The organism is Methylobacterium oryzae, assembly GCF_036441375.1.
In the GTDB taxonomy this organism is placed as follows: Bacteria; Pseudomonadota; Alphaproteobacteria; order Rhizobiales; family Beijerinckiaceae; genus Methylobacterium; species Methylobacterium oryzae_A.
Genome location: NZ_MLCA01000001.1, coordinates 70,001 through 185,343 on the forward strand (window position 1 = coordinate 70,001; position 115,343 = coordinate 185,343).

Sequence of the window (115,343 nt, forward strand, 5' to 3'; positions counted from 1 at the left end):
AGCGGAAGGGATAATCTGGCAATATCGATTGTGCACAAGCGGGGTTCAGGCAGGCATTACTCCTTGAGGTTGAGCGGTCAAAATCGCTCTTCTTAGGCTGTTTGGGACCGTATACCCCAATTCCGAATTTAAGACTTGACCCATCTTCCGAATGCGATTGTATCAGGCGTCCGAATCGCGACGCAGTGCTTGCGTTCTGGCGAGTTTCGTCATCACGAGAAGGCAACGCACCAGACATGGCTCAGTCGAACGGCGGCTCTCTCCGCTTCGTCACGCTCGCCTCCGAGATTGTCTCGGCCTATGTGAGCCACAATCACGTGCAGAGTGCGGATCTGCCCGGCCTCCTCAACGAGGTGCACGCGGCGATCCGGGGAATCTGCGACGCCGGCCAGAGCCAGCCGGTCGCCAAGGCGACCCCGCAGGAGATCCGGCGCTCGATCAATCCCGACTTCCTGATCTCGTTCGAGGACGGGAAGCCCTACAAGACGCTGCGCCGCCATCTCACCCTGCGGGGCCTGACGCCGGAGGCCTACCGCGCCAAGTGGGGTCTCGGCTCGGACTACCCGATGACGGCCCAGAGCTATTCCGAGCAGCGCTCGCAGCTCGCGCGTTCCCTGGGCCTCGGGCAGCCGCGCGCGGCTGCCGCCGCTCCGGCCTCCGAGCCCGCGCCGGAGCCCGCCGGGAAGCGGCGGGCCCGCAGCAAGGAAGCCGTTTGACGGCGAGGCGCTTCGCTCGCGGCGAAGGTGTCGTCGACCTGCCGCAATCGGCCTCGATAGCGTGAGGTCGCACGGTGCGCCTGCCTTCTCTCGGCCTGGACGGCGCGCCCGCCCAGACGCCGGAGCCCTGCATGCTGACCCGCCTCACCCTGCCCGCCCTTGTCGCAGCCCTGCTGGCCGCCAACCCGGCCGCGGCGCAGATGGCGCGGACGGAGACCCGGGAGCCTGCCAAGGACGGCACCGCGAAGGTCGTGCCGCTCAGCAAGGCCGACGTGCAGCTCTCCTTCGCCCCCGTGGTGAAGCGGGCCGCGCCCTCGGTGGTGAACGTCTACGCCTCTCACGTGGACAAGCGCTCCAGCGCGCGCACCAGCGCAATGGAGGAGTTCATGCGCCGGTTCTTCGGCGAGCCGGAGGGCGGCCGCGGCCCCCGGGGTGACCGGGCGCAACGCTCCCTGGGCTCGGGCGTCCTGGTCGATGCCGACGGGCTCGTGATCACCAACAACCACGTCATCGACAACATGAACGAGGTCCGGATCGCCCTGGCGGATCGCCGCGAGTTCGAGGCCGCGATCGTGATGCGCGACACCCGCACCGACCTCGCGGTGCTCAAGATCAAGGAGCCGCCGAAGGGCCTCGTTCCGATGCCGTTCGGCGATGCCGATGCCCTTGAGGTCGGCGACTTCGTGATGGCGATCGGTAACCCGTTCGGCGTCGGCCAGACGGTGACGCAGGGCATCGTCTCGGCGCTGGCGCGCACGCAGGTCGGCTCGGCGGACTACCAGTACTTCATCCAGACCGACGCGGCGATCAATCCCGGCAATTCCGGCGGCGCGCTGGTTGACCTGCGCGGCCAGCTCGTGGGCATCAACACCGCGATCTACTCGCAGTCGGGCGGCAGCCACGGCATCGGCTTCGCGATCCCCGTGGGCATGGTCAAGGCGGTGGTCGACGCCGCCCGCGACGGGGCGAGCGTGGTGCGCCGGCCCTGGCTCGGGGCGCGCATCCAGAGCGTGACCCCCGACATCGCCGACAGCATGGGCCTCGACCACCCGACGGGCGTGCTGGTGGCGAGCCTCCAGCCCAAGAGCCCGGCCGAGGAGGCGGGCCTGAAACGCGGCGACCTGATCCTCACGGTCGACGGCCAGGAGGTGGCCGATCCGGAGGCCTTCGGCTACCGCTTCGCCCTCAAGGGCGTGCAGGGCCAGGCCCGGTTCGGGATCCTGCGGGGCACGACCCGGCAGGCGGTCTCGGTCAAGCTCGCCCCGGCTCCCGAGACGCGCCCGCGCGACGTGCTCAAGGTGAAGACCCGCTCGCCGTTCGTCGGCGCAACCCTCGTCAACACCTCGCCGGCGGTGGCCGAGGAGATGCAGGTGGACTTCCCGGCCGAGGGCGTGGCCGTGCAGGCGGTGGACGAGAATTCCATCGCGGCCCGGGTCGGGCTGCAGAAGGGCGACGTGATCGTGGCTGTCAACGGCGTGCCGATGGCGACCACCAAGGATCTCGACCGGGTCACCCGCAACAGCCTCAATTCCTGGGAAGTCGCGATCAACCGCAACGGCGAGATCCTGACCTCAGTGTTCGGCGGCTGATCCCGCAACGAGGCGCCAAGTCCGTAGCCGTGGGCAAGCTCCGGCTCCCGGCTTGCGCCCCCGGCCGCGCCCGGTGTTGATGCGCGGATGTCCGACCTGTTCGCCTCCGCGGAGCCGCCCTCCGCGCCGGATCCCGGCCGCGCCCCCGGCGCCGAGGCCGCCCGTCCTCTCGCGGACCGCCTCCGCCCGCAGAACCTGTCGGAGGTCGTCGGCCAGGAGCACCTGACCGGGGAGGGCGGGGCGCTCACGCGCCTGCTGCGGGGCCGCAGCCTCGGCTCTCTGATCTTCTGGGGGCCGCCCGGCACCGGCAAGACCACGGTGGCGCGGCTGCTCGCCCAGGGCACCAACCTGCATTTCGAGCAGATCTCGGCGATCTTCTCGGGCGTGCCCGACCTGCGCAAGGTGTTCGAGGCCGCCCGCAAGCGCCGGGCGACCGGGCAGGGGACCCTGCTGTTCGTCGACGAGATCCACCGGTTCAACCGGGCCCAGCTCGACGCCTTCCTGCCGGTGATGGAGGACGGGACCGTCACGCTGGTGGGCGCGACGACGGAGAACCCGTCGTTCGAGCTGAACGCGGCGCTCCTGTCCCGCGCCCGGGTTCTGCTGTTCCGGGCGCTCGACCCGGGCGCCATCGCGCGGCTCCTGGTCCGAGCCGAGGCGCTGACGGGCCAGGCCCTGCCGCTGACCGAGGAGGCGCGGGGCGTGCTGGTCCGCATGGCCGACGGCGACGGCCGGGCGGCCCTGACCCTGGCGGAAGAGGTCTGGCGCTCGGCGCAACCGGGCGAGACCCTCGACGCCGAGGCCCTGCAGGCCATCGTCCAGCGGCGGGCGCCGATCTACGACAAGGCGCAGGAGGGTCACTACAATCTGATCTCGGCGCTTCATAAGACCGTGCGCGGCTCGGATCCCGACGCGGCGCTCTATTATCTCTGCCGGATGCTCGACGCCGGCGAGGACCGGCTGTTCATCGCCCGCCGACTCGTGCGCATGGCGGTGGAGGATATCGGGCTCGCCGACCCGCAGGCGCTGGTGGTGGCCAACGCCGCCAAGGACGCCTTCGACTTCCTCGGCAGCCCCGAGGGCGAGCTGGCCCTCGCCCAGGCGGCGATCTACCTCGCCTGCGCGCCGAAATCGAACGCCGTCTACGAGGCCTACAAGGCCGCGACGCGCCTCGCCAAGGAGGCGGGCTCCCTGCCGCCGCCGCGGACCATCCTCAACGCGCCGACCAAGCTGATGAAGCGGATCGGATACGGCGAGGGCTACCGCTACGACCACGACGAGCCCGACGCCTTCTCGGGCCAGGATTACTGGCCCGACGCGCTGGGGCGCCAGCACCTCTACGCGCCCACGGAGCGCGGCTACGAGACCCGGCTCGCCGAGCGGCTCGACCGGTGGGAGGCTCTGCGCAAGCAGCGGCGCGGGGAGGGATAGGCGGGGGTAAGCGCCTGTCCGGCAGCCGGCCACGCCCGTCCTCGACCTCGTCCCGCGGTGCCGGAGCGCGGCGGAGGCCTCGAAGGCGGGCTCCAGGGATCGCGCGGCCGGCTGGAGGGCTCCTTCGAGGCCCGCTGACGCGGGCACCTCAGGATGAGGGTTACGGATCGGAGGGCCCGGTCGCGGCACGATCACAGGTCGAGGGGCGCGTTGTCGATCACCTCCTTCATCACGAAGAAGGTCCGGGTCTGGCGCACCCCCGGCAGGCCGATCAGCGTGGCGCTGTGGAGGCGGTTGAAGTCGGCCATGTCGGACACCCGGATCTTCAGCATGTAGTCGAAGTCGCCGGCCACGAGGTGGCAGTCGAGGAGCACGGGGATCGCCCGCACCGCCGCCTCGAACTCCGAAAAGCTCTCGGGGGTGGAGCGGTCGAGCACCACGCCGACGAAGACCAGGGTGCCGCGCCCGACCCGCGTCGGGTCGATCAGCGCCCGGACCGCCCGCACGAACCCGTCCGCGAACAGGCGCTGGATCCGGCGGTGGCAGGTGGCCGCGCTGGTGCCGACCCGCTCGGCGATCTCGGCGTTCGCCATGCGCCCGTCCGCCTGGAGGAGGCGAAGGATCTTCTGGTCGATCCGGTCGAGCTCTACGGACATGGACGATTCTTTCAGGCGTAGCACGCGATCTGGAATTTTCTGAGGCCAAGCCCCACGATAGCGCAAGTAGCGATCCATCTGAGCTGAAAGATCGAGAGCACCTTTCACCACACATCGGGTATTTTTCTTCCACGCCTCGAAGACGAAGCCGGGCCTCGCGCCGGACCGTCGTCGAGGCCTCGCTTCGACGTGTCCGGGCCGGACGGAGACCGCTCCCCGCCCCGGCCGCGCCCGAGACCCGGAGAGACCCGATGCTGGACAAGTTCGAGCGCTATCCCCTGACCTTCGGCCCGACGCCGATCGAGCCGCTGAAGCGTCTCACCGCGCATCTCGGCGGCGAGGTCGAGCTCTACGCCAAGCGCGAGGATTGCAATTCCGGCCTCGCCTACGGCGGCAACAAGCTGCGCAAGCTCGAGTACATCGTGCCGGACGCGATCAAGAGCGGCGCCGACACGCTGGTGTCGATCGGCGGCGTGCAGTCGAACCACACCCGCATGGTCGCGGCAGTGGCCGCCAAGATCGGGATGAAGTGCCGGCTGATCCAGGAGGCCTGGGTGCCCCACGAGGACGCCGTCTACGACCGGGTCGGCAACATCCTCCTGTCGCGGATCATGGGCGCGCAGACGCAGCTCGTGGATGACGGGTTCGACATCGGCATCCGCGATTCGTGGAAGCGGGCGCTCGCCGAGGTCGAGGCCGAGGGCGGCAAGCCCTACGCGATCCCGGCCGGCGCCTCGGTGCACAAATACGGAGGCCTCGGCTACGTCGGCTTCGCCGAGGAAGTGCGCAAGCAGGAGGCCGAGATGGGCCTGCGCTTCGACTACGTGGTGGTCTGCACGGTCACGGGCTCGACCCATGCCGGCATGCTAGTGGGCTTCTCCACCGACGGGCGCGCCCGCAACGTCATCGGCATCGACGCCTCCTGCACCCCGGCCCAGACCAAGGCCCAGGTCCTCGACATCGCCCAGAACACCGCCGCCCTGGTCGGCGCGGGCGACATCGTCGCCGACGACGTGGTGCTCAACGAGGATTACGCCTACCCGGTCTACGGCGTGCCCTCCAAGGAGACCGTGGAGGCGATCCGGCTCTCGGCCCGCCTCGAGGGCATGATCACCGACCCGGTCTACGAGGGGAAGTCGATGCAGGGCATGATCGACCTCGTGAAGAAGGGCTTCTTCCCGAAGGGCTCGAAGGTGCTCTACGCCCATCTCGGCGGCGCCCCGGCGCTGAACGGCTACAGCTACACGTTCCGCAACGGCTGATACCGTTTCCGGTCGATACCTGCGACACCGCCGTCCTTGCGAGCGGAGCGAAGCAATCCGGACAGCGCCACGCTTCCTGACGTGGCGCGACCCTGGGTCACTTCGCTGCGCTCGTGATGACGGAGAGGGGCACCTCAACCGAAGCATTCAAGCGAAACCGAGTGAGGCGGATCGGCCAGATCCCTCACCTCGCTTCGCCCCTCTCTCACCCTGAGGTGCGGCGCCGCAGGATGAGGTCGCGCGTGTGAAGGGTCGGGCACGCGCGAATTGTTCCGCCTGCCCTATATGCCGGCGCGGGACCGCACCGGAGAGGGCAGGGATGATCGCACCGGCACGCGCGCTGCTCCTGACGGCCCTGCTCGCCCTGGGCGCGCCCGCCGCGCGGGCCGCCTCGGGGCCGGCCGTGGAGGCCGAGAACGGGATGGTGGTCTCGTCCCAGCGCCTCGCCTCGCAGGTCGGGGCCGACATCCTGAAGGCCGGCGGCAACGCCGTCGACGCCGCGGTGGCGGTGGCCTACGCCGAGGCGGTGGTGAACCCCTGCTGCGGCAATCTCGGCGGCGGCGGCTTCCTGGTGCTCCGCAGCGCCGACGGGCGCAGCCGCTTCGTCAATTTCCGCGAGACCGCCCCGGCGGCCGCGACCCGGGACATGTATCTCGACGCCGCCGGCAACGTTGTGAAGGGCGCGAGCCTGCGCGGCTGGAAGGCGGCCGGCGTGCCCGGGACGGTGCTCGGACTCAATACCGCGCTCGCCGCGTACGGGACCCTGCCGCTGGCTCAGGTGCTAGCGCCGGCGATCGCGCTCGCCCGGGACGGGTTCGTGCTGACCCGGGGCGACACCGACATCCTCGAATCCGGGACGAAGCTGTTCGCGGGCCAAGCGAACGTCGCCCGGATCTTCCTGCGCCCGGACGGCAGCCCCTGGAAGCCCGGAGACCGGCTGGTCCAGGCCGACCTCGCCCGCACCCTCCAGGCCATCGCCGACCGCGGCGCGGACGCGTTCTACAAGGGCGCCATCCCTGAAGCCGTGGAGGCAGCCTCCCGGGCGGGCGGCGGCCTGCTGACGGCCACCGACTTCGCCGCCTACACGGTGACGCAATCCGAGCCGCTCACCTGCCGCTACCGGGGCGCCATCATCCTGTCGGCGCCCCCGCCCTCGTCGGGCGGAACCACGCTCTGCGAGATCCTCAACATCCTCGACGGCTACGACCTGCGGGCGGCGGGGTTCAACTCCGCCCGGAGCGTGCACTTGATGGTCGAGGCGATGCGGCGCGCCTATGCCGACCGCAACCTGCTGCTCGGCGATCCGGCCTTCGTGGCGAACCCGGTCGACCGGCTCCTGTCGCCAGCCTACGCGGAGATGCTGCGGGCCTCGATTCGCCCGGACCGGGCGACCCCCTCGGCGGAGATCCGCCCGGATCCGAGCCTGGAGACGCGGGAGCGCGCCGAGACCACCCACATCTCGGTGATGGACAAGGCCGGCAACGCGGCGTCGCTGACCTACACGATCAACGGCTATTTCGGCGCCGGGGTGATCGCCGGCGACACGGGATTCTTCCTCAACGACGAGATGGACGACTTCACGGTCAAGACCGGGGTGCCGAACCTGTTCGGCCTCGTGCAGGGGACGAAGAACGCGATCCAGCCGGGCAAGCGCCCGCTCTCGTCCATGGCGCCCACGATCGTGCTGCGCGACGGCAAGGTCGCGATGGTGGCGGGCTCGCCGGGGGGCTCGCGGATCATCACGATCAACGCGCAGACGCTGATCAACATGCTCGATTTCGGCATGGAGCCGCAGGAGGCGGTGGATGCCCCGCGCATCCACCACCAGTGGCTGCCCGACATGGTCTACGCCGAGCCCTTCGCGCTCTCTGCGGACACGCAGGGCCTCCTGCGGGGCATGGGTCACACGATCGTCGAGCAGAAGCCCTGGGGCGCGCAGGAACTCATCGCGGTCCGCACAGCGGCGCCCGTGATTTCGGAGGCCGCCTCGTCGGGCAACGACGCCTCGCGCACGGAGCGGATGCGGCCGGGCCTGCTCTACGGCGCCAACGACAACCGCCGGCCGGCCGGCGCGGCGGTGGGGGAGTAGGGGTCGGGCCGTTCCATCGACACATTCCCGTCAGTCCGGAGCCACGAAGCGGAGCCCGGCATCGGGCGCCTTCAGGACCTTGATCCATCAGCGGATCCTGATTCCGGGCCCGCCCCGGCTCCCGGGAAAGACGAAGTGGGGCTGAGGCATCCGTCCCGATTACGACATCGATGGTCAGCCTTCTCCCGCCTCCCGCGCCACGGCGCGGAAACCGATGTCGCGCCGACAGAAACCCTCCGGCCAGTCGATCCGGGCCACCGCCGCGTAGGCGCGAGCCTTGGCGTCCGTGACGCTATCGCCGAGCGCGGTGACCGCCAGAACACGGCCGCCATCGGCGAGCAGATGCCCGCCCTCGGCGCGGGTGCCGGCCTGGAACACGTGAACCCCGTCGCCCTCGGCGGCGTCGACGCCCCGGATCACCGAGCCCCGGACCACGGCCCCCGGATAGCCGGCCGCCGCCATCACCACGGTGAGGGCCGCCCGGTGGGAATCGAATTCCAGGCTCACGCCGGAGAGATCGCCGTCGCAGGCCGAGAGCAGGGCCGGCACGAGGTCGGAGGCGAGGCGCGGCATCAGCACCTGCGCCTCGGGATCGCCGAAGCGGGTGTTGTACTCGATCAGCTTGGGGCCGTCGGCGGTGAGCATCAGGCCGGCGTAGAGGATGCCGGTGAACGGGCAGCCGCGGGCCCGCATGCCGGCGAGCGTCGGCGCGATGATCTCGGCCATGACCCGGGCCTCGATCTCCGGGGTGACCACGCGGGCGGGGGAATAGGCGCCCATGCCGCCGGTGTTGGGGCCGCGGTCGCCGTCGAAGACGCGCTTGTGGTCCTGGGCGGTGCCGAGGGAGATCGCCCGCGTGCCGTCGCACAGGGCGAAGAAGCTGGCCTCCTCGCCGAACAGGCACTCCTCGACCACCACCTCAGCGCCGGGCTCGGCGAACAGGGCGGTGAGCGCGTCCTCGGCCTGGTCGACGGTCTCGGCGACGGTGACGCCCTTGCCGGCGGCGAGCCCGTCGGCCTTGACGACGATCGGGGCACCCTGCTGGCGGACATAGGCCAGCGCCGGCTCCAGCTCGGTGAAACGCGCGAAGGCGGCGGTCGGGATGCCGCAGGCGGCGCAGAGATCCTTGGTGAAGCCCTTCGAGCCCTCGAGCCGGGCGGCGTCGCGGGTCGGCCCGAAGGCGCGGATGCCGGCGGCCTTCAGGTCGTCCACCAGGCCGGCGACTAGGGGCGCCTCGGGCCCGACCACCACGAGGCCGATCGACTCCGCGGCGCAGAAGGCGGCGACGGCCGCGTGGTCGGTGACCTTGAGATCCGGCCGGTTGGTCCCATGGCGGGCCGTGCCAGGATTGCCCGGCGCCGTGAACAGACGGGTGCAGAGCGGGCTCTGGGCCAGTCGCCAGGCCAGGGCGTGCTCGCGGCCGCCGGAGCCGATCAGCAGGATATTCATGCGCACGCCACCATGGGCCCAGCTTCTGAGGGAAGCGTGCCCGGGGGAAAAGGTTTTTTTCGGGCTTTCCCCGCTCTGCGCGGATATCCCCGCGGCTCAGCCGCCGATATCAGCAGCCGATGCAGACGCTCGTGTTGAGGCCGCCGCCCCGCCGCACGACCCCGTGGCGGCCGAGGTGGCGGCCCCTGTACACCCCCCCGTGGACGCCCCGATAGGGCAGGTAGGGTCCGACGGGGTCGAACTGGGCGTTGCGCTGGATCGTCTGGTTCAGCGTGTTGAAGTCCGAGACCCGCTGCTGGTTGAGCGACCGGATCTGGCCCTGCAGGGCGAACGAGGCGTTGGCGGCGTTCGGGTCGTTCTGCTGCACCTGCGCCCCGGCGGTGCCCGCCGGAAAGGCGAGCGCCAGAGCGAGAAGCGCGCGGGACGCGGCACGCATGGGTGGTCCCTCCGTGCGAGATGCAAGTGGTCTTCGGAAGCGATTGTCCGAAGTCGACGCCTCAGGATCGGTCCGGGTTCCCGGGCGCGTCAACCCGGCACAACGGGGGATTTGATCTCCGGCAGGGCCTCGACCTGCCCGGGATCCAGCCCGGTATGGGCCTGGACCAGGGGGCGGGGGGTCAGGGCGAGCCACTGGGTCAGGGAGATGTCGGCGTAGCGCGGGGCCTTGAACATCTCCAGGAAGGTCAGGGTCGTGTCGCCGGTATTCTCGATGTAGTGGCCCATGGCGAAGGGCACGTAGCCGACATCACCGGCCCGGTAGTCGAAGGTGCGGGCCTTCGATTCCGAGCCGAACACGGTCATCCGGCCCTGGCCCGACAGGTAGTACTGCCACTCGTCGCTGTTGGGGTGCCAGTGCAGCTCGCGCAGGCCCCCGGGTTCGACCTCCACCAGGGCCGCCGCGATCGTGACCGAGGCCGGGAACACCGTGGAATCGGTGATGCGCACGCTGCCGCCCTTGGTGCGGACCGGCTCCTGCGCGAGCATCCGGTGGCTGAAGGTCTTCGGCACCGGGCCCGAGCCGCCCATCCGGTCGGCCGCGAGCGGGCCGGGCTTCGGGCCCGGAAAGATGTAGAGCTCCTTCTGAGGAACCTTGGCGAAGGCACTCTCGGGCAGGCCGAAATTCTTGGCGAGCACGTCGGTCGGCGTGTGCGCCAGCCAGTCGGTCAGCAGGAAGGTGGAATCCTCCGAGAAGGCGCCGTCGTCGAACACGAGCAGGAACTCGCAGCCGTCGATCCCGTCGGCGGAGAGCCCCTGGATCGAGTGCGGGATGCCGCCGGGGAAGTACCAGAGGTCGCCCTCGCCGACATCGTCCGCGAAGGTGCGGCCGTCCTGATCGACCGCGGTGATCCGGGCCCTGCCCTTGATCATGTAGGCCCACTCGGATTCCTTGTGCCAGTGCATCTCGCGGACGACGCCGGCCTTGAGCCGCATGTTGACGCCGGCCATGGCCTTCGAGACCGGCAGCTCGCGGATCGTGGTCTGGCGCGCCCAGCCGCCGTCCTCCAGCCGCATGTGGCTGTCCGCGAAGGACCATTTCAGGTTCGGCATCGTGCCGTGGTCGCTGGCGGGCGGCGCCAGGGTGAACGGCTCCTCGGCAGCCCGAGGCCGGTTCCGCGGGCCCAGGATGTCGGCGCCCTTGCCGCCGCGCTCGGGGAGGAGGGCGGGCGGCCCGGCGGGTTGCGCCGCGGCGGACGACGCGACCATCGCGCCGCCGGCGGCGGCGATGACGGCGCGCCTGGAGATCTCGGTCATCGTGGATCGGTCCCTGATACCCGGCCCTGATACCCGGCCCGCGACATGTGGCAGGGTAACCGGGCGGTGGGTGCGGAGGATCCGCGGACGGGCCCCTTCGTGCAGTGCGGCATCTCGCCCGGAGCCCGCGCGCGGTCTATGAATTGAATACGGCGCATCGAGTACGCTTCGAGTACGCCGGCGGACGCGTCCCGGCCGGTCGCCGAGGCGGCGGTTGATGCGCAGCGCGACCCGAGGGCGAGGATGGCGGACCGGGACAGTTCAGCCGCGGACGAAGGCGTCCCGCCCGCGCGCGGTGGCCGTCGATGGCTCGCCCTACTGGCGCTGGCGGGACTCGCCGCCCTCGGATACCGCCTGTGGCCGGACCCGTCCCGCGCGGCGAGTCCGCCCGCCACCGCCGAGGCGAGGCCGCCGACCGTGCGGGTCGCCGCCGCGGCCCGGGCCTCCGACACCCTGAGCCTGACCCAGACGGGCACCACCCAGGCCTTCGACACCGCCAGCCTCTACCCGCGAGCGACCGGCTACATCGTCGAGCGCAAGGTCGATATCGGCTCGCACGTGAAGGCGGGCGACCTGCTGTTCCGGATCAGCGCGCCCGATCTCGACCAGCGGCTGGTCCAGGCCCAGTCGCGGGTGCTGCAACTCCAGGCGGCGCTGATCCAGGCGCGGGCGATGGTGGATCAGGCCGAGGCCAACCGTCACCTCGCCGACGTGACCAACCGGCGGACCTCGACGCTGGCCGGCACCGGGGTCGAGACCCGGCAGAACGCCGACACCTCCCAGGCCGGGGTGCTGGCGCAGACCGCCAACGTCGACGCCGCCAGGGCCGCCGTGAAGGTCGCGGAGGCCAACATCGCCGCCCAGGAGGCCCAGGTCGCCCAGCTCAAGGTCCTGACCGGGTTCGAGGAGATCCGCGCGCCCTTCGACGGGGTGGTGACGGCCCGCAACAACGATGTCGGCGACGCGGTCACGGCGGACACCAATACGGGGGCGCCGCTCCTGACGCTGAATCGGGACGACGTGCTGCGCATGGCGGTGAACGTGCCGCTCTACGCCGCCGACGGCGTCCGCGACGGGCTGGCCGCGAAGGTCGAGGTGGCGCAGATCCCGGACCGGATCTTCCCCGGCACGGTCTCGCGCTCCTCGACGACGCTGCTCTCCGCCGCGCGCACGCTGGTCACGCAGGTCGATATCCCCAATCCCGACGGCGCGCTGCGGCCGGGCCTCTACATCACCATCACGCTGGAGATCCCGCGGGTCTCGCCCGCCGTGACGGTGCCGAACGACGCGCTGATCTTCGACCAGCACGGGACCCGCGTGGCCGTGGTCGAGGCGGCCGGGGACGGGAGCGGCGTGGTGCGGATGCGTCCGGTCACGATCTTCCGCCAGACCCGCACGGTGCTGGAGCTGCGCGACGGCCTGAACGGCGGCGAGCGCGTCGTCGTGGGCCCGCCGGCCTCGCTGCGCGACGGCGACAGGGTCACCCTGCGTCCGGAGGATCGGGCAGGGGCGTGAGCCGCGCTGTGGGCGGCGGCGAGACCCGCGGCGCGGAACTGGGCGCCGCCCGGCGGCCCTGTCCAGCCCTGGCACAGCTACGGCGGCGATAAGCCGTCCGGCACACGGCGGCCGAGGCGGCATCAGACCCCGGCGCCGCCGTGACCGGCCGGCTCAGGAAGCGGACACCACCGCCGTGGCACTCGGAACGATAGCGCTGTCGATCGCGCTGCTTGGCCTCGCCCTCGCGATCCTCGGTCTGGCGCTGGCCCTCGCGGGGGGCTCCTGGTTCTACGTCGCCCTGAGCGTGGGGTTGCTGGCCTCCGGCGTCGAGCTGGCCCGGCGGCGTCAGCGCGGCCTCGGGATCTACGCCCTGGTCCTGGCGGCGGCCTTCGCCTGGACGGTGGGCGAGGTCGGGCTCGACAAGTGGCAGTGGATCCCGCGCGGGGCCCTGATCCTCCTCGTCGGTTTCGTGCTCTGCCTGCCCCTCGTCGTGCGGCGCCTGCGCGACGCGCCCGAACGGCCCTGGAAGCCCGGCCTCGGGAACGGCCCGCTCGCCCTCCGGGTCGTCGTGCTGCTCATCGCGGCCTCGGCCGCCGCGTCCTGGTTCGTCGACCCCGTCGAGACGCGGGGCAGCCTGCCGAGGGTCGCGGGGGCGGGGCCCGCCGACGTCGATCCGAGCGGCGTTCGCTATCCGGCGGACGATTGGGTCGCCTACGGCGGCACCAATCTCGGCCAGCGCTACTCGGCGCTCACGGACATCACCACCGCCAACGTCCGCGGCCTCACCGTGGCCTGGGAACATCATACGGGTGACCTGCGCGGCGACGGCCGGGCGGATCCGAAGGAATTCACCTTCGAGGCCACGCCCATCAAGGTGAACGGGCTGCTCTACCTCTGCACGCCGCACAACATCGTCCAGGCCCTGGAGCCCGAGACCGGCCGGCTGGTCTGGGCCTTCGACCCGAAGATGGCGCGGGACGGCCAGTACCAGCACCAGACCTGCCGCGGCGTGTCCTACAACGACTCGACCGGCTACGCGCCGCCGGCGGAGACCGACGCGGACCGGACCGCCGCCGTCGCGGCCGCGATCGCCGAATGCCCGCGCCGGATCATCGCGGCCTCGGTCGACGCGCGCCTCTACGCGCTGAACGCCGAGACCGGGGCCCTGTGCCGGACCTTCGGGGCGGACGGGTTCGTCGACCTGAAGGCGCAGATGCCGAACCTCCGGCGCGCCGCCTATCAGCAGACCTCGGCGCCGCTGGTGACCCGGAACCTCATCGTCCTCGGCAGCGCGATCGCCGACAACTACTACGCGGACAACCCCTCGGGCGTGATCCGCGCCTTCGACGTGCGCACCGGCGCGATCGTCTGGAAGTTCGACGCCGGCAAGCCCGACGCGACCGCGCCGCTGCGGCCCGACGAACGCTACGAGCCCAACTCGGCGGTGGCCTGGACGCAGTTCTCGGCCGACGAGGCCCTGGGGCTCGTCTACGTGCCGTTCGGCAACCGGGCGCCCGATCAGGTGGGCGTGGCCCGGTCGAAGAGGGACGAGGCCCTCATCGACGCACTGGCGGCGCTGGATCTGGGGACAGGCAAGCTGCGCTGGGCGTTCCGGACCACGCATCACGACCTGTGGGACCGCGATAACCCGTCCCAGCCGGTCCTCCTCACCCTGCCGCAGGGCGACGCGACGGTGCCGGCGATCCTGATCCCCACCAAGGTCGGCAATGTCTGGGTCCTCGATCGCCGCACCGGCGCCCCGATCCGGCCAGTCTCCGAGGTCCCGGTCTCGACCGAGACCGATATTCCCGGGGAGGCGCCGTCACCGGTCCAACCGATGTCGTCCCTCCGCTTCACGCCGGCGCCGCTGACGGAGGCCGGCATGTGGGGCGTCACGCCCTTCGACCAGATCCAGTGCCGCCTCGCCTTCCGGTCGAACCGCTACGACGGTAACCCGTTCACGCCGCCCCAGACGTCGGAGGGCGCGATCATCTGGCCCGGCAATATCGGGGTGTTCAACTGGGGGTCGGTGGCGGTCGACCCGGTCCATCACTGGATGATCGCGACGCCGCAATATCTGCCCTACATCTACCGCCTGCTCCCGCGCCCGCCGGGCGAGCCGGAAAGGCGCCTCGTCGGCGCCGATCCCGAGGCGAGCCCGGTCAACGAGAATCTCGGCGGCCCCTACGCGATCTCCATCGCGCACATGCGCTCCGCCCTCGGCATCCCCTGCAGCGCGCCCCCCTGGGGCCTGCGGGTCGGCGTGAATCTCGCCGACGGCACCATCGCCTGGAAGCGCCGCAACGGCACGGTCGCGGGGCAGAAGGTCGGCGGTCTCGCGGTCCCGCTTCCCTTGGAGATGGGCATGCTGGCCCATGGCGGCACCCTGACCACGGCGGGCGGCGTCGCGTTCACGGCCGCGACGCTCGACGACCGCATCCGCGGCTACGACACGCAGACCGGGGAGGTCCTGTGGACCACGAAGCTGCCGGCCGGCGGCCAGGCCACCCCGATGACGTATCGCGGCCGGGACGACCGGCAATACGTGGTGATCGCGGCGGGCGGCCACGGCGCGCTCGGCACCACGCCGGGCGACTCGGTCATCGCCTTCCGGCTCGAGTGAGCCGTCCCGCGCCGCCTGCCGGAGCAGAGGGTGCCGCGGAATCGGCGAAGGCCCCGGCTTTCCGGCCGGGGCGGGGGCGTTCTAGGCCGTGAGCCGGGCCCGCGCGTCGGTGCGGGCGAGGCGGCCCAGCAGGTACTCGACCTCGGCCTTCGCCTGCGCGGTCAGCGCCTGTGAGGGCTTCCGCTGCGCGTCGGACGCGAAGATCCCCCGGCGCATGAACACGTATTTGCGCACCGCGAGCCCCAGCGGACCCTGCTGCTGCTCGTAGCGGAGATAGGGGAGGTGGGCGTCGAACAGGTCGTGGGCGGCGTCGCGCTCGCCCGCCCGGCCGAGGCGGACCACGTCGACCAGCATCTCCGGGAAGGCGTAGCCGGTATTGGCCCCGTCGGCGCCGCGCTCGGTCTCGAAATCGAGGAACAGGCCGCCATTGCCCACGAGGATAGAGATGTGGCGCATCGAGCCGTCCGCCTCAAAGCCGCGCAGCGTGGAAATCTTCTCCAGGCCCGGCCAGTCCTCGTGCTTGAGCATCACGCAGGAGGGGTTTTCCGACACGATCCGGCGGATCACGCCGGGGGTCATCTGGACCGAGAAGGTGAGGGGATAGTCCTGAAGCACGAAGGGCACGTCCGGGCCGATCGCCTCGACGGCGTTGCGGTAGTAGCCGACCACTTGGTCGTCGGTGCGGAGCGTGTTGGGCGGCGCGATCATCACGCCGGCCGCGCCCAGCTCCATCACCTCGCGGGCGAGCGCCCGCATGGCCGCGAAGCCCGGCGCCGTGACGCCGACGATCACCGGCAGCCGGGTGCGCCCGAGGACGCGCCGCGCCACCGCGAGACCCTCCGCGTGGTCGAGCTTGCCGGCCTCGCCGAGCTGCCCGAGGATCGTCAGGCCGTCGACGCCGGCCGACCCGAAGAAGTCGGTCATCCGGTCGAGGGAGACCTCATCGATCCGGCCGTCCGGATGGAACGGCGTCGGCGCGATCGGTACGACGCCGCCGATGTCGCTGGTGAGGGGCATGCCGGTCTCCTCGGTGCTGCGGCGGCCGACGGCCGCCGGGTGGCATGCCCCATACTAAAAAATCCCGGGCGACGCGACGCGCCCAGGACGGGATCGGGGCCCGATCAGCCGAGCAGCTTGTCGAGGGTGATCGGCATCTCGCGGACCCGCACGCCGGTGGCGTGCCAGACCGCGTTGGCGATGGCGCCCACCGTGCCGGTGATGCCGATCTCGCCGACCCCCTTCACGCCGAGATTGTTCACCACCGCGTCGTCCTCGTGGACCAGGATCGCCTCCATGGCGGGCACGTCGGCGTTCACCGGCACGTGATACTCGGCGAGGTTGTCGTTGAGGAAGCGGCCGGTGCGCGGGTCCATCTCGGCCCGCTCGTGCAGGGCGAAGGACAGGCCCCAGATCATCCCGCCGTAATACTGGCTCTGGACGAGGCGCGGGTTGATCACCCGGCCGGCCGCGAAGGCGCCCACGAGGCGGCTCACCCGGATCTGGCCGAGATCGGGATCGACCTTCACCTCGGCGAAGACCGCGCCGTGGGCGTGCATGGCGTAGGAGGCCTGCACCGCCGGGTCGGCGCCGGCCTTGCCCTGGCCCTCGATGCTGGCCCGGCCGGCCCGCCGGAGGATGTCGGTGACGGATTCGCCCCGGCCCGGGTCGTCGCGCCGGGTCAAGCGCCCGTCCGCGGCGGTCACGCCGGCATTGCCGGCTCCGTAAAGCGGGGAGGCGGGGTCGTTGGTGGCCAGCTCCGCGAGCTGCCGGATCACGTCGGCGGCCGCCGCGTGGACCGCGCCGCCCGCCGTGGCGGTGTGGCCCGAGCCGCCCGCGATCCCGGCATTCGGCAGGTCGGAAGACCCCATCCGGAAGGTGAGGGCGTCCATCCCGATCCCGAGCCCGTCGGCGGCGATCTGGGCCAGCGCCGTCCAGGATCCCTGGCCCATGTCGATCGCCCCGAGCTCCACCGTGCCGGTGCCGTCGGCGCGGATCTCGGCCCGGGCCATGCCCTCGAAGATCAGCGCCGGGAAGGTGGCGGTGCCCATGCCGGTGCCGACCAGGAACCCGTCCTTGTCGCGCGTCTGGCGGGGCCGGAGCGGGCGCCCGGCCCAGCCAAAAGCCTCGGCGCCGCGGCGGTAGCAGTCCCGCAGGGCCTTGGAGGAGAACGGCTTGCCGGTGAGCGGCTCGACCTCGGCGTAGTTGGCGAGCCGGAAGTCCAGCGGGTCCATGCCGAGCTCATGGGCCATCTCGTCCAGCGCGCTCTCCAGGGCGACGCTGCCGGTGGCCTCGCCGGGCGCCCGCATGAACAGCGGCGTGCCGGTGTCGAGGCGCACGGCCTCGTGCCGGATGGCGATGGCCGGGCTCGCGTAGAGGGTGCTGGTCGCCCGACCGGCCGGCTCGAAGAAGTCGTCGAAGCTCGACGAGGCGGTGCGGATGTGGTGGTCGAGGGCCGTCAGCTTGCCGGAGGCGTCGGCGCCGAGCCGGAGGGTCTGCCGGGTCGGCCCGCGATGCCCCATCGGGCCGTACATCTGGGTCCGGGTCGGGACGAGCTTCACCGGCCTGCCGACGAGCTTGGCCGCCATGCAGGCGAGCACCTGCGGCCCGGCGGGGACGCCCTTCGAGCCGAAGCCGCCGCCGAGATAGGGGCTCTCGATGTGGATGTCGTCGGGGCTGATGCCGAACAGTCCGGCGAGCCGGGCCTGCGACATGGCGAGCGCCTGGGTCGGCATGAACAGCGTCAGCCGGTCCCCGTCCCAGCTGGCCACCGCCGCGTGCGGCTCCATGGCGTTGTGGTACTGGGCCGGCGTCTCGTAGGTGGCGGCGATCGTCTTCGACGCGGACGCGAGCCCGGCCTCGACATCGCCGTCCGTCTCGACGGGCGGCGCGCCGACGCCGACCGAATCCGGCGTGAAGGCCTCGCCGGAATCGAGCCCGATCCGCGGCGTCTCGGCCGCGTAGGTCGGGGCGAGCAGCCGGGCGCCCTCGGCCGCCGCTTCCAGGGTCTCGGCGATCACCACGGCGATGGGCTGGTTGGCGTAGCGGACGCGATCGTTCTGCAGGAGGTCGAGGCGGAAGGTGAACGGGCCGTCCTTGGCGTCCGGGTCCTTGGCGAGCGCCGGGGCGTGCCCCGGCCGCATCACCGCCACGACGCCGGGATGCGCCTCGGCGGCGGCCACGTCGAGGCCGGTGACGCGGCCCTTCGCGATCCGGGCGACGCAGAGCGCCGCGTGGAGGGTGCCGGGGGGCAGGTTGTCGGCGGAGAAGCGCGCCCGGCCCGTCACCTTGAGGGGGCCGTCGCGCCGGGTCAGGGGCTGGCCGATGCTGGAGCCGTGCCGGATCGCGCCGGCGGGGAGGTTCGAGGCGGGCATGTTCGGTGGCGTGGAGGTCGCGGTCATGCGGGTCTCCTCAAGGGTTCCGGTTGAAGCCTTCGGTTGCGGGGACCCGCTCCGTCATCACGGGCGGAGCGAAGTGACCCAGGGCAGCGCGACGTCGGGATCGCGGCGCCGCCTGGGTTGCTTCGCTCCGCTCGCAAAGACGGCGCCGGAGCCGCCGACCGGGGGCGGGGTCAGACGATGCCGAACGGGGAGGCGGGGAGCGCCGGGATCCGGGCGGGCGTGCCCGCGGCGGCCTGGCTCAGGGCGCGGATCGCCACGCGGCGGGCGAGCTCGATCTTGAAGGCGTTGGCCTCGCCGGTGGGCTTGGCGCCGGAAAGCGCCGCGGCGGCGGCCTGCGCGAAGGCCTCGGGGGAGGGCGCCTGTCCGGCGAGCGCGGCCTCAGCCTCCGCCACCCGCCAGGGTTTGAGCGCCAGCCCGCCGAAGGCGAGCCGGGCCTGCCCGATCCGGCCGCCGGCCTCCAGGGTGAGGGCGGCCGCCGCCGAGACGACCGCGAAGGCGTAGGAGGTGCGGTCGCGGACCTTGAGGTAGCGGGCGTTGCCCCGGAACGCGGCCGCCTCGGGGGGCAGGCGCAGGGCGGTGATCAGCTCGCCGGGCCGCAGGTCGGTCTCCCGCTCCGGGTGGTCGCCGGGGAGGTGGTGGAACGCGGTGAGCGGCACCTCCCGGGCGCCGTCCGGCCCGGCGATCTCCACCACCGCGTCGAGGGCGGCGAGCGGCACGCAGAAATCGGACGGGTGGGTGGCGATGCAGTGCTCGCTCCAGCCCTGGACCGCGTGGATGCGGGTGGCGTGCCCCAGGGCCGCGCAGCCGGAGCCGGGCGCGCGCTTGTTGCAGGGCGAGACCGCATCGGTGAAGTATTGGCAGCGGGTGCGCTGCATCAGGTTGCCGCCGACCGTGGCAGCGTTGCGCAGCTGTGCCGAGGCGCCGGCCAGCAGGGCCTCGGCCACCATCGGGTAGGTCTTGGCGAAGGCCGGGTCGTGGGCGAGGTCGCTGTTGCGCACCAGGGCGCCGACCCGGGTGGCGCCGTCCGGCAGCCCCTCGATGCCCGAGAGGCCGGGGAGGCGGGTGATGTCGACGACCCGCTCCGGGGTGGCGACGCCGCCCTTCATCAGGTCGACCAAGTTGGTGCCGGCGGCGAGATAGGCCGTGCCCGGAATCTGGCCGGCCGCCACGGCCTCGGGCACGCTCGCGGGGCGGATGTAGTCGAAGGTCCTCACGCCGCGTCCTCCCGCTGCTCCGAGGTCCGGGCGGCCGCGTCCTGCACGGCGTCCAGGATGCCCGCGTAGGCGCCGCAGCGGCAGAGATTGCCGCTCATGCCCTCGCGGATGCGCTCCGGGTCGGTGCCGGCGTGGCCCTCGCGGATCAGCCCGACCGCGCTCATGATCTGGCCGGGGGTGCAGAAGCCGCACTGGAAGCCGTCATGGGCGATGAAGGCCGCCTGGACCGGGTGGAGCCGGTCGCCCTCGGCGAGCCCCTCGATGGTCAGCACCTCGGCGCCGTCGAGGCTCGCGGCGAGCGTCAGGCAGCTGTTGATGCGCCGCCCGTCCACCAGGACCGTGCAGGCGCCGCACTGGCCGCGGTCGCAGCCCTTCTTGGCGCCGGTCAGGCCGAGGCGCTCGCGCAGGAGATCGAGGAGGGTGACGCGCGGATCGTCGAGGGCGATCTCGCGCGGCTGCCCGTTCAGGGTGAGCCCGAGGGGAATGGTCATGCGGGGGTCCCGGCTTACAAGGCTGGAACCGTTACAGATAGCCGCCGCCGCGCTCCCGGCGAGACCTTAAGCAGAAAGCGATGTGCGCAAGATCACGGCACGCGCAGATTGCGATTCACGCCGACTTGACCGTGACCTCCGAGGCGGATTTCAGAACCGTCCTGCCCTTGGCGGTCTTGATCTCCAACGCCGGCTTCGCCTTCGAGGCCTCGCGCTTCACCGTGTTGCCCTTGATGGTCTTCTCGACGTCCTGGGTGTGGACCTTAGTCACCTCACCCGAGACGGTGCCCTTGCCCCATCTGTAGGTGACGTCGTCGCCGGTCTTCACCTTTGCCTTCGCAGTCATCCGATCCTCCGTCGTGGCTGCGGGACAAGGCGCCCGGGGCGGGCGCGTTCCCGGCCTTCCACGGCCGGGATGCCGCACTCAGCGCCCGACCTCCCGGCGCAGGGCCGAAACCATCGTCTCGACCGCCGCCTGCGCGGTCTCACCGAGGTCGATATCGGCCTCACCGGCGGTGACGAGACCGCGCGCCTCCAGCTCCTTCACGCCCTCCGGGTCGGCCTCGTGGCCGGCGCCGTCCCGGCGGATCACCGAGGTGACCGTCTCGCCGCTGACGAGGCGGTGATAGGCCGCGAAGGCGAGGATCGAGAGGGCCTTGTCGGAGAGTCCGTTCAGGTTGTCGGCCATGCGTGCGTTCCTCCGCGCGTTCCTCGAATCGGGTTCGACGGACGAACGCCGTACGGGGCCGGGGGGTCCAAGCAGGGGCCAGGGTGCGACGACACGTGCGACGACGGGTGCGACGACGGGTGCGACGACGGGTGCACCCGCCCGAGCGGCCCCGCTTCGCGCCGGGGCCGCCTTCCTGCTAATCTGCCGCTCCCCATGACCCCACAGACCGATCAGACCGAAGTGGAACCGAGCCCCGAGACGCGCCCCGCGCCTCCCGATCTCGACTATCGCCTGCGCCAGCAGGCGATCCTGTCCGAGTTCGGCGTCGAGGCTCTGCGCGGCACCGATGTGGATCACCTGCTGCAACGGGCCGCGGAGCTGTGCGCGCAGGGCATGGGCGCGGAGTTCTGCAAGGCCCTGCAATATCAGCGCGGCGCCGACACCTTGCTGGTCCGGGCCGGTGTCGGCTGGGGACCCGACGTGATCGGGAAGGCCCGGATCGGGGCGGACCTCGCCTCCCCGGCGGGCTTTGCCCTCAAGACCGGTCGTCCGGTGATCTCCAACCACCTCGCCGACGAGACCCGGTTCCGCACGCCGCAGCTCATGGCCGAGCACGGCATCCGCCGGGCGATCAACGTGCTGATCGAGAACCGGGACGGCGCCTTCGGAGTGCTGGAGGTGGACGACACCCGCGAGGGCATGTTCGAGGAAGCCGACATCGCCTTCATGCAGGGCTTCGCCAACCTGCTCGGCGGCGCCATCGAGCGCCAGCGCACCGAGAGCCTGCTGCGGGCCGCCCTCGCCCGGCAGGACCTGCTCGCCCGCGAGATGAGCCACCGGGTCAAGAACAGCCTCGCCATCGTGGCGAGCCTGCTCGCCCTGCAGGCCCGTGCCGCCGAGGACCCGGCCGTGCAGACGGCCCTGGCGGATGCGCGCAGCCGCGTCGAGGCGATCGCCGGCGTCCACGACCAACTCTGGCGGCAAGGTGACAAGGACGGCGACAAGGTGGAGGGTGAAGGGGAGGGAGTGCCGGGCGAGCTCGACCTCGCGCCCTTCTTGGAGAAGCTCGTGGCCAACCTCGCCAGCGGCGTGCCGGGCCAGCGGCTCGCCTGCGCGGCCTGCCCGCAGCGGATCTCGGCCGACCGGGCGATCCCCATCGGCCTGCTGGTCAACGAACTCGTCACCAACGCGCTCAAATATGCCTACCCACCCGAGACGCACCCGGCGGGCGGCGAGATCCGGGTCCGCGCCGAGCGCCGGCCCGAGGGGCTCCTGGTCGAGGTGGCCGACGACGGAATCGGCCTGCCGGCGGGGTTCGAGATCGGGCGCAGCTCGAAGAGCCTCGGGATGCGGGTGGTCGGCAGCCTCACGCGCCAGCTCGGCGGCAGCCTGACGATCCCGCCCCGGGAGAAGGGCGCCTGCTTCCGCCTGGAGGTGCCCCTGGAGGTGCCTCTGGAACTGCCCCCGGAGGCGCCCCCGGCCGGCTGAGCGCGGCGTGCTCCCCGACCGGGTGGGGACTGGACAAAAGCCCTGCCCCGCCGCGATCTGGGCGCGACGGGCTCGGCGAGACAGAGCGGATGCAGTGACCGGAAACAGGACGACGGCGGCGCTCCTCGCCGAACGGCTTCACGCCTTTCGGAGTCTCGGCGACAATTGCGAGTTCGGGTTCGTGCAGCGCTACGGCGGGGTCGAGCCCTCCGGGCTGCTGCGCTTCTCCTACACGCCGATGGAGGACCTGATCCGCGGCCTGCGCCGCGGCTTCGCGGATTTCGGCGTACCGGGAGATCTGCGGCTGTCCGTGAGCTCCGGCGGCACCTATTACTGCCACAGCGCCGCCTACAACATCTGGGCAAATACCGGGCACCCGGCCGGCTCGATCGCGCCGGAGACGCTGCTGGAGCGGGAATACGGCCGGCTGGCCCATCTGAAGCGCAAGATGCTGGACGACCTCGCCGACGGTTCGAAGATCCTGGTGCGCAAGGTCGGCCGGGACGAGCCCGAGGCCGATTTCGCCCGCCTGGCCGAGGCGGTCTGGGCGCACGGGCCCTCGACGCTGCTCCGCGTCACCGAGGCCGGGCCGCGCTGGGTTGCCGAACCGGCCCGGCGCGTCGCCGACCGGCTGATCGAGGGACGGGTTCGCCGGTTCGCCCCGGTGGAGCAGGCCTGGGCGGTCGATCTCGAACCCTGGATGCACCTCGTGGACAGCGCCTACGCGCTGGAGCGCGGCGCGGCGCCGACGCGCCTCGACGCCGCCGCCTTCCCGGAGGCGCTGACGCTGCCGGGACGCCTGCGCCGGCATGTCGGTCGGCACCGGGCGGCGGCGCTGAGCGCCTACACGCGGGCGGTGGATCCGGCCGGCTTCCGCGCCGACACGGTCCACGTGTTCTCGAGCTGGGTGTGGATCCCGGAGGACTTCGCCGGGGACCGGGTCTTCGCGGCGGCCGGTTACGCGCGTCTGGGCTGGCGGGATGCCGACCTGTCGCGGCGCCGGTGCTGGCAGCGCGTCTGGGCGGCGGGACGGTTGCGCCCCGACGCGACGCGGGAGCCCGTCGGGCTCGGCATGATCGGCACGCGGCGGGACGGGTTCTGGTCCGCCGGGGCCCGCTTCGCCGAGGGGCCGATCCCGGGCGATGAGCCCGCGCCGGAGCTGCGGATGCCGCCGGTCCGGTTCCCGGGCCGGGATCTCCTGGGCCGGCTGCTGCCGCGGGTCCTGTAGACCCCGGACCCGCCCCGACCGGAAACCGATCCGGCACGGCGGTCTTGCCTACCGGGCCGCACGGGAAGGCGCCCGTCGCGAGCGCGCCCACGCCCGGATTCGTGCCCGACCGCCACTCTCCGTTCCTTACCCTGGCCGCGAGCGCAGCAGGGCGGAGCCCTCCGCGACGGCGCGGCATCGCGGGTGAGGTTCAGGGTCAGCCTGCGCCCGGCAAGCAGGCTCGCGACGGGGTCCGGGAGATGCCGGTGTCCCGTCCCGCCCGGCACGCGCCCCTGGAGACCTGCGGGGCTTCTCGCGCCGACCATTCCGCAGGGCCGTGGGGACGAGCCCGGCAGCCGGCGACGTGGGCCCGTCGGGGCCCGACCGGCGCCGCATCGGGTCCAGCCATCCGGGTCGGGAGCCGTCTGGCAGGGCAGGGGCTCCGGTGCGCCCAGGCCGGGGCGCTGACGCCCTCGCCCGCGCGGACAGGGCCGCCCCGCCTCGGAGATCGCCGCCGTCGGGTTCGCGCGCGGAGGATCTGACCGCCGCTCCTGCGGCCGTCGCAAACGACGCGCAGCGGGCCAGGGCAGCGCCGACAGCGATCGGCCGGATGTCGTCTCCGTCCGTGAGCCGCGGGGAGGGGCCTTGCTCCTGACCCGAGCGCCCTGCCCGGGAGCGTCCGACTGCGCGGCCATCGGCCTCTTCGTCACCGCGCCTGTCGTCAGCGGGTCAGGCCAGCGCGCCTTCAGTGAACGCGGTCCCGCCGGCCTGCCTCGCCGCGCCAGCGACACCGGGCGCGCAGCGGCCAGAGGGCGAAGCCCGGCATGCCCAGCGGCGTCGCGAGCGGCCACCCATCCCTACAGGCTTGGCCCCCGGCTCGATCGCCGGCGTTGTCCCGCCTCGATGGCCCGACCACCCGATGATCGTCCTCCCACGAACACCCCCCCTTAGTTCGCATAAGATATATTATGGAATGCAATGGGTGAATCAGATCGGGTGAGGGGTGGTATGCCGGTTGGGCCGCCAGCAGGCGATCCTGGAGAGATCCCGCTTCGTGCCGCCTTCGGATCCGGGCCGGGCGGCCTTGGGCCGCCGTCCGGCTGGGCAGTTTCCGCGACGGCTTCCGAACCGGGCGAGGGCGGTCCGAGCCCCCTCCCCGCGGCGGCTCGTCCCGAGCGCGCGGCCTCACGCGGCACGGCCGGCCAGGCGGCGCACGTCGCCGAGGATCCGGCCGTCCCGCGTCCGGCAGTCGATATGCTCCGACAGCCGGCCGGGCCGGATCCGGATCGATGCCGGCCGGGCCAGGAGCGCGGCGCGCTCCAGGAATTCCGCGGCGCTCATCGGCGCGTCCCGGCCGCCGCCGAGGCCGCGCCACCAGGACACGGCCTTCTCCCGCTCGTAGCCGCTGCGCTCGGGCCGCAGGCGAACGCGCCACGCCGCCTCGGCGGGGCCGTCCCGCCAGCCGAGGACGAGGTCGAGCCCGTCCGGCGCGGCCTCCAGATTCAGGGCCGTGACCGGATGCCAGGCGGCCTCGTGCCAGCCGGTCTCCGCCGGGGCAGGGCCCGCCGGTTCGGGACCGGGCGATCCGGGGTCGGCCGAGAGGATCGCCAGCTCGTCGTCGGCGGCGGCCTCGTGCGGCGCCTCGGCGTCCGCGTCCGCCTCCGGCTCGGTCCAGCACGCCTCGCAGGTGGAGGCGTTCAGCGCGATCAGGGCGCCGCAGCCGGGGCAGGGCTTGGCGCGCGAGGCCCCTGCCCCGCCCAATCCCTGGGTGGCGCTCCGGACCGTCACGGCGTCCACGGGCCCGTGCATCCGCACCAGACCGGCATAATCGAGGATCAGCGCGTCGGCCTTGCCGGGCGCGCAGCGGAGCGCCCGACCGACCTGCTGCACGTAGAGCCCGGTGCTGCGGGTCGGGCGCAGCAGCGCCACCAGATCGACCTCGGGCACGTTGAAGCCGGTGCCGAGCACGCCCACCGAGGTCAGGCAGCGGATCTGTCCGGCCCGGAACGCCGCCACGATCCGGTCGCGCTCCCGGCGCGGGGTCTCGCCCGAGACGGTCTCGCAGGAATACCCTTCCGCCCGCACCGCGTCGCGCACGGCCTCCGCGTGGGCGAGGCCGGCGCAGAAGGCGAGCCAGGCCCGGCGGGCGCGCCCGTACTCCGCGAGCTCCGCGACCGCCGCCCGGGTGATCCAGTCGCGGTTGACCGCCGCCTCCAGCTCGCTCGGGATGTAGTCGCCCCCGCGCCGGCCCACGCCCGAGACGTCGAGCTGGGTCAGCGTCGCCTTGGAGACGAGGGGCGCCAGGAAGCCGCGCCGGATCAGCGTGAACGTGTCGGCCTCGTAGGCGATGCCGGAGAACAGCCGGTGCTCGCCCGCGTCGAGGCGGCCCGAATCGAGCCGGTAGGGCGTCGCGGTGAAGCCCGCCACCCGCAGCCCCGGGGTCCGCGCGCGCAGGCCCGCCAGGAACCGGCCGTAGCGGGTGTCGGCGGCGCGGGGGATCAGGTGGGCCTCGTCGACGATCACGAGGTCGCGCGGGCCGATCGCGTCGAGCCGGTCGGCCACCGACTGGATGCCGCAGACCAGCACCTGCGCCCCACCCTCCCGCCGCCGGAGCCCGGCCGAGAAGATCCCGGCCGGCGCCTCCGGCCAGGCGCGGGTCAACTCGGAGAAATTCTGGGCGACCAGCTCGCGGCTGTGGGTGACGATCGCCACCCGGGCGAGGGGGTTTTCCGCCAGGGTCTCCCGGGCGAGGGCCGCGATCACGAGCGCCTTGCCGGCGCCGGTGGGCAGCACGATCAGGTGGCCGGGCGCCGCCTCGGCCGCCCCTCCCCGCACCCAGGCGGCCGAGAGCGCGTCGAGGCTGGCGCGCTGGTAGTCCCGCAGGCGCAGCATGGCGGCGGTCTAGCCGGCCGCGCCGGCCCTGTCCGTGGCGGCGCGGTCACGCCGCAGCAGGTAGATGTCCATGATCCAGCCGTGCCGGGCCCGGGCCTCGGCGCGGACCCGGCGGATCTCGTCGCCCGTATCGCCCAGCCGGCCGGAGACCAGGATCTCGTCCGGGCTGCCGAGATAGGCGCCCCAGTAGATCGTCAGGTCCGGGTCGAGATGCGCGAAGGCCGGGTCGCCGTCGAGCATCACCACGACGCTGTCCGCCTCCGCCGGCCAGCCGGCCGCGAGGCGCCGACCGGTGGTGATCAGCACCGACCCGCCGATGCCGTTCAGCGGCACGCCGTGGCGGGCAGCGAGGACCTGGACGCTGGACAGACCGGGCACGACGCGGCGCCGGAACGGCACGCGTCCGCGGGCCAGGATGTGGTCGAGGATGCGCAGGACGCTGTCGTAGAGGGCCGGGTCCCCCCAGGCCAGGATCGCCCCCACCTCCCCGGCCCCGAGATGGGCCGCGAAGGCCTCCTCCAGCCGCTCGGCCCGGGCCGCGTGCCAGGCCTCGACGGTGCGGCCGTAATCGGCCGGGCGGCGCTCCCGGGGCGGGTCCTCGACCGTGACGACCCGGTGGGGTTTCCGGATATGGGCCGCGCAGATCCGGCGGCGGATCTCGACGAGGTCGGCGGTCTCGGCGCGCTTGTCGAGGACGAACACCGCGTCGACGTCGGCGAGCGCCCGCACCGCCTGGAGGGTCAGGTGCTCGGGATCGCCCGTGCCGATGCCGATGACCCGGATCTGCCTGTCCTGCATGCCGTCCTCCGCCGGGGCGGGGAGGGCCGGCGCCGGCCCTCCCCTACAAGCGCGCGTCGGCTTTGGCGAGGATCGCCCGGGCTATGGTCAGGTCCTGCAGGGCGATGCCGGAGGAATCGAACACGGTGATCGCATCCGGATGCGCGCGACCCCCCTCCCCGCTCCGCAGCACGTCGCCGAGCGCCGTAAGGCCTCCTTGAGCCTGCGCGGAGGCGTGCTGGAACTCGCCGATGGTGCGCGACTGCTCCGGCAGATCGCAGAACAGGGCCGCCCGCTCCAGCAGGGCCGGGGGCAGCTCCTGCTTGCCCTTCGCGTCCGCGCCCATGGCGGCGACGTGCGTGCCGGGACGGACCCAATCGGCCTCGAACAGCGGGGCCCGGGCGGGCGTCGCCGTGACGATCACGTCGGCGGCCGCGCAGGCCTCCTGGGCGGAGGCCGCCCGCACCGCGACCCCCGAGGCCCCCTGCCCAGCCAGGCGCTCGGCGAAGCCCGCGACCTTGGCGGCGTCCCGGGCGACCACCAGCACCGTCCGGATCGGCAGGACCCGGGCGAGCGCCGCGCACTCGAACTCCGCCTGGTTGCCGGCCCCGAACACGGCGAGCACCGCGGAATCCGGCCGCGCCAGGACGCTCGCCGCCACCGCGTCGGCGGCGGCGGTCCGGTAGGCGTTGACGCGGCCCGCCTCGATCACCGTGTCGACCCGGCCGACAGCCTGGTCGAACAGCAGGATCACCGAATTGTGCCGCGGCAGGCCCCGGTCCGGGTTGCCGGGCCAGAACGAGCCGACCTTCAGGCCGGCATAGTCCGCCGTCGAGCCCGACTTGATCGAGAACCGGTTGGCCGGCTCCGAGCCGTGGCCGAGCACCGCCGGGAACAGGGTGGTGCCCGCCGCCACCGCGGCGATCAGCGCCTCGCGAGCCGCGTCGAACGCCATGGCGTGATCGACCAGGGCGGCGGATTGCTCCTCAGAGATGAAGCGCATGGATTCAGGGACCTCCCAAGTCATGGTTTCAAAAGGTCGAGACCTTCTGCGGGCGCAGGGCAGAGCCCTGCCCTCGGGCGGAGCCCGATGTCGGGGCGCGCCCCGACACCCCGCCGAAGGGCTTCAGCCCTTCGGGACCCCCTACAGGGTCATGCCGCGGGCGGTGACCGGCCAGATCGCCTCGACGCGGCCGTTCCGGACGCCGACATACCAGTCGTAGACGTTGACCGTCGGGTCGCAATGGCCGGGGATCAGCTTCAGGCGCTCGTTGAGCTTCAGCACGTTGCCGGGATCGCTGATCACCCCGTGCTCGTCCGAGCACTTGATGTACTCCACGTCGTCCCGGCCGAAGACCACCGGCAGGCCGCTGTCGATGCTCTGCGCCTTCAGGCCGGCGTCGCAGATCGCGACGTCCGCCTTCGCCTTGCTCATGATCGCCGTGTAGATGAACAGGCTGTTCTCGAACTCCGCGATCGGCCGCCCGTCCGCGTCCTTCACCCGCTGGTAATCCGCGTCCATGAAGACGTAGGAGCCGCATTGCAGCTCGTTGTAGACGCCGCTGCCGCCCTCCATGGCGAAGCTGCCGGTGCCGGCCCCCGCCACGATGGCGCAGTCGAGGCCCGCTGCCTTCAGCAGGTCGACGGTGCGCCGCGTCTCGTCGATCGCCGTCTGGATCAGGGCCTGGCGCTCGCCGTAGTCGCGCACGTGCTGGGCCTTACCCTGGTAGGCCTGCAGGCCCGCGAAGCTGAGGCCCGGCGCCGCCGCGATCCTCTTCGCGATCGCCACCGCGGGCTCGCCCGGCGCGACGCCGCAGCGGCCGGCGCCGACGTCGATCTCCACGAGGCATTCGAGGGTGACGCCGTACTTGACCGCCGCCGCCGAGAGGTCGTCGACGTTGCCGAGGTCGTCGACGCAGACCAGCACCCGCGCCCGGGTGGCGAGCGCCGCGAGGCGCTCGATCTTCTTCGGCGCCACCACCTGGTTGGAGACCAGCACGTCGCGGATGCCGGCGCTCACCAGCGCCTCGGCCTCGCTGACCTTCTGGCAGCAGACGCCGCAGGCCCCGCCCCGCTCGATCTGCAGGACTGTGATGTCGGACGACTTGTGGGTCTTGGCGTGCGCCCGGTGGCGCAGGCCGTGCTCCTTCATGAAGCGGCCGAGCTTGTCGACGTTGCGCTCGAGGGCGTCGAGGTCGACCAGCAGGCAGGGGGTGTCGACCTCCTCGACCGGCATCCCGACGGTGGCGGGAATGTTGTTGCGCATGGTGTGTCCTCCTGATCGGCTGGTGGTGTCAGCGGGCCCGCGTCACGGGGCGAGGCCCAGAAGCTCGGCGATGCGCGGCGTCGCCTTGATGCCGGTGCCGGTGAGCACCACCACGGTGGTCTCCTCGGGCCGGATCGCGCCGCTTGCGGTGAGGTCGGTGAGCGCGGCCGCCGCCATGGCGCAGGTCGGCTCGACGTAGAGGCCCGACCGGGCGAGCTCCATCAGGGCCGCCTCGATGGATTCCTCGGAGACCGCCACGGTGCCGCCGCCGGACCGGCGCAGCGCCGCCAGCACCGCCGGGCCGCGCACCGGCCGGGCGATCGAGGCGCCCTCGGCCAGCGTCGGGCGCGGGGTGACCGGCACGAAATCCGCGGCGCCGGCCTCGAAACCCGCGTGCAGGGGGGCGCAGTGGGCCGGCTGGACCGCGTAGAGCCGCGGCAGGCGGGCGATCTCCCCCCGGCGCAGCAGCTCCGAGAAGCCGATATCGCAGCCGAGGATGTTGCTGCCGGCCCCGCACGGGATGATCACGGCGTCGGGCGCGGTGAAACCCAGATCCTCCCACAGCTCGTAGGCCAGCGTCTTGGTGCCCTGGAGGAAATGGGCCTGCCAATTGTGGCTGGCGTAGAAGATCGACTCCGCTTGGGCGACGGCCGCGTCGGCCGTGTCCTGGCGGGTGCCGGGGATCAGCGCGACCTCGGCGCCGGCGGCGCGCATCTGCACGGTCTTGGCCGGCGAGGTCGAGGCCGGGACCAGGATCCTGGCCCGCATCCCGGCGGCCGCCGCGTAGGTCGCCACCGCGGCGCCGCCGTTCCCGGAGGAATCCTCCAGCACCGCGTCGACCCCCTGCTGGCGCAGAATCGACAGCATCACGGACGCGCCCCGGTCCTTGAAGCTGCCCGAGGGCGCGAACCACTCGAGCTTGAAATGGGCGCGGCCGCCCCGCCAGGGCCGGCGCACCAGCGGGGTGCAGCCCTCGCCGAGGGTCACGGGGTCGGCCACCGTCACCGGCAGGGCCGCGGCGTAGCGCCAGAGGGAGCGCTCCCCCGCGTCGATCTCCGCCCGCCCGATCCCCGGCAGGTCCGTGATCATCAGCGGACCGCCCGTCTCCGAGCGCCAGCGGGGCGTCTCGATCGGGTAGGTCGCGCCGGTGGCGGGGTCGAGATAGGCGGCGGACGGAGGCATCGCGGCTCGGTTTCCGGGGCGGTTCGGGAAGATAATACAAAATAATCTTGGTCGGCGCGCCTCCCTTCTCGGGGCGAGGACGGCGCGCCGAAATCCGGGCCGAGACCGGCCGGTGCGGGCCGAGACGGGCGGAGCCCGCCGCGTCAGGGCTCCGCCCCAACACCCCGCCGAAGGGCCTCGGCCCTTCGGGAACCCCGGACCTCTCAGGCCGCGAGCGGCAGGATGGTCGGTTCCGGGGCGTGCTCGGCGGCGATCGCCCCGGCGACGAGCTCGGCGGTGGCGCCCGAGAGGGTCCAGCCGAGATGGCCATGCCCGGTGTTGTAGAAGACGCCCGGCAGATGCCCGCGGCCGACCTTGGGCAGCATGTTCGGCAGCATCGGTCGCAGGCCGCTCCAGGCCACCACCCGGTCGGTGTCGACGCGCGGGAACTGCTCCCGGGTCCAGTCGACCAGCGGCTGGATCCGGTCGTGGCGGATGTCGCGGTTGAAGCCGTTGAACTCGGCGGTGCCGGCGACCCGCAGGCGCTCGTCGCCGAGGCGGCTGGTGACGATCTTGGCCGCCTCGTCGAGGATGCTCACCTCCGGCGCCGCCGCCTGCGCCTCCGGGGTCAGCAGGTTCACGGTGATCGAGTAGCCCTTCACCGGGTAGACGTTGACCCGGTCCCCGAGCAAAGCCGCGAAGTGGCGGCTGGCGCAGCCCGCGCAGATCACCACCGCGTCGGCCCGCAGGACCTGCGCGGCGCCGGCCGGCCGGCCCGCGTCACGCCAGCGGACCGCGTGGCCCCCCTCCCCCGGCGCGATCGTCTCGACGCTGGCGTCCTGGACGAAGCGGACGCCCTTGCGCGCGCAGGCGGAAGCGAGGCCGCGGGTGAACTTGTGGATGTCGCCGGTGGCGTCCGAGGGCGTGAAGAAGCCGCCGTGATAGGTCCCGGCGAGCGTCGGCTCGATCGCGCGGATCTCCTCCGGGGTCACGGCGTAGCGCTCCAGGCCGCCCACCCGCAGCAGGGCGTTGACGGCCGTGGCCTTCTCGAAGCTCGCCCGGTCCCGGTAGAAGTGCAGGATGCCGCGGGTCTTCAGGTCGAACTCGATCCCCTCGGCCTCGGCCATGGCGAACAGGGCCTCGCGGGCCTTCAGGGCCAGCCGCACCGTCTCCACGGTGTTCTCCCGGTAATGGGCGATCTCGCGGACGAACTCGGCCATCCACGACAGCTTGTGCCAGGAGGGCTTGGGATTCATCAGCAGCGGCGCGTCCCGGCGCAGCATCCAGCGCAGGCCCTGCATCACCGTGGAGAGCTTGTTCCAGACCTCGGCGTTGCAGGCCGAGAGCTGGCCGCCATTGGCGAAGGAGGTCTCCATGGCGGCGTAGCGCTGCCGGTCGAGGACGGTGACGCGGTAGCCGCGCTGCGCGAGCGCGTAGGCGGTCGTCACGCCGGTGATGCCGGCGCCGATCACGGCGATGTGGGTCATGGGCTTGGACTCCGGGACTGGACGCGTGGAGGCCGTCCGCGAGCGGTCGGCCGGTTGCGCGCCCCATCTGTCCCGGTGCCTGAGAGCTTGATCCGACCCGCCCTGGCGAGGCGAAGCGCGGACGTCCCCTTCGGCGGGTGCCCACGGGCTCCACCCGCTGCACCGCTCTCCAGATCGCCCTGACGACACGGTTCCGGTGCCTGAGAGTTTCCGGGGCGGTTGCTCCGTCGGCGCCGGGTCCCCTCTGCTGGGAAGATCCCGGTCTCTCCCGCATCGTCGCGATGGGCTGTCCCGGGATACGCCGATCGGCCGCGGGGGAGAAGGCCGCCCGTCCCGCCAGCGGCCGATTCCGCCGACAGCCGGTGCGCGTTGTCACCGCCGGGCCCGATCGCGGCCGGGAGCGATCCCGGCGGTCGGCGGTTGACCCGGCGGTTTGACCGGGGATTCAGGGAGACGGCCGATGCTGACCAGGACCGCGATCTACGAGGGTACGGTGCGCGACGGCCGGGAGGAGGAATTCTTCCGCCGGGTCCGGGACGAGCTGGAGCCGTTCTGGCGGCGCTTCCCGGGCGTCACCGCCGTGCGGGTCCAGCGCCTCGTCTCCAAGGACGACGACGCCCGGCCGATCGCCATGATCCTGGAGATGGACTTCCCCGATCAGGCGGCGCTCGATGCCTGCCTCGCCTCGCCGATACGCCCGGAATCGCACGCCGCCACCGAGGCGGTGATGCAGATGTTCGACGGCCGCTTCTACCATCTGGTCAGCGCCGGACGGACCTTGTCGCTGCTGGATTAGGATCCGGTCGCGGGGCTGCAATCACCGCCCGCATTCGCTGCCGTATTTACCGCATATAAACCTAAATCGACGGATTTTTATCTGCTGAAGATATAATCGTCCGCCTACACAGCAGTCCATCCGACCCTCTTAAGGGTCTCGGTGCAGGTTGTGCCCGAGCGACACCCTTCTTGTTCAGGCGGACGGCGCGATGGCGAAGTGGATTCCTGGCGCGGCCGTCTTCGGTCTCCTGTGCCTGATGATCATCCCGGCCCCCGGGATCTGGGGCGTCCTGATCGGGGCCGCCTGCGTGCTCGCCATCGTCGGCAGCCTGTGCATGCTCGCCCTCGATCGGGTGGCGAGCGCCATCCTCGTCTGGCGCTCGCGGATGCGGGCGCGGCGCCCGAGCCCGAGCCGGAGCCGGGTGGTCCATGCCGGCTCCAGGATGACCCGGAAGGTCTGAGCCTCCGGCGGGGCGCCGGGGACTGGATTCCCCGCGGCATCGGTGCAAGGTCCCGGCGCCGCGATCACGGCGCCTAAGACCAACCGGGACGGTCCGATGAAGCTCCTCTACTCCCCCGCCTCCCCCTATGCCCGCAAGGTGCTGGTCCTCGCCCACGAGACGGGACTGATCGAGCGGATCGCCGTCACCGTCGCGGGGGCCTCGCCGACCGGCCCCTCCGCGGAGGTCGCAGCCCACAACCCGCTGGGCAAGATCCCCGCCCTGGTGCTGGAGGACGGCACCGCCCTCTACGACAGCCGGGTGATCTGCGAGTATCTCGACAGCCTCTCGTCCGGGCCGCGCCTGTTCCCCGAGGGCTCCGCCCGCTGGGACGCGCTGACCCGGCAGGCGCTCGCCGACGGCCTGCTCGATGCGGCGCTGCTCACCCGCTACGAGCGGGTGCTCCGTCCCGAGCCCCAGCGCTGGGACGCCTGGGAGGCCGGCCAGGTCGGCAAGATCCGCGCGGCGCTGGACCGGTTCGAGAGCCTGGTCGGCGGGATGCCGGCGCTGGATATCGGCACGGTGGCGCTCGGCTGCGCGCTCGGCTACCTGGATCTGCGCTTCCCCGATCTCGCCTGGCGGGAGGGCCGCCCGGCGGTCGCGGCCTGGTACGCGGATTTCGCGCGCCGCCCCTCCATGGAAACCACCGTGCCGAAGGGCTGAGGCCCCGCTCGACCGGGCCCCGCTACGGCCGGGCCCGGTCGACGATCGCGTAGGGATGGGTCGATCCGAGCGGATCGGCGAGGAAGTCCTGAACCGTCCCGGCGCCGGTGCCGAAGGTGATGAGCAGGAAGCCGCCTGCCAGCGCGAAGTTCTTCAGGAAGTCCCAGAACAGCTCGCGGCCCTTGCCCCCGGCCCAGAAATCCTCCGGCACCCAGAACTGCTTCCACAGCAGAGCCGTCACCCCGCAATAGCCGGCCAGCACGAAGGCGGCGGCCCGGTCGGCGATCCCGGTCAGGATGCAGAGCGACATCCCGATCTCGACGCAGAGCCCGATCAGGATCAGCGCCACCGCGGGTGCGGTGGCGTGCACGGCCTCGCGCGCCTGCCCGACCGCGCCCCTGAAGTTCAGGATCTTGTCGAGGGCGCTGAACGGCAGGAACAGCAGCACGAGGAGCAGGCGGACGCCGAACGCGATCGCGACGCTGAGGCTGGCCATGCGCTGAACGGTCTCCCCACCCGGCCCGGTTCAGGCCGCTGATCCAAGGCGCTGATCCAAGCCGCGAGCGGCGCAAAGGTTTCCTCGGCCACGCGCCGATGCCGCCCTTCCGGAAGGGGCTGTCCAGGCCGGATCACCGCGCTTCTTCGACCGAAGGGTGGCATCTGGGCAACAGCGGTTCAAGCGTCTTGGCGCAAATGACCGATCGACGAAAATTTCGAATATCCCAGACCAGCCCCTCAACGGACTATGTATCCAGATTTATATTACATTCGACCCGTATTATGAAATATTTCTCTAAGCAAATCGAATCATCCGTTCGCACCTTGACACGCCACTTCCCTTAAGCACTCGCTTTCTCAATACGATCCTCGATCGGCGCGCGGCGATCAGGAATGTCATGGCGTATTCCGGCAGAATTATTCCATAAACGCCGTCAATAAATCTGCGAGTATTGAACATGCGTATTGTAATCATCACGCCGTCGAGGCTCAAGCCCTCGACCCTGGCCGGAAAATCCGGCCAGTACTTCCTGGAACACGCGATCGAGAGCGCCAACGCCCAGGAACTCGACAGGCCGGCCACGATCCACTTCTTCGTCGGGACCGATCCCGGGATCGAGATCCCGGCGCGGCTCGCCGGGCACCCGCAGATCACCTTCGCGCGCGGCGAGCACAGGGGACAGATCCCCGCGCTGAACGCCGCCCTCCGCGCCGTCGATGCGAGCTGGGACCTGGTCGGCTTCCTCGAGGACGACGACCACTGGCTGCCGCCCTATCTCGGTGTCGCGCTCCGCGCCCTGGACAGCTTCGATTTCGTCTCCTCGACCCAGCTCGAGACGGACGAGGCCGGCGAGGTGGTGCGGATCAACGACTTCGCGACGCCGTCGGGCTGGCTGATGCGGCGGACCACCTTCGCGCAGGTCGGCGCGATCAGCCCGGCCGCGAAGTGGCACTACGACAACGAGTGGCTCGGCCGCCTCGCCGAGACCGGCCTGCGCCGCGCCCACCTCGTCGAGGCGACGGCGCCCGTCACGCTGCAGGACGCGATCCAGGTCCGCCCCTGGCTGGCCAACGTCCTTCAGCTCGGTGGACCCAACGTGCAGCTCGCGCGCCACGGCTTCGTCCTGCCGCTGGTGTGCCGCCTCGTGCATCCGGGTTCCGGAACCTCGGCTGTCGGCCAGGGCGGCACCTCGAGGGCCGAGAGCGAAGCCGAGTACCGGCGGCTGATCGACCGCTTCGGCCGCATCCCCTGGTGAGATCGCGCCCCGCAGCGGACGCTCCGCGGACCGGAAGCGCGCGACCGACGCGGATGCCGGTTCAGCCTGGAAGCGCCCCCTGGGACGCCGACGCGGAGCCGGCCATGCAGGTGCGGATCAGCCGCCGCACGAAGCCCGCGCAGGCCTCGAGTTCGTCCCGGGTGACGTACTCGTCCGCCCTGTGGGCGCGCGCGATCGAGCCGGGCCCGATCACCACGGCCGGCACGCCGCCGAGCCGCTCGAACAGCCCGCCCTCCGTGCCGTACGAGACCTTGGCGTGGCCGTTGCGGCCGGCGAGGCGCTTGGTCAGGGTCACGATCTCGGCCTCCGGATCGGTGTCGAGGCCCGGATAGTCGATCAGCGGCTCGACATCGACGCCGCAGGCCGGATCGCCGGCCCGCATCAGCGAGGCCAGCGTCCCCGTGGCGTAGGCGATCGCGGAGGCCGCCAGCGCCGCGGCGTCGTCCGCGCCGATCGCCCGGTACTCGAACTCGACGCTGCAGGTGTCGGGCACGATGTTGAGCGCCGATCCGCCCCGGACCACGCTCGACAGGCCGGTGGTGTGGGGCACGTCGTAGAGCGGGTCGCGGGCCCCGTCCCGGGCGATCGCCTCCGCGGACAGGCGGACATGCTCGATGAACCGGGCGGCGTATTCCACCGCGTTGACTCCCTGGGGCGCCAGGGCCGAGTGGCTGGCCTTGCCGCGGAAGGTGAGGCGGGCGGCCGCCTTGCCCTTGTGGCCGACCACCACGTCCATCCCGGTGGGCTCGCCGACGAAACAGCCGAGCGGCCGCGGCCCGCGCTCGAGCATCCGCGCGATCAGCGGGCGCACGCCGAGACACCCGACCTCCTCGTCGTACGAGATCGCGAGGTGGATCGGGGTGGCGAGCTCCGCCGCGACCATCTCGGGCAGGAGCGCGAGGCAGACCGCGAGGAACCCCTTCATGTCGGAGGTGCCGCGCCCGTAGAGCCGCCCGCCCGCCTCCCGCAGGGCGAACGGGTCTGACGACCAGGGCTGGCCGTCGGTCGGCACCACGTCGCTGTGGCCGGACAGCACGTAGCCCGGGCGGTTCTCGAACGGCCCGACGCTGACCAGCAGCGCCGCCTTGCGGCCTGTCGGATCCGGCACCCGCTCCACGGCGGCGCCGTGGTCGCGGCAATAGGCCTCCGCCCAGTCGATCAGCGGCAGGTTCGAGCGGGCGCTCACCGTGTCGAAGGCGACGAGCGTGGCGAGCAGCGCCGCCGGATCGGGCGTGCCGGGGCGCGGCGTGGCGGTCTGTGCGGGCTCTGTCATGGATCCCATGTCGTGGCTGGGTCGCGGCTGGCGTGCCGACCCGCGCGAATCGGTCTCGAGGGCGCGCGGAGTCCTACGGGTTTTCGGCGCTTCCGGGATCCCGGGCAATGCCCGGCCCGGCCGGCGGCGCCCCGGAACCGGGGCGGCGTTCGGGCGTAGCCGTCGGTGAAGCCCCCTCAGGTCGCCCGTCCCGGAGCCCCGACCATGCGTCCCGGTCCCGCCCCGATCCTCGCCGCCCTCCTGCCGACGGCCCTGCTGCTGGCCGCCCCGGCCGCGGCCCGCCCGCGGGCCAGTTCCCCTGCCGGGCGACCGCATCACCGCGCGGCCTCCGACATGGACCTGACCCTCGCCCGCATGGCGGCGCGCGACCGACCGGCCGCGCTGGCGGGTCTGGCAGCAGCCCCGGCCCCTCGCCCGCATGGTCGCCCCGGCGACGCGCGAGCGGGTCGCGGCGCCGCCGTTCACGGGCTGGGGCTACGGCGGCACCGTCCCGGGTGCCGCGCCCGGCTTCTGAACCGCCTCGACCCGGGCCCGGCCGCCTGCCATGGTGGGGGCGACCGAAGCGGCCCGAGACGGACACGATGGTGCTGGAGTTCCGCCTGGACGATCCGACCCCCGCGGATCCGCGCCGCCACTGGGGCACCCTCGCGCAGGAGACGCGGGACGCCTGCTACGACAACACCCGCGCGGTGGCCGACAGCGCCGCCCAGGTCGCTGCCCGGGACGCGGCCTCGGCCGCCTACCGGGCGGCGCATCCGGCCGGCCTCGACGTGCGCTACGGCCCCGGCGCCCGCAACGCCCTCGACCTCTACCCGGCGCGGGACGCGGCGGCGCCCTGTCTGGTCTTCATCCACGGCGGCTACTGGCAGCGCGGCGCCCGGGAGCTGTTCGCCTGCTTCGCGCAGGGCCCGAACGCCGCCGGCTGGTCCGTGGCGATGGTCGGCTACACCCTGGCGCCGGAGGCGAACCTCGCCCGGATCGTGGCGGAGATCGGCGCGGCCCTCGACTGGCTCGCCGCCCACGGGGCCGCGCACGGGATCCGCGGCCCCCTGGTCCTGTCGGGCTGGTCGGCGGGCGGGCTGCTCACCGCGATGCAGCTCGGCCATCCGGTGGTGGCGGCGGGTCTGGCGATCTCCGGCGTCTACGACCTCGCACCGATCCGCCAGACCTACCTGGACGCCAAGCTGAGCCTCACGGACCGCGAGATCGAGACCCTGTCGCCCCTGCGCTGTCCGGTGGTGGCGAAGCCGCTCTGCATCGCCTACGGCTCCCGCGAATTGCCGGCGCTGATCCACGACGCCCGCAACCTGCACGCCCTCCGAGCGGCGGCCCATGCTCCGGGGCCCCTGCTGCCGGTCCCCGGGGCCGAGCACTTCTCGGTGCTCGACGCCCTGCGAAGGCCGGGCGGGCTCCTGGTCCGGGCGGCCCATGCCCTGCTCGAGGGCTGAGAGCCCTCGACGGCGTCCGCGACCGCATTCCGGACGGCATCCCGGACGAGATCGCGGCCGGCATGCTGGACCGCCCCCTGAACGACGGGGGATGACCGCGTGCAGATTTGCAACTCCCGATAGAAATTCTGCATCGCCGAGGCCCGTTCCCGTCTTGCTGAGGCCTGCCGCCCGTGCTGAGACGGGATCGCGGGCACGATCTCCCCCATCGGGAGCCGGCCGATCCCGGGGAGATCGGATGCAAGCGGTCGCGCGATCGGAAACCCCTGTGGTGGCGCCCTGCGTCGACCCCGCGGACCGGGCCGGCCACCGTGGCGGATGGCGTGGCGGATGGGGCACGCCGCGGCTGCGCGTCGTGCTGGCCCTGGGTTTCGGCACGCTCGGCTTCCTGACGACCCTGGCACTCGCCGCCTCGGTGAGCTGGGAGGCGACCCGGCGGCTCGAGGCGGAGGTCGGCGGCCAGCTCGTCGAGATCGCCGGTCAGATGGCCCGGGGCCTCGATATCGGGATGTTCGAGCGCTGGCGCGACATCCAGATCGCGGCCGCCTCGGACAGTCTGCGCGATCCCGGGACCGGAACGGCCGCCAAGCGCGCCGCGATGGAGCGGCTCCAGGCGACCTACCCGGCCTATTCGATCATCGGGCTGATCGACGCCGACGGGCGCGTCTCCGTGACCAGCACCGGCGCCCTGGAGGGCGCGGACGTCTCCGGCCGCGATTATTTCCGCGGCGGCCGCGCGGGCCCCTACGTGGGCGACGTGCACCCGGCCAAGCTGCTCGAGGCGCTGATGCCCGCGGACGAGGCCGCCGCGCGCGCGGCGGCGCGCGAGCCCCTGCGGCTCCTCGACGTCGCGGCACCGGTCCGGGCGCCGGACGGCCGCGTCCTGGGGGTGCTGGCCGCCCATCTCGACTGGACCTGGGCGCGCGACATGGCACGCATCCTCGAGGGCGGCCTCCGGGGCCACCGCCAGGGTGCCGAGATCCTGATCCTGTCCCATGACGGCACCGTGCTCCTCGGTCCGCCCGCCCTGCAGGGCGCCCCCCTGCCCCGGTCGGTCCTGGTCGGCGACCGGCCCCTCGATCCGGAGGGCACGAGCCGGGTCGGGCCCTGGCCGGACGGCGCCGTGTATCTCAGCGCCCGCGCGTCCACGGGCGGCCACCGCGACTATCCGGGCCTCGGCTGGCAGGTCGTGGTGCGGCAGACGGCCGACCGGGCCCTGACCTCGGTGGCGGCCCTGCGCGGGGGCATCCTGGCGGCGGGCAGCGCGGTGGCGCTCGCGGCGGCGCTGCTCGCGTGGCTGCTGGCCGGCCTGATCGCCCGCCCCCTGCTGGATCTGGCGGTCGCTGCCGAGACCCTGGGCCGCGATCAACCGCTGCCGCCGCTGCCCCGCTCCTTCGTGCGCGAGGGCGCGACGATCGCCGACGCCCTGGCGGCGGCGGCGGACGAGCGGGCCCGGCGCGCGGAGACCCACCGGCTGCTGATCGATGAACTCAATCACCGGGTGAAGAACACCCTCGCCACCGTGCAGGCGATGGCGGCGCAGAGCCTGAAGAACCTCGGCGGCGGCGCGGCGGCCGGGCGCGACGCCTTCGAGGCGCGGCTCCTCGCCCTGTCGCGGGCCCACGACATCCTGACCCGCGAGAGCTGGGCGAGCGCGGATCTGCGCGGCGTCGCCGCCCAGGCGGTGCGGCCCTTCCTGGGTGCGGACCCCGCGGGCGGCGATCCGTCGAACCGGGATTCTTCCGGTCGGGAGATTTCGGACCGGGACATTCTGGGTGCGAACACGCCGCGCATCACCCTGGACGGCCCCGACCTGCGGCTGCCGCCCGAGGGCGCGCTGGCGCTCACGATGATCCTGCACGAATTGTGCACCAACGCGGTCAAGCACGGCGCCCTGTCGGTTCCGGGCGGGCGGGCCGCGCTGGCCTGGACCGTGGAGGCCGGCCCCGACGCCGAGACCCTGCGGCTGACCTGGCGCGAGTGCGGCGGCCCGCCGGTCGTCTCGCCGTCGCGGAAGGGGTTCGGCACCCGCCTGCTCGAGCGGGGCTTCGCCGGAGGCAGGACCGCCAGCCTCGCCTACGAGGCCGGCGGCCTCGTCTACGTGGCGGCCAATCCCCTGCCGCGAAGTACTCACCCTCGGAGCCGTTGCTCGGCCGGTAGGGCTGGCCCGCGTGCTTCTTCAGCCGCTCGGCCGCGTCGTCAGGGTAGATACGCCGGTCAGCCATGGAGGGCCTCCGCGTACCCTGCTGCCATCGCGTCTTGCTGTCCGGCCAGTTCGCTCATCTCGCGTTCCAGCGCCGCCATGCTCTCGGCGTGCGATGCCGGCGTCATGCCGACGAGNGCGTCCGCACGCCGGACGGGCCTGATCCCGCCCCGGCCCGGGCGACCATCGTTCCGGCCTCACCGACAGCGCGCCCCTCCGCTGCCGGACCGCGGCCGCGGTCCCGCGCGCCGGCGGGACACGCTCCGCGCCGTCGAAGCCAGATCTCCCTTTAATCCCGATCCCGATTTCAAGTTGAAGCAAAGACGTGCGCGGACGCACACGGTAGTACACGCGCCGAGGATTAAAGATTTCATCGATGTAATGTGCCGATACGCACACGCTATTCCGAGAATGTAGACTAGGGTCGACTTATCGGCAGGGATGCGGTGTCCCGTGCCACAGGTCGAACAGCGAGGAAACGCCATGACCCAGTCCCGACATCTCCCGGTTCGCGGCCGGACGGCCGGCTCCGCCTTCGGCCTCGCCCTCCTGACCGGAATCCTCGTCGCGCCCCTGGCGGCGCAGGCGGGCGAGGGCGGCGGCGGGAGCCGTCAGGCCGCCGGCGGCGGCCATATGAGCTCCTACATCACCGATCCCTACCACGACCCGCGCTCGCTGCACTCGCAGCGCTCCGGGTCCGGTCAGCTCCTCGGGGCGCCGATGGTTCACGACAGGGCCGGGGCCAGCGTGGCGCGCGGCCGGGTCGTCGACCCGCACTGGGCCTCCGGAACCGCGGAGCGCCGCCGGGTCCGGCGCTGAGACTTCGGACTCCGATCCCGGGACCCACCGCCCGGCCCCGCCGGCCGGGCGGCCCCGACCCGACCGAACACCGCTCCGCGCTCCCGTCCCGCGCCGCCGTCCGGCGGGCGCGGTCCGGCGCATCGCCCTCCCCCGTCTCGCCTTCCGGTTCTCCCAGCCTCAGGGACCCCTTCATGAACAACATCATCCAGGGCATCGCCAGCTTCCAGGGCAGCGTCTTTCCCGGCCAGCGGCAGATGTACCAGCAGCTGGTGCGCGACGGTCAGCACCCGAGCGCGCTGATCATCGCCTGCGCGGATTCCCGGGTCTCGCCCGAGCACATCACCCAGGCCGGGCCCGGAGACCTGTTCGTCTGCCGCAACGCCGGCAACATCGTGCCCCCGGCCTCCGACGTGGTCGGCGGCGTATCCTCGGCGATCGAGTACGCCGTGGTGGCCCTCGGCGTGCGCGACATCGTGGTCTGCGGCCACTCGGATTGCGGCGCCATGAAGGGGCTGATGAACCGGGACCTGCTCAAGCGGATGCCCAGCGTCGCCGCCTGGTTGCGCCACGCCGAGGCCGCCGAGCGGATCGTCTGCGAGGCCTATCCGGAGGGGATGGACGCGCAGGCCCGCCACCACGCCCTGGCCCTGGAGAACGTGGTGGTCCAGCTCGCCAACCTGCGCACCCATCCGAGCGTCGCCGCCGCCCTGGCCAAGGGCTCCCTGCGGCTGCACGGCTGGTTCTTCGAGATCGAGACCGGTGCCCTGCTGGCCTATGACGGCGCGAGCGGGCGCTTCCGGCCGATCGCCGGGGCCGACATGCCCGTGGCGCAGGATTCCTCCGCCAGCAGCCGCCTGCAGGCGGCCTGACCATGCGCCACCCCGGCCGCCTGACCACGACCCTGCAGAGCGCCCTCGCCCCGGGCGGCGCCGTCCGGGCGAGCCTTGCCCGGGACCTGCCCGCCTCCGTGGTGGTCTTCCTGGTGGCGCTGCCCCTGTGCATGGGCATCGCCATCGCGTCCGGCGTGCCGCCGGAACGCGGCCTCATCACCGGCATCGTCGGCGGCATCGTGGTCGGCCTCCTCGCCGGCTCGCCGCTCCAGGTCAGCGGGCCCGCCGCCGGGCTCGCCGTGATCGTCTACGGGTTCGTGCAGGCGCACGGGCTCGACGCCCTGGGCCCCGTCCTGGTGGTGGCCGGCCTCGTCCAGCTCGCCGCCGGCGCCCTGCGGGTCGGCGGCTGGTTCCGGGCGATCTCGCCGGCCGTGGTGCACGGCATGCTGGCCGGCATCGGGATCCTGATCGTGCTGGCCCAGATCCACGTCCTGACCGACGCCCTCCCCCGGGCGAGCGGCCTCGACAATCTCGTGGCGATCCCGGCCGCGTTCTTCAACTTCGTCACCGGCACGGGCGACCGCACCGGGGCCGTGATCGTCGGCGGGATCACCATCGCGGCGATGATCGCCTGGGAGCGGCTGCGCCCGGCGCGTCTCCGGCTCCTGCCCGGGGCGCTCATCGGCGTGCTGGCGGGCAGCCTCGTGGCGGGGCTCGGGGATCTCGCCGTCAAGCGCGTGGCGGTGCCGGAGGCGCTGTTCTCCGGCCTCGCCCTGCCGGCCGCCGAGTCCTGGGCGCGCCTCGCCGAGGCCGAGATCCTGATCATGGCCCTGGTCATCGCGGTGATCGCCAGCGCCGAGAGCCTGCTCTCGGCGGCCGCCGTCGACCGGATGCACGACGGCCCCCGCACCCAGTTCAACCGGGAACTCGGCGCGCAGGGCATCGGCAACCTGATCTGCGGGCTCGTCGGCGCGCTGCCGATGACCGGGGTGATCGTGCGCTCCTCGGCCAACGTCCAGGCGGGCGCCGTGAGCCGCGCCGCCACGGTGATGCACGGGACCTGGATCCTGGCCTTCCTGCTCGCGCTGCCCTGGCTGCTGGCCCTGGTGCCGACCGCGAGCCTCGCCGGCATCCTGGTGGTCACCGGCTGGCGGCTGGCGAGCCCGGCCCACGCCCTGCACCTGCAGGCCCGCTACGGCTGGCTGACCGCGGCGATCTGGCTCGCCACGATGGCCACCGTGGTGGCGGTGGACCTGCTCAGCGGGGTGCTCACCGGCCTCGCCCTGAGCCTGCTCCAGGCCCTGCCGAGCCTGCGCAAGGGCCGGCTCCGGATCGAGCACGCGGCGGCGACCGAGGTGCCGGGCGTGCCGGAGCTGCGCCTGTCGGGGGCGGCGACCTTCCTGCAGCTGCCGAGCCTCACCGCGGCCCTGGAGCGCACCCCCGCCGGCGGCGAGGTCCGCCTCGCCACCGACAACCTCGCGGCCATCGACCACACCTGCCTGGAGATGATCGGCGACTGGGCGAGCCGGCGCAGCGCCACCGGCAGCCGGATCGCGGTGGTCGGCGGCTCGGGCGTGCCGCACGACCGGCTCGCCGCCGCGGTGGCGGCCCCGGCTCACTGAGAACCCCGAGAACCCCGAGCGCCCTCCGCCGGAGATGAGGTCGGTCCGGCGGCGGGCGCGCGCCATATCTCGGGCCAGGCCCCGGCATCACGGCCCGGAGCCGTTCCCGTTGCCGGCGCGGTCGGGAGCGGCTCCGCGCCGCTTCAGCGCGCCGCTTCAATGCCCGGTCACCGGGCCTCCCCCGCCGCGCGGGTCGTCAAGGCCGTCCCGCACCGGGGACCCGGCGATCTTCAAAACCGGTTAATCTTGAATCTTCGCGCCCCTTTAACGCGCGGAAGGCCAGACTCCGCGGCACGGCTCCCGCGGCCCTGGCGGGCCGGGCCGGCAGAATGGTTCTCGTCAGGAGCTTCGTCGATGATCAGGTTCCTCGCGGCCCCGGCCGCCTGCCTGGTCCTGTGCGGCGCCGCGGCGGCGCAGGACATGCCCAGCCTCGCGACCCTGAGCCCGCCCGACACGGTGCAGGCGGCGGCGGGCCCCGCGCTCCCGGCGCCGGACNGGAGGCCGGCCCCGATCAGGCCGCGCTCCGGCCCGAGCCCGGCCGGACGCCCCTCGGCGGCCTCACCCTCCGCAGCACCGCCGACACCGCGCAGACGACCGCCAGCCTGAAGGCCCCCGCGACCGCGTCCAAGCCCTGGTGCGCGCAGGAGCGGCGGGTCGGCACCGGTCAGGGCTTCTGCCTGGTCAATTGAGCGGGCCGACCGGCTCCGCCGACCCCTGCGGGACCCGGCAGCCGGATCAGGAGGCCGAGTAGACCGTGACCTCGTCGAAGGTTCCGCCGTCCGGCGCGACGTCGAGGGAGGCGACGAGGAGCACCAGCACGGCCGCGCCGACCGCCGCGACGGTGAGCAGCCGCGTGATCAGATCCGCGTGGGCGCGGGCGGCGTGGATCAGCGCGCAGCCGAGCAAGAAGGCGCAGAGCTGCGTGACCGGCGCGACGATCGCCGCGCTCATCGCGCCCTCCCGGTCATCCGATCACGGCCGATCCTGTCCATGGCACGTCCTCCCGGCCGAGACGCCGCGGCCTTCCGGCCCGCGGGAGACCCAGCAGATCGCCGGCCCCGGCGCGCGGCCACTATGGGGAGACGGCGGCGGGGTCCGGCGTCACGTCTTCGCGACCGTCCTCGCGACCGGCGCCTGTCAGGCGGGGTCCGGCCCCGGCGATGCCAGGGCGTAGGTGGCCTCGGCGACCCGGTTCAGGGGCCCGCCCGGCCCCGACCGCTTCCACAGGCGCGTGTTGAGGGCCGCGACCGGATCCCGGCCGGGCAGGGTGAAGCCCTGCCCGGCGAGCACGGCCAGGATCTCGGCCGCGTGCAGCGGCCGGCCCGCCCGCGCGATCGCCGCGCAGGCCGCCTGCACCACGGCCCGGCCGTAGCGGCGGGCGCCGGCGGCGTCCTCCGTGAAAGCGATTGCCGGCGGGATCGGGCCGGCACCGCCGGCGGGATTGGGGGACATTGCCGACCGCACCGCCGGACCGGCCTCCGCCGCCAATCTTCCGCGGGGCGCGCCCTTCGCGTCCACAACCGGTCCGGACCGGACTTCCGGAACGCTGTGCTGGCGCGGCGCCGGGTCGGAGGCCGGGTCACCGCGAATCACCACTGGGGGATCGGGATCCGGGACCGGATCCGGCCGCGGGTCGGATCCGCCGGCAGCCAGGCGGCGACCGAGCTCCTGGTAGAGGACGAGATCGGCGATCTCCCGATCGAGCGCCTCGCGCTGGCGTCGCAGCGCGGCGAGCCGGGTCGCGATCTCACATTCCGACAGGGCCACGTGATGTTCCTTCCGATCGAAGGGAACATATGACTATTCCCGTGTCATGGGGAAGAGGTTCTGTCTCGCGTTCCCGCATCATTCCTTCGCGATAAGGAACATACCCGGATGGAACAAAAATCTATTCCTTCACGCGACGTCGTATTCCCTTCCCGGCCGGGCGCGGCGGCACGAGCAGCGCGCCGGGATCGGCCGGGTGCAGGGTCAGGCCGCCGTCGTCGAGCACCAGCGGCAGCCGCGGAAACACCTCGCGCAGATGCGCGAGATCGGCCTTGAAGGCCTGGCGGAAGCTGCGGATCGAGGCGTTCTCGGCCCCGAACTGCGCGTGGAGGTTGGCCCAGGTCAGGCGAAGCGGCCGCTGCAGGGACCGCAGGCGGTAGCCGGTCCAGAACAGGAGGTCGAGCTTGCGCGCCGAGCCCGAGAAGGCCCGGGCCGCCCGCACGTCCACCGGCAGGGCGTGCCGGATCAGGGTCTCGTAGAATTCGGGGTCGAAGCGCACCGTGCGGCCCGCCTCGTCGTCGCCCTCCCCGGCGCGCGGCCGCCACAGTTCCAGGCTGCGGAACGGCGGGACGTTGAGGGTCGTGGCGCTGTCGCGCCCGTCCCAGAGCCCGATCTGCATGGAGCAGGCGGCCAGCCGGTTCAGTTGCTCCTTGAACTGGCGGATGGTGCCGCGCTCGCCCCCCGTGACCGCGAAGCCCATTTCGCGCATGAAACCCGACAGGGTCTCGGCCACCTTCACGGTCGGGCTGCGCTGGCGCACGGCCTCGGTGCAGAGGTGCAGCAGGACCAGCCGGGCCTTCGGGCCGTAGGGCAGCCCCTGGGGCTCGAAGGCGCCGGTCTCCGGGTCCTTGATCCGGCCGGCGATCAGGTTGAGCGAGTTGCGGCCGTAGCTGCGGGAGAATTCCCGCACCGGCCCGGGATCGCGGTAGGGCAGGCCGCACAGGGCCAGGACCGAGTGGATGTGCTGGAGGCTCGACGGCAGGGCCGGCTCGTTCTCGATCACGAGGCGCACCGCGTCGCGGCGGCGCTGGTCGCGCGACAGTCCGGCCCAGCGGCTCGCCTCCTCCCCGAGGAGGGCGGCCTCGGCATCGCGCTCGCGCTGGCGGTGCAGCACGTGCTCGACGATCTGCGCGAACAGGAAGCCGCCGCGCGCCGCCTCGATCTCGGCCCGCAGGTCCGGGTCGTGGATCCCGGCGATCTTCTCGTCGATGCTCATCGCCCCTCAGGCCCGCGGCACACGGGCGCGCCGATCCGGCAGGCGGACGGACGGCCCATCCTGCCATGCCATGATTCGCCCGCCGCGGCCCCCGCCCGGTCGGCTTTGTCCCTGCAATCCACGCTTCCCCGGTCCGGAGACCGGCCGCGAGGCCGCCGACCGCCCCGCGGCCGGCCCCCGCGTCGGCCTGCGCAGAGTTGAATACGGGTTCCGACGCGGGGTCCGACCCCCGCCGATCCGGCGCAGAGTCCGATACGGGCGGCCGGACGGTTCCCGTCCCCGTTATCCACCGATCCGGGTTCGAATCCGCGCCGAATCCGATACGCTGCCGCGCAGACTCCGATACGCCGAGCGGGCGGACGGGCGCAGACTCCGATACGCGCCGACGCAGAGTTCGATGCACCTCCGCGCAGAGTTGGATGCGCGAATGCGTATCAACCCTCTGACGCAGATCGTGAATTCGCCACTGCATATAACTTGCCGAACTGACTCTCTGAAAGAATCCTTCAGATAATCTTCCTAGTCCGGATCAGACCGTTCGTTCTGACGAACGACCGCGTCGAGCCCGCACATGCACAGGGCACGAAAGGAATATGAGCAGGTTTTCCACATTCCCACTGGGAGGGATGGTCCCGGCTTGACGCATTCGCGACGGAATCCGGTTCCGCACGGCGCAGCCGCGCTGCGATCCCGCTTGACGCGGGCGATGCCGCCCGGTTTGTCGGCTCCTTCCGAGAGGGCCCTCAGAGAAGAGCGCGCCGATGCAACTCCTGCCGAAGCCCCCCCTGCCGATCGCAGCTCGATGACGGACCGCCGCAATGACGGCCGGCCGCCCGGCGGCCGCCCCGCCCAGAACCGCCCGCACGGGCCCCGGCGCCCGGCTCCCCGGCACGGGGGCCGCCCGCGGGAGGAGGGGGGCGACGGGCCGACGGTGCTCTACGGCTGGCATCCCGTGGTGCAGGCCCTGGGCAACGCCCAGCGCGGCCTGCACCGGCTGCTCGCCACCGAGAACGCGGCCGCGCGGCTGGAGGCGGAGTTCGGCGGCGCCGTGCGGATCACCCCGGAACTGGTGCGGCCGAGCGACATCGGCCGCCTGCTCGGCCCGGACGCCGTCCACCAGGGCCTGTACCTGGAGGCCGAGCCCCTGCCCGCCCCCGGCCTCGACGATCTGCCCGCCGACGCGCTGCTGCTGGCCCTCGACCAGATCACCGACCCGCACAATGTCGGGGCGATCGTGCGCACCGCCGCGGCCTTCGGGGTGGCCGGGATCGTCACCACGGCGCGCCACGCGCCGGGCGCCACCGGGGTCCTGGCGAAATCCGCCTCCGGCGGCCTGGAGCACGTGCCGTTCGTAACCGTCCGGAATCTCGCCGAGGCGCTGATCGCCCTGGGCGAGCGCGGCTTCACCCGGGTCGGCCTCGATTCGGACGCGCCCGAGAGCCTCGACGCGCTGACGGTCGCGCGGCCGCTGGTGATCGTGCTGGGTGCCGAGGGCAAGGGCCTGCGCGAGCGGACCCGGGGCTGCTGCGATGTCCTGGCCCGGATCCCCTTCTCGGGCGCGATCCGCAGCCTCAACGTCTCGAACGCCGCCGCCATCACCCTCTACGCCCTCGGCCGGACAGAAGCCTGACGGAGGCGCGGCCGGCACCCGACCGGTCCCGCCGAGACACGTTCGGAAACGCGGAGCCGGCGCCGGAAGCCCTTCTTCCGCCTAGGCAATCTTCGCAACTTCCCGTAGAATGCGCGGCGAGGGGGGCGTCGGCTCGAGGGCTGCGCCGGATGTTGGACGATGCGTTTACCTACGGCGGTTGGGCCCTCGGCCTGGTCGCCGTCGGCGTGTGGATTTGGCTCGCGCGGCGCGCCTTCCCGAGCTTCGAATCCTTCGTGACGGGCTTCGACGACGAGCTCCAGCTCGGCGCCAGCCCGGAGGAGCGCGCGCGCAGCGCGCGCTGGCATCAGGTCCGTCAGGCCGCCGTGGCCCTGACGGCCGTCGCGGCCCTGTGCCTGTCGATCGGCTTCGCGATCCCCGACTGAACCTGACGTCCGGAAGCGATCCGGTCCGGGCGGACCCGGATCCCGCTCCGAAGCTCGACGGTGCCGGGCGCGCCGTCCCTGTTCCGGGACCCCGGCGTCATGTACCGGATCCGCGGAGCCGCCCCGGAACGGTCCGGGACGCGGAGGGAGACAGCCAGCCGTGCCGCCAGCCGCCGAACGCCCGGCCGCCCCGTCATCCGGGATCGCGCGGCCGGACGCCGCCGACATCGCGGCGCGCCTGGAGCGGCTGCCCATGTCGGGCTACCAGCGCCGGATCTTCGCGATCATCGCCTCGGCGTGGCTGGTCGACCAGATCGACGTGGCGCTCCTGACCTTCCTGCTCGGCGCGATCGTGGCGGCCTTCGGCCTGACGCCCACCGAGGCCGGCCAGCTCGCCGCCATGACCTTCGCGGGCCAGCTCGTGGGCAACATCCTCGCCGGCACCGCCTCAGACCGGTTCGGCCGCAAGGCGGTGTTCCAGGTGACCATGGTGGTGTGGGGGCTGGCGAGCCTCGCGGCGGCGGCCGCCTGGAGCCTGCCCGCGCTCATGGCCTGCCGGTTCCTGATCGGCGTCGGCGTCGGCGGCGAGGCGCCGGTGGCGCAGGCGATGGTCTCGGAGATCGTTCCGGCCCGGGTCCGCGGCAAGTACATCGCGATCCTGGAGGGGTTCTGGGCGGTCGGCTACGTCCTCTCGGGGGCGATCAGCTTCTTCGTGCTGCCCTATCTCGGCTGGCGCTGGGCCTTCGTGGTTGTCGGCCTGCTGTCGCTCGTGGTGCTGGCGGTGCGCCGCACGATGCCGGAATCGCCCCGCTGGCTCGCCGAGGCGGGCCGCACAGCGGAGGCGGAATCCGCGATGGCCGCGATGGAGCGCGGGGTGGAGCGCGCCACCGGCCGCCCCCTCCCCCCGGTCGCGCCGTCCCCGGTCGCGCCGACCGCGGCGGCGACCGCGGCGTCTCTGCCCGGCCCGCGGCTCGGCGCCGTCGCGACTCTGTTCGCGCCCGAATACCGCCTGCGCACCGTGATGGCGTTCGGGCTGTGGTTCTTCGCGCTCATCGGCTTCTTCGGCCTCAATTCCTGGATCGCCGTGCTGCTCAAGGAGCGCGGCTTCTCGATCGTCGGCTCGGTGGGCTTCGTCACCCTGATCACCCTCGGCGGCATCCCGGGCTTCGCCGCGGCGGCCGCGCTGCTGGAGCGGGCCGGCCGCAAGCCCACCACGGCCCTGTTCCTGATCTGCGCGGCGGCGGCGGCCTACCTGTACGGCAAGGCCGGCGCCGGGACGGTCCTGACCGTCTCGGGCGTCGCCGTGACCTGGCTGTTCGTCGCCGGCTTCGTCATGCAGTTCTTCATGTTCGGCATGTGGAGCTGCCTCTACGCCTACACGCCGGAACTCTACCCGACCCGGGCCCGGGCCACGGGCGCCGGCTTCGCCTCGGCCTTCGGGCGGATCGGCGCGATCCTGGGACCGATGATCGTGCCGGTGCTGGTGCGCGACCACGGCCCGGCCGCGGCCTTCCAGGTCGGCGCCGGCGGCTTCCTGATCGCCGCCCTTCTGGTCCTGACCCTCGGCGTCGAGACCCGCGGCAAGGTGCTGGAGGCCGTCTCGCACTGAGGCGGTGACCGGCCGGACACAGCTCGATTCGCAAAGGAGACTCACGAACAATGCCCGTCGTGGACATGCGCAGCCGGCCGACCTTCCTGCACCGATTCTTCGGCGCCGAGCCCGGCACGCCGGAATTCGGCGTCGCCCGCTGGCTGAACGCCCGGGTCGGCAGCCGGGAGGTGGAGCACTTCACCCGCGGCGCGACGATCGCGGGCTTCCGCGCCGAGATGGACGGGGCCGGCATCGACGTCGCCGTCATGGTGGCCCGCTCGGTGCCGGGCGTTCGGGTCACGAACGACGCCCTCGCGGAGGCCGCCCGGCACGACCCGAAGCGCCTGATCGGCATCGCCTCGGTGGATCCGGTGAAGCTCGGCCGCAAGGCCGCGGTCGCGGAGGCGCGGCGCGCCGTGACCGAGCTCGGCTTCAGGGGCATCAACCTCGATGCCGGCTTCTACCGCGACGCCATGACGGCCGACGACGAGCGCCTGATGCCGCTCTACGAACTGTGCCAGGATCTCAAGGTCCCGGCCTTCGTGATGTCGGGGCCGACGACGCCGGACCTGCGCCTCAACGACCCGCTCGCGGTCGACCGGGTCGCCAGGACCTTCCCGAAGCTGCCGATCGTGTGCTGCCACGGGTTCTACCCGCGCGTCGCCGACATGGTGACGGTGGCGTTCCGCAACGCCAACGTCTTCATCTCGCCGGACATGTACACGTTCGCGCCGGGCGGCGGCCTCTACGTCGAGGCGGCGAACGGGTTCATGAAGGACCAGTTCCTGTTCGGATCCTCGTTCCCGTTCCGCCCGATGGGCCAGGGCGTCGCGGATTTCCGCGGCCTCGGCCTGTCCGAGGAGGCCCTGGACGCCGCCCTCTGGCGCAACGCCGACCGGCTCCTCGGGCTCGGCCTCGCCGCGTAGGGACAGTCCGGTTTCGGACGGTCGGGACCTTTCGCGAGCGCGGGCCGCATGTCGGGGCGCCGCCCCGACACCCCGCCAGAGGGCTGAGCCCCTCGGGAACCCCGTCCTCAGGCCGCCCGGACCTGGGCCAGGAAATCCTCCACCGCGCCGCGCAGGTCGCCCGCCTGCCGGGACAGGTCGCCGGCCGCCTGCAGCACCTGGGCCGAGCCCTGGCTCGCCGTGCCGGCCGCCGCGCCGACCCCCGCCATGTGGCCCGAGACGCCGCTCGTGTCCCGCGAGGTCTGCGCGGTGGTCCGGGCGATCTCGGCGGTCGCCGCGCCCTGCTGCTCGACCATGGCGGCGATCTCGGCGCCGATCCGGGCGAGGTCGCGGATCACCGCGGTGATGCCGCCGATCGACCGGACCGAGGCCTCGGTCGATCCGGTGATCTCCGCGACCTTGCCGGCGATCTCCTCGGTGGCCCGGGCGGTCTGCTCGGCGAGGTGCTTGACCTCGCCGGCCACCACCGCGAAGCCGCGGCCGGCCTCCCCGGCGCGGGCCGCCTCGATGGTGGCGTTGAGCGCCAGCAGGTTGGTCTGGCGGGCGATCTGCGAGATGATCGCGACGATCTCCCCGATGCTGCCGGCCGCCTGGGCGAGGCGGTGGACTTCCCCGGCCATGCCGTCCGCATCCCGCGTGGCCGCCGCCGCGAGGTCCGCCGAGGATCCGACCTGCACGCCGATCTCCCGGACCGAGGCGGTGAGTTCCTCGGTGGCCGCCGCCACCGTATCGGCCGAGCGGGCGGCCGAATCCGCGGACACCGCCACCGCGCGGCTGAGATCGGTCGTGTCCCGGGCGGCCCGGGCCATCCCGTGCGCGGAGGCCTCCAGCCGGGCCGCCGCCGCCGAGACGGCCTCGACGATCCCGCCGACCTGGCGCTCGAAGCTGTCGGCGAGGCCGAGGGCGGCCGCGCGGCGTGCCTCGGCGGTCTCGGCCCCGGCCGATCGCGGTCAGCACCCCGGCCATCCGGGAGAGCGGCCGGGCGATGGCCGTGCCGAGCCAGACCGCGAGGCCGGCCGAGAGGGCGAACAGGGCGAGCCCGCCGGCGGCCCAGAGGTCCAGCACCCGCTCGGCGCGCGCGCACACCGCCCCCGCGGCCGCCACCAGGTCGGCGGTGAGCCGGTCCTCCACACCCTTCAGGGCGTCGATGCGCTGCGTGGCGAGGCGGAACCACGCCGGCGCGTCGCGGAAGGCGAGGGGCGCCCCCGGCATCGTCTCCTGCGCGATCGTGCGCAGGCGCGCGACCTCCCGGGCCGGCTCGGTCGTCTCCGCGGCGTCGAGCAGGCGCGCCTGCCCGGCCTCGGCCCCGGCCCGGAACAGGCCGGCATAGGTCGCCTGCTCGGAGGCGACCGTCGCCAGGCGGCGGGCTGCCGCGAGGTCCAGCTTGCCGGAGGCGAAGATTGCCGAGGCGACGGCCCGCTCCTGGCCGGCGGCCTCCTTCAGGGCCAGGAAGGCCGCGTAGGTGTTCGCCCGGGCGGCGAGGCCGGCCTCGTCGATCGCGCCGCCCATCGCCCGCACGAGCCCGAGCCCCTCCCCGATCAGGCCCGTGTAGTAGGCCGCGGCCTGCGGCGGGGCCGCCGTCAGGGCGTCGACCGCCCGGCGCTGCGCGGCCAGTCCGGTGAGCGCCTGCGCGAAGCCCTCGCCCCGCGCCGCGAAGACCGGCCCGAAGCCCGTCGCGGCCTCCATCGCCTCGGGCAGCCCGGCGAGGGCCGCGTCGGTGCGCCCGCGCTGGGCCGCCAGTTCCGGGCCGAACTGCGCGCCCTTCGCGCCCAGGAACAGGCTCGAGGCCCCGCGCTCCCGCTGGGCCTCGTGCACGAAGGCGCTGATCCGGGAGGCGAGGCCGACCAGGGTCTCCACCCGGTCCATCTCGCCGCGCCGCGCCCACTGGTCCGACACGGCGAGGCCCGCCGCCCCCGCGAAGGCGAGGCACGGGGCGAGCGCCACCGCCAGGATACGGGCGCGGAGCGAGGCGAGGATCGGCATCGGAAGATCTGGGACTGTCCAGCAGGAGACGCCTCACCTTCCGGATCAGTCATAAAGATCCGGTTATGCGGCTTCGCACAGCTTCCGAACAGATTCGCCCAATCAGGCGGCGTTCTGGGCCGCGTCTGCCAATTCAGCGTGCAGATCACCCCAGGTCTTCAGCGCGCGGATGACCGGCTCCAGGGACCGTCCCCGCTCGGTCAGGCTGTATTCGACCTTCGGAGGAACCTCGGCATAGATCGTCCGCGTGATCAGGCCGTCGGCCTCCATTTCGCGCAGCTGGTTAGTGAGCATGCGCTGGGTCACGCTGGTGAGCCGCCGCCGGATCTCGTTGAAGCGCAGGGTCCCCTCCAGCAGGTGATACAGGATCACGCCCTTCCACTTGCCGTCGATGAGCCGGAGCGTCGCCTCGACGGCGCAGCCGGGACTGCAGGCCCCTGTGTGGCGGCGGGTGCGGGGCATGGGGATGACTCCGACGGTATCATTTCCGGCACTATGGGCGTTTTATGTGCGTACTTGCGGCCCGTGAAGGCGGGCGGCATCTCCTGCGGCGAAACCCGAGGAGATCACCATGCGCGCCGTCGGCTACCGCAAATCCCTGCCGATCACCGATCCCGAAGCCCTGGTCGATCTCGACCTGCCCCAGCCCGAGCCGGGCCCGCGCGACCTTCTCGTGAAGGTCGAGGCGGTCTCGGTGAACCCCGTCGACACCAAGGTCCGGCGCCGGGCCGAGCCGGAGGCCGGCGGCGCCAAGGTTCTCGGCTGGGACGCGGCCGGCACCGTCGTCGCCGCGGGCGCGGAGGTCCAGGGCTTCGCCGCGGGCGACGCGGTGTTCTACGCGGGCGACCTCACCCGGCCGGGGACGAACGCCCAGTTCCACTGCGTCGACGCCCGCATCGTCGGCCGCAAGCCCGAGAGCCTCGACTGGGCGCAGGCCGCCGCCCTGCCGCTCACCGCGATCACCGCCTGGGAGACCCTGTTCGACCGGCTCGACACGGAAAAGCCGGTTCCGGGCGCCGCCCCGGCGATCCTGATCGTCGGCGGCGCGGGGGGCGTCGGCTCGGTGGCGATCCAGCTCGCCCGGGAACTCACCGACCTCACCGTGATCGCCACCGCGTCGCGGCCCGAGACGGCGCAGTGGTGCCGGGACCTCGGCGCCCACCACGTGGTCGACCATTCCAAGCCGCTCGCCGCCGAGGTGGCGGCCCTGGGGCTCGGCGCGCCGGGCCTCGTCTTCTCCACGACCAACACCGACGCCCATCTCGCCGCGATCGTCGAGCTCATCGCCCCGCAGGGCCGCCTCGCCCTGATCGACGATCCGGAGCGACTCGATGTCGGACTCCTCAAGCGCAAGAGCCTGTCGCTGCACTGGGAGTTCATGTTCACGCGCTCGATGTTCGCCACCGCCGACATCGCCGCCCAGGGCGCGCTCCTCGACGAGGTCTCTCGCCTCGTTGATTCCGGGCGCCTGCGCACCACCCTGGGGGAGCATTACGGGCGGATCGACGCCGCGAACCTGCGGCGCGCCCACGGGCTGGTCGAGAGCGGGCGCGCCAGGGGCAAGATCGTGCTCGAAGGTTTTTCCGATTGAGGAGGATGTGATGGCGGACGCGGCGGGGACCGGGATCTTCGACGTGGCGGCGCTGGCGGCTTCCCTGCCCGACAGCGCCGAGACCCTCCTTGTCGACACCTACCTGACCGACCGGGAGGCGGCGAGCGCCCGGGTGTTCCGGGTCTACCGGCCGACCCCGCCGCACTATCACGCCACCTGCGACGAGTACCTCTACTGCCTCTCGGGCCGCGGCCGGGTCTGGCTGGGCGATCCGGCCGCCGAGACGGCGTTCGGCCCGGGCCAGCTCCTGTTCTTCGAGAAGGGCACGGTCCACGCGATGCCGGAGCTCGAACCCGGGGACCCGGTGGTGTTCCTGTCGATCGACACGCCCCGGCGGGCGCCGACCGACATCGTGTTCGTGAACCCGGAGGACGGCAGCCCCGCCACCTTCATGGCGCGCAACGCCGAGGCCTGAGCCTCACACCCGCAGGGAGCGCCCGGCCGCCGCCACGCCGACGAGCAGGGCCGCCACGATCAGGAGCGCCGCGGGGAGGCCGAGCGCCTGCGCGGCGAAGCCGATCAGGGCCGGGCCCGCCAGCACCCCGGCATAGCCCAGCGTCGTCACCGCCGGCACCGCCACGCTCTCGGGCATCGCCCTCTGGCGGCCGGCCGCCGTGAACAGGACCGGGACGATGTTGGCGCAGCCCGCCCCGACCAGCGCGTAGCCGGCGAGCGCCGCCTCCCAGGCCGGGACGAGAACCGAGAGCGCGAGGCCGGCGGCCGCCAGCAGGCCGCCGAGGACGACCACGCTCCGGCGCCCGAGCCGGGCCACGACCCGGTCGCCCGCGAGCCGGCCGGCCGTCATCGTCACCGAGAAGGCCGCGTAGCCGAGCGCCGCCCAGGCCGGATCGAGCCCCCGCTGCTGGATCAGGAACAGGGCGCTCCAGTCGAGGGCCGCGCCCTCGGTGAGGAACACCGCGAAGCAGAGCAGGCCCAGAACCAGGACCGGGCCGCGGGGCAGCGCGAAGGCGGGACCGCCCTGCGCCCCCGCCCTCTCCGTCGGCAGGATGCCGGGCCAAGCGGCCGCGAACAGGGCCCCGATGCCGGCGGTCAGGAGCAGCACGCTCCAGCCCGCGCCGAGCCCCGCCGCCAGCAGGCCGCTGGCGATCAGCGCCCCCAGGATGCAGCCGAGGCTGTAGAGGCCGTGGAAGCCCGACATCATCGGGTGCCCGCTCCGCCGCTCCACCGCGACGGCCTGCAGGTTCATGACGCAGTCCACCGCCCCCATCCCGGCCCCGAACAGCAGCAGCGCCAGGGTGAGTGTCACGAGCCCCGCGCCGACGGCCAGCACCGGGAGGGCGAGGCCGAGCGCCAGCGTGCCGGCGAGCAGGACCGGCCGGAAGCCGAGCCGCGCGGCCGCGGCCCCGGCGCTGGGCATCGCCAGGATCGAGCCGACGCCGAAGGTGAGCAGCAGCAGGCCGAGCCCCGCCGCGTCGAGGCCGGCGCGGTCCTTCACCAGCGGCACCAGGGGGGCCCAGGTCGCGTTGGCGATGCCCACGATCAGGAACAGGAGCCGCGTGGACACGCGCTGTCCGCGGGCCGCGTTCCGGTCTCCAGCCCCGCCGAGGGCGACCGGGTCGGTCAGGTCGAGCGCTGGCATCGGCACCTGCGGTGGAGTCGAGTCTGAGGTGGAGTCGAGTCTGAGACGGATCTCGACGACGTGGGGCCTCGGCTCCCGCCGTGCAACACCGTGGCCGTGCGCGCCGAAGCGACCCGGGATGGCGCCACCGCCGTCGCGCGCGGCATCGGGCCAAGTGCGCGGGGCCACGTGCGCGGATACGTGAGTGCTCCCTCGAGCGCTCGCTCGGGTGGTCATCGGGCGCTGCTGGATCGCTTCGCGGCGCTTGCAGGGGAGGCGGTTGGTTCAAGGACCGGTTGCCGTCGTACGCGTTTCGTTCTAGCAAGGGCGGCGCATGACGGGCCTGCGTCCCGCCGGCCCCACCTTGCCGTCGGCCCCTCCGGGCTCGACATGAGTCGGAGCGGCGGCTGGCCCGCGCGCGAATCCGATCCGGATCCGATCCGACTGCGTCGACGCCTCGAGAGACCGCCGCCCTCATGGCCAAAGCCCAAGCTGGAAGTCGTGCCGCAAGCCGCGCCGGCGCCGCCCAAGTCGCCGCGAAGGCTCCTCTGAAAGCCGCCGCTCAGACGGTTTCCAAGGCACCGAAGGCCGCCACCGCCAAGGCATCTCAGCCCAAGCCGGCCCGTGCCAAGTCCGAGAAACCCGCCCGGCCCGGGGTGACGGCCGAGGCCGCCCGCGACGCCAAGCTGGAGGCCCTGTTCGACGCCGCGCCGACGGCCGCCGAGGACCGGCGGGTGATCGCGATCCGCGGCGCCCGCGAGCACAATCTCAAGAACGTCGACCTGACCATCCCCCGGGACAAGCTCGTGGTCTTCACCGGGCTCTCGGGCTCGGGCAAGTCGTCGCTCGCCTTCGACACGATCTACGCCGAGGGGCAGCGCCGCTACGTCGAGTCGCTCTCGGCCTATGCCCGCCAGTTCCTGGAGATGATGTCGAAGCCCGATGTCGACCAGATCGACGGGCTGTCGCCGGCCATCTCGATCGAGCAGAAGACCACCTCCAAGAACCCCCGCTCCACCGTGGGGACGGTCACCGAGATCTACGATTACATGCGCCTGCTCTGGGCGCGGGTCGGCATCCCCTACTCGCCCGCCACCGGCCTGCCGATCGAGAGTCAGACCGTCCAGCAGATGGTCGACCGGGTGCTGGAACTGCCGGAGAAGACCCGGCTCTACCTGCTGGCGCCCGTGGTCCGCGGTCGCAAGGGCGAGTATCGCAAGGAAATCGCCGAGTACCAGAAGAAGGGTTTTCAGCGGCTGCGCGTGAACGGCGAATACTACGCCATCGACGACGTGCCCAAGCTCGACAAGAAGTTCAAGCACGACATCGACGTGGTCGTCGACCGCATCGTGGTCCGGGCCGATATCGGCTCCCGGCTCGCCGAATCCTTCGAGACGGCGCTGGAGCTCGCCGACGGCATCGCCGAGATCGTGTTCGCCGACGCCCTCGAGGGGGAAGAGCCCCGGACCGTCACCTTCTCGTCGCGCTTCGCCTGTCCGGTCTCGGGCTTCACCATCGCGGAGATCGAGCCGCGGCTGTTCTCGTTCAACAACCCGTTCGGCGCCTGCCCGACCTGCAGCGGCATCGGCCACGAGATGCGGATCGACCCCGAGCTGGTGATCTCCGACCCGGCCCTGAGCCTGAAGCGCGGCGCGGTCGGCCCCTGGGCGAAGTCGACCTCGCCCTATTACGGCCAGACGCTCGAGGCGCTGGCCGAGCATTTCGGCTTCAAGACGAGCGTGCCCTGGCAGAGCCTGTCGGAGACGGCCCGCGCCATCGTGCTGTACGGCTCAGGGAAACAGTCGATCCGCTTCGCCTACGACGACGGGTTGCGCAAGTACACGGTCAACAAGCCGTTCGAGGGCGTGATCCCGAATCTGGAGCGCCGCTACAAGGAGAGCGACTCCGACGCCGTCCGGGAGGAGATCGGCCGCTTCATGAGCGAGACGCCCTGCGCCGCCTGCGGCGGCAAGCGTCTGAAGCCCGAGGCTTTGGCCGTGAAGGTCGCCATGGCGGACATCGCCGACGTCACGGCCCTTTCGGTCAGCGAGGCGCACCGCTGGTTCTCCGAGCTGCCGGATAAGCTGACGGCGAAGCAGAACGAGATCGCGGTCCGCATCCTCAAGGAAATCCGCGACCGGCTGACCTTCCTGGTGGATGTCGGCCTGGAATACCTGACGCTCGCCCGCGGCTCGGGCTCGCTCTCGGGAGGCGAGAGCCAGCGCATCCGCCTCGCCTCGCAGATCGGCTCGGGGCTGACCGGCGTGCTCTACGTGCTCGACGAGCCCTCGATCGGCCTGCACCAGCGCGACAACGAGCGCCTGCTCGGCACGCTCAAGCGCCTGCGCGACCTCGGCAACTCGGTGATCGTCGTCGAGCACGACGAGGACGCGATCCTGCAGGCCGATTACGTGGTCGATGTCGGCCCGGGCGCCGGCATCCACGGCGGCGAGATCATCGCGCAGGGCACGCCCGCGGAGGTCCTGGCCAACCCGGCCTCGCTCACCGCCAAGTACCTCACCGGCGCGATGGCGGTCCGCACCCCGACCGCGCGCCGCAAGGGGCGGAAGGGCAAGCTCGGGCTGTTCGGCGCGCGGGGCAACAACCTGAAGGACGTCGACGTCGAGATCCCGCTCGGCACCTTCACGTGCATCACCGGCGTCTCGGGGGGCGGCAAGTCTACCCTGGTGATCGACACGCTCTACAAGGCGGTCGCCAAGAAGCTGAACGGCGCCCTGGAGCACCCGGCTCCCTACGGGCGGCTGGAGGGGCTGGAGCACCTCGACAAGGTCATCGACATCGACCAGTCGCCGATCGGGCGCACGCCGCGCTCGAACCCCGCCACCTATATCGGCGCCTTCACGCCGATCCGCGACTGGTTCGCGGGCCTCCCCGAGGCCAAGGCCCGCGGTTACCAGCCCGGCCGCTTCTCGTTCAACGTCAAGGGCGGGCGCTGCGAGGCCTGCTCGGGCGACGGCGTCATCAAGATCGAGATGCACTTCCTGCCCGACGTCTACGTCACCTGCGACGTCTGCAAGGGCAAGCGCTACGACCGCGAGACCCTGGAGGTGAAGTACCGGGGCAAGTCGATCGCCGACGTGCTCGATTCCACCGTCGAGGAGGCGGCCGAGCTGTTCAAGGCGGTGCCGGCGATCCGCGACAAGCTCGAGACCCTGAAGCGGGTCGGCCTGCACTACGTCCATGTCGGCCAGCAGGCCACCACCCTGTCGGGGGGCGAGGCGCAGCGGGTGAAGCTCTCGAAGGAGCTGTCGAAGCGCGCCACCGGCCGCACCCTCTACATCCTCGACGAGCCGACCACCGGCCTGCACTTCCACGACGTCGCCAAGCTCATGGAGGTGCTCCACGAGCTCGTGGACCAGGGCAACACGGTGGTGGTGATCGAGCACAACCTCGAGGTGATCAAGACCGCCGACTGGGTGATCGACATGGGCCCCGAGGGCGGCGACGGCGGCGGCCGCGTCGTGGCGCAGGGCACCCCCGAGACGATCGCCCGCGCGACGGCGAGCCATACCGGCCGGTTCCTGCGCGAGGTGCTGGAGCGGCGGCCCGCCTCACCCGCGAGCCGCGGTCGCGCCGCCGAGTAGCGCGGCCTTACTCGCGCGGCGGACCTGCCGGCCCGGCGCGCGCCGCCAGCACCGGTAACGGGCCCGGACGGGCGCCCTCCCCGCGGGTTCGGACGGGCCGCGGGGCCGGCGCGGCAGTTTCTGCCGGGTGCCGTGCGGAACCCGGCCGAGCGGGCGGTGATTCGAGCCGCGGGCCGCCGGTCCGCACGGGCTCCCGATCGGTTCGGAGCCGGATTCCGGCCCCCGCCTCCGGACCGGCGGCCTGCCCGATCACCGCCCCGGCCTTGCCGGATTGTCCCGCGGTTCGGCCCGACAACAGCTTGACCGTTCAACGATATTTTGCCGGACCCCTCGTTCAGACAGGGTCTGTGGACAGTGTTGCATCGCCGCAAAAATGCGGCTTTTGCGCAACGGTTCGGCCGGTTGTGGCGTTTCGGCGAGCATTCCACTGTCTTTCCGCAGGTCTCTGTAGAATAGTCGCAGACGTTGAGACGGGCAGGCTCCGTGGGGGCGCTCGGCAGGTTCGAAGCCGGCAGCCGCGATAGGCGAGCAGACCGGCAAGGAAGTGCCGAATGCGGGACGGACGCCGTGTGACCTTGGGAAGGAATGAGAAAATGATGAAGAACTGGCTCGCGGCCGGCACGGTCGCGCTCACGGTCGGCATGGCCTCGACGATCGCGCAGGCGCAGACCACGACGGTTCCGGGCGAGCAGGTCGGCCTCGCGGTCGGCGCGCCGCTGCCGGAAGGCCTCTACGCCATCAACACGTTCACCTACCGCCGCACCGACGGCCGGAACGATCCCGACACGGCCGTCAACATCCCGGTCCTGGTCTGGTCGACCCCGTTCGTGCCGTTCGGCGGCCGCGTCGAGCTGCTCGTGGCGCCCCCGACCGTGTTCGCCTTCACCCGCAACCCGGCGGGCGTGCGCAACAAGGACATCTCGATCAACGTCGGCACCTTCGTCGGCGGCATCTGGGCCTTCGACCTCGGCAACAACTTCGGCGTCAGCTTGCTCGGCGGCGCCTACCTGAACGACCTGAACGGCGACCGCGGCTCGATCATCACCGCGAACGGCACGACGGCCACCCCGGTCCTGCCGCAGCTCTCCTCCAACACCTACCGCTTCGGCGTCGCCGGCAGCTACACGGGTGACGGCTGGAACCTGACCGCCAACCTGACCGCCAACATCTACGACTCGCCCGGCCGCTTCCCCGGCCAGGTCGGCGCCGCCATCGGCCCGATCCGCCTGTCGGACTCGCTGAACTTCGACCTCACGGCGACCAAGAAGTTCGGCAACTTCGAGATCGGTCCGATCGCCTACGGCACCTACAACTTCGACATCAGCCAGGCCAGCGCGGCGGCCGGCAACCGCGGCCGCTTCGCCATCGGCGGCCTCATCGGCTACGACTTCAAGATCTTCACCGTCCAGGCCTACGTCGCCCGCGACGTCGTGACCGGCGCGCAGTACGCCAACGCGTTCGGCCGTACCCGCAGCGACTACTCCACCGACGGCTGGATCCGGTTCATCGTGCCGCTGTACTCGCCGGCCCCGGCCGCCTCGCCGGTCCCGGCGGCCCTGGTCCGCAAGTACTGAGACCCTCCCGAGACGCCGGGCTCCCCGCCGCCGCGCGGCGGGGGCCCGGATCTCCGACAGGCCGTCCTCCGGGACGGCGCGCCGCCCGGCTCCGCCGGGCGGTTTTTCGTTGTGCCGAGCCCGCCGCGGGCCGCGCCGAACAAGCCCGTGCCATGCGCCGCACCGGGCCGCGGGTGACGCGGGCGGCGTGGACATCTTATGGTGTGCCGATTGCGCGCTCCGGCGCCGACCGGAGCGCAGGCGGACGAGCCGAAGGAATGTCATGGCGACGCAGGGCGAGTGGAAGATTCCCGCGCAGGCCCAGCCCAGGCCTGCGGATTACGGCTACGATCTCGACCGGGCCCTCTCCGCCGTCCTGGCCCTGTCGGCGCGGATCCCGGAGAGCGCGTTCACGGCCGAGACGCTCGGCACCGAGCGCGCCGGCAACGGCGTGGTGATCCGCGAGGACGGGCTGGTTCTCACCATCGGCTACCTCGTCACCGAGGCCGAGAGCGTCTGGCTCACCACCCGGGACGGCCGCTCGGTGCCCGGCCACGTCCTGGGCTTCGACGCCGCCACGGGCTTCGGCCTGGTCCAGGCGCTCGGCGACCTCGGCGTGCCGGCCCTCCCGCTCGGCCGCTCGGCCGGGTTGAAGACCGGTGACCGGGCCGTGCTGGCGGGGGCGGGCGGGCGCCAGCGCTGCGTCGCCGTCGAGGTCGTGGCCCGGCAGGAATTCGCCGGTTACTGGGAATACGTCCTCGACGAGGCCCTGTTCACCGCCCCCGCGCACCCGCACTGGGGCGGCACCGCGCTGATCGGTCCCCAGGGCGACCTGCTCGGCATCGGCTCGCTGCAGCTGCAGCAGGGCGGCGCCGGCGCGGCGCGGCCGATCAACATGGTCGTGCCCATCGACCTGCTGACGCCGATCCTCGAGGACCTCGCCACGCGCGGGCGCGCCAACCGGCCGCCGCGCCCCTGGCTCGGCCTCTACGCCACCGAGAGCGAGGAGGGCATCGTCGTGATGGGCCTCGCCGATAACGGCCCGGCCGAGACCGGCGGCCTCCAGGCCGGCGACGTGATCGAGGCGGTGGCCGGCGAGCCGGTGGCCGATCTCGCCGCCCTGTTCCGCAGCGTCTGGGCCCTCGGCGAGGCCGGGGTGCGGGTCCCCCTCACGATCCGCCGGGAAGGACGCGGCGTGAAGCTCGCCCTCATCTCGGGGGATCGGGAGCGGTTCCTGCGCACGCCCTCGCTGCACTGAGCCCGCTGCACTGAGTCCGCGGCGCGCAACCTCGGTGCGCAACCTGGGCGCGGTGAGCGGCGTTGCCGCGGGTGCCGTCGTGGGCCTGTACCGGACACAACTTACGGCTCAGCGACGGTTCAGGTGGCGGGACCGAATCTGCAACCACCGGCTCCCGATCCGCCGGAAGCGTTGAGGAGATCCAGTCATGACGATTCTGAGCGCACCGCGCGCGAAGGCGCTCGTGATGGCCGCCGCGGTCGCCGGCGGCCTCGGGCTCGCGGGGACCGCCGAGGCGGCCGGGGGCTGCGGCCCCGGCTTCCACCCCAATCCCTGGGGCATCTGCCGGCCGAACTGGGGCCCCCGGCCCTACGGCTACTGGCGGCGCCCGATCTATTACGGCGGCTACGGCGGCTATTACCGGCCGCGGCCCTTCTACCGGCCCTACGGTTTCTACGGGCCGCGCCCGTTCTACTGAGCCCCGGTCCGGGTGCTCGGGACGGTTTGAAGGGCGTCCCGCCGACCGGCGGGGCGCCCTTCGCGCGTGCGGGAAGCCCCGCGCCGGCCTTCACGCCTCTGCGCGACGGCCTGCATGCGCACAAAGAATGACCATTCGGAAACCTTGCCGGTTTCTTAAGCCGCTTATGCAATTCCTGCAGGGCTGGTGCTTGACCTTACGACTCCTGCTGCGCTGCGGCGGGATTATATGTGCGTTGCACCAACAAGAGGCAGCGATGCGCAATGGGGCGCCATCGTCTGCCCGAACAGAGGTCACAGCACACCATGTCCGCCGCCCGTAGCGTCCTGAGCCGCGTCCGCGCCTATCTCCGGTACCGCGACACCGTCTCCCAGCTGTCCCGCCTGTCGGACCGCGATCTTGCCGATCTCGGCATCAACCGCAGCGAGATCCGCGGCGTCGCCCGCGTCTGATCCCAGCGCCCGAGTCCCAGCGCCCGAGACGAACGTCTCGAAGGACCGCCGCCCGTTGATCCGGACGGCGGTCCTTCGCTATTCTCAGACATGACACAGACCATCCACATCGTCGGCGGCGGCCTCGCCGGATCCGAGGCCGCCTGGCAGGTGGCCGAAGCCGGGCACCGCGCGGTGATCCACGAGATGCGCCCGGTGCGCGGCACCGAGGCGCACCGGACGGACGGGCTGGCCGAGCTCGTCTGCTCGAACTCCTTCCGGTCGGACGATCCCGCGGGCAACGCCGTCGGGCTGCTGCACCAGGAGATGCGCACGCTCGGCTCGCTGATCATGCGGGCGGCCGACGCCAACCAAGTGCCGGCGGGCGGGGCGCTGGCGGTCGACCGCGAGGGCTTCTCCGCCGCGGTGACCCGGACCCTGGAGCAGCATCCCAACGTCACCCTCGTCCGCGGGGAGGTCGAGGGCCTGCCGCCGGAGGATTGGGGCCCCTGCATCGTCGCCACCGGCCCGCTCACGGCTCCGGCGCTGGCCGAGGGCATCCGCGGGCTCACCGGGGCCGAGTCCCTCGCCTTCTTCGACGCGATCGCGCCGATCGTCCACCGCGACTCGATCGACATGGACGTGGCGTGGTTCCAGTCCCGCTACGACAAGCCGGGACCCGGCGGCACGGGCGCGGACTACCTCAACTGCCCGATGAGCCGGGAGCAGTACGACGCCTTCGTGGCCGCCCTCGTGGCGGGCGAGAAGATCGGGTTCAAGCAGTGGGAGGGCACGCCCTATTTCGACGGCTGCCTGCCCGTCGAGGTCATGGCCGAGCGCGGACCCGAGACCCTGCGCCACGGGCCGATGAAGCCCGTGGGGCTCACCAACCCGCGCGACCCGCTGGTCAAGCCCTGCGCGATCGTGCAGCTGCGCCAGGACAACGCGCTGGGCACCCTCTACAACATGGTCGGCTTCCAGACGAAGCTGACCTACGCCGAGCAGGTGCGGATCTTCCGCACGATCCCCGGCCTGGAACGGGCCGAGTTCGCCCGCCTCGGGGGCCTGCACCGCAACACCTACCTCGACAGCCCACGCCTGCTCGACGCCACCCTCCGGCTGAGGGCCCGGCCCTCCTTACGCTTCGCCGGCCAGATCACCGGCTGCGAGGGCTACGTGGAGAGCGCCGCGGTCGGGCTGATGGCCGGCCGCTTCGCCGTCGCGGAGGCGGCCGGGTGCCCGCTCGCCCCCCTGCCCCAGAGCACGGCCCTCGGCGCGCTCATCGCCCACATCACCGGCGGCCACCTGATGGCGGACGGCGAGGCCAACGCCCCGCGCTCGTTCCAGCCGATGAACGTCAATTTCGGCCTGTTCCCGCCGCTCGAGCGGGCCCCCCGCAACGAGACCGGCCGGCGCCTGCGCGGGCCCGAGAAGGCGGCGCTGAAGAAGCGCGCGCTGACCGACCGGGCCCGGGCCGATCTCGCCGTCTGGCTGGAGGGCGCGCAGGGCGGTGCGTCGAGACCTGCGGCGGCGGAATAGCTGGCCGCACGGGGCTTGCACAGCCCGGGGTTCCACCACCTGGGCTCACCATGACCGCGATCGACACCCAAGCCTTCCTCGCCGACCTCTACGAACTGCGCGAGATCGGCCGGTTCCGCACCGGCGTCCACCGGCCGACCTTCTCGGCCGCGGACATGGAATCCCGCCGGTGGCTGATGGCCCGGCTCGAGGCCTGCGGCCTGGAGGCCTCCATCGACGGGATCGGCAACGTGCTGGGGCGACATCGCGGCCCCGGCCCGCACCTGCTGGTCGGCAGCCACATCGAGACGCAGAACGAGGCCGGCTGGCTCGACGGGGCGCTGGGCGTCGTGGCCGGGGTGGCGCTGGCCCGCGCCGGGCTGCCCGTCGACGTCGTCGCCTTCGCGGACGAGGAGGGGCACTTCTCCGGCGGCTTCCTGGGCAGCCGCTCGGCGATCGGCGACCTGGCCGAGGCCGAGATCGACGAGGCCCGCAACCGCACCGACGGCACGCCGCTCCGCGCGGCGCTCGCGAGTGCCGGCCTCGCCGGTCTCCCCCGGATGCGGCTCGACCCGGACCGCTACCGCGGCTTCCTGGAGATGCATATCGAGCAGGGCACGCAGCTCGAATCCGCCGGCCTGCATCTCGGCGTGGTGAGCGGCATCGTGGCGATCTGGCAGTTCCGGATCGATTTCGCCGGCAACCAGGACCACGCGGGCGGCACCACTATGGCGGAGCGCCGGGATGCGGGCCTCTCGGCGGTGCGGCTGCTCGCGGCGATCGACCGGGAATTCCCGAAGATCTGCGGCCCGCGCAGCACCTGGACGACGGGGCGGATCACCCTGGATCCCGGCGGCTTCAGCGTCATCCCGGGCCGGGCCGAGGTGTATTTCCAGTTCCGCGACGTGGCGATGCCGGTGCTGGAGCGGATGGAGGCCTGCCTGGAGGCGCTGGTGCGGGACTCGAACCGGCGCGAGCGCTGCCCGGCCGCGCTGACGGCCCTGGCGAAGGCGATCCCCGCCCCCTGCGACCCGGCCCTGATGCGCGCCCTCTCGGAGGCCGCCGAGGGCGTCTGCCCCGGAGGATGGCAGGTGATGCCGTCGGGCGCCGGGCACGACGCCCAGAACGTCGCCCGGATCCTGCCGGCCGCGATGCTGTTCGTGCCCTCGATCGGCGGCATCAGCCATCACTGGGCGGAGGACACCAGCGACGCCGACCTCGCCCTCGGCGTGCGGGCCCTCGGCGACGCGGCGGCGCGGGTGCTGGCGGGCTGAGCGCGCCGCCCCGGGCGCCCGGCGCGTTCCGGCGGGCGCCGGGCCTCAGGCGCCCGGCACCAGCGACTGGATCGGGATCAACTCCGGCCGGTATTCCTGCATGCCGCCGGCGATCCGCTCCTCGACGGCGTCGATGAACCGCTCCGGGTCGGTGATCGAGCACTGGCGCAGGTCCCAGAAGGCGTAGCGCCACCATTGCACCTTCAGGTAGCGCTCGATCAGCGCGTCCGGGAAGCGCATCTTGACGATCCGGGCGGGGCTGCCGGCCACGATCGCGTAGGGCGGCACGTCCTTGGTCACCACCGCCATGGCGCCGATCACCGCCCCGTCGCCGATCGTGATGTCGGGCATCAGGAAGGCGCCGTGGCCGATATAGACGTCGTTGCCGATGCGCACGCGCTTGGGCCAGAGATACGGGCCGCAGATCTCGTAATCCTCCGCCCGCGGGTCGAGGCGGTCGAACACGGCCGAGTGGTGCGTGTAGAACAGCGGCGAGGTCGAGCCGCACTGGACCGGGTGGCTGCCGCGCCCGACCTGGACGCTCTCGCCGATCGAGCAGTAGCGGGCGATGTCGGCCCCGAAATAGTAGCCGCTCACCGCGTACGAGAACGCCCCCATGGTGAGGCAGTAATCGACGCCCATCCACTTGATGCTGCACGGCGGCTCGAAGACGCAATCCTCCGGCAGGCCGAACGGGGCCGGGTGCAGCACCGAGATGCCGCGCCGCAGCATCTCCTGCTTCATGTCCTCGTTGACGGAGATCATGCGGCGTCCTCGTCGCTGGCGTGTCCGGTCCCGGCCGGTGCCGGGTCCAGGCCGTAATAGTCGCCCATCAGGTTGCCGTACTCGGCCGCCCGGATCGGCACGGAGAGCCGGCCCGCGGCCGAGACGTCGATGGCGAGCAGGCGGTCGTTGAAGGCGGCCGGATCGGTGGCGAGGGCGCCGGGGAGCAGGTGCCCGTTCGGGTAGGCGCGCAGCCGCTCGGCCGGCGCGCCGAGGTCGAAGGCCGCCACCGGCAGGCCGGTGCGCAGGGCCAGGGTCAGCGCGTACGAGTAGGTCTCGGGCCAGATCGCCGGCAGCAGCGCCAGATCCGCCGAGAGCCGCCAGACCAGGTCGAGGGCCTCGTGGTCGCCGGAGTAGCGCCCGGTCTGGGCGACCCCGACGCCCTCCAGGCCGATCGCCAGCGCCGGGTCCGAGTAGCCCACGATCCCGAAGCGCAGCGGCAGGTCCCGGTCCTGCGCGTCGGTGGCCAGCGCCTGCAGGAACAGGCCGCCCTTCGTGGCGCTGATCGCGCCGAGGACGGCGACGCGGCGGATTCGGCCGGGCCGCTGCAGGGCGGTCGAGCGCACCGACCGCTCCGGCTCCAGGTGCGGCCGCACCGTGACAGCGAGGTCCGGGTACACCGTCCGGATCCGGCCCGCCGTGTCGCAGGACGGCGCGAACACCCGCGCCGCGCCGGCCAGGAACGCCCCGAACACGGCCCGCCGCTCGCCCGGATCCGGCTCCTCGAACCCGTCCGCGTCCACCGCCAGGCACGACCGGCACTCCGCCACCGGCGCCAGGCCGCAGTAGCGCCCGTCCGGCTGGACCAGGTGGTTGCGGTGGCACACCGGCGAGTAGTCGTGCAGCGTCCACGCGTAGGGACGCCCCGACCCCGCCACCACCTCCATCAGCGCCCGCGCCGCGCCCCAGCGCAGCCCCGCCAGCGAGTGCACGTGGATCAGAACCGGCGCCAGCTGCCCGACGAAGTCCGCGAGCTCCGCCGCGTCCCGCGGCAGGTACAGGCTGTCGAGGTTGGGCAGGTACAGGAACTCGGGGCCGCGGTAGGCGACGTGGACCTCGAGGTTGCGGGTCCGGTCGATCTGCAGCAGCACCACGCTCAGGCCCTCGGCCCGGGCCTGGGCGACCATGTCGTCGATGTGCCGCTGGATGCCCCCGCCCCAGCTGTGCGTCACGTACAGCAGCGCCCGCCCCGAGAAGTGGCGGGCCAGCCGCGCCCGGTCGAGCCGCGCCCGCCCGCGCCGGCCGGGATCGGCCTGGACGAACTGCCCGACCCGGGCCGGGTAGTCGGGGTGCTTGGCGAGCAGCGCCGCCTGGCCCTGGTCGTACTCGCCGCCCGCGTCGAGCCCGAACGAGATCTGGCCGGCATGGTGGACGAACACGTCCTCGGCGAGCAGGTTGACGAAGCCGGCCTTGATGGCGCGCAGGCACCAGTCGTTCTCCTCGCCGTAGCCCTTGCCGAAGGCCATGGCGTCGAGGACGCCGACCGCGTCGAGGGCCTGCGCGGTCATGTACATGCAGAAGCCGACGCCGGTGGGCACGGGCACGGCGCGGCCGCAATTGACCTGCGCGGCGAGGCGGTCGAGCTCGGGCCGGGCGATCTCCAGCGGCATGGTGTTGTTGGCGTTGAAGCGCGGGTAGGAGCAGATCGTGGCGTTGTTGGACAGCGGCGTGACGCTGCCCACGGGCAGCCCCGCCCCCATTCCCGCCCCCGCCTCCGTGACGGACCCGGCCCGAGGGTCTGCCTGAGGGGCTGTCTGAGGTTCGGCGTGGGCGACGAGGCGGTCGAGCCAGTCGCCGAAGACTTCAGCGTCGGAGTTGAGCAGGACGACGGCGCGGCCCTGGCGCAGACCGAGGGCGCGGTTGACCGAGCGGACGAAGCCGAGGTTGCGCTCGTTCTCGACGAGGTGGAACAGGCCGCGGCCGGCGAGGGCGGCGAGGTCCGCGGTGAGTTCCGGGTCGGGGGAGCGGTCGTTGACGGCGAGCAGGGTGAAGGGGGTGGCCTGGGGCGCCGACAGGCAGGCGTGGATGGCGCGCAGGGTCTCGCCGCGGCCCTTGTAGACGGGGACGATGACGACGACGCGGGCCTGATCGATGGGCAGGGCCCGGGGCAGGCGGTCCCAGTCGTGGGACGCGGGGGCTTCCATGGGCGGGTAGGTGCCGAGATCCTCGGGGCAGCCCATCAGCCCGGCGGCCCGGCCGGTGCGCACGTAGTGCAGGAATGGCGACTCCCCGGGACCCAGCAGATGGCCGTAGGCCCGGCGGTAGAAGCGCGTCGAGAAGGTCTTGCTCGGGTCGCGGTCCTCCTCCTGGCCGTGGGACAGGAAGTGGATCGCCGGCCCGTTCTCGAAACCGCCGGTGTCCGGGTAGCGCTTGAGGTACCAGGGCGCGTCGAAGAACGGCTCGATCAGGCGGGCCTGCTCGAACAGGTCGGCGTCCTCCTCGGCTGGCGGCGCGCCGTAGCGCGGATCGAAGACGTCGCCCGCGAGGTCATCGCCCCGCAGCAGGGCCCGAGCGAGGTGGTGGACGAAGGGCGCGATGCCCGTCGCCTCCGCGGAGGGGTGGTGCGCGCGGTATGCCCAGCCGTTGAAGTCGGGTCTGGGATTGCGGCCCTTCTTCCAGCCGGTGTCGCAGTAGTCGCGCACCGCGTCCTCCGCCTCGGACAGCCCGTAGCGCGCCCGGTAGAAGCCGTGATCGAAATGCCCCGCCACCAGCCGCGCCTGCAGGTCCAGGAGCGCGTCCCGGTCGAGGGTCTCCCGCCCGATCGCCCCCAGCCAGCCGGTGTCCTCCACCGGCGCCCGCGCCGGCCGCAGCCCGCAGACCCGCAGCAGCGCCGCCAGCGTCGAGCGCCCCGGCCCCGGATCGCGCAGCTCCCGCCAGCCCGCCTCGGCGAAGTGCAGGAACGGCTCGCGCCCGCCCGCGTCCGGGTAGGTCGCCCGGTACCAGTCCGCGTCCACCGCCGGCAGGTTCAGCCGGTGCGGCTCCGCGAACGGCTCGGCCCCGGTCAGCCGGGTCTCGGCGACGTAGCGGAAGAACGGGTCGTCCGCGACCGCCCGGCTGCCGGACCGCGCCTGCACGTAGCCGGCCGGGTCGAAGTCCGGCCGCGGGCCGATCCGCGCCCGCCAGCCCTCCGCCACGTAGTGGCGCAGCAGCGCCGCGTCCGAGGCCCCGGCCAGGGCCTCGGCCTGCGGGTCGGGCAGGCGCTGCCGGTAATGGGCGGCGTCGAAGTAGGGGGCGAGCGTCTCGATCCGCAGGGCCAGCGCCGCCTCCGGGTCGGGCCGGGCGGCTCCGCCGTGGAGGACGTAGTGCACCAGCGGGTTCTGGGTGGCGAAGGTGATCCCGCGGCTGAGGCAGTAGGCCAGGGTGTCGAACTGGGGCGCCGGCTCGCGGCCCTCGCGCCAGCCCGAGGCCATGTAGTGGTCGACCGGGTCGACGCCGGCGGCGGCGAGGTCGGGGTTGCCGGCAAGGTAGAAGGCGCCGTCGACGAGGCGGCGGGCGAGGCGCTGGGCCTCGGCCGTGTCGGGTTTCGGCAGGGCGGCCGCCTCCCCCTCCCCGCCCTCCCTGCCGCGTTTGCGGGCGAGGGCGTGCAGGAGCGGGTTGATGCCGGCGCGGGCGAGGTGGGGATGCCGGGCGAGGTAGGCGGCGGAGTCGAAGTCGGGGCGCGGGTCGCGGCCCGCGCGCCAGCCGTGGACGAGGTAGTCGCGCACCGGGTCGGCCGTGATCCCGTACCAGCTCGCGTAGAACGCCGCGTCAACGTGCGGCGCCAGCACGGCGATCTGCGCGTCCGCGGTGACGACATTGTTCGCCGCCGGCAGGCCGCGGCGGGCCGCCAGCCGGATCAGCGGGTTGCCGCTCGCGCGGACCGGGCAGGAGCGCGCCCAGCGATGGTACAGGCCGTGGATCCGCTTCAACATGAAGCGCCCGCGTTATCGCGCGGCGACCGCCGGTCCCGGTCGAAGGCCGTGCCGGGTGCGGCGCAGGGGTCGAGACCTGAGGCTCGAATGAGCATGTGTTCGCGCGGGCTGGATCGAAAGCGTGTCGGCGCGCCGGGCAAGGGGTCGCACCGACGGGTCATCGCCCTAACGGAATGCGCGCGTGGGGTAAACAACGGCGCCCCATACCCCATGTCCCGCGCGCCCTGCCGGTGCGGTCAGATCAGGTCGGACCGCCACGTCACGTTCTCCCGCACGATCCGCGCGGGGTTGCCGGCGGCCACGCAGTGGGCCGGCACCGTCCCGGTGACGACGGCGTGCGCGCCGACGATCGCGTTGTCGCCGATGACCGAGCCCTTGAGGAGCGTGGCCTGATTGGCGATCCAGACGTGGTTGCCGACCCGGACGGGCTTGGCCGGGTTCAGCCGCGCGCCGGTGTCCCGGGTGACGATGGAGTGGAAGTCGCTCGTCGTCATCCAGACGCCCGACGCGATCGAGCAGTCCGTGCCGATCTCGATCGCCTTCCCCTCGACGGGATTGAGATGGACGAGCCCGGTGAAGCCGGTCCGGTCGCCGATGCGCAGCACCGAGCCGGGGCCGATATAGATGTTGGCCATCGACAGCCGGACGTCCTCGCCGACGTCGAACCGGCAGTTCGACTCGATGACGATGTGCATGTCCTTGTCGGACACGCAGCCCCTGCCTATGCGGATGTAGTTGTTGTCGCCGTTGACGTAGATTTTTCCCGCTTGACTGTGCTGGTCCCGCGAATCAATGTCGATGACATTATTCTCCCCTTTGTCGAAGATATTCAAAGACATAATTCGCTCTGCGGGATCTACGGAGGCCCCTGGGCGCGGCGTGGCCGAGGTCCGGGAGCGGACGGCCACACATCGAAGCCGCGGAAGAATGCTCGCCTTCTGACATGACGACTACGGAATCGGCGTGCCGGGATCGGGATCCGTCGACATGCGGCGGCAGCGCCGATGACCCCGGGCCGGAAGCGGTGTTTGAAGATGTCTCTAAGCCATCAGGCGCCGTCGTCACAACTCGTGCGGCGGTTGACGTCGGAAGGGTCCTATGCCGTATGCCGTCCACCAGAGAAATCATGGGATGAGGCCATCCGGTGGCTGAGGACAACACCCTGACGAAGGCCCTGGTGGACGTTCGGGCGCGCAGGGCCGCGCTGCAGAGCGACTACGATCGGATCGCGGCCGAGCTGACCAAGCTTCGAGCGGCGGAGGCCGCGCTGACCTCGATCGTCGAGGGGATCCCGCTGGAGGCCTCCGGTCTCCACGCGTCCGAAGGGCCGCGGGCCGCCGCGTCCGACCGCTCCGTGCCCGCCTCCGGCGGCCGGCGCGGTGCTCGCGGTCCCCGGGCCAACTCGGCCAAGGGGCGGCTGAAGGCGCTGCTCGGCTCGGCCGGTCCGCAGGGCCTGTCGCATGCCCAGATCGCCGAGCGGCTGCCCGACGTCGCGCCCAATACCCTCAACACCTATCTCAGCATGCTGGTGACCGGCGGCGAGGCGATCCGGAACGGCGACTTCTTCACCGCCGCCGCGGCGCCCGACGGGGGCGAGGACGGTAAGGACGGGGTCGAGGCTGATCCGGACGCGGACGAAGAGGTCCGGCACGACGCCGCCGCCGAGTGATCCCGGTGCCGGGGGGGGGCGCGGCCACTGCGCCGCGCGCTTGAGATCGCGGCGCCCGGTTCGGTCAGGACCGTCCAGCACGGTCCCGTGCCCGCCACGCCTCCGGATCAGGCGGCCGCCGACATCCGCCGGATGATCGGCAGCATCAGCGCGCTCGGCGCGGCGGCCGGCACGGGGAAGATCGTGGCGGTCTGGTCGGTCTTCACCCGGGGCAGCCGCTCGATCACGGTCCGCAGGTTCGGGAGCGTGCGCGCCAGGGTCGCGGCCAGCGTCTCGCCCGCGATCTTGGCCATGACGTACTCCAGCGTGTCGCGGGGCGCCTCGTCGATGGCGCTGGTCGACGGGTAGAAGGCCGCCACGGCGTCGCCGCGCTCCAGGCAGAACTGGCTCAGCTCGTAGAAGGCGGTGTTGTAGACGCGCATCATCTCGTCCAGGCAGGCCGGCTCGAACGGCGCGCGCTTCTGGCGGAAGATGCGGGGCGTCGCGAAGTGGTAGAGCTGCGACGGGCGCATCGCCAGCGCCACCAGCTGCGGGGCGGCCGGCTCGGCGGCGTCGTAGCGGAGGACCTGGCAGCGCCCGCCGGCGTCCCGGATCTCCCGGGCGACGGCCTCCGCCTCCTCGGCGCCGGACGCGTAGGTGATGCAGACCGCCCCGCCCCCGGCGGCGATCAGCTTGGCGGTCGCGGCGCCGAGGCCCCGCGACCCGCCGACGATCAGCGCGGACACCGCCGCGAAGGCGCCGGGCTCCACCAGCGCCGCGAGGTCCCGCAGGCGCTCCTGCTCCACCGGCCGCGGGCGGACGAAGCCCTCGACCCGGGCGACGAGGCCGGGGCCGACGGCGTCCAGCGTCACCGATTGCAGCATCGGCTGGAACCGCTTCACCGCGTAGCCGAGGCTCGAGCCGGTGCCTCCCTCGGTGACGGTCACGTCGATCTTCGAGAGGATCGAGTGGAGGCCGGGCACGAACATGCCGACGAGGGTCGAGAGGCCGCCCAGGGCCGCGACCCGGCCGGGGCCGGGGCCGNGGCCTGCGCGCCCCTCGCCGGGATGCTGCTGGTGCCGTTCCCGCCCCCGGGGCGGCGCGTCCGCGCCTGCCGGGACCGGCTGCCGCTCGCCGCGTTCGCCCTGCTGCCGGCTTTCCTACCGCCTTTCCTGCCGGCCCTGCTGCCGGCTCTCCCGGCCGCGAGCCTCGGACTGCCGCACCCCGCCGGGGCGGGGGAGGGATTCGCGTCCCTGCCCCTCCCGCTGCCCGGGTTCCTCCACGGGCTCTGGGCAGCCGCACTGCTGGTGCCGCCCTTCGCGCTGCGGCGCGGTCCCCTGCCCCCGCCCGCGGAGCGGCTGTGGCTCTCGGGGGGCGCGCTGCTCGGCCTCTGGCTGGCGGTGCTCGCGCAGGCCCTCGCCCCGGCGGCTGGCCTCGGCGGGTTGCAGGTCCGGGACCTGCTGCCGCTGGCGCCGATGCTGATCCTGGCCTTCGCCCGGGGGCAGATCGGCACCGCGGCGGCCCTGCGCTGGCCGGCCCTGCTCCCGGTGCTGGCCGCCGCCCTCGACGCGGTGGCGCTGCCGATGATCGCGCTGCGGGCGTAGCGGCCGCTCAGTCCCGGTCCAGGAAGTCCAGCAGCGCCCGGTTGAAGGCCTCGGGCCGGGTGACGCTGTGGGCGTGGCCGCCCTCCGGGGCGAGGGCGAGGCGGGCGTTGGGCAGCGCCGCCGCCAGCCGCTCGGACCGGGTGTAGGGCACCAGCACGTCGTCCCGGGCCGCCATCAGCAGGGTCTCGTGGCCGATCGACCCGAGACGGTCCGCGATCGTGAAGCGCTCCAGGGCGGCGATACGGGTCAGCACGGTCTCGGCGCCGGGGAAATGCGCCCGGGCCTGCGCCTCGTCGGCTTCGACCCGCTCGGCCTGCGCGGAGAGCCACGCCGCCGGGTACAGGAAGATCGCCTGCGCCCGCACGAAGGCCTCCGGGCCGCCGCCCGCGAGGATCGCCCGGCGGGCCGCGAAGCAGCGGCGCGTGGCCGGGTCCAGGGCGTCCCAGCCGTTGATCACCACGATCCGCCCGACCCGGTCGGGCGCGTCCAAAGCCATCTGGAGGGCGATCAGGCCGCCCAGCGCGTGGCCGACCACGTCGGCCCGGTCGATTCCGGCGGCGTCCAGCACCGCGCGCGCGTCCCGCGCCATGGCGGGGATGTCGTGGTCCGGCGCGAGGGGGCCGGGCGAGCGCCCGGTGCCGCGATGGTCGTAGGTGACGACCCGGAACCGCGCGGTCAGGGCCACCATCTGCGGCGCGAAGTAGCCCGCCGCGCCGCCGAGCCCGGGCGAGAGCAGCACCGGCCGCCCGCCCGCCGGGCCCGCCACCGCGTGATGGAGCGGGCCCATCAGCGGCCGATATGGGCGATCGAGGCGATCTCCACGCGGGCCTCGGGCTTCACGAGGCCGCACTGGATGCAGTAGCGCGCGGGCTTCTCGCCCGGGAAATACGCGGCGTAGACGGCGTTGATCGCCGCGTAGTCGGCCCAGTCCGTCAGGAAGACGTGGTTGAAGGTGACGTCGTCCATCGTGCCGCCCGCGGCCTCGACCACGCCCTTGATGGTCTCCAGCACGTGGCGGGTCTGGGCCCCCGCGTCGCCGACATGGACCACGTTGGCCTCCGCATCCAGCGGCAGCGTGCCCGAGACGTACAGGACCCCGTCGGCCAGCGTGCCCGGCACGTAGGGGGCCAGCGGCTTGCCGGTCCCCGGCGGTATCACGATCTGCTTGGGCATGCCCCTGCGCCTCCCGCGCGCGACCTATCGGCCGGGCCGGGCAGGCCGCGCGCGAGGCCGCGTCGCGGCGGCGTTCGCGCACCCTGCCGGTCACCGGCCGGGCGCGCGATGCACTTATCCGGCCAGATCGGCGCCGGCGGCGGCGCGCGAGGGCGCCCCGAGAGCGGCCTCGAAGGCGGCGACGTCCGAGACCCAGCCGAAGAAGGTCTCGATATTGGCGAGCGCCGCGCGGTGCAGGCTCTCCGGTCCGGCCTGGTGCGTGGCGTCGGCCAGCACGATCCCGAAATACTCCCGGTGAAAGCCGTCCCGCAGGGTCGACTCGACGCAGACGTTGGTGGCGATTCCGGTGAAGACCAGCGTGGTCACGCCCCGTGCCCGCAGCGTGCTGTCGAGCGGCGTGTTGTAGAAGCCGCTGTAGCGGGGCTTGCCCATCACGATGTCCCCGGGCTCCGGCGTCAGGGCGTCCACCAGCGCGTAGTCCCAGGATCCCTTGGCGAGGAGCTGCGTGTTCGCTGCAGGATTCCGCCGCATCGTCTTGAGGGCGTTGGATTTATGCCAGTTCGGCGAGCCCGGGCCACCGGCCTCGACATAGGCCGGGTCCCAGCCGTTCTGGAACCACAGGACCGGGATGCCGGCGGCCCGCGCCGCCGCCACCGCCCGGGCGATCCGGGCGATCACCGGGCCGGTGCCCGACACGTCGAAGCCGGCCCGATCGAGGTAGCCGCCCGGGCTCGCGTAGGCGTTCTGGACGTCCACGACGATGAGGAACGTGGTCGCGGGATCGAGGGCGATCGGCTCCGGGCGGGCCGGCAGGACGACGTCGCCGTGCCGACCCTGGGCGTCGCGGAATCCGGCGGGGCGGTCCATCGAGTGGTCCATCAGGCGACCTCGGGCAGCGGCGCCGCCGTCACGTGCCGGCGCGACCGCATCAGCGGCTGGATCCGGGTCCCGAAGGCGTCGAGGCCCTCGAGGAAGTCGTCGAAGACCAGCAGCACGCCCTCCACCCCGTCGAGGGTCATGAGTTCGTCGAGCATCGCGGCCACGCTGGCGTAGCTGCCCACCAGGGTGCCCATGTTGAGGTTCACCGCCGAGGCCGGGTCGGCGAGCTGGCGCACGTTGGTGTCGCCGCCGGACTTGGTGTCGGCCGCGCCCTGCACGCCGAGCCAGGCGATCGCCTCGGCATCCGCGCCCGCCTTGTAGTGCGCCCAGGTGGCCATGGCGGCGGCGTCGGTCTCGTCGGCGATGATCATGAACAGGGCGAAGGCGGTCACCCGCCGCCCGGTCCGCGCGCTGGCCTCGGCCAGCTTCTCCACCACGGGCGCGAAGGCGGTCGGCGTGTTGAGCCCTTTCCCCAGGCAGAAATTGTAGTCGGCGTACTGGGCCGTGAAGGCCAGTCCGGCGCCGCTCTGGCCGGCGCAGATGATCTTCACCGGCGCCTGCGGCCGGGGACTCAGCCGGCAATCGTTCATCTGGAAATACGTGCCCTTGCGGTCGCTGGCGCCTGTCTCCCACAGGTCGCGCAGGATCTGGGCATACTCGGCCAAGTAATCGTAGCGCTTGGCAAAATACGCGTCCCCCGGCCACAGGCCCATCTGGTCGTATTCCGGCTTCTGCCAGCCGGTGACGAGGTTCAGGCCGAAGCGCCCGTCCGAGATCGAGTCGATGGTCGCGGCCATGCGGGCCACGATGGCGGGCGGCAGGCACAGGGTCGCCGCGGTGGCGAACAGCCGGATCCGGGTGGTCACGGCGGCGAGCCCCGCCATCAGGGTGAAGGATTCGAGATTGTGGTCCCAGAACTCGGTCTTGCCGCCGAAGCCGCGGAGCTTGATCATCGACAGGGCGAAGTCGAGCCCGTAGCCCTCCGCCTTCAGGGTGATCGCCCTGTTGAGCGCGAAGCTCGGGCGGTACTGCGGGGCGTTCTCCGACAGCAGCCAGCCGTTGTTGCCGATGGGGATGAACACCCCGACGCTCATGGCCTGTGCCGGACGGGCATCGGCGCTGTCGTCCGCGTGGCTCTGCATCATCGTCCCGCGCTCCGCCCGGTCGGTTCCCCCGGAACCGAGTCGGCGCCCGGAGGCTCGCAAAACCGCGGCGGAGGGTCAAACCCGCGGTGCCCGTCGGGCGCGAAAATGCCCATCTTTCCAGCGACTTGCACAACCGGGTCGCGGTGCCTGCTCAACCCGTGCGCGTCCCGACTGCCCGCGCCGTTCCGCCGAACCGCGCATCCGTGCGGCGCGATGACCGACGACGGCGCGTCGATCGCGGCCGGCATTGCTGCCGGCATTGTCGCGGACGTGGCGGAGACCATCTTCCCGTGACGAAGATGGATCTCGGTCCGATCCTGCGGGACCCTGCCGGAGTGACAGCGATGCGCGCGTGGCCCGTCCTGCTCCTCGTCCTCGGCCTCGCGGGGCCGGCGGCGGCCGACGAGGCGGGGCGCGCGGCGGCCCGGGCGGTGATCGCCAAGCAGGAGCAGGCCCTGGGCCGCGACGACGCGCAGACCGCCTACGAGCAGGCCGCGCCGGGGATCCGGGACCTGTTCCCGAATGCCGACCTGTTCATCGGCATGGTCCGCAACCAGTACCGTCCGGTCTACCGCCACCGCAGCTTCGTGTTCGGCGAGGCGCACGACACGGACGCGGCGGGCGTGGTCCAGTCGGTGGCGATCCAGGACGAGTACGGCGTCGACTGGACCGCCGAGTACAGCCTCGCCCGCGACGCGGACGGGCAGTGGCGGATCACCGGATGCCGCCTGACCAGGGCGCCAGGCACGCGGGCCTGAGGATGCGCGCCTGAGGGGCGCCCGCCGCCGGTGCGGCGGGCGCGGAGGCCCGGCTCAGGGCCGGAAGGCGGCGAGCCGGTCGAGCATCTGCAGGCTGACGTCGGCGCAGGCCTTGGTCGTGTCGTCGTCGGCGCATTTCACGTCGACCCGCGCGTCGCCGCGCTCCAGCACGATGTGGGCGGCCCGCGACGGCGGCGGGGGCGGCGGAGGACCGTCGGGGGGGTCTGCGCGAGGGCGACGGTGCCGGACAGCAGCGCCGCGACGCCCGCGAGGGCGATGATTCGGGTCATGTCGGCTCTCTCCGAGACGGGATCCGCCCCGGCGGCCCGGGGCCGCGGGGCGGTCCGGCTCTAGGACGCGGCCGGCCAACCGGCCCTGAACCGGCCCGTTCAGCCCCGGTTAAACCGCCGGCCCCGTCCCGGCGCGGACCGGCCCGAGATCCGTGTCACGCCGCGCGCCCGCGCGCCGGACCGGCAGCGACTTCGGCGGCGCGCGCGTTCGGCTTTCGACAGGTCCGCCCGCATCGTGTAGAGGGGGCGCCTTCCCTCGGAGGACCCTGTGCTCCACGTCTCGACTCGCGGCGAGGCCGCGCCGCTCTCGTTCTCGGATGCGCTCCTGGCGGGCCTCGCCCGCGACGGCGGGCTCTACGTGCCGCAGACCTGGCCGCAGATCGGCCATTCGGAGATCGCCGCCCTGGCGGGCCGGCCCTACGCGGACGCCGCCAAGCGGGTGCTGCGCCCGCTGATCGACGGCGACATCGCCGGGCCGGACTTCGACCGGATGATCGACGCCGCCTACGCGACGTTCCGCCACCCGGCCGTCTGCCCGCTGACCCAGCTCGACGACAACCTGTTCCTGCTGGAGCTCTTCCACGGGCCGACGCTCGCCTTCAAGGACGTGGCGATGCAGCTGCTCGGGCGGCTCATGGACCACGTCCTGGCCGAGCGCGGCGCCCGCGCCACCATCGTGGGCGCGACCTCGGGCGACACCGGCTCGGCCGCCGTGGAGGCCTTCGGCGGCCTCGACCGGGTCGACGTGTTCATCCTCTACCCGCACGGGCGGGTCTCGGAGGTGCAGCGCCGGCAGATGACCTCGGTGCCGGCGCAGAACGTCCACGCGCTGGCGGTCGACGGCACGTTCGACGATTGCCAGAATCTGGTCAAAGCCCTGTTCCAGCACGCCGATTTCGCCGACGCGGTGCGGCTGTCCGGCGTCAACTCGATCAACTGGGCCCGGGTCGCGGCGCAGGCCGTGTACTACTTCACCAGCGCGGTGGCGCTGGGCGCGCCCCACCGGCCGGTCTCCTTCGCGGTGCCGACCGGCAATTTCGGCGACGTGCTGGCGGGCTGGGTCGCCAAGCAGATGGGCCTGCCGGTCAACAGGCTGATGATCGGCACCAACGCCAACGACATCCTGGTGCGGACCCTGGAGCACGGCGCCTACGAGCTGCGCGGCGTGGTCCCCACCACCTCGCCCTCGATGGACATCCAGATCTCGTCGAACTTCGAGCGGCTCCTGTTCGAGGCTTTGGGGCGCGACGCCTCGTCCCTGTCGCGGCTGATGGCCGGGCTGAAGCAGTCCGGCGGCTTCGCGCTGAGCCCGGAGGTGCTGGCCACGGTGCGCGCGGAGTTCGACGCCGTGGCGGTGCCGGAGCCCGACGTCATGGCGGAGATCGCCCTGACCCAGGCCGCCACCGGCGTGGTGCTCGATCCCCACAGCGCCATCGGCGTCCGGGCCGGTCGCCGGCTCCTGGAGCAGGACCCGGCCACCCCCGTGGTGGCGCTCGCCACCGCGCATCCCGCGAAATTCCCGGACGCGGTCGCCAAGGCCACGGGCGGGCTGCGTCCCGCCCTGCCCCCGCACCTCGCCGACCTGATGGACCGGCCCGAGCGCCTGACCCGGGTCGCCAACGATCAGGCCGCCCTGGAGGCGCTCATCCGCGAGCGCGCCCGCATCACGAGGGGTGCGTGAGCGTGGCGCGAGTCACGCGACGCGCGCCCTCTCCCGTGCGGGAGAGGGTTGGGGTGAGGGTCGAGAACTGTCCGGAGAGGTCGCACCCCTCACCCTGTCCCTCTCCCGTGCGGGAGAGGGGACCCGCGCCGCATCCGGCCCCCTCCGCGACGAGCCGTCGATGAACCAGCATTTCTCCACCCACGCCGCCTCGCCGTCCCTCCGCACGACGCGGCTCGAGAACGGCGTCACGGTGGTCACCGAGCCGATGCCGGGCGTCGCCACCGCGAGCCTCGGCGTCTGGGTCGGCGCCGGCTCGCGCAACGAGCGCGCCGACGAGGCCGGCCTGTCCCACCTCATCGAGCACATGGCCTTCAAGGGCACGCGGACGCGCTCGGCGCAGGCGATCGCCGAGGCGATCGAGAATGTCGGCGGCGAGATCAACGCCGCGACCTCCACGGAGGGGACGAGCTACACCGCCCGGGTGCTCGGCGAGGATGCCGGCCTCGCCCTCGACGTGATCGGCGACATCCTCACCGATTCGGTGTTCGACGCGGGCGAGCTCGCCCGGGAGAAGGGCGTCATCCTGCAGGAATACGCCGCCGTCGAGGACACCCCCGACGACGTGGTCTACGACGCGTTCACGGAGGCCGCCTTCCCGGACCAGCCGGTCGGCCGGCCGATCCTCGGGCGGCCCGAGACGATCCGGAGCTTCGACGAGGCCGGGATCCGCGCCTATCTCGACCGGGAATACACGCCGGACCGCATCGTCGTGGCCGGGGCCGGGGCCGTCACCCACGAGGCGATCGTGGCGGCGGCCGAGCGCCATTTCGGCGCCCTGCCCGCCAAATCCGCCCCCGCGTCGGTGCCGGGAATCTACAGCGGCGGCGAGCGGCGGATGCCGCGCAAGCTCGAGCAGGCCAACGTGGTGATCGGCCTGCCGGGCCTGTCTTTCCGGGACGAAAGCTACTACGCGCTGCACATGTTCGCGCAGGTGCTGGGCGGAGGCCTGACCTCGCGGCTCTGGCAGGAGGTGCGCGAGACCCGTGGGCTCGCCTACGAGATCCAGGCCTTCCACTGGCCGTTCTCCGATTGCGGCCTGTTCGGCATCGGCGCCGGCACCGCCGGGGCGGACCTGCCCGAACTCGTCGACGTGACGCTGGCGGCCACCGCCCGGGCGGCCCGCGACCTCGACGCCACCGAGATCGCCCGCGCCAAGGCGCAGCTGAAGGTGTCGCTGCTCTCGGCCCTGGAGACGCCCGGCGGGCGCATCGAGCGCAACGCCCGCCAGATCCTCGCCTGGGGCCGGGTGATCCCCGCCGGGGAGGTGATCGACAAGGTCGACGCCGTCACGGTGGCGGATGTCCGGGCCGCGGCGGCCGCGATTCTGCAGGGCACGCCGACGCTGGCGGCGATCGGCCCGATCCGCAAGCTGCCCGCCCTCGACAGGATCGCGGGCGCGCTCCGGGGGGCGTAGGGCGGCTTCGGTCGGTCGCCGCGCCACCGTCTCTGCGAGCGGAGCGAAGCAACCCGGAACAGCGCGCGCTCGGACCGGAGCGTCTCCCTGGGTCGCTTCGCTCCGCTCGCGATGACGGAGACACCCGGAACGGCCATCTCCCGCCCCGCCCAACTTGATTTGGCCGCAAAGGGGCGCGATCCGCGGGCGGTGGACCGGCCCCGGGGCGACCTTGCCCCAGGCCGGGCCCGCGCCTATCGATCGAGGCCGCCCGGGCGGCCGATGCCGAAGCTCGCACGGCCGGAAGTCAAGACACCCTTGCGCATCCTCGCCCTCCTCCTGACCCTGGTCGGCGGTCTCGTCGGTGCCCTCGCGCTCACGCTCGCCTCGAGCGCGCCTGCCCAGGCCGTGGAGGCGGTCCGCGTCACCCTCGACGCGCCGGTGATCGACCTGACCAGCGCCATCGAGCGCTACCGCTCCGACGGCGACCTCATCCAGATCTCCACGGCGCCCGGCAAGGACGGCATCGTCCGGCGCATCGTCGTGAAGGCGCGCGACGCCGGCGCCCGGCCCGACTGGATCGTGTTCGCGCTCACCAACGACACCGACGAGCAGATCGACCGCATCCTGGTCGCCCCGCATTTCCGGCTGGTCGATTCCGGGGTGATCTGGCCCGATCTCGGCGGCTCGCGCATCGCCGCCATCACGGCGAGCCAGGGCATCCGGCCCGAGCGGGACGAGAACCCGGAGGCCGACCAGTTCACCATCACGCTGGATCCCGGCGCCACCGTCACCTACGTGGCCGAGCTGCGCGGCTCCAACGTCCCCCAGCTCCGCCTCTGGGACCAGGACGCCTACCGCCGCAAGACCGCCGGCCTGACCCTCTACAAGGGGATCATCATCGGGATCAGCGGCTTGCTGGCCCTGTTCCTGACCATCGTGTTCGTGGTCAAGGGCGCGATCATCTTCCCGGCCGCCGCCGCGCTCGCGTGGTCGGTGCTCGCCTATGCCTGCATCGATTTCGGCTTCCTGCAGCGGGTCTTCCCGGTCACCGAACTCGCCGAGCGGGTCTACCGGGCCTCCGCGGAGGCGGTGCTCGGGGCGACGCTGCTGGTCTTCCTGTTCGCCTATCTCAACCTCGCCCGCTGGCACGTGCGCTACAGCCACGTGGCGTTCTTCTGGCTCGCCTTCCTGGCGGGCCTCGTCGGGCTCGCGGTGTTCGACCCGCCGGTGGCGGCGGGCGTGGCGCGGATCTCCATCGCCGCGGTGGCCGGCATCGGCCTGCTGCTGATCGTCTACCTCGCCGCCCATAACGGCTACGACCGCGCCATCCTGCTGGTGCCGACCTGGCTGCTGCTGGTGGTCTGGGTCACGGCCGCGGGCTTCGCGGTCACCGGTCAGATCGGCAGCGACCTCGTGCAGCCCGCCCTGATCGGCGGCCTCGTGCTGATCGTGATGCTGATCGGCTTCACGGTGCTCCAGCACGCCTTCGCGGGGGGCGGCCTCAGCCACGCCCTCGTGTCCGACACGGAGCGGCGCGCGCTGGCGCTGACCGGCGCCGGCGACGTGGTGTTCGACTGGGACGTGCCCGCCGATCGGGTCTTCGTCGGCCCGGAGATCGAGGGCCAGCTCGGCCTCGCCCGCGGCACCCTGGAGGGGCCGGCGACCAACTGGCTCGGCGCGCTCCACCCCTTCGACGTGGAGCGCTACTCGGCGGCCCTCGACACGGTGATCGAGGAGCGGCGCGGGCGCATCGTCCACGATTTCCGCCTGCGCTCGGAGGCCGGCACGTTCTTCTGGTACCGCCTGAAGGCGCGGCCGGTGATCGGCGCCGACGGCGAGGTGATCCGGGTGGTCGGCACCATCGCGGACGTCACCGAGATCAAGACCGCCGAGGAGCGCCTGCTCCACGACGCCGTGCACGACAGCCTGACCGGCCTGCCGAACCGCGAATTGTTCGGCGACCGCCTGGACGCGGCCCTCGCCTTCGCCGGCCAGGACCAGCGCCTCAAGCCCACCGTGATCGTGCTCGACGTCGACCGGTTCAAGGGCATCAACGACGCGATCGGCCTCTCGGCGGGCGACTCGATCCTGCTGACCCTCTCGCGCCGGCTCGGCCGCCTGCTGCGGCCGCAGGACACCCTGGCCCGGGTGGCGGGCGACGAGTTCGCGGTGATCCTGCTCTCCGAGCGCGACCCCGACCGGATCCTGGCCTTCGCCGAGATGATCCGCCGGGCGATCGCCACGCCGATCACCTACGCCGACCGCGAGATCTTCCTGACCGTCTCGATCGGCCTCGCCCTCTACGAGGCCGGCGCCAACCTGAAGCGCGACGAGGTGTTCAAGAGCGCCGAGATCGCCATGATCCAGGCCAAGCGCAACGGCGGCGACCGGATCGAGGTGTTCCGCGCCCATATGCGCACCGACCGCTCGGACCGGCTGATGCTGGAGAGCGACCTGCGCAAGGCGATCGAGCGCAACGAGCTGAAGGTGCTGTTCCTGCCGGTGGTGCGCCTCGAGGACCGCACCGTGGCGGGGTTCGAGACCGTGCTGCGCTGGGACCACCCGAAGCTCGGGCGCATCCCCGCCTCGACCTTCCTGCCGCTCGCCGAGGAGAGCGGCTTCGTGGTCAACCTGGGCATCTTCGCCCTGGAGCGCACCGCCCTGGAACTCGCGGCGTGGCAGCGCTCCCTGGAGGTCGAGCCGCCGATCTTCGCGGCCTGCAACCTGTCCTCGCGCCAGCTCCTGCGCCACGACCTCCTGCACGACGTGAAGACCGTGCTGGCCCGCTCCGGGGCCCTGCCCGGCTCGCTCAAGCTGGAATTCAGCGAGAGCCTCGTGATGGAGAACCCGGAATACGCCGCCCAGATGCTGGCGCGGATTCACGACCTCGGCGCCGGCCTGTGCCTGTCGGATTTCGGTACCGGCTACTCGGCGCTCTCCTATCTCCAGCGCTTCCCCTTCGACACGATCAAGGTCGACGCGACCTTCGTGCGCCAGATCGGCACCGGGCAGACCGCGATCCTGCGCTCGATCGTGCGGATGGCGAGCGAGCTGAACCTCGCCATCGTGGCGGAGGGCTGCGAGTCCGAGGCCGACGCCCAGGCGCTCGCCGGCCTCGGCTGCGAGTACGCTCTCGGCCCCGCCTTCGGCGAGCCGATGACCATGCTGCAGGCCCGCCAGATCGTCGGTGCCGCCCCGGAAGCGGCCTGAGGTTAGTTCCGGGCGGCCCGATCCGGTCCAGTGCCGGCCGACGATCCCCGTATTGGCAGGTGATGCGATGACGCCCGAACAGGTCCGGCTCGTGCAGGACAGCTTCGCGAAGGTGCGGCCCATCGCCGGGACGGCGGCCGACCTGTTCTACGACCGCCTGTTCGAGATCGCCCCGCGGGTGCGCGACCTCTTCCCAGGCGACATGACCGAGCAGAAGCAGAAGTTGATGGCCATGCTCGGGCTGGCGGTGGCCAACCTGAACCGTCCGGACACCGTGGTGCCGGCGCTCCAGGATCTTGGGCGCAAGCACGCGGCCTACGGCGCGCAGGATTCCCATTACGCGCCGGTGGGCGCCGCCCTGCTGTGGACCCTGGAGCAGGGCCTCGGTCCGGACTTCACCCCGGAGGTCCGGGAGGCCTGGGCCGAGACCTACGCGCTCGTCGCCGGCGTGATGAAGCAGGCGGCCGCGGGCGCGGCGTGAGGGCGGCGTGAGGGCGGCCCCGGGGCCCCGAGGGACCCCGAAGCGGCGAAAGTCGCCGATCGGTTTAAGTCCGCCTTAACCATGTCCGATCAAGCTCCTGTTGATGGACGGGCCCTTCAGCGCCCGCGAAGGGGATGGTCGGATGGCCGAGGCGGCACGGCGTTACCAGCAGGCAGGCGGCTCCGACCTCGTGCGCCGCCTGATGGCCCGGCCGGTCCGGCTGGAGCAGCAGGCCCGGACCCGGATGCCCCTCCGCGACCCGCGCCCGGTCGACGCGTTCGCCGATCCCTTCGCCGCCACGTTCTCCGACACGTTCTCCGACACGTTCTCCGGCGGTGCGGAGGCGCAGGACGAGGCCGACGAGATCGCCCGCCTCGAGGCCGAGCTGCAGGTGATGAAGGCGGTACTTCGGGCCCAGCGGCAGGAGGTCGAGTCGCTGCGGGCGCAGCGCCAGCTCCTCACCGAATCGGCGCCGACCGACGATGTCCGCGCGACCCGCGAGCGCTGGGCGGCCCTGGTCGACTCGCTCCTGATCCGCGCCCGCTGATCCGTCACCAGGGCATGCGGGGGAGAGCCATGGGGGCGCGCTGCTCACTCGTCGTCAACGGTCGGTCGGTGCGCGTCTCGACCGGCGACACGCCGCTGGAGGCGGCGCTGGCCGAAGGCATGATCGCGCCGCTGCAGGCGCAGCCCGGCAACCTGCTCGCCGGGCAGGGCTTGATCCATAACTTGGCCCAGGGCAGCGCCGCGCCGTCAGGCCGTCGCCACCCGGCCCGCCGGGCCCGGGCCGAGGCCCTGCGGCCCGCCCTCCCCGGCGCCCCGATCCAGGGCCAGGAGGAGGCGCCGCCGCCGCCCGTGGCCGTCCGCAAGGGCACGGTCACGGAGATCCGCCGGCTCAGTCCCGGCATCCTCGAGATCGTGGCGACCCTGACCCGTCGCCCGACCGGCGAGCCCGGCCACCAGGCGCTGGTGACCTTCGCGGGGCTGCCGACGCGGACGCTGTCCCCGACCCTGCGGGTCGACGGCACGACCGAGATCAACGACGTGGTGTTCCACGTCGCCCGCGATCCCGAGGGCGATCCCCTCGACGGAATCCGCCTCGACCAGCCGATGCGGCTCAAGGGGCCCGTCGGCCGGGGGCAGTACCGCCCCGGGGGCGGCCGCCTCGTGCTGGTGGCGGCCGGGGCCGGCTTCGGCGCGATCTGGGCGATCGCCCGGGCGGCCCGCTACGTCGAGCCCGCCCGCGAGATGGCCCTCGCCGTCGGCGCCCGCGACGCCCTGGACCTGTACATGCGCGAGAGCCTGGACTGGCTGCGCCGCACCGGCGTCGGCCGGATCGTGCTCTGCGCCGATCGCGGCCGCCAGCGGCCGCCGGACGTGCGCTCCGGCCCGCTCAGCGCCCACCTGCCGAGCCTGCGGGCCACCGACGTGGTCCACGTGGCGGGCGACGTCTCGACCGTCGGCGCCGTGCAGGTGCTCGCCGCCTCGGTGGGCGCCCGCTGCTACCCGATCGTGATCGACTGACCGCCGTCGCCTCGACGCGGCGGCGCCCGGCTGCTACCGGCGCCGGGCCGGCCGCACGGGGCCGATCCTGAGCCCGATCCGAGCCCCGATGGTCCGCGTCCTCTGCCTCGGCTACAGCGTCACGGAGCTGCCGGGCTACGTCGAGCGGGCCAACGCCCTGGCCGAGGCCGAGGGGCGCCCGGTCACGTTCCTCCGCAGCGGTTGGGGCGGCCATTCCCTGCCCTCCGTCGCCGCACTGATCGACGAGATCCTGGACGCGATCCCCTGCGACCGCGTCCTCCTCGAGCTGTTCACCGGCAACGTCCGCTACTTCGACGGCGCGACGATGCGGGCCTATCTCGACGACATCCTCGCGGCGACCGCCCGGCGGAACCTGCCGGCCGCCTTCCTCAACCTCCACCAGGGCGGCGTCGACTACGCGGCCGAGCCCGTCGCCGGCCTGCTGGCGGAGTACCGCGCCCTCTACGGGATTCCCTACCTCGACATCGCGGAGCCGGTGGCGGCGGCCGGGGCGGGCGACATCACCTATCTCCTGAAGGACGCGACCCACGTCACGCCGGCGGGCGCCGACCTCTACGGCCTCCTGGTCTACAGCTTCCTGCGCGCGCCGCCGCCGGGCCGGGCCTATATCGACCGGTTCCGGGACCTGCCGGTCCGGTTCGAGGCCCTGCCGCTGCGCGCCCTCCCCGGCCTGTCCTGCGGGTTCGCCCTGCGCCGCAACGGCATCCCGCTGGACTTCCTGGAGATCCCGGAGGGCGCGCGCGTCGCCGTTCCCCTCGGGCGCCCCCGCGACGTGATCGGGCTCCTCGTGACCTACGGGCCGCAGGCGGGCACGCTGACGGTCCAGGACCCGGCGACCGGGCGGACCCAGGCCCTCGTCGCCTACGACGAATTCTCCTACTACACGCGCTCGATGTTCCGCAGCGTGACCCTCCCGGCGGCGCGCGCGCTGACGCTCGCGCAATCGGCGGAACGGCCCGACATCGCCCTGCGCAAGGGCGCGCCGGATCCGGGCCCGCGGATCGGGCGCGTGTCGCACGTCGTCTGCCGGCGCAGGCTGAGCCTCGCCCAGCGCGCCGCGCGCCTGCTTCACCGGCTGCGGCGCGGTCTGCGCCGCATCGGGCTGCGGGTCGGTCTCGCCCGCGGGGCCTGAGAGCCCGCGCCGGGCGCCGAGCAGGCCGCGTGGGCGGCGATCGCCCCGATCCCGGCCCACGCGGTTCGTCGGTCCGACGGGCGGTTCAGCCGAGCCGGACCCGCCAGATCTCCTCGGCGTATTCGCGCATCGCCCGATCGGAGGAGAACCACGCCATGCGGGCGGTGTTGCGAATCGCCTTGGCCCACCAGCCGCGCGGGTCGCGCCACGCGGCGTCGATGGCGCGCTGCACCCGCCAGTAATCGTCGAAATCGGCGGTGAGCAGGTACTGGTCGCGCCGGCGCAGGTCGTCGGAGAGCGGCCGGAACCGGCCCGGCTCCTCCGGCGAGAACCGCCCGGAGGCGATCATGTCGAGCGCCGCCGCCAGCCGCGGCGAGGCCTGGATCGCCTCGGCCGCGTAGTCCGGCTCGGCCTGCCGGGCGCGGACGCCGTCGGCTTCCAGGCCGAAGATGAAGATGTTCTCCGCCCCGACATGGTCGCGGATCTCGATGTTGGCGCCGTCGAGGGTGCCCACCGTGAGCGCGCCGTTCAGGGCGAACTTCATGTTGCCGGTGCCCGAGGCCTCCATGCCGGCGGTGGAGATCTGCTCGGACAGGTCGGCGGCCGGGATGATCGATTCCGCGAGGCTCACCGAGTAGTTCGGCAGGAACACGACCTTCAGCCGGTCCGCGACCTCGGGATCGTCGTTCACCGCCTTGGCGACGTCGCAGGCGAGCTTGATGATCAGCTTGGCCCGGACGTAGCTCGGCGCCGCCTTGCCGGCGAAGATCTTGACCCGGGGCGTCCAGTCCCGGTGCGGCTCGGCCTTGATCGCCTGGTAGAGCGCGACCGTCTCGACCACGTTGAGGAGCTGGCGCTTGTACTCGTGGATGCGCTTGACCTGGACGTCGAACAGCGCGGCCGGATCGACGTCGATGCCGGTGCGCTCGGCGATGAGCGCCGCCAGGGCCTCCTTGCGCTCCCGGCGCACGGCCGCGTAGCGCGCCACGAAGGCCGGATCCTCGGCGTGGGCCTCCAGGCCCCGGAGCAGCTCGGGATCGTCGAGCACGCCGGCGCCCACCGTCTCCACGGCGAGCCGGGTGAGGCCGGGATTGGCGTTGTGGAGCCAGCGGCGGAAGGTGATGCCGTTGGTCTTGTTGACGATCTTGTCCGGATCGAGGGCGTGCAGGTCGGAGAAGACCGTCGAGCGCATCAGGTCCGTGTGCAGGGCCGAGACGCCGTTGACCCGGCGGGCGCCGTGGAAGGCGAGGTGCCCCATCCGCACCCGCCGCCCGTGCGACTCGTCGATCAGCGAGATCGAGGCGAGGTAGGCGGCGGCATCCGCCGGCCCCTGCCGGCCGTGCTTGGCCTGCTCCTCCAGGTGCATCCAGTTGATCAGGTAGATGATCTGCATGTGGCGCGGCAGCAGCCGCTCCATCAGCTCCACCGGCCAGGTCTCGAGCGCCTCGGGCAGGAGAGTGTGGTTCGTGTAGTGCAGCGTGTGCGTGGTGACGTGCCACGCATCCTCCCAGGAGAGGCCGTGCTCGTCGAGCAGGACGCGCATCAGCTCCGGCACCGCGATGGCCGGGTGCGTGTCGTTGAGCTGGATCGCCGCGTGGTCCGGCAGGGACCGGACGTCGCCGCGCTCGGCCACGTGGCGGGCGATGAGATCCTGGATCGAGGCCGCGGTGAAGAAGTATTCCTGGCGCAGGCGCAGCTCCTGGCCCTCGGCCGAGGAATCGCTCGGGTAGAGCACCCGGGAGATCGCCTCGGCGCGCATCCGCGCGGCGACCGCGCCGACATGGTCGCCGGCGTTGAAGCGGGCGAGGTCGATGGGCTCGCCGGCCTCGGCCTTCCACAGGCGCAGGCCGTTGACGTGGCGCCCGCGCCAGCCGACCACCGGCACGTCGTGGGCCACCGCCCGCACGGTCTCGGCCGGCTGCCAGTGGCGCCGGATTACCCCCTCCTCCGGCGAGGACAGCGTGACGGTGCCGCCGAAGCCGATCGTGTAGGTCGCCTCGGGCCGGGCGAATTCCCAGGGGTTGCCCTCGGCGAGCCACGTCTCCGGTGCCTCGCGCTGCCAGCCGTCCTCGAAGGACTGGCGGAACAGGCCGTGGTCGTAGCGGATGCCGTAGCCCATGGCCGGGATGCCGATGCTGGCCATGCTCTCCATGAAGCAGGCGGCGAGCCGCCCGAGGCCGCCATTGCCCAGAGCCGCGTCGGGCTCGGCCTCCTGCACGGCGTCGAGATCGATCCCGAGCTCCCGGAGCGCGCTGCGGGTCGTCTCGGTCAGGCCGAGATTGTTCAGGGCGTCCGACATCAGCCGGCCGATCAGGAATTCCAGCGATAGGTAGTAGACGCGCTTGTTCGGCACGCTCCGCTCCGAGGCCAGCGCCGCGGCCACGATCCGCTCGCGCAGGGCCAGCGCGGTCGCGGCGAACCAGTCGCGCGGGCGGGCGGTCTCGGGCGTGCGGCCCAGCGCGAAGGTGAGCTTGGCGCGGATCGCCTCGCGCAGGTCCACCACGGCGTCGCCGCTGCCGGACAGCACCGGGGCGGTCCAGGCGGCCGGGGCGGGCGCCTCGGCTGCGCGCTCGTCGCGCGAGACATCTTGTGGCACAGGCCGGGTCAGAACATCGTTCAACACGTGCGGGTCCCCCAAAGTCGTCTCCCCGGATTCTAGCGCCGGGGGTATCGTGGGCGGATTATCTCTTTTGATGGATTGCCGCCGCATGAACGGACGAGCGATCCGTGCCCCGAAGCGCCCGACGTTGCGGTCGGCTTCCGGCGAAGTCGTGGCAGCGCCGCTCCGGCGGAGCGCACGGGCACGGCGAAGGAGATATGGCCCGGCAGCGTGACATTCCAGACACAGCTCCGCGCGGCGGCACTGCGCGAGGGGCATGCGCGCGGGGAACGCGGATCCCAGCCATTGCGTGAACGAGGTTCCGGAGGGGGTTCGGAGCGCGGTCCCGAACCGGCGGTCCGCGGCCGGCGCGCGCTCGGAGCGCATCCATCGCCGGTCGCCAGCGCGCGGGTCAGCGGTTAAGCGTGGGCCGCCGATGCGAGGGGCGCAGCATGACCGACACCGTCTGGTGGAAGCGCGGGACCGTCTATCAGGTCTACCCGCGCTCCTTTCAGGACACGAACGGCGACGGGGTCGGCGACCTGCCGGGAATCACGGCGCGGCTGGACTACCTGGCGTGGCTCGGGGTCGACGCCGTGTGGATCTCGCCGGTCTACCCGTCGCCCATGGCGGATTTCGGCTACGACGTGGCGGATTACTGCGGGATCGACCCGCTGTTCGGCACGCTGGCCGATTTCGACGCCCTGGTGGCGGAGGCCCATCGGCGCCGGCTGAAGGTCATCCTCGACTTCGTGCCGAACCACTCCTCGATCGCGCATCCGTGGTTCGCGGAGAGCCGTTCGTCGCGCGCGAGCCCGAAGCGGGACTGGTACATCTGGCGCGACCCGGCGCCCGGCGGCGGCCCGCCCAACAACTGGCTGTCGAATTTCGGCGGCCCGGCCTGGACGCTGGATGAGACCACCGGCCAGTACTACTACCACGCCTTCCTGGCGGAGCAGCCGGACCTGAACTGGCGCAACCCCGCGGTGCGGGCGGCCATGCACGACGCGCTCCGCTTCTGGCTGGAGCGCGGGGTCGACGGCTTCCGGGTCGACGTGATCTGGCACCTGATGAAGGATGCGGGTTTCCGCGACAACCCGGCCAATCCCGACTACGCGCCGGGCTCGCCCGAGATCAACCGCTTCGCCCAGGTCTACTCCGCCGACCGGCCCGAGATCTTCGACGTGATTGCCGGCATGCGGGCGGTGCTGCGCCAGTACGGCGAGCGGGTGCTGATCGGCGAGATCTACCTGCCGGTGGAGCGGCTGGTCGCCTATTACGGCCCGGACCTCACCGGGGCCGACCTGCCGTTCAATTTCCAGCTGATCCAGACGCCGTGGCGGGCCGACGCGGTGGCCGATCTCGTGGCGCAGTACGAGGCGGCGCTGCCCGAGGGCGGCTGGCCGAACTGGGTGCTGGGCAACCACGACCAGCCGCGCATCGCCGCCCGGGTCGGGCCGGCGCAGGCCCGCATCGCCGCGATGCTGCTGCTGACCCTGCGGGGCACGCCGACCCTCTACTACGGCGACGAGATCGGGCTCGGCCACGTGCCGATTCCCCCGGACCGCGCCCGGGATCCCTGGGAGCACAACGAGCCCGGGCACGGCCGCGACCCGGAGCGCACGCCGATGCAGTGGGACGACAACCCCCAGGCCGGCTTCTCCACGGCCGAGCCCTGGCTGCCGCTGGCGGCGGATTGGGCAGCCTGCAACGTCGAGAGCCAGCGCTCGGATCCGGGCTCGATGCTCACCCTGTACCGGCGGCTGCTCGCCCTGCGCCGCGACCACGCGGCGCTCGCCGTGGGCGGCTACCGTGAGGTGCCGCTGGGGGTCGCCGAGGTGTTCGCCTACGAGCGCTTCGCCGACGAGACTGTCCTGCGCGTGCTCCTGAATTTCGGCGCGGCGACGCAGGATCTGCCGCTGCCCGAGGGCGCCTGGACCGTGCTGCTCTCGACCCGCCCGGGGCGCGCGGGCGAGCCGGCCGGCCTCACCCTGGCGCTGGAGCCCGCCGAGGGCGTGATCCTGCGCCGCGCCGAGTGAGGGGAAGCCCGCGCCCCGGCGCCCGCCGGCCCGAGGGCCGAATTAGGTGTCCGGCGCGCCCGTCCTGCCTGACAGGGATTGTCGACCGGCCCCTCCGGCACGGCCGGGGAGCGCCGTCCTGGGCCTGAGACCCGTATCGGGGCTCCGAAATCGGCCGCGCGGCCGCGATTTCTCGCTGCGACGCCACATAGGTAAGTGAAGCTTAATGCGCACGGTGGCCTATTTTGTGCGTCGCAACGGAACCGTCGCGGCGAAGGAGCATTGGCCGTGGTTGAGATCGTGACAGCCGTGCCTGCCCGATCGTCTGCCAGACCGGGGCATTCCGCCCGGCCAGGATCAATGCTGATGCTCGATGCGCGCCGTGGTGGTTCCTTCGCCGAGTGGTCGTCCGGCGAAGGGAACGGCGTCGGCCCCATTCCCGTTCCGGCCCGGCCGGCCTCGCTGCGCCGCCGCATCCTCTACGCGACGCCCGAGATGGCGGATTTCGTGAAGACCGGCGGCCTCGGCGAGGTCTCGGCCGCCCTGCCCCGGGCCCTGGTCCCGCACTACGACATCCGCGTCCTGATCCCGGGCTACCGGCAGGTCCGCGCCGCCTTCCCGGAGATCCCGGTCGTCGCCCGGCTCGAAGGGTTCGCGGGCGTTCCGGCCTGCGACCTCGGCCTGGTCGAGGCGGCCGACGGTCTGCGGATCTACGTCCTGCTCAGCCCCGATCTCTACGAGCGCGACGGCACGCCCTACGGCGACCAGCACGGCGATTTCGGCGACAACGACCTGCGCTTCGCCCGCCTCAGCCTCGCGGCGGCGGACCTCGCCGCCGGCGCCGATCCCGACTGGGCGGCCGACCTCCTGCACCTCAACGACTGGCAGGCGGCGCTCGCCCCCGCCTATCTCGCCTGGCGCGGCCGGCGGGTCCCGAGCGTGCTGACGATCCACAACCTCGCCTACCAGGGCCTGTTCCCCCGGGACGCCCTGCCCCGGCTCGGCGTCCCGGACGCGGCCTTCCAGGTCGACGGCGCCGAGTTCTACGGGCAGCTCTCCTTCCTCAAGGCGGGCATCTTCTACGCCTCGCAGGTCACCACGGTGAGCGAGACCTACGCGCGGGAGATCCAGACCCCCGAGATGGGCTGCGGCCTCGACGGTCTCCTGCGCACACGCGCCGGCCAGGGCCGGCTCGCCGGCATCCTCAACGGCATCGACGAGACCTGGGATCCGACCACCGACCCGCACCTCGCCACGCGCTTCGAGATCGACGACTGGAAGGGCAAGCGCGCCAACACGGAGGCGGTGCGCCAGCAATTCGGCCTCGCCGTCTCCCGCGGGCCGCTCTTCGCCATCGTGTCGCGCCTCGTCCACCAGAAGGGCATCGACCTGAGCCTGCAGGCGGCCGAGACCATCGTGGCCGGGGGCGGCCAGCTCGTGGTGATCGGCCAGGGCGAGGGCCGGTTCGAGCAGGCGCTCCAGGGACTCGCCAAGCGCCATCCCGACGCGGTCGGCGTGCATGTCGGCTTCGAGGAGGCGCAGGCCCGGCGGATGTTCGCGGGCAGCGACTTCCTGCTGATGCCCTCGCGCTTCGAGCCTTGCGGGCTGGCGCAGATGTACGCCCAGCGCTTCGGCTCCCTGCCGATCGTGCGGCGCACCGGGGGCCTGGCCGACACGGTCGAGGACGGCGTGACGGGCTTCACCTTCGCGGAGCCCTCGGCCTCGTCCTTCGGGGCGGCGGTCCGCCGGGCGCTGGAGGCCTTCGGCCAGAAGAAGCGCCTCAACGCCATGCGGCGGCGGGCGATGTCGGCCCGCTTCGGCTGGGACCAGGCCGCCGACAACTATGCCGGGCTCTACGGCCGGGCCATCGGCAACAGCGTCGGGCTGCGCTGGCGGGCGGCGTAGGATCGACGTAGGCCGCGATGATGGAGCGCGACGTGCCCCCTCTCCCGTGCGGGAGAGGGGTGGGGTGAGGGTCGAGAGCGGTCCGAACTGAGCGCGCCGTCGACGCACCTTGCGCTCGCGCCTCTGCGGCCGACCGCACGCCCCTCGCCCTTTCCCTCTCCCGCACGGGAGAGGCGACCCGCGCTGCACCCTGTGCCGTGTCGCCGTTCCCGCCCCGCCGGCACGGCGGGGTGCCTGCGGGGCTTGCCCCGCGGGCGGGGCGAAGGTCTCACCCCTCCAGCAGGAAGATCATCGTCGCCAGCGGCGGCAGGGTCAGCGACAGGCTCTGCTTCTGGCCGTGGCTCGCCTGATCGTCGGTATGGCGCCCACCCTGGTTGCCCAGGTTGGACCCACCGTAGACCCCGGCATCCGAGTTGAACGCCTCCCGATAGAAACCCGCCTGCGGCACGCCGATCCGGTAGCCCTCCCGCGGCACCGGCGTGAAGTTCGACACCACGACCGCGACCTCGCCGGGCTTGGCGCCCTTGCGGGCCCAGGCGATGACGCTGTTGTCCTGGTCGTCCGCCACCAGCCACTGGAAGCCGGTATGCTCGACGTCGCGGCTGTAGAGCGCCGGGGTCGACACGTAGAGCCGGTTCAGGTCGCGGATCACGCTCTGGACACCCTTGTGCAGGGGATCCTCCAGCAGGTGCCAGTCCAGGCTGTTGTCGTGGTTCCACTCCCGCTCCTGGCCGAACTCGCCGCCCATGAACAGCAGCTTCTTGCCGGGATGCCCCCACATGAAGCCGTAATAGGCCCGGAGATTCGCGAATTTCTGCCAGCGATCGCCCGGCATCTTGCCGAGCAGCGAGCCCTTCCCGTGCACGACCTCGTCGTGGGAGAGCGGCAGGATGAAATTCTCCGAGAAGGCGTAGAGCAGCCCGAAGGTCAGGTTGTGGTGGTGGTAGCGGCGGTGGATCGGATCCTCCTGCATGAAGTGCAGGGTGTCGTGCATCCAGCCCATGTTCCACTTGAAGCCGAAGCCGAGGCCGCCCGTGTAGGTCGGGTGCGAGACGCCCGGCCAGGAGGTCGATTCCTCCGCCACCGTGATCGTCCCCGGGGCGTGGCTGTAGGTCGCCTCGTTAGTCTTGCGCAGGAAGTCGATGGCGTCGAGGTTCTCGTTGCCGCCGTAGCGGTTCGGGATCCACTCGCCCTGGCGGCGCGAGTAGTCGAGGTAGAGCATCGACGCGACCGCATCCACGCGCAGGCCGTCGAGGTGGTAGTGCTCCAGCCAGAACCGGGCGTTGGCGGCGAGGAAGGTCGCGACCTCGGTCCGCCCGAAATTGTAGATGTAGGTGCCCCAGTCCTGGTGGAAGCCCTGGCGGGGATCGGCGTGCTCGTAGAGATGCGTGCCGTCGAACAGGCCGAGCCCGTGGGCGTCGAGGGGGAAGTGGCCCGGCACCCAGTCGAGCAGCACGCCGATCCCGGCCGCGTGCGCGGCGTCCACGAAGGCCGCGAAATCCTCGGGCGTGCCGAAGCGGCTCGTCGGCGCGAACAGCGAGACCGGCTGGTAGCCCCAGGACCCGTCGAACGGGAACTCGGTGATCGGCAGCATCTCGATATGGGTGAAGCCCAGATCCTTGACGTAGGGGATCAGCCGCTCGGCGAGTTCCCGGTAGGTCAGGTAGCGGTTGCCCTCCTCGGGCACCCGCGCCCAGGAGCCGAGATGGACCTCGTAGACCGAGATCGCCGCGTGGCGCGGGTCCTTGGCGCCCCGGGTGCTCATCCAGCCGGAATCGCGCCAGTCGAACTCGCCCGACCCGTGGGTGACCGAGGCGGTCTCCGGCGGGTGCTGGGCCGCGAAGGCGACCGGGTCGGCCTTGAGCGGGACCAGGGATCCGTCGGGCCCGCGGATCTCGAACTTGTAGCGCACGCCGGCCTTGAGGCCCGGCACGAACAGCTCCCAGATGCCGCCGTCCTGCCAGAGGCGCATCGGGTGGCGCCGCCCGTCCCAGTCGTTGAAGTCGCCGACCACGCTGACCTTGCGGGCATTCGGGGCCCAGACCGCGAAGCGGAAGCCGTCGATGCCGTCGAGCTGCCCCGACTGGGCGCCGAGCATCCGGTAGACGAGGTTGGTGCCGACCTCGCGCAGGGAGGCGACGTCGTACTGCTCGATCGAGGAGCCGAAGCCGTAGGGGTCGTAGCGGCGGCGCTTGGTGCCGTCCCAGGACTCGACCTCGATCTCGTAGAGCGGCCGGTGCTCGCCCTCGGCCTTCGCGACCCAGAACCCGTCCGGGTGGCGCTTCTCGAACGGCACGGCGCGGCCGTCCATCACCAGGGCGGCGGCCCGCGCCTCGGGCAGCACGGCGCGCACCTCCCAGGCCTCGGGCCCCACCCGGTGGGGGCCGAGCACCGCGAAGGGGTCGCCGTGGTTGGCGGCCATCAGCGCGGCGATCGCGTCCGGGTGGACGCTCGGCGGCTGCGCGGCGCGGGAGCCCGGGACATCCGCGTTCCGCGCCGTCCCCGCCTCCGGGGCGGCCGGCACTGCGAAGGTCTCGTCGATCGCCGTCATTCAGATGCTCCGGGCTCGTGTCCGTCCGTGTCCAGAATGGTGAGAACCCCACGGGCGGGGATTTCGATCCAGTCCGGCCGGTTGTTGGCCTCGTAATCGACCTCGTACAGGGCCTTGGTCAGCAGGCAGAGGCGCAGCAGCCGGGTCCTGGAATCGGGGTCGGTCACCGCGGCCCGCGAATTCGCGACCGCGGTCTCGTAGCCCGCCAGGAACGCCGCCTCGATCATGCCGCGCCACGCCGTGGCGGCGTCCCGCGCCCGCTCCTCGGAATCGGCGAACCGGGCGGTGATCTCCCGGATCACCGTCTCGGCGCCGTACGCGAAGGAGCGCATCAGCCCGGCGACGTCCCGCAGGGGCATCGACTTGGCCCGGCGCTCGTCGGCCGGCCGCGAGGGCTCGCCCTCGAAATCGACGATGATCAGGTCGTTCTCGGCGACCAGCACCTGGCCCAGGTGGTAGTCGCCGTGGATGCGGGTCTTGTGGGCGCCCCGGACCGGCGCTTCGGTGAGCGACGCGATCAGCGCCTCGACCGCGCCCCGGCGCTGGCCGAGCTCCGCGCAGGCCGGCTTGCCGGCATCGAGGCCCCGGTCGGCGAGGCCCTTGAGCGCCCGGAAGGCGCGCTCGGCCTGGTGGCGGGCATCGCGCGCCAGCACGGCGAGGTCGTCCCCGGTGAACGGCTCGGCCGCGAAGGCCGGGTCGTCGGTCTCGATGGCGAGCGCCGCGTGCAGCTCGGCGGTGCGCCGGCCGAGCAGGTCGGCCCAGGGCCGGTGGGCCTGGAACGCCTCCTCGGGGGTCGCGGCCTCGCTCTCGGGGGTGAGCACCACGGTCTCGAAGTCCCGGCGCAGGCCTTCCAGCATCAGGGTCCAGGCGTCACCCTGGTTCATGACGAACCGCTGGAGCACCGCCAGCGCCGTGCGGGTGCCGTCCTCGGCCACGTGCTCCAGGGTGCCGAGCAGCGCCGGGGTGTTGGAGAAGCCCGCCTGCTCGGTGAGGAAGCGCCCGACCTCGATCTCGGGATGCAGGCCCGGCTGCAGGCGGCGCAGCAGCTTGAGCATCATCTTCGAGCCGATGGCGATCGAGGTGTTGCTCTGCTCGCCCGAGAGCCGGCGGATATCGGCCACGTCGACCGTGACGTCCGGGTCGAAGGCCGAGGTGACGGCGAAGACGAGCCGCCCGGTCTCGGTGGGGATCTCGCGGGCCTGCCGCATGTCGTCGATCAGGCAGGCGGCGAAGTCGTTGGAGCCGGCCGCGCCGTAGAGCAGGCCGGTGCGCGGGCCGCGGCGCACCCGCGCCACCGCGAAGGGCATGAGGGTCTCGTCCTCGCGGCCCTCCTCGACGCCCACCGGCACGAAGTATTCCTGGGTCTCGCCGTTGGCGAGCTGCACCTGCAGCCGCGGCAGCAGGAAGCGCGCGCTGCCGTCGACGTCCTTCAGGGCGGCGCAGTCGACGACCTTCGTGGCCTTGATCCGCGAGCCCTTGGCGCCGAACCAGCGCCGGCTCGTCAGGAAGGGCGGCACCACGGTGCGCTCGAAGGCGACGCGCTCGCGCCCGCTCATCAGGGTCTCGATCCCGCCGGTGAGCACCAGGGTGAACAGCTCCGGCGGCTCCTGCTGCGGGCCGACCACCCCGGAGCGCGCGGCGCTCAGGCTGAACCAGTAGAAGCCGTAGGACGGCAGGGTCAGCAGGTAGGGCAGGTCGCCGATCGGCGGGAACTCGGTGCCGCCGGTGAGCTCGATCGGCACCGCGGTGCGGAGTTCCGACAGGTCGAGCTGCACCGCCTGCGGCGCCCGCGACAGGTTCGCCACGCACAGGATCCGCTCGTCCTCGTGCTCGCGGATCCAGGCCAGGACCTTGCGGTTCGACGGGTACAGGAACTGGATCGTGCCGCGCCCGAGCGCGACGCTGTTGTTGCGGATCGCGATCATGCGCCGCGTCCAGTTCAGCAGGCTCGTCTGGGCCTGGGTCTGCGCCTCGACGTTGATGGCGTCGAAGCCGTAGATCGGGTCCTGGATCGCCGGCAGGAACAGCTTCTGCGGGTTCGCCCGCGAGAAGCCGCCGTTGCGGTCGGGGCTCCACTGCATCGGGGTGCGCACGCCGTCGCGGTCGCCGAGATAGATGTTGTCGCCCATGCCGACCTCGTCGCCGTAGTAGAGCACCGGCGTGCCGGGCATCGACAGGACGAGGGACTTCATCAGCTCGATCTTGCGCCGGTCGTTCTCGAGGAGCGGCGCGAGGCGGCGGCGGATGCCGAGGTTGATCCGGGCCCGCCGCTCGGCGGCGTAGAACGACCAGAGGTAGTCACGCTCCTCGGCCGTGACCATCTCGAGCGTCAGCTCGTCGTGGTTGCGCAGGAAGATCGCCCACTGGCAGCCCTCGGGGATCTCCGGGGTCTGGCGCATGATGTCGGTGATTGGGTGCCGGTCCTCCCGGGCGATCGCCATGTACATCCGCGGCATCAGCGGGAAGTGGAACGCCATGTGGCACTCGTCGCCGTCGCCGAAATACTGCGCGGTCTCCTCCGGCCACTGGTTGGCCTCGGCGAGCAGCATCCGGTCCGGGTAGCTCGCGTCCAGCGCGGCGCGGATCGCCTTGATGACGTCGTGGGTCTCGGCGAGGTTCTCGCAGTTCGTGCCGTCGCGCTCGATCAGGTAGGGGATCGCGTCGAGCCGCAGCCCGTCGACGCCCATGTCGAGCCAGTAGCGCATCACGTCGATTACCGCTTCCAGCACCTTCGGGTTGTCGAAGTTCAGGTCCGGCTGGTGGCTGTAGAACCGGTGCCAGAAATACTGCTTGGCGACCGGGTCCCAGGTCCAGTTCGACGCCTCGGTGTCGAGGAAAATGATCCGCGTGTCCCGGTACGGCTCGTCGGTGTCCGACCAGACGTAGAAGTCGCGCTCCGGCGAGCCGGGGGGCGCCTCGCGGGCGGCCTGGAACCAGGGATGCTGGTCGCTGGTGTGATTGATGACGAGCTCGGTGATGACCCGCAGGCCGCGCTCGTGCGCCGCCTCCACGAAGGCCTTGAAGTCCTCCATGGAGCCGTAGGACGGGTTGATGTCCCGGTAATCGGCGATGTCGTAGCCGTCGTCGCGGAGCGGCGAGGGGTAGAACGGCATCAGCCAGATCGCCGTGACGCCGAGGTCGCGCACGTAGTCGAGGCGCTGGGTCAGGCCCACGAAATCCCCGATCCCGTCGTTGTTCGAGTCGAAGAACGACTTGACGTGGATCTGGTAGATGATGGCGTCACGGTACCATTGCGGGTCGCTGCGATCGATCATCGCGTCGCTGCCTCATCGGTCGAATCGGACGGAACCGGCGGGGGGACCGGCCGGGGCGCGGGCGGGGGGCCGCCGCGCGGGTGCAAGGGTCGGCGACGGGACGGCCCGCCGCCGGATTCAACGGCCATGGCCGAGTGCCGGAGGGTCGAGTGCCACGGGCGGCCTCAGCCCGCAACCCGCCGCGGCGCCCGGAGGCGCCAGATCACGCAGGATCGCTCGGCCGGATCGAGGGCGATGCGGTGGGTCTTGCCGCGCAACTCGAACGTGTAGCCCTGCAGCAGGTCCTCGACCTCAACCGCCCCGTCGTCCGGCAGGCCGAACAGCCAGAGCGGCACCTCGTAGGTGCATTCCTGGCGGTTCTTCGGATCGAGGTTGACCATGGTGAAGACGCAGTTGTCGCGCTCGGGCGTCGCCTTGGCGTAGGCGATGATGTTGTCGTTCCAGGCACCCGTGAAGGCGACATTGCGAAAATCCCAGAGGGCGGGGTTCTCGCGCCGGATCTTGTTGAGCTTGACGATGTGCTCGCGGATGTTGCCGGGCCGGTCGTAGTCCCAGGCCTTCAGCTCGTATTTCTCGGAGTTGAGATACTCCTCCTTGCCGGGATACGGCGCGGCCTCACACAGCTCGAAGCCGTTGTAGATGCCGTAGACCGACGAGAGGGTCGCGGCGAGCGTGCCGCGGATCACGAACCCGGCGCGCCCGCTGGTCTGGAGGAAGTAGGGATTGATGTCGGGCGTGTTCGCGAAGAAGTTGGGGCGATAATACTCGCCCATCTCGCCGGCCAGCTCCAGGGCGTAGTCGGTGAGTTCCTGCTTCGTGTTGCGCCACGTGAAGTAGGTGTAGCTCTGCTGGTAGCCGGCCTTGGCGAGCTTCTTCATCATCTTCGGCCGGGTGAAGGCCTCGGCGAGGAAGATCGCGTCCGGATACTGGCCGTTGACCTCGCCGATCACCCATTCCCAGAACGGGATCGGCTTGGTGTGCGGGTTGTCGACCCGGAAGATGCGCACGCCCCGCGCGCACCAGCCGAGCAGGATGTCGCGCAATTCGATCCAGAGCGAGGGCAGGGCGCCCCCGTAGAAATGGACGTTCGAGATGTCCTCGTACTTCTTGGGCGGGTTCTCGGCGAATTTCAGCGTGCCGTCGGGGCGCCACTCGAACCATTCCGGATGGTTCTTGATCCAGGGATGATCCGGCGAGCACTGGATCGCGAAGTCGAGGGCGATCTCCATGCCGTAGGCGTGGCTCGCCGCGACCAGCCGCTCGAAATCCGCGAGCGTGCCGAGGTCGGGATGCACGGCCTCGTGGCCGCCCTCCTCCGCGCCGACCGCGTAGACCGAGCCGACGTCGCCGGGCTCGGCCTTGAGGGTGTTGTTCTTCCCCTTGCGGTTCGTCCGGCCCACGGGGTGGATCGGCGTGAAGTAGAGAACGTCGAAGCCGAGCTCGCGGATCTCGGGCAGGCGCCGGATGACGTCGTCGAAGGTGCCGTGGCGGTTCACGTCCATCGACTGGGAGCGCGGGAAGATCTCGTACCAGGCGGAGAACCGGGCCGCGAGGCGGTCGGCGATCACCGGCAGGGTCACGGGATAGCGGGTGAGGTTCACCCGCTCGGCGTTCCGGCGCACGAGGCGCGCCGCGTCGGGGGCGAGGATCCGGTCGAGCTGGGCGGCGGAGCCCGTCTCCTCGGCGGCGAGCGCCGCCACGAGCGCGGCGAGCCGGTCGGCGTCGCGCCCGCCCCGGGTCCGGGCGAGGGAGGCGGCGGTCCCGACGAGGGCCACGCCCTCGATCGTCTCCAGGCGCACGTCGACGCCGGCGGCGCGCTTCTTCAGGGTGTCGCGCACCCAGGACGAGAAGGCGTCGCGCCACGCGATCAGGGTGAACTCGTAGCGGGCGTTCCGCTCCAGGGGGAAGTGCCCGGCCCAGCGGTCGTTGTCGACGAAGACCATCGGGTCCTCGCGCCACGCGTCGCTGCCGGCGACCCGCGACAGGATCGCGGCGTCGATGATCTCGTGGCCGTCGGAGAAGATGTCGGCCTCGACCCGCAGGGATTCGCCGACGATCCGCTTCACCGGCGAGCGGCCGCCGTCGAGCTCGGGGCTGACCGCCTCGATCACCACCCGGCCCTCCCCGTCCGGGGTGCCGCGCTCCGGCTGGCGGGCGACCTGCTGGGCGCTCGCCGCGAGGATGCGCAGCTCGCCGGGCATCAGGTCGATGGCGCTGCCGGGATGGAACGCGATCGGCTCAGCCTCCGGGGTCCGGTCGACGAAGGCGCCGAGCATCCCGCCGGTGCGGGCGATGAGCGCGCCGGCCTCCACCGGCACCGGCTTGTCGGTCGGGTTGTAGAGCACGATCAGCCCGTGCTGCGCCGAGGCCGGGTGGCCGGTGTCGAAGCGGGCGAGCGCCACCAGATCGCTGTCGGGCGACGAGATCCGGATCTGCGCGCCCTCGACATTGGCGGCCGGCAGCTCCGCCCGCAGGGCGTTGATGGCCCGGATCGAGGCCGAGATGTCGATGCCGGTCTCGTTCTCGCGGTCGCGCGGGGTGGTCTCGACCACGTGCAGCGCCCGGCGGTAGCCCCACTCGTAGCCGATCGGCATCAGCACGCCGGCCGAGAAGAAGGCGGCGAGCGCGTAGCGGGTGCGCAGGTGGGCCGCCACCGCCTCCGGGCCGCCGCCGATCTCGGCGGCGAGGCGCTTCATGTCGTGGTTTTCCGGGAAGGCGATCGAGGGAGCCAGCACCCGCAGGCGCTCGTACTGCTCGAGCGCCCAGGGCTTCCTCAGGTCCCACCACGCGAAGGAGTTGAACAGGTAGTCGAAGCCGGCGCCGGCCGTGGCCCTTGCCTCCTCGAAGGTGCAGCCGAGGGTCTCGGCGGCGAACAGGCAGGCGGGATCGCGGCCCTTGGCCTCCCCGATCAGGACCCGCCAGGTCTCCGGCGGCACCTTGTAGGCGGCGTCACAGCGGAAGCCCGCGACGCCGAGCCCCTGGAGCCGGGCGACGTAGCCGCCCCAGATCCGGGTCAGCTCGTCCCGGGCGGCCGGCGTGTGGTAGTCGAGCTCGGCCAGATCGCCCCAGACGGTGCGGATCGACGGGTCGTCCGGATCGACGGCGGCCGGGTGCATGATCGAGCCGTCCGGCTCCTTCATGAACAGGTCGGGCCGCTCGGTGGCGAGCCGCGCGTTGTCGGCGGTGTGGTTGATCACGAGGTCGGTCATCACCGACAGGCCGGCGGCCCTGGCGGCGGCGCAGAAGCGGCCGATCTGCGCGTCGTCCGGCGTGCCGTCGGGGTCGCGGAACCGCTCGTCGAGGCGGTCCGGGTCGGCGACCGCGTAGAGGCTCTTCGAGCCGCCGGTCTGGTGGAACGGGTTCAGGTAGATCCAGTCGAAGCCGAGGGCGGCAATCCGCGGCAGCTCGGCGGTCCAGTCCGCGACGCGCCCGACCAGGAGCGGGAACAGGTTGTAGATCCGCGGCCCCGCGGCGCAGGGCGCCAGCGCGGCCGGCAGGACGGCCTCGGCCCCGGACGTCGCAGCGGCTTTGGTCGGTGCGTTCATGCTGGCTTCTGGCTCCCGTTCCTGTGTCGTAACGCCCGAACCGCGCGGGTGTGCCGCGTGGATGCGGCCGGTCTTCTCTCAGCAGACTTGCGTGACAGGGCTGCGGAGGCGGCACCGGAAGAAACGCCCGGACCGCCGTCTTTGCGAGCGGAGCGGAGCAATCCCGTAGCGCCACGCCTCGTTAAGTTGCGCTGCCCTGGGTCGCTTCGCTGCGCTCGCGATGACGGAGGGGTTATGACTCCCGCCGCAGCACCGCGTAGGGCAGGTCGCGCAGGAGGTCGCCGAGATCGGCCCCCTCCCCGCCGCTCTCGACGATGCGCCCCGACACGAGGTCGCGCCAGCGGGTCTCTGCCCCGAGAGCGACCCGGGTGCCCGCGAAGGCTTCGCCCGACCAGCCCGCCTCGCCGACCAGACCTGCGAAGAGCCGCGGCACCGCGACGAACAGGTCGCCACCCTCCTGACCGGGATCGGTCCGCCAGTAGGCGATGACGTGGTCGGCCCGGGGACCCGTCGCGTCCACGGGCTCGTAGGCCGCGCTGGCGTAGAAGTCCGGGCGCTCGGCCCGCTCGGCGAGCAGCCGCGTCAGCGTCGCCTGCTTGACCCGCCCGTTCGGCCAGTGGCCCAGCAACTCGGCGGGCGCGCCGCCCTGCTCCAGCATCCGCTCCAGGGCCGGGTAGTCCACCGGGCGGCGGTTGTCGGGATCGACGAAGGAGAAATCCCAGATCTCCGTGCCCTGGTAGGTGTCGGGCAGGCCCGGCAGGGTGCATTTCAGGACCGTGCGGCCGAGGCTCGCCAGCATGCCGAGATGGGCGAGCCGCCGGGCGAAGGGCCGGAGTGCGCTCAGGAAATCCGAGCCCGGGGCGATCAGGGCCGTGAACAGCTTCCGGACCGCGCCCTCGTAGACCTCGTCGACGTTGACCCAGCTCGACCGGCGCTTGCCCTCGCGCATGGCCTTCTTGCCGTAGGCGATGAGCCGGTCCCGGAACTCCGCGATGGCCTCGGGCGCATCCTGCTCCAGCAGCTCCAGGGGCCAGGCGCCGAGGATCGCCTGGAAGAACATCCACTGGTCGTTGGCGTCGGGGGCCGGCTCGCCGTCGATCCGGGCGAGGTGCGGGCCGGCGACCCGCTGCCACAGGTCCCAGGCCTTGGCCCATTCCTCGGGGATCTCCGAGAGGGCGAGCAGCCGGGTGCGGGCATCCTCGCCGCGCTTGGTGTCGTGGGTCGCCGTGGTGATCATGGCGCTCGGCCAGTCCCGGGCACGGGCGATCTGCAGGTCGTGGAAGTGCTCCGCGTCGATGCCGTACTCGCCCGGATCGCCGCCGACCTCGTTGAGGCCCAGCAGGCACGCGTAGCGGTAGAACAGCGTGTCCTCCAGGCTCTTGGCCATGACCGGGCCGGTGAGCTGCTGGAACCGGCGGCGGAAGCGCAGGGCCACCCGCGGGTCCGGCCGGCCCGGCCCCGCCGTCTCGATCCGCCCGAGCAGGACGTCGGCGGCGAAGTCGTGGACCGAGCGGTCCGGCAGGCTCGACCAGCGCTTGGCCTTGGCGACCGCGCCCTCGATCAGGCGCACGTCCTCGGGCTCGACCTCGCCCTCCTCCAGCTCCGGCGGCAGGTAGCTGCGGTAGGTCGGGAAGCGCGCGATGATCTCGATCAGCGCCCGGCGCAGCGCGTTGACGGTGAAGTCGCGGGTGCGCCGGTCGGCGTCGGCCACCTCCTTGAGGTCGGTGGTCAGCACCTCCAGCTCGCTCGCGAAGCTGATCTCGAGGATCTCGGCCTTGGCGGCGCGGAGCTGGAAGCCGTAGGGCTCGTCGAAGCCCGTGGCCCAGGTGTAGAGCCGCTCGATTTTCCCGCGCTTCCCCTTGTCGACCAGGATGCCGTCGAGCTGGTTGAGCACGTCGTAGCCCGTGGTCCCGGCCACCGGCCAGGGCCGCAGCCGCTCGCCGGGCTCCAGGATCTTCTCCACGACCACGTAGAAGCCGGGGCCGACGGCCGCCTGGAGCGCCCTCGCGTAGCCCAGCGGGTCGGCGAGCCCGTCGATGTGGTCGATGCGCAGGCCGTCGATCCGCCCCTCGCGGACGTGCCGGAACACGGTCTCGTGGGAGCGGTGGAAGATGTCGGAGAGCTCGACCCGCAACCCCGCCAGGGAGTTCACGTCGAAGAAGCGGCGGTAGTTGATGTCGCTCGACGCCACCCGCCAGTGGGCGAGCCGGTAGGCCTGGGCCTCCAGGAGCCGGTGCAGCGGCCCGAAACTGTCCGGGCGGCCCTTGAAGCCGTTGAGCAGCGCCAGCGTGCTGGCGGTGGCCTCCTGGATCAGCGGCGACACGCCGTAGATCTCGGCGAGCCGGCGCTTCAGCCCCTCGGCCTCCTCGGGGAAGCCTCTGCGGCGGGTCTCGTCGGGATCGATCGACATCGCCCGCAGCCGCTCGGAGATCGCGAGCAGTTCCGCCGTGGTGTCGTCGTCCACCGCCCCGATGGCGGCGATCACGCGGTTGAGGATGGTCGGGTAGCTCAGGGGCCGGATCGGCAGCTGGTGCTCGTAGTGCCAGACGCTGAAGGCGCCCTTCTCGGGGTCGAACTTCAATTCCAGCGTGCCCTTCTCCAGGGCCTCGCCGTAGCGGTCGCCCAGGAACGGGATCACGAGGTTGCGCCCGGCCCCGAGCCGCTGCCAGTCGATGTCGAAGGCGTCGGCGAAGGGCGACAGGGAGCCCCATTCGAGCACCGAGAGCCACCACGGATTGTCGGCCCCGCCGACGCCCATGTGGTTCGGGACGATGTCGAGGAGCAGCTTGATCCCGTGCGCGTGGAGCGTCTCGGAGAGCTGGATGAAGCCCGCCTCGCCGCCGAGTTCCGGGTTGATCGCGCCGTGGTCGACGATGTCGTAGCCGTGGGTCGAGCCGGGCCGCGCCTTCTGGAGGGGCGAGGCGTAGACGTGGCTGATCCCGAGCCGGTGCAGGTAGGGGACGACCCTCCCCGCATCCGCGAAGGTGAAGTCCTTGTGGAACTGCAGCCGGTAGGTCGAGCGCGGCGGCGGCGCGGCGAGGCGCGCGGCGCCCGAGCGCGGGCCCCNTAGACGTGGCTGATCCCGAGCCGGTGCAGGTAGGGGACGACCCTCCCCGCATCCGCGAAGGTGAAGTCCTTGTGGAACTGCAGCCGGTAGGTCGAGCGCGGCGCCGGCGCGGCGAGGCGCGCGGCGCCCGAGCGCGGGCCCCGCGCCTCGGCCGACAGGGCGGCCGCGAGCTTCGCCAGCGGGCCGCCGGGGGCGGCGATGTCGGCAAGCTCCCGGTCGAGCTTGCGCCGCCAGTTCGGGTAGCCCTCGGTCGAGCCCGGGACGTTCGCCTGGGCGAGTTCGGAGACCACGTCCTCGTACTGGACGGCGGTGAGCATCGAGGGCGCGCGGGCGAGGTAGCGGGCGGCGGCCTCGAAGGGCGCGGAATCCGGCGGCTCGGCGGAGGGGATGAGCTGCTCGGCCGCCAGCGCCTCGGCGAGGCGGCGGCGCTCGACCACGCGCTCGGCCCGCTCGGCCTCGGCCCGCTCCTGGTCGTAGAGGCCCAGCGACTGGCGGGTGTCGGTGTCGACCCCGCGCCACCAGCCGACGAAGGTCGGCAGGTCGTGGGTGGTGATGGCGGTGAGCGCGTCCCGCGGATAGGCCGAGGGCGACTTGAACCGGCCGTCGCCCTCGCGCTCGAAGGCGAGGATCCGGTAGCTCAGCACCCCGGCCCGCATCAGCGCGTCGGAGAAGCCCTCGGGCGCCGTGCCGAGATCCTCCGCGATGACGAGGCACTTGTTGCGGTGGCTCTCCAGGCGCAGCACCGCCAGCATCGGCTCAAACGGCATGGCCACGTAGGCGCCGGCCTGGGCGCCCTGCCCGAGCGGGATCAGGAACAGCCGGGCGAGCTGGAAGGCGTGGTCGATCCGGATCGCGCCGGCGTGGCGCATGTTGGCCTGGACCAGGGCGCGGAAGGCCGCGAGCCCGTCGCGCTCCATCGCCAGCGGGTCGAAGGCCGGCAGGCCCCAGTTCTGGCCCTTGGGCGCCAGCAGGTCCGGCGGCGCGCCGATCGAGACCTTGTCGGCGAAGCGCTCGGGATGCGACCAGATCTCGGAGCCGCCCCGGTCGGCGCCGACCGCGAGGTCGCGGTAGAGCCCGACCCGCATGCCCGCACCGAGCGCCGCCGCGGAGGCCTCGGCGAGCTGCCGGTCGGCGAGGTATTGCAGCCACGCGTGGTAGCCGACGCGGTCCGCGTTCTCCGCCGCGAAGGTCCGCACCGCCTCCGTGCCGGCGCGGCGGTATTCCTCCGGCCAGTCGCCCAGCCAGTGGGCGCCCTGCTCCCGGAAATGCTCGGACAGCGCCTCGAACACGGCGTGCGCTTCGAGATCCGCGCCGCCCTCCTGGCGGAAGCGCTCGAAACCCGCGTCGGTGCCGGCCCGGGCCGGGGACTCGGCCCAGAGGGCCCGGAGCACCGGGTCGAGCACGTCGTGCACGCCCTGGTGGTCGACCAAAGCCGCCTCGCGGAGCGCCGTGATCGCGTCCGCGCGCTCGGCGAGCAGCGCCTCGGCGCGGGACCCGGCGAGCCCCGGCAGGCTGCGCGGGGCGATGAACAGGGTCTCCAGGAACAGGCGCGAGGAGGGCGAGTAGGGCGAGATCTTGGTCCGGTCGGAGCCGAACAGGGCGTGGACCGGGCTCAGGCCTAAGAACGCCGCGCCGCGCAGGGCGGCCTCGCGGGCGGCCTCGCCGGCATCCGCGTAGGTGCCGATGCCGATATTGGTGGCCGAGCGCAGGCCGTAGAGCTGCGCGGCCATGCCCCAGTCGGAGGCCCCCTCCTCCGTGTAGGGGCGCGGGCGCCAGCAGCGCTGGGGCGCGGCGATCACCCAGGATTCTGTGCGGGTCTGCCCGGCCTGAACGGTGAGGCGGTGGTAGCCCGGCGTCAGCGGCGGCAGCTCGAAGCCCGGCTCGGCCCCCTGCGGGTTGGCCCTGCCCTCGCGGGCCGTGCCGCGCTCGTCCACGAGGCGCCAGACCAGGGTGTGGGGCGCGCCGTTCTGCGGACGCACCGGGACGCGTGCCGCCCGGCGGGCCTCCACCGGCAGGAGCGGCGGGATCAGGCCGCGGCGCAGGCGCTCGACTTGCGCCAGACTCTCGGCGATTGCCGCCTCGTCGTCCACCGCGAAGCCCAGCGCCGCGAGCAGGCCGCGGCGGACCTCCAGGGGTGTCTCGACGGGCTTGCCGAAGGCGTCGGTGTAGCCGGCGGCGACGCCGACGAGGTCGGCCAGCTGTTCCAGGGCGCTCACGAGCGGGACTCCGTCAGGAACACGCCCGTCCAGGAGGGCAGGTCGCGCCCCGCCCCGTCCGGGGCGTTGGTCCAGACCAGCCTGGCGCCGCCCGGATCCACCGCGAAGGGCGCGGCCCCGACATTGGCGACGAAGCGCAGGGTGCCGGCGCCGAAGCGCCAGGTGCAGTCGACCACGTCCGGGCGCGGCAGCGTGGCGGCGGCGCCGTCGTAGCCGGACTTCGCCAGCGGCACGACCACGTCCCGGCGCAGGCCGAGGAGCCGCGTCGTCTCGGCCAGCACCTCCCGGTGGGGCGAGCGCTCCCGCTCGGACCAGTCGAGCTTCGAGGCCTCGAAGGTCTCCCGTTCCGTGGGATCGGGGATCTTCGAGGTGTCGTCCGCGAAGGCCGCGAAGCTCTTGAACTCCCGGCGGCGGCCGTCGCGCACCGCCTTGTTGAGATCCTCGTCCGGCGCGAAGTCGACGAAGAACAGGAACGGCGCCGAGGCCGACCATTCCTCGCCCATCCAGAGCATCGGGATCTGGGGCGCCAGCAGGAGCCCGGCCCGGGCAAGGTCGAGTTTCTTCGGATCGGCCAAGTGGTTGAGCCGTTCGCCCAAGGCGCGATTGCCGACCTGATCGTGGTTCTGCAGGAAGGTCACGAAGGCGGAGGGCGGCAGGTGCCCGGAGGGCTCGCCGCGGGGATGGTTGTCGAGCGTGGCGAACGGCTCGCCCTGATACGCAAAACCCTCCGCGAGGCAGCGGGCGAGGTGTTGGACGGGTTTGTCGGCAAAGCTCTTATAATAGCCGGCATCCTCGCCCGTCAGCAGCACGTGCCAGCAATGGTGCAGGTCGTCGGCCCACTGGGCGTCGTGCATCTTCGGGCGCCCGGCGGCGTCCCGCTCCAGCCAGCGGGCCTGGTTGGCCTCGTTCTCCAGCATCAGGTGGATCTGACGGTCCGGGAAGGTCTTTCGGACCGTCTCGCCGAGCTCGGCGAGGAAGTGGCGGGGCGAATCGTCGAGAATCGCGTGGACGGCGTCGAAGCGCAGGCCGTCGAACCGGTACTCCTCCAGCCAGTACAGGGCGTTCTGGATGAAGAACTGCCGCACCGTGGCGCCGCTCTCCTTGCCGTCGAAGTTGATGCCCGCGCCCCAGGGGGTCTGGTGGCGCTCGGTGAAGAAGGTCTTGGCGTAGGCGTGCAGGTAATTCCCGGCCGGGCCGAAATGGTTGTAGACCGCGTCGAGATAGACCATCAGGCCGAGGCCGTGGGCGGCGTCGATCAGGCGCTTGAGGTCGTCCGGCCGGCCGTAGGCGGCGTCGGGCGCGTAGGGCTGGACGCCGTCGTAGCCCCAGTTGCGCGAGCCCTTGAAGTCGGCGAGCGGCAGCAGCTCGATGGCGGTGACGCCGAGCGCCTTGAGGTCGGGCAGCCGGGCCTGCAGGCCGGCATAGGTGCCCTCGGGCGTCGCGGTGCCGACATGGCACTCGTAGATCACCGCCTCCTCGAAGGGCCGCCCGGTCCAGCCCGCGTCGGACCACGCGAAGGCGCGCGGGTCGATCACCTCGCTGAGGCCCGAGACGTCGTCGGGCTGGAAGCGCGAGGCGGGATCGGGGGCGACGAGGTCGCCGTCGATGCGGAAGCCGTAGCGGGCGCCGGGCTTCACCCCCGGCAGGGCGGTGCGCCGCCAGCCGCCGCCGGATTCGGGCAGCGGGTGGTCAACGCCGTCGACGACGAGGTCGACGCTCCGGGCGGTGGGCGCCCAGAGGGCGAAGCGGACGCCGCCCCCGACCATCTCGGCCCCGAATTCCATGCTGTGGGCGCGCCGCATCGGGCCACCGTCCTCGTCATTGGCCGCGCGCACCGGGGCACAAGCGCGGCAGGATCATCTGTCGTGGGAGAAGGCCCCGGGTTCGATCCGGTTCCCGCAGCGCAGCTATGGCGGAGCGCCCGCGTGGCAATGGGGTGACGGGCGGGGACGACGGACAGGGGCGACGGGCGAGGACGACGGGCAGGGGCGACGGGCAGGGGCGACGGGCCGCGCCGCCCGGAAACTAAGCCGCAGTTCCGTCCGCGTCGGGCGGCCCTATCTTGCCCGGCCGGCACTCTCGTCGGTCTGGGAGCGGACACTGGGTCGGACGAACATCATCGGCATCCACGGGCTCGCCAACAAGCCGCCCCGGGATGAGAAGGCCGCCTGGTGGCGCGCCGCGATCCGCGAGGGGCTCGACCGCAATCGCGGGCTCCGGGTGGCCGAGGACGGCCTGCCCTTCACCTTCGTCTACTGGGCGGACCTGCGCTACCCGCAGCCGCTCTCGGGCGACCGCAATCGCGAGCCCTACCGCCCCGATCACGGCCTCGGGCCGTTCCCCTCCCCGGCGGGGGAGCCCGACCGCGCCGAGCCGACCCTCGCCGACCGGATCTATCGCGGCCTGTCGCACCTGCAGGAGGCCGCCGGGGTGACGCCGGTGGACGACCTGATCCTGGAATACCGCCTCGACGATCTCTGGGGCTACTACGAGGACGCGGCGTTCCGGGCGGCGGCGCGGGCGCGCCTGCGCGACGCCCTGGCGGCGGCCGCGGCGGACCGCGTGCTGATCGCCGCGCACTCGATGGGTGGCCTGATCGCCTACGACGTGCTGCGCGCCGCCGAGGCGGGCGGGACGCCGATGCCCCGCTGCGAGCTGGTCACCCTCGGCGCGCCCCTCGGGCTCGCCGAACTGAAGCTGAAGCTCGCCGACGAGCACGGCGACCTCCGGGTGCCGGCGGCGCTCACCGCCTGGACCAACCTGATGGACCGCCGGGACATCGCCACGGTGGGCGACGACCTCGCGGCCCTCTACGCGCCGAACGCCGCCGGCGTGCGGGTGCGGGACGTCCCGGTGATCAACGCCTACCGGAGGCCGGACGGCGCCGAGAACCGGCACAAATCCTACGGCTACCTGCGGACCCCGGAATTTTCTCGGGTGCTCGCCGCGTTCCTGGACGCCGCGGGCTGAGCGGGGCCCGGGATCCGGTCAGAGCCGGCCCGGCACCGCCTCGCGCAGGACGCGCTCGGTGGCGGCGTCCTCGATCTTGTTGATCAGCCGCTTCGCCTCGTGCTCGTCGCGCAGGGTCTTGGCCAGGGTGAAGGTCGTGCCCGTGAGGAACAGCGACGCCATGGCGAGGTAGCCCTTGATCCAGATCTCGGCGGGCAGGAAGAAGATGCCGATCGTCAGCATGGCGGCGGCGGCGGCGAAGCTGACCAGCGTGAAGGTCTTCCAGGCGCCGGTATGGGGCATCTGCGGTGTCATGGTGCGGTCTCCTGAGGAATGTTCGAACGGGGATTGGTGCGGCTCCGGTCAGGCCCCGGCCCTGAGGCGGTCCAGCACCGCGAGCGGGTCCGTGCGGGGGCGGCCGTAGCCCGCCGCCTCGAGATCGGCCTCGATCCCGCCCGCGGCCTCGGCCTCGAGCTCGGTCAGCGCGGCGGCGACGTCTGCCTCGGCCGCCTGCCGCTCGCGCAGGCGCGCCAGCGTCCGCTCGGCCTCCCCGAGGGCGCCCGCCGACAGGGTCGTGACCCGGCGGCCCTCGAGGCCGGCCCGCCGCAGCGCCTCGGTGGTGCGGGCGGTCTGGAGCCCGCGGTCGAGATCCCGCAGCCGCTCGCCGCCCTGCGCGACGAGGCGCTTCAGCCGCTCGACCTCCGCGGCGAAGCGCTCGGCGGCGGCCCGGCGGTCGGCCCGCTCGTCCTCCAGGGCGGCGATGTGGNGTCCTCCAGGGCGGCGATGTGGATCGCCGCCTCGGTCCCGAGATCCTCGCGGCCGTCGCCGAGCGCCCGGCGCGCCCCGTCCGACAGCGTGTCGATGCGGCCGCCGATCGCCGCCAGGGCGCGCGCCTCGGCGGCGTGGTAGGCCATCGCGACGGCCAGCTCCCGCCGGGCGGTCGCCAGGGCGCCGGCGGCGTCCCGGATCTGCTGGCGCAGGATCGTCACGGCATGGGCGTCGTGGATCGCCTGGGCGTTGTCGGCGATCACGCCGCGCATCAGGAAGGAGAGGGTCCTCATCACGGTTCACCTCGCGGGAACGACGGGCCGGACCGTGTCCGGATTTGATTGAACGTCGTTCATGAAACAAGTAAACACGGCGGGCGGCGGGCCGCAAGGTATAAAATGAACGAGGTTCATAAAAAATCGAGAGGGCGGCCGCGGAAGGAGCCGGGCGACCGGGCGGCCGATCGCCGGGCCCTGATCGACGCCGCGGTGGCGATCCTGAACGCGGGCGGCGCGGCGGCCCTGACCGCCCGCGCCGTCGCGGAGCGGGCCGGCACGGCGGTCGGCTCGGTCTACACGCAGTTCGACAGCCTGGAAGTGCTGCGGCTGGAGGCCAACGCCGTGACCATGCGGCAGCTCCGGGACGCCCTCGCGGGGGCGCTGGCGGCCTGCCCGTCGCGGGAGACGGAGGCGCGGCTCCTGTGCCTGGCCGACGCCTACCTCGCCTTCGCGGGCGCGCACCACGCCGCCTGGGCGGCGATCTTCGAGCGCCGGACCGTGGCGGCGCCGGACTCGGTGCAGGCCGACATCGCGGCCCTGTTCGGGATCCTGGAAGGGGTGCTGCGCGACGGCGGCCGCCTCGCCGAGGCGGCGATCCCGGTGATGGCGCGGGCGCTGTGGTCCAGCGTCCACGGCATGACCTATCTCGCCGATCTCGGCAGCCTCGGACCCCTCGGGGTGGACGACGTGCGGCCGATGATCGGCGCGCTGGTGCGGGCGGCGGTCCGGGGCTTCTCGGCGGACTGAGCGCCCGGCTCGCTCCGCGCCCTCGCAAGAGGCCGCCACCCCCTGGGCCACATCGGGCAGAGTGCGCGTCCTGGCCATCCGGCCCGGCTCGAGCTGGGGCTTCACGCTGACGATCCCGGGATCGCGACGGCGGGGCGCGCCGCGCCTTCACGGCGCCGAACTTTGAGGCTCCGGCGTAAGCGGGCCGAGACGGCAGGGCCTTGCGCCCGCCCGCCCGATTCTGTCCACTCGCGCGCAAGACAAGCCCGGATCGGACACGGAGCCGCCGGGCCACAGGGAGAAGCGTCATGGTGCGTGCGTCTCGGACGGGCTCGTTGCGGCTGGGCCGCCGCCGGCTCCTGCGGGCAGGATCGGCCCTCCTGCTGGCCGGGCTGGCGCTGGCCACCCCCGCCCGGGCCGACGATGCCAAGGTCCGGATCAGCCGGCAGCCGGGCTTCGTCTACCTCCCGGCCGTGCTCGCCGAGCAGCACAAGCTGATCGAGAAGCACGCCAAGGCCGCGGGCCTCGGCGACGTCGCGGTGGAGTGGGTCAACCTGACGAGCGGCGCGGCCGGCAACGACGCGCTGCTCTCGGGCAATATCGACATCGTCGACAGCGGCTCGACCAACATGCTGCTGCTCAACGACCGCACCCGGGGCGACGTGAAGGGCCTGTGCGGGGTCGGCTCGACACCGATGCTGCTGCTCACCCGCAACCCGGAGGTGAAGGAGCTCAAGGACTTCTCGTCCAAGGACAAGATTGCCCTGCCCTCCGTGAAGGTCTCGTCCCAGGCGGTGCTGCTCCAGATCGCCGCCAAGAAGGCGTTCGGGCCCGAGAACGCCACCAAGCTCGACCCGCTCACCGTCCAGCTCGGCCATCCCGACGCGGTGGCGGCCCTGGCGAGCCCGCACAACGAGG

General features: G+C 72.5%; 83 protein-coding genes, 3 pseudogenes and 2 riboswitches (1 of these 88 cut by a window edge). Of the genes and pseudogenes, 45 read left to right on the forward strand and 41 right to left on the reverse strand.

Annotated elements, in window-relative coordinates:
* Window positions 1–236: 236 nt before the first annotated feature.
* The 3 genes from MOTC310_RS00360 (at window position 237) to MOTC310_RS00370 (ending at window position 3,736) form a co-directional block, all read left to right on the forward strand.
* Window positions 237–716 (forward strand): Ros/MucR family transcriptional regulator, encoded by a 480-nt coding sequence (locus MOTC310_RS00360; protein WP_331300414.1) that lies wholly within the window; start codon window positions 237–239, stop codon window positions 714–716.
* A gap of 131 nt (window positions 717–847) precedes the next feature.
* Window positions 848–2,305 carry a Do family serine endopeptidase gene (locus tag MOTC310_RS00365; protein ID WP_331300415.1) on the forward strand — a complete coding sequence of 486 codons (1,458 nt, stop codon included), beginning with the start codon at window positions 848–850 and terminating at the stop codon, window positions 2,303–2,305.
* Between the two features lie 87 nt (window positions 2,306–2,392).
* Entirely contained in the window at window positions 2,393–3,736 is a 1,344-nt protein-coding gene (locus MOTC310_RS00370; protein WP_331300416.1) for a replication-associated recombination protein A, read from the forward strand.
* A gap of 191 nt (window positions 3,737–3,927) precedes the next feature.
* On the opposite strand, the gene MOTC310_RS00375 is transcribed toward MOTC310_RS00370, so the two are convergent.
* A complete protein-coding gene (locus tag MOTC310_RS00375) occupies window positions 3,928–4,392 on the reverse strand; it encodes an Lrp/AsnC family transcriptional regulator (protein ID WP_331300417.1) in 465 nt (154 codons plus the stop codon).
* Window positions 4,393–4,643: 251 nt separating this feature from the next.
* On the opposite strand from MOTC310_RS00375, the gene MOTC310_RS00380 reads away from it, so the two are divergent.
* Window positions 4,644–5,654 carry a 1-aminocyclopropane-1-carboxylate deaminase gene (locus tag MOTC310_RS00380; RefSeq protein ID WP_331300418.1) on the forward strand — a complete coding sequence of 337 codons (1,011 nt, stop codon included), beginning with the start codon at window positions 4,644–4,646 and terminating at the stop codon, window positions 5,652–5,654.
* 319 nt (window positions 5,655–5,973) lie between these two features.
* Complete coding sequence (ggt, locus tag MOTC310_RS00385) at window positions 5,974–7,743, forward strand: gamma-glutamyltransferase (RefSeq protein ID WP_331300419.1); 1,770 nt, start codon at window positions 5,974–5,976, stop codon at window positions 7,741–7,743.
* Window positions 7,744–7,917: 174 nt separating this feature from the next.
* On the opposite strand, the gene purD is transcribed toward ggt, so the two are convergent.
* From purD to MOTC310_RS00400, 3 genes are all read right to left on the reverse strand, one after another.
* The gene (purD, locus tag MOTC310_RS00390) at window positions 7,918–9,192 is read right to left on the reverse strand and encodes a phosphoribosylamine--glycine ligase (protein WP_331294432.1); all 1,275 of its coding nucleotides are present in this window, start codon (window positions 9,190–9,192) and stop codon (window positions 7,918–7,920) included.
* 109 nt (window positions 9,193–9,301) lie between these two features.
* Window positions 9,302–9,628: a hypothetical protein gene (locus MOTC310_RS00395; RefSeq protein ID WP_331300420.1), complete on the reverse strand. Its 327-nt coding sequence runs from the start codon at window positions 9,626–9,628 to the stop codon at window positions 9,302–9,304.
* An 89-nt stretch (window positions 9,629–9,717) separates the two neighbouring features.
* Complete coding sequence (locus MOTC310_RS00400) at window positions 9,718–10,944, reverse strand: oxalate decarboxylase family bicupin (protein WP_331300421.1); 1,227 nt, start codon at window positions 10,942–10,944, stop codon at window positions 9,718–9,720.
* Window positions 10,945–11,187: 243 nt separating this feature from the next.
* Between MOTC310_RS00400 and MOTC310_RS00405 the strand changes: the two genes are divergently transcribed.
* Entirely contained in the window at window positions 11,188–12,459 is a 1,272-nt protein-coding gene (locus MOTC310_RS00405; protein WP_331300422.1) for an efflux RND transporter periplasmic adaptor subunit, read from the forward strand.
* Window positions 12,460–12,634: 175 nt separating this feature from the next.
* Complete coding sequence (locus tag MOTC310_RS00410; RefSeq protein ID WP_331300423.1) at window positions 12,635–15,064, forward strand: membrane-bound PQQ-dependent dehydrogenase, glucose/quinate/shikimate family; 2,430 nt, start codon at window positions 12,635–12,637, stop codon at window positions 15,062–15,064.
* Window positions 15,065–15,145: 81 nt separating this feature from the next.
* Here MOTC310_RS00410 and MOTC310_RS00415 read toward each other — a convergent pair whose 3' ends face one another.
* From MOTC310_RS00415 to MOTC310_RS00440, 6 genes are all read right to left on the reverse strand, one after another.
* Window positions 15,146–16,081, reverse strand: a complete 936-nt coding sequence (locus MOTC310_RS00415; protein WP_331300424.1) for a dihydrodipicolinate synthase family protein — start codon at window positions 16,079–16,081, stop codon at window positions 15,146–15,148.
* A gap of 104 nt (window positions 16,082–16,185) precedes the next feature.
* Entirely contained in the window at window positions 16,186–18,462 is a 2,277-nt protein-coding gene (locus tag MOTC310_RS00420) for a xanthine dehydrogenase family protein molybdopterin-binding subunit (RefSeq protein ID WP_331300425.1), read from the reverse strand.
* Window positions 18,463–18,632: 170 nt separating this feature from the next.
* The gene (locus tag MOTC310_RS00425; RefSeq protein WP_331300426.1) at window positions 18,633–19,676 is read right to left on the reverse strand and encodes an FAD binding domain-containing protein; all 1,044 of its coding nucleotides are present in this window, start codon (window positions 19,674–19,676) and stop codon (window positions 18,633–18,635) included.
* Entirely contained in the window at window positions 19,673–20,167 is a 495-nt protein-coding gene (locus tag MOTC310_RS00430; RefSeq protein ID WP_331300427.1) for a (2Fe-2S)-binding protein, read from the reverse strand. The genes MOTC310_RS00425 and MOTC310_RS00430 overlap by 4 nt, the downstream gene beginning before the upstream one ends.
* A 115-nt stretch (window positions 20,168–20,282) precedes the next feature.
* Window positions 20,283–20,513 (reverse strand): hypervirulence associated TUDOR domain-containing protein, encoded by a 231-nt coding sequence (locus MOTC310_RS00435; protein WP_331294424.1) that lies wholly within the window; start codon window positions 20,511–20,513, stop codon window positions 20,283–20,285.
* Between the two features lie 78 nt (window positions 20,514–20,591).
* The gene (locus MOTC310_RS00440; protein WP_331294423.1) at window positions 20,592–20,855 is read right to left on the reverse strand and encodes a hypothetical protein; all 264 of its coding nucleotides are present in this window, start codon (window positions 20,853–20,855) and stop codon (window positions 20,592–20,594) included.
* A gap of 195 nt (window positions 20,856–21,050) precedes the next feature.
* Between MOTC310_RS00440 and MOTC310_RS00445 the strand changes: the two genes are divergently transcribed.
* Together MOTC310_RS00445 and MOTC310_RS00450 are read left to right on the forward strand one after the other, a co-directional pair.
* Window positions 21,051–22,325 carry a sensor histidine kinase gene (locus MOTC310_RS00445; protein ID WP_331294422.1) on the forward strand — a complete coding sequence of 425 codons (1,275 nt, stop codon included), beginning with the start codon at window positions 21,051–21,053 and terminating at the stop codon, window positions 22,323–22,325.
* A 94-nt stretch (window positions 22,326–22,419) separates the two neighbouring features.
* Window positions 22,420–23,553 carry a hypothetical protein gene (locus MOTC310_RS00450; RefSeq protein WP_331294421.1) on the forward strand — a complete coding sequence of 378 codons (1,134 nt, stop codon included), beginning with the start codon at window positions 22,420–22,422 and terminating at the stop codon, window positions 23,551–23,553.
* A gap of 1,164 nt (window positions 23,554–24,717) precedes the next feature.
* Here MOTC310_RS00450 and MOTC310_RS00455 read toward each other — a convergent pair.
* The 6 genes from MOTC310_RS00455 to MOTC310_RS00480 form a co-directional block, all read right to left on the reverse strand.
* Window positions 24,718–26,424, reverse strand: a complete 1,707-nt coding sequence (locus MOTC310_RS00455) for a DEAD/DEAH box helicase (protein WP_331300428.1) — start codon at window positions 26,422–26,424, stop codon at window positions 24,718–24,720.
* 9 nt (window positions 26,425–26,433) lie between these two features.
* The gene (gene cobF / locus MOTC310_RS00460) at window positions 26,434–27,222 is read right to left on the reverse strand and encodes a precorrin-6A synthase (deacetylating) (protein ID WP_331300429.1); all 789 of its coding nucleotides are present in this window, start codon (window positions 27,220–27,222) and stop codon (window positions 26,434–26,436) included.
* Window positions 27,223–27,265: 43 nt separating this feature from the next.
* Window positions 27,266–28,204, reverse strand: coding sequence for an ornithine cyclodeaminase family protein (locus MOTC310_RS00465; RefSeq protein WP_331300430.1), 939 nt, complete (start codon window positions 28,202–28,204; stop codon window positions 27,266–27,268).
* Window positions 28,205–28,345: 141 nt separating this feature from the next.
* Window positions 28,346–29,467 carry a DSD1 family PLP-dependent enzyme gene (locus MOTC310_RS00470; protein ID WP_331294417.1) on the reverse strand — a complete coding sequence of 374 codons (1,122 nt, stop codon included), beginning with the start codon at window positions 29,465–29,467 and terminating at the stop codon, window positions 28,346–28,348.
* A gap of 42 nt (window positions 29,468–29,509) precedes the next feature.
* Window positions 29,510–30,649 carry a pyridoxal-phosphate dependent enzyme gene (locus MOTC310_RS00475; RefSeq protein WP_331300431.1) on the reverse strand — a complete coding sequence of 380 codons (1,140 nt, stop codon included), beginning with the start codon at window positions 30,647–30,649 and terminating at the stop codon, window positions 29,510–29,512.
* A 203-nt stretch (window positions 30,650–30,852) separates the two neighbouring features.
* The gene (locus MOTC310_RS00480; protein WP_331300432.1) at window positions 30,853–32,115 is read right to left on the reverse strand and encodes a D-amino acid dehydrogenase; all 1,263 of its coding nucleotides are present in this window, start codon (window positions 32,113–32,115) and stop codon (window positions 30,853–30,855) included.
* A gap of 65 nt (window positions 32,116–32,180) precedes the next feature.
* Window positions 32,181–32,290, reverse strand: a riboswitch (glycine riboswitch).
* Between the two features lie 3 nt (window positions 32,291–32,293).
* Window positions 32,294–32,396: riboswitch (glycine riboswitch) on the reverse strand.
* Window positions 32,397–32,575: 179 nt separating this feature from the next.
* On the opposite strand from MOTC310_RS00480, the gene MOTC310_RS00485 reads away from it, so the two are divergent.
* The 3 genes from MOTC310_RS00485 (at window position 32,576) to MOTC310_RS00495 (ending at window position 34,055) form a co-directional block, all read left to right on the forward strand.
* On the forward strand, window positions 32,576–32,911 hold the full coding sequence (locus tag MOTC310_RS00485; protein WP_331294415.1) for a hypothetical protein: 336 nt from the start codon (window positions 32,576–32,578) through the stop codon (window positions 32,909–32,911).
* 190 nt (window positions 32,912–33,101) lie between these two features.
* Window positions 33,102–33,353 carry a hypothetical protein gene (locus MOTC310_RS00490; RefSeq protein WP_331294414.1) on the forward strand — a complete coding sequence of 84 codons (252 nt, stop codon included), beginning with the start codon at window positions 33,102–33,104 and terminating at the stop codon, window positions 33,351–33,353.
* Window positions 33,354–33,449: 96 nt separating this feature from the next.
* On the forward strand, window positions 33,450–34,055 hold the full coding sequence (locus tag MOTC310_RS00495; protein WP_331300433.1) for a glutathione S-transferase: 606 nt from the start codon (window positions 33,450–33,452) through the stop codon (window positions 34,053–34,055).
* Between the two features lie 22 nt (window positions 34,056–34,077).
* Here MOTC310_RS00495 and MOTC310_RS00500 read toward each other — a convergent pair whose 3' ends face one another.
* On the reverse strand, window positions 34,078–34,551 hold the full coding sequence (locus MOTC310_RS00500; protein ID WP_331300434.1) for a DoxX family protein: 474 nt from the start codon (window positions 34,549–34,551) through the stop codon (window positions 34,078–34,080).
* A 460-nt stretch (window positions 34,552–35,011) separates the two neighbouring features.
* On the opposite strand from MOTC310_RS00500, the gene MOTC310_RS00505 reads away from it, so the two are divergent.
* Window positions 35,012–35,809 carry a glycosyltransferase family 2 protein gene (locus tag MOTC310_RS00505; RefSeq protein WP_331300435.1) on the forward strand — a complete coding sequence of 266 codons (798 nt, stop codon included), beginning with the start codon at window positions 35,012–35,014 and terminating at the stop codon, window positions 35,807–35,809.
* Window positions 35,810–35,870: 61 nt separating this feature from the next.
* Here the strand turns inward: MOTC310_RS00505 and argE are convergent, their stop codons facing one another.
* A complete protein-coding gene (argE, locus tag MOTC310_RS00510; RefSeq protein WP_331300436.1) occupies window positions 35,871–37,103 on the reverse strand; it encodes an acetylornithine deacetylase in 1,233 nt (410 codons plus the stop codon).
* Between the two features lie 581 nt (window positions 37,104–37,684).
* Here argE and MOTC310_RS00515 point away from each other — a divergent pair.
* The 5 genes from MOTC310_RS00515 (at window position 37,685) to MOTC310_RS00535 (ending at window position 44,007) form a co-directional block, all read left to right on the forward strand.
* Entirely contained in the window at window positions 37,685–38,551 is an 867-nt protein-coding gene (locus tag MOTC310_RS00515) for an alpha/beta hydrolase (RefSeq protein ID WP_331300437.1), read from the forward strand.
* Between the two features lie 928 nt (window positions 38,552–39,479).
* Window positions 39,480–41,171 (forward strand): sensor histidine kinase, encoded by a 1,692-nt coding sequence (locus MOTC310_RS00520; RefSeq protein WP_473753790.1) that lies wholly within the window; start codon window positions 39,480–39,482, stop codon window positions 41,169–41,171.
* 66 nt (window positions 41,172–41,237) lie between these two features.
* On the forward strand, window positions 41,238–41,573 hold the full coding sequence (locus tag MOTC310_RS00525; RefSeq protein ID WP_331300439.1) for a hypothetical protein: 336 nt from the start codon (window positions 41,238–41,240) through the stop codon (window positions 41,571–41,573).
* A 173-nt stretch (window positions 41,574–41,746) separates the two neighbouring features.
* Window positions 41,747–42,424, forward strand: a complete 678-nt coding sequence (locus tag MOTC310_RS00530) for a carbonic anhydrase (protein WP_012318536.1) — start codon at window positions 41,747–41,749, stop codon at window positions 42,422–42,424.
* A gap of 2 nt (window positions 42,425–42,426) precedes the next feature.
* Window positions 42,427–44,007 carry a SulP family inorganic anion transporter gene (locus MOTC310_RS00535; protein ID WP_331300440.1) on the forward strand — a complete coding sequence of 527 codons (1,581 nt, stop codon included), beginning with the start codon at window positions 42,427–42,429 and terminating at the stop codon, window positions 44,005–44,007.
* A gap of 735 nt (window positions 44,008–44,742) precedes the next feature.
* On the opposite strand, the gene MOTC310_RS00540 is transcribed toward MOTC310_RS00535, so the two are convergent.
* From MOTC310_RS00540 to MOTC310_RS00550, 3 genes are all read right to left on the reverse strand, one after another.
* On the reverse strand, window positions 44,743–44,958 hold the full coding sequence (locus MOTC310_RS00540) for a hypothetical protein (RefSeq protein WP_331294406.1): 216 nt from the start codon (window positions 44,956–44,958) through the stop codon (window positions 44,743–44,745).
* A gap of 186 nt (window positions 44,959–45,144) precedes the next feature.
* Window positions 45,145–45,774: a hypothetical protein gene (locus MOTC310_RS00545; protein ID WP_331300441.1), complete on the reverse strand. Its 630-nt coding sequence runs from the start codon at window positions 45,772–45,774 to the stop codon at window positions 45,145–45,147.
* A 121-nt stretch (window positions 45,775–45,895) separates the two neighbouring features.
* Window positions 45,896–46,990 carry a replication protein RepA gene (locus MOTC310_RS00550; RefSeq protein WP_331300442.1) on the reverse strand — a complete coding sequence of 365 codons (1,095 nt, stop codon included), beginning with the start codon at window positions 46,988–46,990 and terminating at the stop codon, window positions 45,896–45,898.
* A gap of 802 nt (window positions 46,991–47,792) precedes the next feature.
* On the opposite strand from MOTC310_RS00550, the gene MOTC310_RS00555 reads away from it, so the two are divergent.
* The 4 genes from MOTC310_RS00555 to MOTC310_RS00570 all read left to right on the forward strand — a co-directional run bounded on the left by MOTC310_RS00555 (window position 47,793) and on the right by MOTC310_RS00570 (window position 51,541).
* On the forward strand, window positions 47,793–48,620 hold the full coding sequence (locus MOTC310_RS00555) for a TrmH family RNA methyltransferase (protein ID WP_331300443.1): 828 nt from the start codon (window positions 47,793–47,795) through the stop codon (window positions 48,618–48,620).
* A 149-nt stretch (window positions 48,621–48,769) separates the two neighbouring features.
* Window positions 48,770–49,024 carry a hypothetical protein gene (locus tag MOTC310_RS00560; protein WP_331300444.1) on the forward strand — a complete coding sequence of 85 codons (255 nt, stop codon included), beginning with the start codon at window positions 48,770–48,772 and terminating at the stop codon, window positions 49,022–49,024.
* Between the two features lie 160 nt (window positions 49,025–49,184).
* Complete coding sequence (locus tag MOTC310_RS00565; RefSeq protein ID WP_331300445.1) at window positions 49,185–50,633, forward strand: MFS transporter; 1,449 nt, start codon at window positions 49,185–49,187, stop codon at window positions 50,631–50,633.
* 50 nt (window positions 50,634–50,683) lie between these two features.
* On the forward strand, window positions 50,684–51,541 hold the full coding sequence (locus tag MOTC310_RS00570; RefSeq protein WP_331300446.1) for an amidohydrolase family protein: 858 nt from the start codon (window positions 50,684–50,686) through the stop codon (window positions 51,539–51,541).
* A 107-nt stretch (window positions 51,542–51,648) separates the two neighbouring features.
* Here the strand turns inward: MOTC310_RS00570 and MOTC310_RS00575 are convergent.
* Window positions 51,649–53,563: pseudogene (locus tag MOTC310_RS00575) on the reverse strand (methyl-accepting chemotaxis protein).
* A 102-nt stretch (window positions 53,564–53,665) separates the two neighbouring features.
* Window positions 53,666–54,025 (reverse strand): winged helix-turn-helix transcriptional regulator, encoded by a 360-nt coding sequence (locus tag MOTC310_RS00580; RefSeq protein WP_331294398.1) that lies wholly within the window; start codon window positions 54,023–54,025, stop codon window positions 53,666–53,668.
* Window positions 54,026–54,134: 109 nt separating this feature from the next.
* Here MOTC310_RS00580 and MOTC310_RS00585 point away from each other — a divergent pair, with 109 nt between their 5' ends.
* Entirely contained in the window at window positions 54,135–55,154 is a 1,020-nt protein-coding gene (locus tag MOTC310_RS00585) for a zinc-binding alcohol dehydrogenase family protein (protein WP_331300447.1), read from the forward strand.
* Window positions 55,155–55,164: 10 nt separating this feature from the next.
* Entirely contained in the window at window positions 55,165–55,590 is a 426-nt protein-coding gene (locus MOTC310_RS00590) for a cupin domain-containing protein (RefSeq protein ID WP_331300448.1), read from the forward strand.
* Window positions 55,591–55,593: 3 nt separating this feature from the next.
* Here MOTC310_RS00590 and MOTC310_RS00595 read toward each other — a convergent pair whose 3' ends face one another.
* Window positions 55,594–56,775 carry an MFS transporter gene (locus MOTC310_RS00595; RefSeq protein ID WP_331300449.1) on the reverse strand — a complete coding sequence of 394 codons (1,182 nt, stop codon included), beginning with the start codon at window positions 56,773–56,775 and terminating at the stop codon, window positions 55,594–55,596.
* Window positions 56,776–57,230: 455 nt separating this feature from the next.
* Between MOTC310_RS00595 and uvrA the strand changes: the two genes are divergently transcribed.
* The 7 genes from uvrA to MOTC310_RS00630 all read left to right on the forward strand — a co-directional run bounded on the left by uvrA (window position 57,231) and on the right by MOTC310_RS00630 (window position 66,850).
* Window positions 57,231–60,359: an excinuclease ABC subunit UvrA gene (uvrA, locus tag MOTC310_RS00600; RefSeq protein ID WP_331300450.1), complete on the forward strand. Its 3,129-nt coding sequence runs from the start codon at window positions 57,231–57,233 to the stop codon at window positions 60,357–60,359.
* Window positions 60,360–60,952: 593 nt separating this feature from the next.
* On the forward strand, window positions 60,953–61,933 hold the full coding sequence (locus MOTC310_RS00605) for a transporter (protein ID WP_331294393.1): 981 nt from the start codon (window positions 60,953–60,955) through the stop codon (window positions 61,931–61,933).
* A 262-nt stretch (window positions 61,934–62,195) separates the two neighbouring features.
* Complete coding sequence (locus tag MOTC310_RS00610; RefSeq protein ID WP_331294392.1) at window positions 62,196–63,170, forward strand: S1C family serine protease; 975 nt, start codon at window positions 62,196–62,198, stop codon at window positions 63,168–63,170.
* 187 nt (window positions 63,171–63,357) lie between these two features.
* Complete coding sequence (locus MOTC310_RS00615; protein ID WP_331294391.1) at window positions 63,358–63,627, forward strand: GCG_CRPN prefix-to-repeats domain-containing protein; 270 nt, start codon at window positions 63,358–63,360, stop codon at window positions 63,625–63,627.
* A 305-nt stretch (window positions 63,628–63,932) separates the two neighbouring features.
* Entirely contained in the window at window positions 63,933–64,079 is a 147-nt protein-coding gene (locus MOTC310_RS00620) for a DUF1127 domain-containing protein (protein ID WP_012318555.1), read from the forward strand.
* 90 nt (window positions 64,080–64,169) lie between these two features.
* A complete protein-coding gene (gene trmFO / locus MOTC310_RS00625) occupies window positions 64,170–65,597 on the forward strand; it encodes a methylenetetrahydrofolate--tRNA-(uracil(54)-C(5))-methyltransferase (FADH(2)-oxidizing) TrmFO (RefSeq protein ID WP_331294390.1) in 1,428 nt (475 codons plus the stop codon).
* A 50-nt stretch (window positions 65,598–65,647) separates the two neighbouring features.
* Entirely contained in the window at window positions 65,648–66,850 is a 1,203-nt protein-coding gene (locus MOTC310_RS00630; protein WP_331300451.1) for a Zn-dependent hydrolase, read from the forward strand.
* A 45-nt stretch (window positions 66,851–66,895) separates the two neighbouring features.
* On the opposite strand, the gene MOTC310_RS00635 is transcribed toward MOTC310_RS00630, so the two are convergent.
* From MOTC310_RS00635 to MOTC310_RS00645, 3 genes are all read right to left on the reverse strand, one after another.
* Window positions 66,896–67,615: a CatB-related O-acetyltransferase gene (locus MOTC310_RS00635; protein ID WP_331300452.1), complete on the reverse strand. Its 720-nt coding sequence runs from the start codon at window positions 67,613–67,615 to the stop codon at window positions 66,896–66,898.
* Window positions 67,612–71,544, reverse strand: coding sequence for a glycosyltransferase (locus MOTC310_RS00640; RefSeq protein ID WP_331300453.1), 3,933 nt, complete (start codon window positions 71,542–71,544; stop codon window positions 67,612–67,614). Before MOTC310_RS00640 ends, MOTC310_RS00635 begins: the two co-directional genes overlap by 4 nt.
* 236 nt (window positions 71,545–71,780) lie before the next feature.
* The gene (locus tag MOTC310_RS00645; RefSeq protein ID WP_058607953.1) at window positions 71,781–72,383 is read right to left on the reverse strand and encodes an acyltransferase; all 603 of its coding nucleotides are present in this window, start codon (window positions 72,381–72,383) and stop codon (window positions 71,781–71,783) included.
* Window positions 72,384–72,688: 305 nt separating this feature from the next.
* Between MOTC310_RS00645 and MOTC310_RS00650 the strand changes: the two genes are divergently transcribed.
* Window positions 72,689–73,213: a hypothetical protein gene (locus MOTC310_RS00650; protein WP_331300454.1), complete on the forward strand. Its 525-nt coding sequence runs from the start codon at window positions 72,689–72,691 to the stop codon at window positions 73,211–73,213.
* A gap of 107 nt (window positions 73,214–73,320) precedes the next feature.
* On the opposite strand, the gene MOTC310_RS00655 is transcribed toward MOTC310_RS00650, so the two are convergent.
* From MOTC310_RS00655 to rutA, 5 genes are all read right to left on the reverse strand, one after another.
* Complete coding sequence (locus MOTC310_RS00655) at window positions 73,321–74,181, reverse strand: SDR family NAD(P)-dependent oxidoreductase (protein ID WP_331300455.1); 861 nt, start codon at window positions 74,179–74,181, stop codon at window positions 73,321–73,323.
* 622 nt (window positions 74,182–74,803) lie between these two features.
* Window positions 74,804–75,586, reverse strand: a complete 783-nt coding sequence (gene rutD / locus MOTC310_RS00660; RefSeq protein ID WP_331301439.1) for a pyrimidine utilization protein D — start codon at window positions 75,584–75,586, stop codon at window positions 74,804–74,806.
* Complete coding sequence (rutC, locus tag MOTC310_RS00665; protein ID WP_331300456.1) at window positions 75,583–75,969, reverse strand: pyrimidine utilization protein C; 387 nt, start codon at window positions 75,967–75,969, stop codon at window positions 75,583–75,585. The genes rutD and rutC overlap by 4 nt, the downstream gene beginning before the upstream one ends.
* A 114-nt stretch (window positions 75,970–76,083) precedes the next feature.
* Window positions 76,084–76,836, reverse strand: a complete 753-nt coding sequence (gene rutB / locus MOTC310_RS00670; protein ID WP_419539835.1) for a pyrimidine utilization protein B — start codon at window positions 76,834–76,836, stop codon at window positions 76,084–76,086.
* Window positions 76,837–76,847: 11 nt separating this feature from the next.
* The gene (rutA, locus tag MOTC310_RS00675) at window positions 76,848–77,942 is read right to left on the reverse strand and encodes a pyrimidine utilization protein A (RefSeq protein ID WP_331301440.1); all 1,095 of its coding nucleotides are present in this window, start codon (window positions 77,940–77,942) and stop codon (window positions 76,848–76,850) included.
* Between the two features lie 395 nt (window positions 77,943–78,337).
* Between rutA and MOTC310_RS00680 the strand changes: the two genes are divergently transcribed.
* The 8 genes from MOTC310_RS00680 (at window position 78,338) to MOTC310_RS00715 (ending at window position 88,528) form a co-directional block, all read left to right on the forward strand.
* Complete coding sequence (locus MOTC310_RS00680) at window positions 78,338–78,751, forward strand: DUF4864 domain-containing protein (protein ID WP_331294383.1); 414 nt, start codon at window positions 78,338–78,340, stop codon at window positions 78,749–78,751.
* 558 nt (window positions 78,752–79,309) lie between these two features.
* Window positions 79,310–80,722 carry a threonine synthase gene (gene thrC / locus MOTC310_RS00685; protein WP_331300458.1) on the forward strand — a complete coding sequence of 471 codons (1,413 nt, stop codon included), beginning with the start codon at window positions 79,310–79,312 and terminating at the stop codon, window positions 80,720–80,722.
* Window positions 80,723–80,882: 160 nt separating this feature from the next.
* Window positions 80,883–82,178 carry a M16 family metallopeptidase gene (locus MOTC310_RS00690; protein WP_331294381.1) on the forward strand — a complete coding sequence of 432 codons (1,296 nt, stop codon included), beginning with the start codon at window positions 80,883–80,885 and terminating at the stop codon, window positions 82,176–82,178.
* A 261-nt stretch (window positions 82,179–82,439) separates the two neighbouring features.
* Complete coding sequence (locus tag MOTC310_RS00695; protein ID WP_331294380.1) at window positions 82,440–85,370, forward strand: EAL domain-containing protein; 2,931 nt, start codon at window positions 82,440–82,442, stop codon at window positions 85,368–85,370.
* A gap of 67 nt (window positions 85,371–85,437) precedes the next feature.
* The gene (locus MOTC310_RS00700) at window positions 85,438–85,851 is read left to right on the forward strand and encodes a globin family protein (protein ID WP_331300459.1); all 414 of its coding nucleotides are present in this window, start codon (window positions 85,438–85,440) and stop codon (window positions 85,849–85,851) included.
* Window positions 85,852–85,993: 142 nt separating this feature from the next.
* Window positions 85,994–86,398: a hypothetical protein gene (locus MOTC310_RS00705; protein ID WP_331300460.1), complete on the forward strand. Its 405-nt coding sequence runs from the start codon at window positions 85,994–85,996 to the stop codon at window positions 86,396–86,398.
* Between the two features lie 29 nt (window positions 86,399–86,427).
* The gene (locus tag MOTC310_RS00710; protein WP_331300461.1) at window positions 86,428–87,375 is read left to right on the forward strand and encodes a ferredoxin reductase domain-containing protein; all 948 of its coding nucleotides are present in this window, start codon (window positions 86,428–86,430) and stop codon (window positions 87,373–87,375) included.
* A gap of 88 nt (window positions 87,376–87,463) precedes the next feature.
* Window positions 87,464–88,528, forward strand: coding sequence for an SGNH/GDSL hydrolase family protein (locus tag MOTC310_RS00715; protein ID WP_331294376.1), 1,065 nt, complete (start codon window positions 87,464–87,466; stop codon window positions 88,526–88,528).
* 85 nt (window positions 88,529–88,613) lie between these two features.
* On the opposite strand, the gene MOTC310_RS00720 is transcribed toward MOTC310_RS00715, so the two are convergent.
* A complete protein-coding gene (locus MOTC310_RS00720) occupies window positions 88,614–91,151 on the reverse strand; it encodes a glycogen/starch/alpha-glucan phosphorylase (RefSeq protein WP_419539836.1) in 2,538 nt (845 codons plus the stop codon).
* 428 nt (window positions 91,152–91,579) lie between these two features.
* Between MOTC310_RS00720 and MOTC310_RS00725 the strand changes: the two genes are divergently transcribed.
* Together MOTC310_RS00725 and glgA are read left to right on the forward strand one after the other, a co-directional pair.
* Window positions 91,580–93,166: an alpha-amylase family glycosyl hydrolase gene (locus MOTC310_RS00725; protein WP_331300463.1), complete on the forward strand. Its 1,587-nt coding sequence runs from the start codon at window positions 91,580–91,582 to the stop codon at window positions 93,164–93,166.
* A gap of 345 nt (window positions 93,167–93,511) precedes the next feature.
* Complete coding sequence (gene glgA, locus MOTC310_RS00730) at window positions 93,512–95,050, forward strand: glycogen synthase GlgA (RefSeq protein WP_331294373.1); 1,539 nt, start codon at window positions 93,512–93,514, stop codon at window positions 95,048–95,050.
* Window positions 95,051–95,318: 268 nt separating this feature from the next.
* Here the strand turns inward: glgA and glgB are convergent, their stop codons facing one another.
* From glgB to treZ, 6 genes and pseudogenes are all read right to left on the reverse strand, one after another.
* Window positions 95,319–97,601 carry a 1,4-alpha-glucan branching protein GlgB gene (gene glgB / locus MOTC310_RS00735; RefSeq protein WP_331300464.1) on the reverse strand — a complete coding sequence of 761 codons (2,283 nt, stop codon included), beginning with the start codon at window positions 97,599–97,601 and terminating at the stop codon, window positions 95,319–95,321.
* Complete coding sequence (treS, locus tag MOTC310_RS00740; RefSeq protein WP_331300465.1) at window positions 97,598–100,876, reverse strand: maltose alpha-D-glucosyltransferase; 3,279 nt, start codon at window positions 100,874–100,876, stop codon at window positions 97,598–97,600. Before treS ends, glgB begins: the two co-directional genes overlap by 4 nt.
* Before the next feature lie 164 nt (window positions 100,877–101,040).
* Complete coding sequence (locus MOTC310_RS00745) at window positions 101,041–104,421, reverse strand: maltotransferase domain-containing protein (RefSeq protein WP_331300466.1); 3,381 nt, start codon at window positions 104,419–104,421, stop codon at window positions 101,041–101,043.
* Window positions 104,422–104,653: 232 nt separating this feature from the next.
* A pseudogene (gene treY / locus MOTC310_RS00750) lies at window positions 104,654–107,485 on the reverse strand (malto-oligosyltrehalose synthase); the annotation flags it as partial.
* A gap of 26 nt (window positions 107,486–107,511) precedes the next feature.
* Window positions 107,512–109,704, reverse strand: a pseudogene (gene malQ / locus MOTC310_RS00755) (4-alpha-glucanotransferase); the annotation flags it as partial.
* Complete coding sequence (treZ, locus tag MOTC310_RS00760; RefSeq protein WP_331300467.1) at window positions 109,701–111,506, reverse strand: malto-oligosyltrehalose trehalohydrolase; 1,806 nt, start codon at window positions 111,504–111,506, stop codon at window positions 109,701–109,703. The pseudogene malQ and the gene treZ, both read right to left, overlap by 4 nt.
* Window positions 111,507–111,525: 19 nt before the next feature.
* Between treZ and MOTC310_RS00765 the strand changes: the two genes are divergently transcribed.
* On the forward strand, window positions 111,526–112,674 hold the full coding sequence (locus MOTC310_RS00765) for a hypothetical protein (RefSeq protein WP_419539837.1): 1,149 nt from the start codon (window positions 111,526–111,528) through the stop codon (window positions 112,672–112,674).
* Between the two features lie 18 nt (window positions 112,675–112,692).
* Here the strand turns inward: MOTC310_RS00765 and MOTC310_RS00770 are convergent, their stop codons facing one another.
* Both MOTC310_RS00770 and MOTC310_RS00775 read right to left on the reverse strand, forming a co-directional pair.
* Window positions 112,693–112,968 carry a YiaA/YiaB family inner membrane protein gene (locus MOTC310_RS00770; RefSeq protein WP_012318586.1) on the reverse strand — a complete coding sequence of 92 codons (276 nt, stop codon included), beginning with the start codon at window positions 112,966–112,968 and terminating at the stop codon, window positions 112,693–112,695.
* 371 nt (window positions 112,969–113,339) lie between these two features.
* The gene (locus tag MOTC310_RS00775; RefSeq protein ID WP_331300468.1) at window positions 113,340–113,714 is read right to left on the reverse strand and encodes a PspA/IM30 family protein; all 375 of its coding nucleotides are present in this window, start codon (window positions 113,712–113,714) and stop codon (window positions 113,340–113,342) included.
* Window positions 113,715–113,819: 105 nt separating this feature from the next.
* On the opposite strand from MOTC310_RS00775, the gene MOTC310_RS00780 reads away from it, so the two are divergent.
* Window positions 113,820–114,446, forward strand: coding sequence for a TetR/AcrR family transcriptional regulator (locus MOTC310_RS00780; RefSeq protein WP_331300469.1), 627 nt, complete (start codon window positions 113,820–113,822; stop codon window positions 114,444–114,446).
* 287 nt (window positions 114,447–114,733) lie between these two features.
* Window positions 114,734–115,343, forward strand: partial view of an ABC transporter substrate-binding protein gene (locus MOTC310_RS00785; protein WP_331300470.1) — the 5' portion only. Its footprint extends 431 nt past the window's final position; only the first 610 of its 1,041 coding nucleotides appear in the window; the start codon lies at window positions 114,734–114,736; the stop codon falls past the right edge of the window.

Coding starts and splice junctions, on each gene's coding strand:
- MOTC310_RS00360 (WP_331300414.1), top strand. CDS start 237: ATGGCTCAGTCGAACGGCGGCTCTCTCCGCTTCGTCACGCTCGCCTCC.
- MOTC310_RS00365 (WP_331300415.1), top strand. CDS start 848: ATGCTGACCCGCCTCACCCTGCCCGCCCTTGTCGCAGCCCTGCTGGCC.
- MOTC310_RS00370 (WP_331300416.1), top strand. CDS start 2,393: ATGTCCGACCTGTTCGCCTCCGCGGAGCCGCCCTCCGCGCCGGATCCC.
- MOTC310_RS00375 (WP_331300417.1), bottom strand. CDS start 4,392: ATGTCCGTAGAGCTCGACCGGATCGACCAGAAGATCCTTCGCCTCCTC.
- MOTC310_RS00380 (WP_331300418.1), top strand. CDS start 4,644: ATGCTGGACAAGTTCGAGCGCTATCCCCTGACCTTCGGCCCGACGCCG.
- ggt (WP_331300419.1), top strand. CDS start 5,974: ATGATCGCACCGGCACGCGCGCTGCTCCTGACGGCCCTGCTCGCCCTG.
- purD (WP_331294432.1), bottom strand. CDS start 9,192: ATGAATATCCTGCTGATCGGCTCCGGCGGCCGCGAGCACGCCCTGGCC.
- MOTC310_RS00395 (WP_331300420.1), bottom strand. CDS start 9,628: ATGCGTGCCGCGTCCCGCGCGCTTCTCGCTCTGGCGCTCGCCTTTCCG.
- MOTC310_RS00400 (WP_331300421.1), bottom strand. CDS start 10,944: ATGACCGAGATCTCCAGGCGCGCCGTCATCGCCGCCGCCGGCGGCGCG.
- MOTC310_RS00405 (WP_331300422.1), top strand. CDS start 11,188: ATGGCGGACCGGGACAGTTCAGCCGCGGACGAAGGCGTCCCGCCCGCG.
- MOTC310_RS00415 (WP_331300424.1), bottom strand. CDS start 16,081: ATGCCCCTCACCAGCGACATCGGCGGCGTCGTACCGATCGCGCCGACG.
- MOTC310_RS00420 (WP_331300425.1), bottom strand. CDS start 18,462: ATGACCGCGACCTCCACGCCACCGAACATGCCCGCCTCGAACCTCCCC.
- MOTC310_RS00430 (WP_331300427.1), bottom strand. CDS start 20,167: ATGACCATTCCCCTCGGGCTCACCCTGAACGGGCAGCCGCGCGAGATC.
- MOTC310_RS00435 (WP_331294424.1), bottom strand. CDS start 20,513: ATGACTGCGAAGGCAAAGGTGAAGACCGGCGACGACGTCACCTACAGA.
- MOTC310_RS00440 (WP_331294423.1), bottom strand. CDS start 20,855: ATGGCCGACAACCTGAACGGACTCTCCGACAAGGCCCTCTCGATCCTC.
- MOTC310_RS00445 (WP_331294422.1), top strand. CDS start 21,051: ATGACCCCACAGACCGATCAGACCGAAGTGGAACCGAGCCCCGAGACG.
- MOTC310_RS00455 (WP_331300428.1), bottom strand. CDS start 26,424: ATGCTGCGCCTGCGGGACTACCAGCGCGCCAGCCTCGACGCGCTCTCG.
- cobF (WP_331300429.1), bottom strand. CDS start 27,222: ATGCAGGACAGGCAGATCCGGGTCATCGGCATCGGCACGGGCGATCCC.
- MOTC310_RS00465 (WP_331300430.1), bottom strand. CDS start 28,204: ATGCGCTTCATCTCTGAGGAGCAATCCGCCGCCCTGGTCGATCACGCC.
- MOTC310_RS00470 (WP_331294417.1), bottom strand. CDS start 29,467: ATGCGCAACAACATTCCCGCCACCGTCGGGATGCCGGTCGAGGAGGTC.
- MOTC310_RS00475 (WP_331300431.1), bottom strand. CDS start 30,649: ATGCCTCCGTCCGCCGCCTATCTCGACCCCGCCACCGGCGCGACCTAC.
- MOTC310_RS00480 (WP_331300432.1), bottom strand. CDS start 32,115: ATGACCCACATCGCCGTGATCGGCGCCGGCATCACCGGCGTGACGACC.
- MOTC310_RS00485 (WP_331294415.1), top strand. CDS start 32,576: ATGCTGACCAGGACCGCGATCTACGAGGGTACGGTGCGCGACGGCCGG.
- MOTC310_RS00490 (WP_331294414.1), top strand. CDS start 33,102: ATGGCGAAGTGGATTCCTGGCGCGGCCGTCTTCGGTCTCCTGTGCCTG.
- MOTC310_RS00495 (WP_331300433.1), top strand. CDS start 33,450: ATGAAGCTCCTCTACTCCCCCGCCTCCCCCTATGCCCGCAAGGTGCTG.
- MOTC310_RS00500 (WP_331300434.1), bottom strand. CDS start 34,551: ATGGCCAGCCTCAGCGTCGCGATCGCGTTCGGCGTCCGCCTGCTCCTC.
- MOTC310_RS00505 (WP_331300435.1), top strand. CDS start 35,012: ATGCGTATTGTAATCATCACGCCGTCGAGGCTCAAGCCCTCGACCCTG.
- argE (WP_331300436.1), bottom strand. CDS start 37,103: ATGACAGAGCCCGCACAGACCGCCACGCCGCGCCCCGGCACGCCCGAT.
- MOTC310_RS00515 (WP_331300437.1), top strand. CDS start 37,685: ATGGTGCTGGAGTTCCGCCTGGACGATCCGACCCCCGCGGATCCGCGC.
- MOTC310_RS00525 (WP_331300439.1), top strand. CDS start 41,238: ATGACCCAGTCCCGACATCTCCCGGTTCGCGGCCGGACGGCCGGCTCC.
- MOTC310_RS00530 (WP_012318536.1), top strand. CDS start 41,747: ATGAACAACATCATCCAGGGCATCGCCAGCTTCCAGGGCAGCGTCTTT.
- MOTC310_RS00535 (WP_331300440.1), top strand. CDS start 42,427: ATGCGCCACCCCGGCCGCCTGACCACGACCCTGCAGAGCGCCCTCGCC.
- MOTC310_RS00540 (WP_331294406.1), bottom strand. CDS start 44,958: ATGAGCGCGGCGATCGTCGCGCCGGTCACGCAGCTCTGCGCCTTCTTG.
- MOTC310_RS00550 (WP_331300442.1), bottom strand. CDS start 46,990: ATGAGCATCGACGAGAAGATCGCCGGGATCCACGACCCGGACCTGCGG.
- MOTC310_RS00555 (WP_331300443.1), top strand. CDS start 47,793: ATGACGGACCGCCGCAATGACGGCCGGCCGCCCGGCGGCCGCCCCGCC.
- MOTC310_RS00560 (WP_331300444.1), top strand. CDS start 48,770: ATGTTGGACGATGCGTTTACCTACGGCGGTTGGGCCCTCGGCCTGGTC.
- MOTC310_RS00570 (WP_331300446.1), top strand. CDS start 50,684: ATGCCCGTCGTGGACATGCGCAGCCGGCCGACCTTCCTGCACCGATTC.
- MOTC310_RS00580 (WP_331294398.1), bottom strand. CDS start 54,025: ATGCCCCGCACCCGCCGCCACACAGGGGCCTGCAGTCCCGGCTGCGCC.
- MOTC310_RS00585 (WP_331300447.1), top strand. CDS start 54,135: ATGCGCGCCGTCGGCTACCGCAAATCCCTGCCGATCACCGATCCCGAA.
- MOTC310_RS00590 (WP_331300448.1), top strand. CDS start 55,165: ATGGCGGACGCGGCGGGGACCGGGATCTTCGACGTGGCGGCGCTGGCG.
- MOTC310_RS00595 (WP_331300449.1), bottom strand. CDS start 56,775: ATGCCAGCGCTCGACCTGACCGACCCGGTCGCCCTCGGCGGGGCTGGA.
- uvrA (WP_331300450.1), top strand. CDS start 57,231: ATGGCCAAAGCCCAAGCTGGAAGTCGTGCCGCAAGCCGCGCCGGCGCC.
- MOTC310_RS00605 (WP_331294393.1), top strand. CDS start 60,953: ATGATGAAGAACTGGCTCGCGGCCGGCACGGTCGCGCTCACGGTCGGC.
- MOTC310_RS00610 (WP_331294392.1), top strand. CDS start 62,196: ATGGCGACGCAGGGCGAGTGGAAGATTCCCGCGCAGGCCCAGCCCAGG.
- MOTC310_RS00615 (WP_331294391.1), top strand. CDS start 63,358: ATGACGATTCTGAGCGCACCGCGCGCGAAGGCGCTCGTGATGGCCGCC.
- MOTC310_RS00620 (WP_012318555.1), top strand. CDS start 63,933: ATGTCCGCCGCCCGTAGCGTCCTGAGCCGCGTCCGCGCCTATCTCCGG.
- trmFO (WP_331294390.1), top strand. CDS start 64,170: ATGACACAGACCATCCACATCGTCGGCGGCGGCCTCGCCGGATCCGAG.
- MOTC310_RS00630 (WP_331300451.1), top strand. CDS start 65,648: ATGACCGCGATCGACACCCAAGCCTTCCTCGCCGACCTCTACGAACTG.
- MOTC310_RS00635 (WP_331300452.1), bottom strand. CDS start 67,615: ATGATCTCCGTCAACGAGGACATGAAGCAGGAGATGCTGCGGCGCGGC.
- MOTC310_RS00640 (WP_331300453.1), bottom strand. CDS start 71,544: ATGTTGAAGCGGATCCACGGCCTGTACCATCGCTGGGCGCGCTCCTGC.
- MOTC310_RS00645 (WP_058607953.1), bottom strand. CDS start 72,383: ATGTCTTTGAATATCTTCGACAAAGGGGAGAATAATGTCATCGACATT.
- MOTC310_RS00655 (WP_331300455.1), bottom strand. CDS start 74,181: ATGTTCGTGCCCGGCCTCCACTCGATCCTCTCGAAGATCGACGTGACC.
- rutC (WP_331300456.1), bottom strand. CDS start 75,969: ATGCCCAAGCAGATCGTGATACCGCCGGGGACCGGCAAGCCGCTGGCC.
- rutB (WP_419539835.1), bottom strand. CDS start 76,836: ATGGACCGCCCCGCCGGATTCCGCGACGCCCAGGGTCGGCACGGCGAC.
- rutA (WP_331301440.1), bottom strand. CDS start 77,942: ATGAGCGTCGGGGTGTTCATCCCCATCGGCAACAACGGCTGGCTGCTG.
- MOTC310_RS00680 (WP_331294383.1), top strand. CDS start 78,338: ATGCGCGCGTGGCCCGTCCTGCTCCTCGTCCTCGGCCTCGCGGGGCCG.
- MOTC310_RS00690 (WP_331294381.1), top strand. CDS start 80,883: ATGAACCAGCATTTCTCCACCCACGCCGCCTCGCCGTCCCTCCGCACG.
- MOTC310_RS00695 (WP_331294380.1), top strand. CDS start 82,440: ATGCCGAAGCTCGCACGGCCGGAAGTCAAGACACCCTTGCGCATCCTC.
- MOTC310_RS00700 (WP_331300459.1), top strand. CDS start 85,438: ATGACGCCCGAACAGGTCCGGCTCGTGCAGGACAGCTTCGCGAAGGTG.
- MOTC310_RS00705 (WP_331300460.1), top strand. CDS start 85,994: ATGGCCGAGGCGGCACGGCGTTACCAGCAGGCAGGCGGCTCCGACCTC.
- MOTC310_RS00710 (WP_331300461.1), top strand. CDS start 86,428: ATGGGGGCGCGCTGCTCACTCGTCGTCAACGGTCGGTCGGTGCGCGTC.
- MOTC310_RS00715 (WP_331294376.1), top strand. CDS start 87,464: ATGGTCCGCGTCCTCTGCCTCGGCTACAGCGTCACGGAGCTGCCGGGC.
- MOTC310_RS00725 (WP_331300463.1), top strand. CDS start 91,580: ATGACCGACACCGTCTGGTGGAAGCGCGGGACCGTCTATCAGGTCTAC.
- glgA (WP_331294373.1), top strand. CDS start 93,512: ATGCTCGATGCGCGCCGTGGTGGTTCCTTCGCCGAGTGGTCGTCCGGC.
- glgB (WP_331300464.1), bottom strand. CDS start 97,601: ATGACGGCGATCGACGAGACCTTCGCAGTGCCGGCCGCCCCGGAGGCG.
- treS (WP_331300465.1), bottom strand. CDS start 100,876: ATGATCGATCGCAGCGACCCGCAATGGTACCGTGACGCCATCATCTAC.
- MOTC310_RS00745 (WP_331300466.1), bottom strand. CDS start 104,421: ATGAACGCACCGACCAAAGCCGCTGCGACGTCCGGGGCCGAGGCCGTC.
- treZ (WP_331300467.1), bottom strand. CDS start 111,506: ATGCGGCGCGCCCACAGCATGGAATTCGGGGCCGAGATGGTCGGGGGC.
- MOTC310_RS00770 (WP_012318586.1), bottom strand. CDS start 112,968: ATGACACCGCAGATGCCCCATACCGGCGCCTGGAAGACCTTCACGCTG.
- MOTC310_RS00780 (WP_331300469.1), top strand. CDS start 113,820: ATGAACGAGGTTCATAAAAAATCGAGAGGGCGGCCGCGGAAGGAGCCG.